This is a genomic window from Massilia sp. (assembly GCF_032106685.1).
Taxonomy (GTDB): Bacteria; Pseudomonadota; Gammaproteobacteria; order Burkholderiales; family Burkholderiaceae_D; genus Telluria.
This window is the reverse complement of sequence record NZ_DAMCPG010000020.1, coordinates 280-81,129: the sequence shown is the minus strand read 5'-3', so window position 1 is coordinate 81,129 and position 80,850 is coordinate 280. Positions and strand designations below refer to the sequence as shown.

Genomic DNA, 80,850 nt, shown 5'->3' with positions numbered 1-80,850 from the left:
ACAAAACGCACCCGGCGATCCGCGGCTACTTCGAAGGCGGCAAGCGCATCTCCTACGGCGCGCGCGCGATCACGGCCGGCGGCCTGCAGTCGCTGCCGAAGACCGTGTTCCCGGGCGGCGCCCTGATCGGCTGCGACGCCGGCTTCCTGAACGTGTCGCGCATCAAGGGCAGCCACGGCGCGATCAAGACCGGCATGCTGGCGGCGGAATCGGCGTTCGCGGCCCTGGGCGCCGGCCGCCAGCACGACGAACTGGTGAGCTACCCGGAGGCCTTCAAGGCGTCCTGGCTGCACGAGGAACTGCACGTGGCGCGCAACTTCAAGCCGTGGATGAGCAAGGGCCTGTATCTCGGCACCATCATGACCGGCATCGACCAGATCCTGTTCAAGGGCAAGGCCCCGTGGACGCTGCATCACAAGCATGCCGACCACGAGTGCCTGCGCCCGGCGTCCGAGTTCCAGCCCATCGTCTATCCGAAGCCGGACGGCAAGCTGACCTTCGATCGCCTGTCCTCGGTGTTCATCTCGAACACCAATCACGCCGAAGACCAGCCGGTGCACCTGACGCTGAAGAATCCGGCGATCCCGGTCGAGGTCAACCTGGCGAAGTTCGCCGGCCCCGAGCAGCGCTACTGCCCTGCCGGCGTCTACGAATTCGTCAAGACCGACGAAGGCCAGGACCGCCTGCAGATCAATGCCCAGAACTGCGTGCACTGCAAGACCTGCGACATCAAGGACCCGACCCAGAACATCGTCTGGGTCACGCCCGAGGGCGGCGGCGGGCCGAACTATCCGAACATGTAAGACGTTCGCTCGTCGTATCGACAACAGCCCGCCTGGCGGGCTGTTTTTGTTTGGACCGCAGGTTTTTGCTGGCGCTCGGATTGGCATGGACACGCAAGACCGCGTGGACACAAGCGCCCACCCCGACGCCAAACTAATGTTGGTTCAAAACAACAATTGTCAAGCGTGGCGTCTTTGCTTGAGTCCGCGATTTAACCCTATGGGATAATGCCGCTCTGCAATTTTCACCAACATTATCCGAATGTCAAGTCTCTCCATTGGCCAGCGCCCGCTGCGCCGCGCCCTGCTCTGCGCCGTCCTCGCCGCCACCTTCGCCCCGGGCGCCCATGCCCAGACCTCCCCCTCCTACCTGATGACCCGCCTGGCCCAGCTGCCCGAATACGGCCGCGGCGCGGATGCCGTGCGCGTCTACGGCACCGTCGACCTGGGCGCGATGTATGCGCGCACCGACCATGCGGGCGGCCGCTGGCAGATGCAAAGCGGCGGCAACTACAGCTCCAAGCTCGGCCTCTACGCGTCGGAAGACCTGGGCGGCGGCCTGACAGCGGAAATGAAGCTCGAAGCCGGCTTCAATGCCGACACCGGCACCCAGCAGGCCAGCGCGCTGTTCAACCGCGAATCCTGGGTCGGCTTGCGCTCGCGCACCTGGGGCGCGGTCCGCGTCGGCAACCAGATCAATGCGATGCTGCCGCTCCTGATCGATCCCTTCATGCTGGTGAATACGAATTCGGTCTACACCTGGGTCGGCGGCGGCGCCATGCAGACGCCGCGCGGCGCCGGCGCCAACACCGACCTCGGCCCCGGCGCCGCCACCCTGCCGGTGCGCGTGCCGAAATCGGTCACCTATGCCACGCCGAACCTCGGTCCGGTGGCGGCCCAGTTCATCTACGCCGCCAACCCCACGGGCGCGAACGCACCGAAGGTCGGCACGCGCGGCGGCGTGGCGTCCTACCAGCACGGCCCCTTCTACGTGGCCGCGAGCCTGATCCAGACCTGGAGCGGCCCGGTCGTCGTCGAGGCCGGCCTGCCGGCGCAGGGCGTGCGCACCGACATTCCGTCGGCGGGCGCGATCTTCGACAACGGCAAGCTGGTGCTGTCCACCTCCTATGCGCGCGTCCGGCCGAAGACGGCGCAGGCCGGCGAAGCCGAACTGGTGACGCTGGGCGCGATCCTGCCGCAGGGCCGCCTGACGTACCGCGCCTCGGCCGTCTACCGCGACACCGAAGGCGCGCGCGACAATGCCGGGCGGCTGGCCGAATCCTCGGCGCTGGGCCTGATGCTGGGCGTGGACTACGACCTGTCGCGCCGCACCGCCCTGTATGCGCGCGCTGGCTCGGTGCGCAACTTCGGCGCCTCGACCATCCTCCTCAACGGCGTGGCCCTGCCGCTGGTGGCGGGCAGCGCCATGCCGCAGACCGGCATCGAGACGCGCAGCTTCGCGGTGGGGATGTATCACCACTTCTGATGGCCGACGTAGGGTGGGCGGCCACACCCGGCTCCATGCGCCGCTGCCCCACGCGTTCAACGCACGCATGTAACACCGCGGCTGATCCACGGCCGCTTGAACGCGTGGACGGCGCACATGCCGCGGTCAATACCCGCGCCCGGGTGGAGCCGTCCACCCTACGTCCGACGCAACCCCGGGCATGCACGATCGCGTCAGCGCGCCGCGTGCGCGCGGTTCAGGCGCCGCTCGGCGCGCCTTTGCAGCCCCTCGAAGAACAGGCTGAGCACCCAGTAGATCGCGGCCGCCGCGAGGTAGAGCGGCAGCGGCCGGAAGCTGGTCGCGATCGCTTCTTTTGTCGCCAGCATCAGTTCGGTCAGGGCGATGACCGAGACCAGCGAGGTGTCCTTGATCAGGCTGATGAGCGTGTTGCTCATCGACGGCACCGCCACCCGCAGCGCCTGCGGCAGCACGATGTGCACCAGGGTCTGGCCGTAGCCCAATCCGAGGCTGAAGCTGGCGCGCCACTGGCCCTGGCCGATGCTGGCGATCGCGCCGCGCACGCTCTCCGATAAATAGGCGCCGGCATTGAGCGAGAGCGCCAGCACGCCCGCCGTCACCGGCGCGAATTCGATGCCCACGCTCGGCAGGCCGTAATAGATGACGAAGATCTGCACCAGCAGCGGGGTACCGCGCATGATGCTCACGTAGAGCGCCGCCGGCCAGCGCAGCAGGGCCCAGGGTGCGAGGCGCAGGAGCGCCACCGGGAAACCGATCGCCAGGCCGCCCGCCATCGAGGCCAGCGCGAACAGCAGCGTGTAGCCGGCGCCCTGCAGCATCACCGGCGCGGCGTCTTCCAGCAGCGCGATCAGCTCCATCGTGCGCGGATCAAGGCGCGGGGCGGCTGGCGTCGCTGCCGAACCACTTCATCGAGATCGCCTTCAGGCTGCCGTCGGCCTCCAGTTCGCCGAGGGCCCCGTCGATCGCCGCCTTCAGCTTCGGGTTCCCCTTGCGCATCGCGATGCCCATGCGCTCGACCTGGCCGACGCGCGCGCCGGCCCGGATCGGCAGCTTCGAGTTCTTCAGCAGGTAGGCCACCATCAGGCTGTCGTTCAGCGCCGCGTCGATGCGGCCGAAGGCCAGGTCCTGCAGGTTTTCGGGCGCCGCCGGGTAGCTCCTGACCTCGATGCCCGGCACCTGCTTCGCCTGCTGCTCGAACACGCTGCCCTGCCCGACGCCGAGCTTCCTGCCCTTCAGGTCGGCCAGGCTGGCGTAGTGCGCCTGCTCGTTCCTGCGCACGATGAGCTGCGGGCTGGAATACGTATAGGGCCGCGAAAAGTCGAAGGCCTGCTGGCGCTTGTCGGTGATGCCGACCTGGCTGGCGATGACGTCGTACCTGCCGGCTGCGAGCCCTGCAAGGATGGCGGCCCACTCGGTGGTGACGAAGGCGGGTTTCAAGCCCAGCTTTCCGGCCACGGCCTGGGCCACCTCGACGTCGTAGCCGGCCAGTTGGCCGGACTTGGGGTCGCGGAAGTTGAACGGCGGGTAGGTGCCTTCCAGCGCGATGCGCAGCGTGCCGCGCGCCCTGGCCGTGTCCAGCAGGTCGGCCGCGGCGGCGGCAGGCATGGCGGCGGCGCCCAGCGCCAGCAGCACGGCGGCCAGCCCGAAGGCACGGCGGGAATGGTGGAAGGGTTCCTTGCGCATCGGGCGGCTCTCCTGGAAAAAGCGTCTGCTGCTTTTATAACCCGAAAGACGCACCCTGCGCTAAAAAAGTTTCGTCAGTACATCATCCGCCGGCCATGCGAACCGAAGCGGTGCCCGACCACCAGCGTGGTGCTGGCGACCAGGCTCGACAGCCCGATGATCAGCTGCACCAGCCGGTCGGCCGGCAGCACCCAGTACTGGCCCGGCGGCGGCTCGGCGCCGGTGGCGGCGACGATCAGCGGCGCGATCCAGGCCGCGTCCGGCTCGACGTCGAGCACGACCGCGTCCTCGCCGGTCTGCATGGTGATGTCGCCGCCTTCGGCCAGCGTGAAGCGGATGCCGTAGCCGGTCTCCTGTGGCCGGATCAGCTCCTGCATGGCCTGGTTGTGCTCGTCGATCCAGAGTTCGACGTCCTGCGGGGTTTCGAGGTGGATCCAGGGACGGGGGCGGAAGCGTGGCGGAGTGTCGGCGGAAGCGGTCATGAAATGCGGATCGAATACGGAATACCAAACACGTATGCTAAGGCATTTCCGTCCGACCGTGTGCGCAGCCCGCGGCTTAGCGTACCGGCCGCGCCGTACGGCGCCGGTCCTGCTTGCGGAAATGGTCGGGGGAACACAGCACCCGCAGCGCGACCGGCCGCGGCACGCCGCGCTGCTCCATCAGCAGCAAGGCCGGATGGATGCCCTGGCGGGCGCATAATTGCAACGCGTCCTCGACGTGACTGGCGGTGTTCTGGTCGGTTCGTGCGTCATTCCTGCTCACTTCGCCCATGTGTTCCTCCATGCAAGCGTAGGATGCTAACAGAGCCATACGCACACTTAAAGTAGTTTCTGAAGAAGTTATCGCAAGCGCATGACTTTGTGTCTTATCCGCAAAGTTTGCCGATTTGCTATTGCAGACTTCCGCGTACCGGGCTAGCACGGCAGGCAGGACGCGCCGCGGTACGCCTAGTGCTCGACGAGTGTGACGATGCGCGGCCGCACGCTCTCCCCGTCCAGCACCAGTTCGCCGCAGCTAATCGGCAGGCTGAAGCGGCGGCGTCCCGCACTGCCGGGATTGATGTAGAGCACGCCGGCACGCTCGGCGCAGGCCGGCTTGTGCGAGTGGCCGGAAACGACCACCCGCACGCCGCGCGCGGCCGGGTCGATGTCGAGTTCCTTCAGGTCGTGGATCGCGTACAGCGCGACCGGGCCGAAGCGCAGCAAGGTGGTCTCGGGCAGGCCCCGGGCCCAGGCCTCGCGGTCGTTATTGCCGCATACCACGGTCAGGGGCGCGAGTTCGGCCAGGCGCTCGAGGATGCCCGGGTTGCCGATGTCGCCGCCGTGGACGATGTGGTCGCAGCCGGCCAGGAAGTCCAGCGCTTCCGGACGCAGGAGCCCGTGGGTATCGGAGATCAGGCCGATCCGTACGCTCGCCGGCACGGCCCCCGGCACCGCTTTCGTTGCCTGCGCCGTCAATGGCGCTTGGCGCCGGCCATCTTCGCCGTCGTGTAGATCGAGTACAGCGCAGCCAGGCCCACCACCACGTAGACCAGGCGCGTTGCCGGGCTGCCCGGGCCGAAGATGGTGGCGACGATGTCGACGTCGAACAGGCCGACCATTGCCCAGTTCAGGCCGCCAATGATCAGGAGCGCCATCGCCAGGTAATCGAGGGCCGACATGGCCGAACGGCGGCCTTCGCGCAGGGCCAGGCGACGCTCGGGACCGGTACGGCGATCCATCGTGGGTGCATTCATCGTTGCCATCGTTTTCTCCTTCCGTCAGGTAAACGTCGGTGTTCCGGCATGTACATTGCCGGCCCGGCCCTTCGACAGCGAAAACCCGTGCAAGTTGGCGGCCCCTACCGCATGGGAATCAGCCCTTCCAGGTGCGGTTGAGCCCCGTGTCGGCATGGATCCAGCCGCCCTTGGGACCGGAACGGTAATAATACCCCACTCCCCCGGTACGGAAGCTGCGCACGAGTCCGCCCAGGACTTCCTCCGTCAGGCTGGAAATGCGGATGTCGGCCGCCTTGCCCTGCATGTGCAGCGACTTGCGCGCCGCCGGCACGCCGGCTTCGATCAGGCGCGCGTTCGAGGCCGGGGTGCGGTAGCCCGACAGGATCTCGAGCGGCTGCTCCAGGCCGTAGCGGGCGATGAAGGCCTGGGTGCTCCAGAGGATTTCCAGCAGCTTCGGATCGATCGGCGCGGTTTCCTTGCCGTTGACGTCGCGCAGCAGGTGGCACAGTTGCTGGTAGGCGGAGTCGATCACCTCGCCATCCTTCCAGTACAGCAGCTTCGCCTTTTCGCCGCTGGCCGGACGGGTCACGCTCAGGGTGCGCGGCTTGACCCAGAAGTCGAGGTCGAGCACCTGGGCGTCGAACAGGTCGGGCGGGGGCGTCAGGTCGGCCGGCGCCTGCGGCGCGGCGAGGACATTGCTTGACAAGGCCGGGCCGAGCACGCCGAGGGCGGACAGGCGCATGCCTTGTTGGAGGAAATCTCTGCGGGAAGACATAACGTACTCATCAATGCGAAGTTGCGTACTATAACTTAACAACTTCGCAGAAAAAAGCCGTTACACGTTGCGAATTGGTTGCAATTCAGTTTTGCAGCGAAAAGACACAGACCCTGGCTGCCGATGAGCGCTTACTGGCTGCAATTGCAAAAGCGTTTGCCCTGGCCGCTGCCGCGGTCCTCGTCGGCGTCGAGCGACTTCCACATCAGGTTGCAGTCGAGCCCGAAGCAGGCCTTGTCCATGCCGGAATTGGCATAGCCATGGCGCTCGAAGAAGATGGCGGCGCTCTCCGGGCTGTGCAGGAAGAGCTTGCGGATGTTCCAGGCGCGCGCCTGCGCTTCCACCGCGGCCAGCAAGGCGCGGCCGACGCCGATGCGCAGCGCGTCCGGCTCGACGTAGCACAGCGCCAGCTTGCCGGCCTGGGTCAGCAGCGCCAGGCCCAGCAGCCGGCCGTCCTGCTCGGCGACGATGGCGTGGTTGGTCGGCGCAGCGAACCAGGTCGCGACGTTTTCCGGCGTCTTGTTGCCGAGCCAGGAATCGAGGACGTCGGGACGGCCGCGATGGTCGGGCTCGCAGCCCTGCTCGATCGAGCGGCGCAACAGGGCGCAGGCGGAAGCGGCGTCGGCCGGTGCTGCTTTGCGAATGTCGATACCCATACATCTGACCCACTAAAACATGACAAATTACCTGTTGCTTTCGAACGCGCCATCCTGTTGGGATAACGCCTGACCGGACTATACACCGAAAGCGGCCTTGCCTGCCGGATGCCATGCATACCTCGACGAGCGTCTAAGCATATGACAAAAGTATTCTTTCGTTTTGTTCCGAAATTATGGAACATGAATACTGTCTTCAAAGCATTCTAAAAAGCGAGAACATATGCCGAACCAATCCTTCCTGCCCCTGCGCCGCCTGATCCTCGCGCTGACCGTCGGCGCCGCGCTGCCGCTGTCGGCAAACGCCGCCAATGTCGAGCTGCTGAACGTGTCCTACGACGTGGCGCGCGAATTGTACAAGGACGTCAACCCGGCCTTCATCGCCGACTACAAGAAAGCCACCGGCGACACCGTCACCATCAAGCAGTCGCACGGCGGCTCGAGCAAACAGGCGCGCGCCGTCGCGGACGGCCTGGAAGCCTCGGTCGTGACGATGAACCAGGCCAACGACATCGACATGCTGGCCGACCGCGGCCTGGTGGCGAAGGACTGGGCCAAGAAGTTCCCGAACAACGCCGCGCCCTACTACTCGACCATGGTATTCCTGGTCCGCAAGGGCAACCCGAAAGGCATCAGGAACTGGGACGACCTGGCCAAGCCGGGCGTGCAGGTCGTGATCCCAAACCCGAAGACCGCGGGCAACGGCCGCTACACCTACCTGGCGGCCTGGGGCTCGGTGCTCAAGAAAGGCGGCACCGAAGCGCAGGCGCGCGACCTGGTCGCCCGCATCTTCAAGAACGTGCCCATCCTCGACGCCGGCGGCCGCGCCGCCACCACCACCTTCACCCAGCGCCAGATCGGCGACGCCCTGGTGACCTTCGAGAACGAAGTGAGCATGGTGCGCAAGGAGTTCGGCGACAACTTCGAAGTGGTCTACCCGCAGGTTTCGATCCTGGCCGAATCGCCGGTGGCCGTGGTCGACAAGGTGGTCGACCGCCGCAACCTGCGCAAGCCGGCGACGGCCTACCTGAACTTCCTGTACTCGCCGGCGGGCCAGGAAATCGGCGCCAAGCACTTCCTGCGCGTGCGCAACGAAGCCGTGATGAAGAAGTACGCCGCCAACTACAAGCCGATCGCGCTGTTCTCGGTGGACGAGCTGTTCGGCGGCTGGCGCAATGCCCAGAAAAAGCACTTCGACGATGGCGGGGAGTTCGACCAGATCTACCAGTCGAAATAAACGCAACGGCATCGTCGTATTGACGGATCGAAGCGCTTGAGGAAGCACTTCATTGCCAGTCTAAAAAGGCCCTGCTACAACGTAGGGTCTTTTTTTCGGGCAATTTTCATACATGAGCCCGCTTTTTGCCTGTGCGCCATGGACATGCGGAAATCGCAGTGCTATCTTTCAACACTTAGGTGAGCCTTACGCATGACGCGTGAAACCCGCTGTCGCAACGGCAGCCTGGCCCCGCCCCGACACCCATACCCGACACCGACACCCATGATGAAAAAACTGTTTGCCGCTGTCCTGTTGTCGATCTCGTCCGCCGCCGCGGTCGCGGTGCCGTTCGGCTCGCAATCGGTCCTGGTGGTGGAAGATGACACCGGCAAGGTTCTGCTGGAAAAGAACGCCAGCGCCGTCGTCCCGATCGCTTCGCTGACCAAGCTGATGACCGCGATGGTCGTGCTGGACGCGAAGCAGGACATGAACGAACTGATCGAGATCGACCGCAGCGACGTCGACACGCTCAAGCACAGCAGCTCGCGCGTGCCGGTCGGCGCCAGCATCCCGCGCGGCGACGTGCTGCAGCTGGCCCTGATGTCGTCCGACAACCGCGCCGCCGCCTCGCTGGGCCGCACCTATCCGGGCGGCCTGCCGGCGTTCAAGGAGGCCGTGCGCCGCAAGATCGCCGCGCTGGGCATGAGCAACACCGTGATCGAAGAGCCGACCGGCCTGTCGCCGCACAACCGCTCGACCGCGGCCGACCTGGTCAAGATGGCCAACGCCGCCAGCAAGTACAAGGAAATCACCGACCGCACCACCGATGCCAAGAACCTCATCAGCATCAACAGCCGCGAAGTCGAATTCCACAACACCAACCGCCTGGTCGGCGCCAAGGGCTGGGACATCGGCCTGTCCAAGACCGGCTACATCCAGGAAGCGGGCCGCTGCCTGATCATGAGCATCAAGGCCGGCGGCAAGAACGCGACCATGGTCCTGTTGAACGCGGGCGCCTCCTCGGCGCGCATCATGGACGCGCTGAACATCCGCCGCTTCATCAACGGCGAGTCGCCCGCCGCGGCCCCGGCGCCGCGCGCGATCGCCAAGGCGAGCAGCCGCGCACCGCGCATCAAGGCCAGCGCCGGCCGCGTGAAGGTGAAGGCCAAGGCTTCGTCGCGCAGCAAATCGAAAGTCGTCGTGGCGCCGAAGAAGAAAAAGGCCGTGGTGACGCGCAAGCGCCGCAACTGATGCCCGCGGCGCCGGCCGCCGCCTTCCGCCTCACGAAGGGATTCCCGCCAGCGCCGGAATCCCTTTTTTTTTGGCGCCGCCGGCACGACGTATCGCACTGCCCGGCGCCGCGCGGGGCATGCGCTCCAGGAACTCATCCGTTCGCCGCTGGTGTTACACTACCGCCCGGCTTCCCTTCCCCCGCCGCGGCGGCCCCCGAATTCGCCCCATCCACACAAGGATCAAGCATGAGCAACACGATCCGGCCAGACGGAGCCGGCGAAGCCGCGACACGGCTGCACACCCACGACTGGAGCGGCACCGCCCTCGGCCCCTTCGCGACCTGGCCTGGGATACTGCGCAATGTCGCCGAGATCGTGGTGCGCTCGCCGGTCGGCATGACGCTGATCTGGGGCGAGGACGGGGTACTCATCTATAACGATGCCTATGCGCGCATCGCCGGCGCGCGCCATCCTGCGATCTTCGGCGCGGCCGTGCGCGACGCCTGGCCCGAGGCATGGGACTTCAACCGCGGCGTCATCGCCGCCTGCGCCGCCGGCCGGGAACAGGCTTTTCACGGCCTGCACTTCGTCCTCGACCGCGACGGCCAGCCGCGCGACGCCTGGTTCGACATGTTCTGCGTGCCGGTAATGGACGAGCATGGGCAGATGCGCGGCGTGCTGTCGACCATATTCGAGACCACCGAGCGCGTATGCGCCGAACGCGAGCGCAACCGGCACGAACAGCGCCTGGTCCAGGCCAACACCGACCTCGACGCGCTGCGCCTGACGCTGGAACGGCGCAACCGCCAGCTCGCCGGCGACATGGACTTCCTGAATGCGCTGTTCCGGCAGGCGCCAAGTTTCATGGCGGTGCTCACCGGCCCCGACCATGTGTTCGAACTCGTCAACGACGCTTACCTCAGGCTGATCCAGCATCGCGAGGTGCTGGGCAAGCCGGTGCGCCTGGCGCTGCCGGAAGTGGTCGGCCAGGGCTTTGTCGGCGTGCTGGACCGCGTCTACCGCGAAGGCGAAGCCTTCCACGGACAGGACCTCGACGTGATGCTGCAGACGCGCGACGGCAGCGCGTCGCAACGGCGCATCCTGGACTTCGTCTTCCAGCCGCTGAAGGACCGGGCCGGCAACACCTACGGCATCTTCATCGAAGGCACCGACATCACGGAGCACGCCCTGACCGAGGAGCGTCTCCGGGTCGCCCAGGAAGCCGGCCAGATCGGCACCTTCGAGTGGTTCCCCGCCACCGGCGCGGTCGAGGTGTCCGAGGCCTACCGGCGCCTGTGGGGCTTCGGCCCCGACGCCGCGATCACGGCGGACCTGCTGGTCAGCCGCGTCGAGCCGGCCGACCGCCCGCTGCTTGGCCCCAGCCGCCTGGGCAGCGAAAGCAACCCGATCGGCTACGCCGAATTCCGGATCATCCGCGCCGATACCGGCGAACGGCGCTGGATCGCGCGCCGCGGGCAGCCGGTCGCCTCCACCACCGCCGGCGTCCAGCGCTACCTCGGCGTGGCCTTCGACGTCACCGAGCGCAAGCGCATCGAGGACAACCTGCGCGCGGCCGAGCGCGCCCTGCGCGAGCTGAACCAGTCGCTCGAGCGCCAGGTGATGCTCGAGGAAAGCGAACGCTTCAAGGCCGAGGAGGCGCTGCGCCAGGCCCAGAAAATGGAAGCCGTGGGCCAGCTCGCCAGCGGCGTCGCCCACGACTTCAACAACGTCCTGCAGATCATCTCGAGCAGCCTGCAATTGATGACGCTCGACGGCGTCGGCGGCGCCCTGGCCGCGCGGCTGGCGAACGCGATCGCCGCCGTCGAGCGCGGCTCGAAGCTCTCGTCGCAACTGCTTGCCTTCGCGCGGCGCCAGCCCCTGCAGCCGGTGGCGACCCACCTTGGCCGCCTGATCGCCGACATGCGCGCCCTGCTCGAGCGCGCACTGGGCGACCGCATCGACGTCACCCTGGAACAGGCGCCGGGATTATGGAACGTCGAGGTCGACCGCAACCAGCTCGAGAACGCGGTCTTGAACATGGCCATCAATGCGCGCGATGCGATGGGCGGCAACGGCAGCCTGGCGATCCGCCTGTCCAACGCCGCCGGCGACGGACCGGCAGCCGCGGACCAGGTCTGCCTGTCGGTCACCGACAGCGGCTGCGGGATGACGCCCGAGGTGCTGGCGAAGATCTTCGAACCGTTCTACACGACCAAGGCGCAAGGCAAGGGAACCGGGCTCGGCATGAGCATGGTCTATGGCTTCGTCAAGCAAAGCGGCGGCGAAGTCCGCATCGACAGCCGGCCCGGCGCCGGCACCACGATCCGGATCTACCTGCCGCGCGCCCTGCGCGAGGAAGCCGAGGACGGGCTTTCCGACGCCCCCGAGGCGGCCGGCGCTGGCGAAACCATCCTGTTCGTCGACGACGACCCCGCGGTGCTTGCCACCAGCGTCGAACTGCTCGCCGGGCTCGGCTACCGGGTGCTGGCCGCAAGCGACGGCGAGCAGGCGCTCGCGCTCCTCGGCGCCGGCCCGGTCGTCCTGCTGCTTGCCGGCCTGTCGATGCCGGGCCGGGTCGATTGCGCCGCCCTGGTCGCCCGCTGCCGCGCCGTCGCGCCCCGTACACGGATCCTGCTGACCTCGGGCCAGCTGCCCGACACCCGCATCGCCGGCGCCGCCGATCTGCTGGCCAAGCCCTACAGCCGCATGCAGCTCGCCCGCGCCGTGCGCACCCAGCTCGGCGCCGCCGCGGCGCCGGCGCCGTCCCTGCCGGCGGCCGCGGCCGAACCGCCGGCGCCGAAAGCGGACGCCGGCGCCGACACGGCCCGCCGCATCCTCGTCGTCGAGGACGACCCCGATACCCGCGCGCTGGCCTGCGAACTGCTGTGCGCCCTGGGACACGACGCCAGCGGCAGCGCCTCGGCGGAGGACGCGCTCGCCCGCTTGCGCGACCATCCGGTCGATGTCCTGTTCACCGACCTGAACCTGCCCGGCATGACGGGCATCGAGCTGGCGGCGCGGGCCAGCGCGGCCTGGCCCGCCCTGAAGGTGGTGCTGGCCTCGGGTGAAGGCAAGAGCGTGGTCCTGCCCGCCGGCAGCGGCATCGTGTTGCTGCCGAAACCCTACGACCTCCTCGACCTGGAACACAGCATCGCCGGCGCCGGCCCGTCGCCGTGCGCCGTCGCGCACTGAGCGGCCGGGCGCGCCGCCTCACTTCCCTATCCAATCCCATGACCGAACACCGTCTCCTCCTGATCGACGACCAGCCCATCAACGCGGAACTGATGCAGGCCATGCTGGCCGACGAGACCGGTTTCGTCGTCGAATACCTGCAGGATCCGCTGCAGGCCGTGCCGGTGGCCGAGGCGTTCGGACCGACCGTGATGCTGGTCGACCTGCGCATGCCGCCGGTCGACGGACTCGACGTCATCCGCGCGCTCAAGGAACGCGCGCGCCTGGCCGAGGTGCCGGTCGTGATGCTGTCCTCGAACGACAATCCGCACGCCAAGGCCGAAGGATTCGCGGCCGGCGCCATGGACTACCTGGTCAAGTGGCCGGACCGGATCGAACTGGCGGCGCGCCTGCGCGCGCACTCGCGCGCCTGCCTGACCGCCCTCGAGCGCGACAGCGCCAGGCATTCGCTCGACGCCAGCCAGGCCGAGCTGCTCGCGCGCACGCGCGAACTGGCCGAGGCCGAGGCCGCGCTGCACGAAGTGCAGAAGATGGAAGCGATCGGCCAGCTCACCAGCGGCGTCGCGCACGACTTCAACAACGTCCTGCAGCTCATCAACGGGCACCTGCAGCTGCTGCGCCTGGCGCACCGGAGCGACGAGCGCACCACCCGCCGCCTGGACGCCGCCTCGGAGGGCGTGCGCCGCGGCGCCCAGCTGGCCGACCGGCTGCTCGCCTTTGCCCGGCGCCAGCCCCTGCGCCCGGTGATCGTCGATGCCGCCGCCCTGTTGCGCGGCATGGAAGGCCGGCTCAGGCAGGCGCTGGGCGCGCGCTCGCTCACCATCTCGGCCGCGGCGGATGCGCCGCTGGTCGCGCTCGACCAGGCCGGCTTCGAACAGAGCATCCTCCATCTCGTCCAGAATGCGGCCGACGCGATGGCGCCCGACGGCCACCTGGTGATCGAGGTCGGCGCCGAACGCGCGCCCGCGGGTGAGGCCACGGGCGGATCTGATCAGTTGCGCATCCGCGTCGCCGACGACGGCGCCGGGATGAGCGCGGACGTGCAGCGGCGCGCCTTCGAACCCTTTTTCTCGACCAAGGCCGGCGGGCGCCGCGGCGGCGTCGGCCTGAGCCTGGCCTTCGCCTTCGTCAAGCAAAGCGGCGGCCAGATCGCGCTCGCCAGCACGCCGGATGCGGGCACCACGGTGAGCCTGCACTTCCCCGCGCAGCCCGCGGCGCGGGCCCGGACCGTGCTGGTGGTGGAGGACGAGCCCTCGGTGCGCGCGGCCAGCGCCGAGGTCCTGCGCCAGCAAGGCCTGTGCACCTTCGAGGCGGCCGACGGCGAGACCGCACTCGCACTGATCCGCCAGCGCCTGCCGATCGACCTGCTGTTCACCGATATCGCGATGCCCGGCGCGACGGATGGTTACGAACTGGCCCTGGCGGCGGCCGAGCACCTGCCGCACGCCAGGGTGCTGTTCGCCTCGGGCTGCGCGAGCGACCTCGATCGCGCCGGGGAAGGATTCAGGCAGGCGCCGCTGCTGCGCAAGCCCTACCGGCTCGACGAGATGACGCGCACCGTGCAGCGCCTGCTGGCGCAGGCGCGGTCCTGATCTTCAGGCGCGCGCCGCGGCGGGCGCCATCAGCGTGTAGCCCTTCAGGGGCAGGCGCAGCGACACGAAGGCGGCGATCACCAGCAGCACGCCGGACATGCCGAAGGCCACCCAGTGGGTGCCGAAGTGCTCGTAGCCCCACCCGCCCAGCCAGGAGCTGAGCATGGCCCCGACCTGGTGGCCGAGATAGGCGGTGCCGTACATGACGCCGACCAGGCGCACGCCATAGATATCGGCCAGCATCGCCGAGGAGGTGGCGATGCTGCCGGCCCAGACCATGCCGCCGATCGCCGCGGCGATGTAGAGTTCCCAGTGGGTGCCGACCGCCAGCAGCGCGAAGAAGCCGAGGCCGCGCACCAGGTAGATCGTGCCGAGGATGTTGCGGCGCGGCAGGCGGTCCGACAGGCGGCCCAGCACCAGCGTGCCGAGGATCGCCACCAGGCCGATCAGGCCGATGCCGTAGGAGCTCGTCATCGCATCGAAGCCATGGTCCATGAGCATCGGCACGCCGTGGGTGCCGAGCAAATTCATGCTGAAGCCGCAGGCGAACAGGCCGGTCACGATCTTCCAGAACGGCGAAGTCCACACGGCTTCCCGGAACGACAGGCTGGCCGGCGCCGGCTTGCCGCTCGCGGCCTGGGCGCTGACCTGCTCCGGCAGCAGGTCGGTGTGCGCCGGCGCCGCCTCGCGCATGCACAGCAGCGCGGCCGGAATCGTCACCACGGCGAACACGAGCGCGAAGCCGACCAGCGTGGCCTGCCAGCCGACCGCACCGATCGCGGACGCGAGCACCGGCGTCAGGATCGCCATGCCGGCCATCGACCCGGTCGACAGGAAGAACAGCGCCATGCCGCGCTGGCGCGTGAACCAGCGGCTGATGATGGGCGTGAGCGCGACCGGGCTGGTGAAGCCGAGGCCGACCGACATCAGCACCCCGAAGGCGAGCAGGAAGCCCAGCGGCGTGCGGGCGTTGACGGTCCAGGCGATCGAGACGAACACGATGGCGGTGCCGAGCAGCAGCACGAAACGGGTGCCGTAACGGCCGACCAGGTAGCCCGCCAGCGGCATCGCCAGGCCGTAGCACAGCATGCCGATGGCGATGATCGAGGCCAGCAGGCTGCGCGAAAAGCCGAGGTCCTCGGCCATGGGCAGGAAGAAGGGGCCGATACCGAGGCGCATGCCGACGGTCAGCGTGGTCAGGAGGGTGGCGGCGGCGACGATGTTCCAGCCGAAGTACCAGGGGCGGTGTGTTGTCATGGAGTGCTGGCCTGGACGACAGCGGCGTCCGTCGGGCGAATTGATCAGGGGATCAATATATCAACACTTCGGGTCGGGCGTAAGAGAGCAGGCCCTGGCGCCGCAGCCACCGCGATGGCCGGGCAAGCCCGGGAACGACATCGCGTGGCGGTACTTCGTGCTACGGTAAGCGCGCGGCACGACATGCAGCCGCGCCGAGCGCTACCGTCCGGCTTACTTCGGAAGCACTACCTGCGGCAAGCCGAATTGCTTACGGCAGGAATTACGCATCTCCAGTTCCTCGGCATTCGACTGTTCCAGCGTCCCTGGCGGCGCTTTGCCGGGATTCGCCTGCATGTATTTCGCCGCTTTCATCGCGCGCACTTCGAACTTGCTCATGAAGCACTTGCAGTATGCCGGGAATTTGGCATTGCCCTTCAGGTCCGACTCACCATACGGCGCCGGTAGGGCCAGTCCCCGTTCGCAGCTTTCCGACACATCGGTTCCCTGATCCGTGCGGATCTGGGCATGCGCGGGCGCGAGGATCAGCAGGAATGCAGCGACGCTCGACGCGCGTGCCAGGAAGCTCATCTTCATTGTGAACCCGTTCGTAAAAAGTGATTCACAAAAATACAGCACATTTAGTTACAATAAAAACAATCAACGAAGAAAGTGCGCCCTGCCGCTGCGGCATCGACCGACGGACAATGCCGCAGCGCTGCGCGCCCGGTTGACCGATTACCGGGCAAGCATCACCGGCTCGTCAAACCCCAGCTCCTTCATCCGCGGCAGCTGCGTCTTGGCATCGCCCACCACCAGCCAGACCATCCTCGACGGATCGAGGTACTTCTGCGACAGCGCCTGCACGCGCGGCAGCGTCATCGCCTTGACGACGCCTTCGCGCTGCTTGACGTAGTCCGCGCGCCAGCCGTACTTGCTGATGTTGTCGAGCATGGCCAGCTTGGCGCCCGCCGTCTCGAAGGCGCGCGCATTGCTCTTGACGAGGAAGTTCCGGGTGGTTTCCAGGTCCGCCGCCGAATAGGTCGGGGCGTAGTCCTGCAGGATCTGCTTCACCAGCTGGGTCGATTCGAGCGTGACGTTGCTGCGCACGCCGCTGGCGATGGTGAACGGTCCTGCACTCTGGCTGCCGCTGAAGGACGAATTGATGCCGTAGGTGTAGCCCTTCCCTTCGCGCAGCTGCTGGGTCAGGCGCGAGGCGAAGCCGCCGCCGCCCAGGATGTAGTTGGTGACGGTCGCCGGGTAGAAGTCCGGGTCGGTCGCCGCCAGCGCGCGGTAGCCGATGCGCAGCACCGACTGCTTGGCGTCCGGGACGTCGACAAAATACACCTTCGCAGGCGCACGCTCGCCCGCCGCCACGGCCGCCGGCAGCTTCACCGGATGGGCTTTCCAGTCGCGGCCCAGCTTCGTCAACGAGCGGGTGATCGCCGCTTTCGGCAAGGCGCCGACCACGTGCATGCGCGCCACCGACGGCGACAGGTTGGCGCGGTACCAGGCTTTCAGGTCGTCGATGCCGATCGCGTTCACGCTCTCGACCGTGCCGAGGATGTTGCGCGAACGCGGGTCGTCCTTGCCGTAGACCAGCTTGCCGAAGTGGATGGCCGCCAGCGCGTTCGGGTCGGCTTCCTGCTGGCGGATCTGGCTCAGCACGCTCTGCTTGACGAGGGCGAACTCCTTCTCGTCCCAGCGCGGCTGCAGCAGGATTTCCTCGACCAAATCGAGGGTGGCCTGGTAGTTGCGCGCCAGCGTCGTGACGCTGATACGCACGTCTTCGCTGCGGGCCGACACGTCGATGGTCGCGCCCAGTTGCTGGATCGCTTCTTCCAGCTCTTCCGGCGTCTTCTTCGCGGTGCCCTGGGTCATCAGGCGCGCCATCAGATTGGCGACGCCCACCTTTTCCGGCTGGTCGAGCAGCAGACCGCCGTCGATGGCGATGTCGAACTGCACCAGCGGCACCTCCTTGTTCTCGATCCCGACCACGCGCATGCCGTTCGCCAGTCTGGTGTCCCAGACCTGCGGCACCTTCACCACCGGCGCCGCGCCGTAAGGCGGCTCCTTGCTGCGGTCGAAACTGGACGGGGTGCGCGTGTACTCGGCGTTCGCGCTCGGGTCGACCGCGTTCTCGGCGCCCTGCACCACCTTCTCCTCGACCACGTCGGCCTTGCTCGAACCGCTCAGGGCCAGCGCCAGCTTGCCTTTCGGGACGAAGCTGGTCGCCACGTAGGGCTTGCCCTTGATGTAGGTGTCGTAGACGCGGCGCACGTCGGCCGGGGTGACGGCCAGCGTCTTCCTGATGCCTTCTTCGGCCTGGCCCGGATTCCCGGTCAGGTAGTTGTACTCGGCCAGCAGGGCCGACTTGCCGAGCACGCTGGACATCGCGTTGTAGAAACGGGTCTCGAGGCCGGCCTTGATGCGGTTCAGGTCGCGCTCGGAGATCCCCTCCTTCTCGAACCTGGCGAAGGCCTGGTCGACCGCGGCGGCGACCTGGTCGAGCGGCTTGTCCTCGAAGGCGCGCACTTTCAGCATGAACTGGCCGGCCAGTTCGGCGCTCTGGTTGCCGATCTGGACCTTCGGCGCCAGCTTGGCGTCTTCCACCAGCACCTGGTAGAACGGCGCGCGCTTGGTTTCGGACAGGTACTCGGCCAGCACCTCGAGGGCATACGAATCCGGATGCAGGTCCTCGACGGTCGGCCAGGCCATGGTCAGTTCCGGCAGCTTCGCGAAGTTGTCCTCGTGCGCCAGCTTGACGGTCTGCTTCACCACGCCCGGGCGCTTGGCGATCGCCTCGACCGGCGCGCCGCGCTTGATCTCGCCGAAGTACTTCTCGACCCACCTGCGCGCCTGGGCAGGATCGAAGTCGCCCGCGATCACCAGGGTCACGTTGTTCGGCACGTACCACAGGCGATAGAACTCCTTGACGTCGTCCAGGGTCGCATTCTGCAGGTCCTCGAGCGAACCGATCACCTGCCAGTTGTAGGGGTGGTTTTCCGGGTACAGGGCCTTGTTGATGACGTAGCGGGTGTGGCCGTAGGGCGCGTTGTCGACGCCCTGGCGCTTCTCGTTCTTGACGACCTGCTTTTCCTTGGCCAGCACCGGCTCGGTGACGGTGTTGATGAACCAGCCGAGCTTGTCCGCTTCGGCCCAGATCATCTTTTCCAGCGCGTCCTTCGGCACCGTCTGCAGGTAGTTGGTGCGGTCCTGCGAGGTCGAGCCGTTGGCGCCCGAGCCGCCGATGCGCGCGGTCATCTTGTCGAGACCGCCCTTGCCCAGGTTTTCCGATTCCAGGAACAGCAGGTGTTCGAACAGGTGGGCGAAACCGGTGCGCCCCGCCTTTTCGCGGGCCGAGCCGACGTGGGCGGTCAGGTTGACGGCAACCACCGGGTCGGAACGGTCGATGTGGAAGATGACCTCGAGGCCATTCGGCAGGATGAACTTCTGGAAGTCCACTTTCAGGCCGGCTTGCGGCGCGGCGGCGGCTGCGGTTGACGTCGACTTCGCGGCGCAGGCGGGAGCCAGGAAAGCCGACGACAGGCAGACGGCCAGCAGGAGCTTCGAGGGGAGCGTCTTCATACAATCAGGTCCTTGCAATGGAACGGTAAGTGCGGAACGATGGGTGGGCGCGGCGGCTGCGGCGCACCTCAAGGTTCTGGATAGTATTGCAATTTCCTGATTGCTACAACGTCAAAGCAGGGCGCGGTTGCGGAGGCGGCGGAACGGGCGCCGGGAACATTCCCGGCGTCGGGATCAGGACCGCTTCAACTGGCCGATGACGCTCGCCACCTTGGTGGTGATGACGTCGACCGCCGGGCCGTTCGCGCCGTGCGGCAGGATGACGTCGGCGTGGCGCTTGGTCGGCTCGATGAACTGCTTGTGCATCGGGCGCACCGTTTCCAGGTACTGGCCGACCACGCTCTCGACCGTGCGGCCGCGCTCGGTGATATCGCGCTGCATGCGGCGGATGAAGCGCACGTCGGAAGCGGTGTCGACAAAGATCTTCAGCGACATCATGTTGCGCAGGTCGGCGTCGTACAGGGCGAACAGGCCCTCGATCACGATCACCGGTGCGGGTTTCACGGGAATGGTCTTGTTCGAGCGGTTGTCGATCGTGAAGTCGTACTCCGGCATTTCGATCGCTTCGCCATTGCGCAGGGCCTTGACGTGCTGCACCAGCAGCGGCCAGTCGAAGGCCTGCGGGTGGTCGTAGTTCTGCTTGCGGCGTACTTCGGGGGTGAGGTCGGACTGGTCGCGGTAGTAATCGTCCTGCATCACCACCGACACCATCTCGGCGCCGAACGACGCGAGCACTTGCTGGGTTACCGTCGACTTGCCACTGCCGCTACCGCCGGCGACACCAATGACAAACGGTAGAAAGGATTTCTGATTCATCCCCGCATGATACCGGAGCGGCGGCCGAACCGACAGGGGCCGTGGCGTTTCAGGGGCGATGTGCGGCGGTCCGGCAACGCCCGTTTCCCGCCAATTGCGGGCTTTCTTGACGTGCGCGGGCGAGAAGCCGCGGAGCCGTAGGGTGGGCACGCCGTGCCCGCCCTACGGCTGAACGGCATGAGACCTTCGCCGGGCAGTTCTCGAGAAAGGCTACCGGTTCACCGCTCGATCAGGCTGCGCAAGCCACTCGCCCGGTGCGTCCTTCGCTCCACCGCCTCGGCCAGCACCGCGCCGGTCGGCGACACCAGCGTGAATTCCGCGCTGGCGCGCGTGATCCCGGTGTACACCAGCTCGCGCGTCAGGATGCCGTGCCGGTCCTCGGGCAGCACCAGCACCGTGTGGCGGAACTCCGAGCCTTGCGATTTGTGCACCGTCATCGCGTAGGCCGTCTCGACGTTGCGCAGGCGCGTGGCCAGCACCGAGCGCACCTTGTCGCCTTCCAGGAAGTAGACCCGCAGCGAGCCGGGACGCGCCGGGTCGGCCAGGGTCAGGCCGATGTCGCCGTTGAAGACGCCGGTGCCGTAGTCGTTGCGTGTCACCATCACTGGCCGCCCGACGTACCACTCGCCGCCGCAGCGCAGCAGGCCGGCCGCCTCCAGGCGCCCCTCGATCGCCGTGTTCAGGCCGGACACGCCCCACTCCCCTTCGCGCACCGCGCACAGGATGCGGAAGGCTTCGAAGTGCTGCAGCACGGCGCGCACCCAGTCCTCGTGCGCGGCCCCATCCGGCCCCGCGCGAAGCACCTCCAGGTAGGGCTGGTAGCCCTCCAGGGCGAGATTCACCACCTGGTGCTGGTGCGCGTGCTCGATCCAGCGCACGGCGTCGTCGCCGGCGCGCAGCACCGCCTCGGCGCGCGCGGCGTCGCCCGCGTTGACCGCAAGCGCCAGCTGGCCGATCGGGCCGCCGAAGCGGCGGCTGTGGCGCAGCATCACGGTCTGCTGGGCCAGCGGGCCGGCGCCGCCGAGGAATTCCCCGGGCAGTTCCTCGCCGCTGGCGATGCGCACGTAGTCGGCCGTCTCGCGGCTGTAGCCGCCGGCCTGGGCGTCGTGGCAGAGGTCGCCCAGCACGGCGCCCGCCTCCACCGAGGCCAATTGGTCCTTGTCGCCCAGCAGGACCAGGGTCGCGCCGGGCGGCAGCGCGTCCAGCAGGCAGGCCATCATCTCGAGGTGGACCATCGAGGCTTCGTCGACGATCAGGACGTCGACGTCGAGCGGGTTGCCGGCGTGGTGGGCGAAGGCGCGGCTGTCGGGGCGCGCGCCCAGCAGGCTGTGCAGGGTGCGGGCGGCGCCCATGCGCTCGGTGAGCTGGCGCAGCGGCAGCGCCTCGCCGACGCGCTCGGCCAGTTCGGTGAGCGCCTTGTCGATCGATTGCTTCAGGCGCGCGGCGGCCTTGCCGGTCGGCGCAGCCAGGGCGATGCGCTGGCGCGCGGCGTCCGGCGCGGTCGCGAACAGCAGCGCCAGCAGGCGCGCCACCGTATAAGTCTTGCCGGTGCCAGGGCCGCCGGTGATGATCGCGACCGAGCCGCGCAGGGCCACGGCGCAGGCCAGCTTCTGCCAGTCCGGCTTTTCCGAAGCACGTTGCGAGAAGAACAGCAGGTCGAGCCAGCTGCGCACCTTGGCGGCGTCGACCGGGTGCGTGGCGGCGGCGCGGGCGCGGATGCTGGCGGCGACCACGGTCTCGTCGCGCCAGTAGCGGCGCAGGTAGAGGCGTTCGCCGTCGAACACCAGCGGCTCGCCGTAGTCGAGGTCGCCCACGCGCCAGACCTGCTCGCAGGCGGCCAGCTGGGTGGCCCAGGCCTTCATCGTCTTCGGCAGCGGCGCGGCGGTGTCCGCCAGGCCCTGCCACTGCTCCCGGCTCCAGCCGAGCAGGCCGGCCGGGTCATTCGCAATGTCGGACAACTGCAGGCAGCTGTGGCCGCGCCCTTCGAGCTCGGACAAGACCGTGGCCGCCAGCAGCAGCGCCGGCGAGGTGGCGCCGAGCGAGGCGACGAAACGGGCAAAGGCGCCGGACAGGCGGCGCAGTTCGCCGCTTTCCGTCAGTCGCGCGGTTTCCGCCCACAGGGCGTCTATCCGGGCTTCGTGTTTCACGGATTCCTTCATACGAGACTTTCCTTGGCCAGCAGGCGGTCCAGGCCATCGAGCAGCGCCAGGTCGGGCTCGAGCAGGCAGCAGCCGTGGGTCGCGCTGTTGGCGATCCCGCGCAGGAACAGGAAGATCGCGCCGCCCAGCTGCGCGGCCGGGTCATAGGATTCGCCCAGGCGGCTCCTGAGCAGGCGGTGCAGCGCCAGCATGTAGATCGCGCCCTGGATATCGTAGCGGTGCCCGGCCATGCCCTCCTCCATCGCGCGCCTGGTGTAGGCGGCGTCGCCATTGCCCAGCGCATTCGACTTGTAGTCGAGCACCCAGTAGCGGCCTTCGTGTTCGAACACCAGGTCGGCGAAGCCCTTGAGCATGCCGTGCAGCTCGCGCTCGGGCAGGGTCGGGCGCGGCGTGTTGCCGAGCAGGCGGCGCCGGCACAGGCGGTCGAGTTCGCCCACGGCCAGGCCCTCGCTGGGGAACCAGAATTCCATCTCGGGCAGCGGGGCTTCGATCTCGGACAGGCTGGCCCCCAGCGGCGGCAGGCGCGTGGTGACGACCGTCTTCAGCCAGGCCAGCGCGTCGTCCAGCCGGTTGCCCCAGCCGGCGCGCTCGATGCGCTGGGCCAGGCGCGCGTCGAAATGCGGGTCGTCGACGATGCCGAAACCCTCCTGGCCGATCCACTCGAGCTGCTCGTGCAGGAAGTTGCCGGGCACCGAGCCGCGCGGGAAGCGATGCCAGGGCGCGTCCTCACCACGCGGCGCGGCGACCGCGACCTCGTCTTCCTCGAGCAGGGTTTCCTCGGCCGCGCGCTGGGGCGCCGCCGCCACGGTGTGGCGCGTGATCGAGGTGAAGGAGCCGACCGACCAGTTGCGCTCGAACTGGGCGTCGAAGGGGGCCGGCTCGACCAGCGGGGCGCGCGTCTCGACCCGGTCGAGCACCGTGCAGCCGTCCAGCGGGTCGAGGGTGTGCAGCGCGATGCCGCCGCAGTCGCCACGCAGCCGTTGCAGATGCTCGTGCAGCTTGGCGCTCTCGACCGGGCTGCCGCCACCCAGCAAATAACCCAGCGCCGACTCGTGCAGGCGGTTCTCGCCCTTCCTGCCCGCCGCGATCGCCGCCACGCCCAGCCACAGGAAGTGGCGCGCACGCGTCAGCGCCACGTACAGCAGGCGCAGGTCTTCCTCCAGGCGCGCGCGGTCCACCGCCTGTAGCGCCTCGTCGGTCAGGGCCAGGTCGATCCTGCGCCCGCCCTCTTCGTCGACGTACTCGAAGAAGGTGCGGTTGCGCTTGTCGGTCTTGCGTGCGGTGACGGCGAACGGCAGGTAGACCAGCGGGTACTCCAGGCCCTTCGACTTGTGCACGGTGATGACCTTCACCAGTTCGGCGTCGGACTCCAGGCGCAGCACGCGCTCGTCGCCGCCCTCGCCCAGGCCCTCGACCTGTTCGGCGAACCAGCGGATCAGGGCCTGCTCGCCGTCGAGCTGGGCGGAGGCTCCCTGCAGCAGTTCGGCCAGGTGCAGCAAATTGGTCAGGCGCCGCTCGCCGCCGGGTTCGCGCAGCAGGCGCGCCGGCAGGCCGAGCTCGTGGATGAAGCGGCGCAGCATGGCCAGCACGCCCTGGCGCTGCCAGCAGGCGTGCAGGGCCTTGAGCTGCTCGACCCGCTCTTCCCAGGCGGTCTCGATGCTCGACAGCCTGGCCAGCTCCGCCAGCGGCAGGCCGGCCGTGCGCGTGGCCAGCGCCGCGCGCGCGAGCTGGCCGTCGAGCGGGTTCGCCACCGCGTGCAGCCAGCGCAGCACGTCGTGCGCTTCCTCGCTCTCGACCACCGAGTCCTTGTCCGACAGGTAGACGCTGGCCACGCGCCGCCGCATCAGGGCGTGGCGGATCGCCGCCGCCTCGCGCCGGTCGCGCACCAGGATCGCGATATCGGCCGGCATCAGGCGCGTGAAGCGTCCGTCCTCCTGGAAGCCCACGCGCTCGTCGTTCAGCAGCTTGACGATGTGCTCGGCGCAGTGCTGGGCGAAGAATTCGCGGTACTCGTCCATCTTCATGTCCTCGGCCTCGGCCGCGCACATGGCGAGCGCCTGGTAGGGCCCGTCGACGCCGACCAGCTGCGCCTTGCGTCCGGCCGCCTTGACCGCCTCGAAAGGCAACGGATTGACCTCGCCCTTGCGGAAGCGGAAGGCGCCGGCGGCGTAGCCCGGATGCCCGCCATGGCCCTCGGCGTGCTGGAACAGGCGGTTCACCGCCTCCACCAACGCGGAAGTCGAGCGGAAGTTGGTGCCGAGCTGGTAATGGCGGCCGGCGGTCGCGCGGCGTGCCGCCAGGTAGCTGTGGATGTCGGCGCCGCGAAAGCCGTAGATCGACTGCTTCGGGTCGCCGATCAGGAACAGGCCCTGCTCCGGGTTGTTGTCGGCGACGCGGTACAGCAGGTCGAAGATGCGGTACTGGTCGGGCGAGGTGTCCTGGAATTCGTCGATCAGGGCCACCGGGTATTGGGTCACGATGCGCCGCCGCAGCGCTTCGCCGTTCGGCCCTTCGAGCGCCTCCTTCAGGCGCACCAGCATGTCGGCGAAGCCGAACTGGCGGGTGCGCTGCTTCAGTTCCGCCATGCGCGCCGCGATGTGGCCGGCGGCGTGGCGCAGCAGCGCGTGGGCCAGCGGGTCGATCGCCTGCAGGGCCTCGCGCAGGGCGGCGGTGGCGTCGAAGCAGTCCGGCACTTCCGCGCTGAAGTCCTTGCTGAAGGCGTCCATGATGCCGTCCGGCGTGAGGCGCTTCCAGGCGGTGTCGGAGATGTCCGGGTGCAGCATCGCGGCGTCGCCCGCCCAGGCGCGCAGACCCTCGAACCACTTCAGCAGCGAATCTGCGCGCATCTTGTTGCCGTTGAAGCATTTCGGATTGACGTCGCGCTGGCCGGCGATCCAGCGCTCCATCTGGTCCGCCCGTTCGCTCCAGCCTTCCTTCAGGCGCGCCAGTTCCGCCTGCTGCGCGCGCTGCACCCGCGCGACCAGGCTTGCCAGCGGCTCGGGATCGGGCGCGCCCAGCACCGCGGTGCGCTGCACCAGGTCGCGCACCGCCGACTTCAGGCTGTCGACGTCGCGCCAGGTGTCGAGCACGGCGGCCAGCGCCTGGCTGTTCAAGGGATAGACATGCTGGCGCCAGTAGTCGTGGGCGGCGTCCTCGAACAGCGCGCGCTCGTCGCTGACCAGTTCCTCGTCGAACAGGCTGCCGCTGTCGAAGGCGTGCTCGCGCAGCATGCGCTGGCACCAGGCGTCGATGGTGAAGATCGCCGCCTCGTCCATGGTCTCGGCGGCCAGCACCAGCCGGTACGCGGCCACCAGGCGCTCGGATTCGCCCGCGTAGCTGTCCACCAGCTGCTCCAGGTAGGGGTCGTCCACCTCGAGCTCGCCGCGGAAGTAGGCGGCCGCCTGCACCAGGCGCTCGCGCACGCGGTTCGACAGTTCGCGCGTGGCGGCGCGGGTGAAGGTCATCACCAGGATCTCGTTCGGCAGCAGGGGCCGGGCAAAGGCGGCGTCGCCGCCGTGGGCCAGCACCAGGCGCAGGTAGAGCGCGGCGATGGTCCAGGTCTTGCCAGTGCCGGCGCTGGCCTCGATCAGGCGCGAGCCGTGCAGCGGGAAGGCGAGCGCGTCGAGCAGTTGGCTCATGCTTGTTCTCCATCGAGCTTCGTCACCTGGACGGTTTGTTCAAGCCAGTCGACCAGGCCGCCGTAGAGTTGTTCGGCCAATGCCGGCCATTCGCCGCCCGACGTCAGGGCGGCAAAGTCCGGCCACAGGCGGGCCAGGCAAGGGTCGTCGACCTCGCCCGAGAGCTCGAACCCGCCCTCGTACACGGTGCGCGGGTCGCCCTCCTGCAGCTGGGCCAGCGCGGTCTTGCAGGCCAGCGGCAGCGGCGCGTCCAGGTTGCGGCGCCACAGTCGCACCAGGTTCGCCAGTTCGTCACAGGCCTGCGCGGTATCGATGGGCGCCATGGTGACCACGGCGTCGCGCGCGACCAGGTAGCCGCCGATGCCCGCTCCCGCGCCCCCAGCGGCGCCGGCGGCAAGCTGGCGCAGCCAGGGCACGATCAGTTTGTCGCCGCGCGGCTTGCCGGCCTTGTCCAGCACCTTCGAGGAGATCTGCATCAGCCACGCGGTCTGCTCGCCGTTGCTGCGCAGGCGGTCGATCCAGTCGTCGAGCTGCAGGCCGTTCAGCTCCAGCCCGACCGCCAGCTTGGGCGCGGCCTGCGGGAAGCGCGCGCCGAGCTTCAGCCAGGCCGTGCGCACCGGCACCAGGCCATCGACCAGTTGCTGCTGCCACTGCCGGCCCACCAGGCCGATCGGCAGCACGCCTTCGCGCGCCAGGCGCTCGGCGCGCGCATCCAGGGTCGCGCGCACCTCGCCGATTTCTTCCAGCGTACCGGCGTCGTCGAGCAGGCTGTCCTCCAGGAAGTAGCGCTCGAGGGCGTCCAGCGCGAATGGTTCCTCGTCCTCGCCCACCACCTCGGCCTCGCCGAACATCACGGCCAGGCGGCGCCGGAAGAAGTAGCGCGCCGGCTGTTTCAGGAAGCTGGCCAGGTCGGACAGCTTCAGGCGGAAGTCGGGTTCCAGCTCGTAGGGCGGCAGCGCGTCGCCCTCCACGGATGTGCCGGCCCCGCCCTCTTGCGCGCCGTGGGCCATGCGCCACTCGCGCGCATAGGTCAGCAAGCCGCCTTGCTCGAAGTAGCGGCGGCTGAAGGGCTGCAGCGCATGTTCCGTGGTGATGTCCTTCGGGTCGAGGCCCCAGCCGGCGCGCAGGTAGTCGCGCAGCTGGGCCACCAGCACCGAGGGCGGCTGCTCGCTGTTGTCGCGCACGTTGCGGCCGACCCAGCTCAGGTAGAGCTTGTCGCGCGCGGCCAGCAGCGCTTCGAGCATCAGGTAGCGGTCGTCGTCGCGGCGCGAGCGGTCGCCCGGGCGGTGCATGCCCGGCAGCGCCAGCAGGTCGAAGTCGGCCTGGGGCGCGCGGCGCGGGAAGTCGCCGTCGTTCATGCCGAGCAGGCAGACCACGCGGAACGGCACGGCGCGCATCGGCATCAGGGTGCAGAAGGTGACGCCGCCCGAGACGAACTGGTGGCTCAGGGTCGGCTGGTCGATCTGCCCCAGCCAGGCTTCGCGCAGCACGGCGAGAGGCACCGGCTCGTCGAAGCCGCCCGCTTCGACCATCTCGAGCCAGCATTGCAGGCCTTCGTTCAGCTGCGACAGGGTCAGGCGGTCCTTCTCGTCGCGGCCGTCGAAGAAGGCGGCCAGCAAACCGCGCGCTTCCACGCCCCACTCGGCCGGCGTACGCGACTGCGCCAGTCGCGCACGCCATTCGAGCAGGCATTCGACCAGCTGGGCCAGCGAACCGGCCAGGGCCGCGTCCAGCCCGCCGACTTCGGCATACGGCTCGATGTCGCCGAAGCGCTGGCCGGCGCCGCTGGCATAGCCCAGCAGCATGCGGCGCACGCCGAAGATCCAGGCGTTCTGCTCGCCGGCCGCGCCCAGGCCCAGGCCGGCGCGGTGCTCGCGGTCCAGGCCCCAGCGCACGCCCGCGCCTTCGATCCAGTGGCCGAGGGTGGGCAGGTCGTCATCAAAGATGCCGAAGCGCGCGGCGACCGCCGGCACGTCGAGCAGGTCGCGCACCTCGCTCTGGCGGCAGCGCTGCTGCGGCAGGCGCAGCAGCCACTCCAGCGCCACCAGCAGCGGGTTGACGCTGCGGTCGCGCGTGTCGCCGATCTCGAAGGGAATGTGGCGCGGGTCGTTCCTGCGGTGCTGGTCGAACACGGCGTGGATCGGCGCCGAGAAGGTGTCGATGTCGGGCACCATCACCACCACGTCGCGGGGGCGCAGCGTCGGGTCCCGGGCGAACCAGGACAGCAGCTGGTCGTGCAGCACCTCGACTTCGCGCTGGGTGCTGTGGGTGACGTGGAACTCGATCGAGCGGTCTTCAGGAGCCGGCGGCACCTGGGGATGTTCGGACAGCGGCAGCAGGTCGCGCACGGCGGCCTGCACCTGCTGCAGCAGGGTCTCCCCTTCGCCATCGGAGAACAAATCGATGCGCAGCCTGGTGGCGCCGGCGGTCTCCGGGCGCCCTTCCTCGTTGTCGAACTCGTCGAGCATGCGCACGAAGTCGCGCCCCTGGCGGCCCCAGCTCGCCAGCAGCGGATGGCTGTGCGCGTGCAGCTCCTCGATCGGCAAGGACGCCAGGTCGACGCCGCTGCGTTCCGGCTGGCGCTTGTGGGCGGCCTTCAGCAGTTCGCGTCCCTCGATGATGTCGCCCCAGTAGAACTGGCAGGGATTCGGCACCGCCAGCAGCACCTGCGTATGGCGCGACAGCGCGGCGATCGCCTGCAGCGTCTGGTAAGGCAGGGCCGACATCCCGAACAGCACGACCCGGCGCGGCAGCTTCGATACGGGCGGCGCACCGGACAGGATCCTGGCGACGAACACCTCGTGGATGGCGGCGCGGCCGGTGCCGCGCTGCATGGCCGGGATGCTCTCGTGGATCGCGCGCCACAGGCGCGCCTGCCAGCACTGGTCCGGCGCCAGCGGCACCGGCTCGCCGCCGGCGCGGCGCAGCTGGTCGCGACCGATCTCCCAGTCGGTCAGCCAGTCGGCGCGGTAGACCTGGTACTGGTCGTACAGGTCGGCCAGGCGCTCGGCCAGCTGCAGGCGGCGTTCCGGGCAGCCGTCGCCCAGGAAGTGGGTGAGCGGCGCGAACACCGGCTCCTGCAGCAGCGCCGGCAGCAGGCGCATCAGGCGCCAGGTCAGCGGATCCTTGTCGAAGGGCGAACGCGGCGGCACCCGCTCGCGCCCGAGCATGGCGCGGTAGGCTTCCCACAGGAAGCGCGCCGGCAGCGCCACGCGGGTGGCGGCGCACACCCCGAGCTCCTTCGCCAGCGCGATCTTGAGCCACTCGGCGAAGCCGTTCGACTGCACCAGGATGGTCTCCTGCTCCAGGGGCCCGAGCGGATGGTTGCGCAGCCAGTCGAAGACGGCTTCGCGCAGCATTTCCATCTGGTTGCCGTGCAGGATCAGCAGGCCGGGAGTAATGGTGGAGGACATCGGTGGAGGGATAGCAATATGGTTGGGCGGCTCGGCGCCACAGCATACTCTTTTTGGGGCGGCGGCGGAAGAAGCCGCCCCGGCTCACCGCGTGTCCGTGGCGCGGGCGCCAAGTTCCGTCGACACCTGCCGCTCCAGCCGCGCGAACAGGCTGCGCAGGCGTGCGCCGAGCGCCCGCGCCTGGGCCAGCGCGCCGCGCCGCTGCTGTTGTTCGAGCTCTTCGCAGACCTCGCCGAAACCGAGGGCGCCGACCGCGCGCGCCGAGGACTTCAAGCGGTGCGCAACGGCGCCGGCGCGCGCCAGGTCGCCCGAGACCAGGGCGATGTCGAGCTCGGCCAGGCCCTCGCGTGCGCTGTCGAGGAACATGAAGGCGTATTTACGCATCTTCTCGGGATTGTCGCCGAAGGTGGCGGCCAGGACGCCGGTATCGAGCAGCACCGTTGCGCCCGGCCGCGCCGGCGCCGGCGGGGCTGCGGCGCCGGCGCCGCCCGCCAAGTCGTCCGGCGCGTGCGGGCGCGCGCCCTGCTGTCCGGCATGGTCGCGCTCGACGGGGCCTTGCGCCGCGGGGCCGCGCCGGATCGCGCGCAGGATCGCCGCCGCCAGGTGGTCGGGTGCGACCGGCTTGGTCAGGAAGGCGTTCATGCCGGCCGCCATGCAGCGCGCCTGGTCCTCGACGCCGGCATTGGCCGTCATCGCGATCACCACGGTGTCGCGCAGGCGTTCGTCGGCGCGGATCCGGCGCGTGGCCTCGAAGCCGTCCATCACCGGCATCTGCACGTCCATCAGCACGCAGTCGAAGGCCTGGCGGCGCAGCGCGTCGAGGGCTTCGCTGCCGTTGTCGGCCACCGTCACGCGGGCTCCCGCCTGCTCGAGCAGCTCGCGCCCGACCTGCTGGCTGAACAGGTTGTCCTCGACCAGCAGGATGGCGCGGCCGTCCAGGCGCGGCGCGCCGGCCTGCATCGACGGCGCCGGCGCCGCGCCGCGCCTTGGCGCGCCGGCGCCCGGTTCGCGCCCGCCGTCGCTGCGCCCCAGGCGCGCCGTGAACCAGAAGGTGCTGCCCTCGCCCGGCGTGCTCTCGACCCCGACCTCGCCGCCCATCAGCTCGGCCAGCTGCTTGCTGATCACCAGTCCCAGGCCGGTGCCGCCGTAGCGCCGCGTGGTCGAGGGGTCGGCCTGGTGGAAGGACGTGAACAGCCGCCCCAGCTCCGCGGGCGCGATGCCGATGCCGCGGTCCTCGACCTCGAAGCGCACCACGGTCTCGTGGCCGTAGGCGCGCACCGCTCTGGCCCGGATCGTAATGTCGCCGCGCTCCGAGAACTTGATGGCGTTGCCGACGAAGTTGAGCAGCACCTGTTCCAGGCGCAGGGGGTCGCCGCGCAGCGGCCGGGCCAGCTCGGGCTCGACGTCGAACACCAGGCGCAGGCCCTTGGCGGCGGCCGCCTCGCCCAGCTGGGTCTCGAGGTTGCGCATCAGGGCCTCGAGCCGGAAGTCGAGCACTTCGAGCTCCAGCCGGCCGGCCTCGATCTTCGAGAAATCGAGGATGTGGTCGATGATGCCCAGCAGGTGCTGGCCGGAGTGCCAGATCTTCTCCAGGTAGTCGCGCTGCTTGGGCTCGAGCGCGGTCTTCAGGGCCAGGTGGGTCATGCCGATGATGCTGTTCATCGGGGTGCGGATCTCGTGGCTCATGTTCGACAGGAAGTCGCTCTTGGCCTGGTTGGCGGCGTCGGCCTGGGCCTTGAGCTGGTGCAGTTCGGTGACGTCGGTGGCCACGCAGAGCACCCCGCTCACGTCGCCGTCCAGGCGCACCGGCACCTTCACCTCCCACAGCTGGCGCGTGCTGCCGTCGGCCAGCACCACCTCGATCTGGCTGGCGTGGCGGGTGCCGTCGAACACGATGCGCTGGCGCTCCCAGCTGCTGTCGGCCTGGGCCGGCGGCATCACCTCGCGGTCCAGGCGGCCGACGACGCGCTCGGCCGGCAGGCCCAGCGCCTGCGCCATCTTGGCGTTGACGTAGCGGTAGCGGCGGTCGCGGTCCTTCATGTAGACGAAGGCGTCGAGGTTGTCGAGCACCGTATCGAGCAGGATGCGCTGGTCGATGGCGCCGCGGCGCGACCAGTACAGCGACAGGAACAGGCTGTACACCAGCAGCGCGCCGACGAAACCGAACGCCAGCGCCAGCAGCGGCAGCCAGCGGTCGAAGGAGGAATACAAATCGCGCTTGCGGGCGCTGAAATGGGCCTTCCAGAGCGCGCCGCTGAAATCGACCGGCAGCACCTCGGCAAAATAATCCTCGCCCGGTGGCGCCGTGCGCACGGACGCGTCGCCGTACAGCAGGCGGTCGCTTGCGAGCAGGGCCAGGGTCGGCGGCGCGCCCTTGGCGGCGGCGAACAGGCTCAGGTCCAGCGCCGGTCCCTGCTGCCTGGCGAGCGCGCGCTCGACCAGCTCCGGCACCGAGAACGCGATGCCCACCGCGCCGACATAGGTCGCGCGCCGGCTCTCGACATCGTGCGGCTCGGCGCCGCCGCGGTAGACGGGCGCACGCATGCCCAGCGCCATATGCGGTACCGGTGTCGAGACCATGATCGGGCTGCCCGAGGCGCTGATGGCGCCGGTATCGCGCGCCTGCGCCATCGCCGCCGCCACCGGCGCATTCGCGGTGATGTCGACGCCGAACTTCTCGGCCAGCTTCTCGGGCGGCTCGATGTAGGTCAGCACGTTGTAGCTCGGGCGCCGCCCCGGCGGGCTGATGTCGAAGCCGGGATAGCCGAGCGGATCGAGGCTGCGGTCGGCGCGCACCGCGGCCACGAATTCCTCGCGCGCGCTGTCGGGCACGTGCTGGGAGTACGAGACAGCATCGATCGCCGGGTAGTTGGCGCGCAGGTCGAGCAGCGCCACGTAGCGGTTGAACTGCAGCCGCGTCACCGGCGTCTTGGTGGACGAGAACAGGGCGACGAGGGCGCGCGTGACTTCGGAATACGAAGTGATCGCGGTGGCCAGGCGCTCCTGGGCGGCGCGGGCGCTGTACTCGAAGCGGCGGCGCGCCTCCTGCTCGGCGTTGCGGCTGGCGACCATGTGCAGCAGCGCGCCGACCAGCAGCGCGAACCAGACGCCGGCGCCCCACAGCACCAGGCGCGTGGTGCCGCGCATGCCGCGCGTGCCGAAAGCCGCGCCGATGCTGCGGGTGATAGAGAGAGTCATCGCCGGTATCGTACAGGATGGGGCCGCTTGAATACTTGGTAATATACGCGATCGGCGCGCCGCGGGGCGCTCAACAGTACATACACCCAGATGCGAAAAATGGTAGCGAAAGCGGTACTCGGACTGGCGGCGCTCGGCGCCGCATCGGCACAGGCGCAGGCACAGGGCGGCGGGTCCGACCCGCATGGCTGGCTCGAAGACGTCGGCGGCGACAGGCCGCTGTCCTGGGTGCGCGCGCACAACGACGCGACCGAGCGCGAACTGGGCGGCGCCGTCCACGAAGCCCTGCGCGCGCGCCTGCAGACCATCCTCGACGCCAGGGACCGCATCCCCTACGCCGGCAAGCACGGCGACTGGCTGTACAACTTCTGGCGCGACGCCCATCACGTGCGCGGCATCTGGCGCCGCACCACCCTGGCCGAATACCGCAAGGAAGCGCCAGCCTGGGAAACCGTGATCGACCTTGACCAGCTGGCGCGCGACGAGCACGAAAACTGGGTCTGGGCCGGCGTGTCCTGCCTGGAGCCGCGCGGCGAGCGCTGCCTGGTGTCGCTTTCGCGCGGCGGCGGCGACGCCCGCGTGGTGCGCGAATTCGACCTCAAGGAGCGCGCCTTCGTGGCCGGGGGTTTCGCCCTGCCCGAGGCGAAGAGCAGCATCGGCTGGATCGACCGCGACACGATTTTCGTGGCCACCGACTTCGGCCCCGGTTCGATGACGAGCTCGGGCTACGCGCGCATCGTCAAGGAGTGGAAGCGCGGCGAGCCGCTGGCGAACGCGCGCACGGTCTTCGAAGCCGAGGCCACCGATCTCTCGGCCTCGGCCTGGAAGGATGCGACGCCCGGCTTCGAGCGCGAATTCGTGTCGCGCCAGATCGACTTCTACACGGGCGAACTGTTCCTGCGCGAAGGCGGCAAGCTGGTAAGGATCGACAAGCCGCGCGACGCCAACGCCTGGGCCGTGCGCGACCAGCTGCTGGTCGAACTGCGCTCGGACTGGGCCGTGAATGGCCGCAGCTGGCCGCAGGGCAGCCTGCTGGCGATCGACTTCGCCGCCTTCCTGCGCGGCGAGCGCAACTTCGAGGCGCTGTTTACGCCGAGCGCCACCACCTCGCTCGACGGCGTCGCCGTCACGAAGAACGCCCTGCTGCTCACGGTCCTCGACAAGGTCAAGAACCGCGTGGTCGAGCTGCGCCGCGACGGCAAGGCCTGGCAGCGGCGCGATGTCGCGGCGCCTGCCATCGGCACGCTCGCCGTGTCGGCGCTGGACGACGTCGAGTCCGACCAGTACTTCCTGACCGTGACCGACTTCCTGCATCCGAGCACGCTCTACCTGGGCCAGGTCGGGGCCGACGCGCGCGAGCGCCTGAAAGCCATGCCGGCCTACTTCGACGCCAGCCCCTACAAGGTCGAGCAGTTCGAAGCGCGCTCGAAGGACGGCACCATGGTCCCGTACTTCGTGGTCATGGCGCGCAAGGCGAAACTCGACGGCAAGAACCCGACCGTCCTGTACGGCTACGGCGGTTTCGAGGTGTCGCTCAAGCCATCCTACAGCGGCATGATCGGCAACGCCTGGCTCGACCAGGGCGGCGTGTACGTGCTGGCGAACATCCGCGGCGGCGGCGAATTCGGGCCGCGCTGGCACCAGGCCGCCCTGAAGGGCAATCGCCAGAAGGCCTACGACGACTTCATTGCCGTCGCCCAGGACCTCATCAAGCGCAAGGTGACCAGCCCGCGCCACCTCGGCATCATGGGCGGCAGCAACGGCGGCCTGCTGGTCGGCGCCGCGCTGACCCAGCGGCCGGACCTGTTCAACGCCGTGGTCTGCCAGGTGCCCCTGCTCGACATGCGCCGCTACCACCAGCTGCTGGCCGGCGCTTCCTGGATGGGCGAATACGGCGACCCGGACGACCCGAAGCAGTGGGAGTTCATCGGCAAGTACTCGCCCTACCACAACGTGTTCAAGGACAAGCACTATCCGCGCGTGCTGTTCACCACCTCGACCCGCGACGACCGTGTGCACCCGGGCCACGCGCGCAAGATGGCGGCCCTGATGCAGGACCAGGGCCACGACGTGCTGTACTGGGAAAACACCGAGGGCGGCCATGCCGGCGCCGCCAACAATGCCCAGACCGCGCGCATGTGGGCGCTGACCTATACCTTCCTGCTCAAGCAGCTGAAGTAGGCGGGCCGGGCCACGTAGGGTGGGCACGCCGTGCCCACCCTAGGTTTGCGTCGCAGTCCCCGCAGGCATCGCGACCACACCACCGTCGCGAACGCCGCCTCCCTCAGCTCGCCAGGCGCGTATCGAACAGCACCCGGCAGGTCGGCTCGATGTCGACGTACAGCGCGACCGCGGTCTCGACCCCGATCACCAGCGGCGGACCGAGGCGCTCGGTGACCACGCCGGCGCGGCGCAGCAGGCGCTCGATCGCGGTGGTGGTCACCGTGACGTAGCGTTCGATGCCCTGCTCGTGGCCGTAGCGGATGATCGCCGCGATCGACTCCATCGTGATTTCCGAGAAGCCGAAGTGGCCGCTGCCGCCGGTTTCGATGGCGAAGCGCGACAGTTCCCAAATGCGCTCGTGACAGGGCGCCGCCTGCCCGTGCAGCAGCTGGGCGAACGAGTCCTTGAGCATGTAGGGTCCTTCGGTCGGCAGCAGCCGCCAGCAGCCGCGCAGGACGCCGCCGCCGGGCTCGCGCATCATCATGTAGTGCGGTTCGAGCGCGTCGTAGCCGTCGATTTCCATGCCCGACAGGACCGGCACTTCCCAGCCCAAGCGGCCCTGGAACACCTTTGCGCGAAGGGTATGCATTTCCCACAAATCGCGGGACTTGAATTCGCGCCGTGCTGCGATATTGATCTGCAGTGCCATTTTCGTTCTCCCTGTGTCTTTAATGAAAAAGTATGCGAAGCGCATAAAGCGTCATGCAAACCGGGCAGATGCGGAACTAGCAGGACTGCTAGGTGGGCTGGGAGAAATAGCGGTGGAATACTAAAGCTTTGCTACTGAACAACGAGGAGACCGCACCATGCCGAACGATTTCGTCTGCGAATCCATGCTTGCCCGCCCGACCGTGCACTCGGCCGCGATGCCGGCCGTGCTGCCGCAACCGCCACGCGCCGCGCACGTGGACCTGCGACAGTTCCGCATCAGCAAGCGCGAGAGCCAGGAAAAATTCTGGGGTCGTTTCGGCGTGACCCAGTCGAGCGGCAGCCGATTCGAAACCGGGCTGGCGATTCCGGCGCCGGTCGCGATCCTGCTGAAGCTCTACGTCAACGGCAAGCTCAACGATGGCGATCTTCAGGGCTGATCAGCCCCAGCGCGATCGCCTTGACCACCGCCTGCTGGCGGGTATTGACGTTGAATTTCTGGCGCACGTTGGCCAGGTGGAAGTTGACGGTCGCCTCGGAGCAATTCGTAATTCTTGAAATTTCCCAGGACGACTTGCCCGCCATGACCCAGTTGAGCACTTCGAGCTCGCGCCGGGTCAGGCGCGGCGCGGTATCGCCACCGCCGGTGTCGCTGCCGCCGCCCAGGAAGCGGATCGCGGACGCGAACGCATAGTCGCGCACCAGGCTGAGGGACGGCATCACGTGCGCGATGGTCCGCGAAAAATCTCTGCCGGGTGGCGCATCCGACGCGAAACTGAGCACCCCGAACTCCCCGTTGGGCCCATGCACCGGCAAGGTCACGCCGGTACGGATGCCGTAGGCGCAGGCCTCCTCATAAAGTGCGCTGCCTTCCGCCCCGTCGAAGATGGCCGGCTCCCAGACGATCGGCAAGGTACTGCTCAGGCAATGTCCCACCGTTGGGTCGACATAGGCCAGGCGCGCCGCATCGTAGCGCTCGCGCCATGCGGACGAGTAATTACTGCGCAAGAATGCGCGTTCGAACTGGGCATGGCGCGAGCCGACCATGCCATACAGCACCTGATCGAAGCCGAGCTGGCGCGCCAGCCCGAACAGGATCTGGCTCCAACCGCCAGGGTCCTGCGTCTCCATCAGCTGCACCATTTGTGCAGTCTCAACCATAGTGCTCGCTTCTTTCTCAGTGATGAACTCTATATGCTAGTGCAAGGCGACTGCAAAAGCATGCATTGTGGCAATTTTAGCAAGATCCAGCTTGTTGTACAGACATGTTTGATGTCGCAGTTGCGCAACGACCATTGTTCAGTCACATCAACTGTGCGACCAGGAAAATCTATTTACGCTAACCTCCGCGCGCTTGTCCAATACTTATTTCAATTGTGCAAGAATCAAGCGCGTCAGGGGTTGACTTGATTTCACACAAGAGTATCTTTCAATAGTTTCTGTTTAACACTTTCTAATGCGCTCGTCCACGATTTTTCACCAGGACCGGCCTGAACAAGAACGCCGCACCAACCCTACCCAAAACGAGGAATGACCGTCGATGAACACTATGACCGACATGGCTGAACAGCTGGACGTCAAGCTCCTGCTGGCCACGCTGATGGCCCTGAAAAAGGGTGACTTCTCGGTACGCATGCCTTCCGACTGGACCGGCGTATCGGGCAAGATCGCCGACACGCTCAACGACATCATCGAGACCAAGCAGAAGATGGTGGAGACCGTGACCGAGGTGTCGCGCGTGGTCGGGCGCGAGGGCCACCTCACCCAACGCGCCGACGTGCCGGGCGTGGTCGGCGGCTGGGGCACCATCATCAGCTCGGTCAACACCCTCATCGACGACCTGGTGCGCCCGACCACCGAGATGGCGCGCGTCATCGGCGCGGTGGCGAAGGGCGACCTGTCGCAGACCATGGCGCTGGAAGTGGATGGACACCCGCTCAAGGGCCAGTACCTGCGCGCGGCGCAGACCGCGAACACGATGGTGGAACAGCTCTCCTCGTTCTCCTCGGAAGTGACGCGCGTGGCGCGCGAGGTGGGCACCGAGGGCAAGCTCGGCGGCCAGGCGCAGGTGAAGGGCGTGGCGGGTACCTGGAAGGACCTGACCGACTCGGTGAACTCGATGGCGGGCAACCTGACCTCGCAGGTGCGTAACATCGCGGAAGTGACGACCGCGGTGGCGAACGGCGACTTGTCGAAAAAGATCACGGTGGACGTGCGCGGCGAGATCCTGCAACTGAAGGACACCATCAACGTCATGGTGGACCAGCTGCGCTCCTTCGCTTCCGAGGTGACGCGCGTGGCGCGCGAGGTGGGAACCGAGGGTAAACTCGGCGGCCAGGCCTACGTGCCCGGCGTGGGCGGCACCTGGAAGGACCTGACCGACAACGTGAACTTCATGGCCTCGAACCTGACGGGCCAGGTGCGTAACATCGCGGCGGTGACGACCGCGGTCGCGAACGGCGACCTGTCCAAAAAGATTACCGTGGACGTGAAGGGCGAGATTCTCGAACTGAAGAACACGATCAACGTCATGGTGGACCAGCTGTCCTCGTTCGCTTCCGAGGTGACCCGCGTCGCGCGCGAGGTAGGTACCGAGGGCAAGCTGGGCGGCCAGGCGCAGGTGAAGGGCGTCGCCGGCACCTGGAAGGACTTGACCGACTCGGTGAACTCGATGGCGGGCAACCTGACCGGCCAGGTGCGTAACATCGCGGACGTGACGACCGCGGTGGCGAACGGCGACCTGTCGAAAAAGATTACCGTGGACGTGAAGGGCGAGATTCTCGAACTGAAGAACACCATCAACGTCATGGTGGACCAGCTGAACTCCTTCGCTTCCGAAGTGACCCGCGTCGCGCGCGAAGTGGGTACCGAAGGCCGTCTCGGCGGCCAGGCGAACGTGCCCGGCGTCGCCGGCACCTGGAAGGACCTGACCGACGGCGTGAACTCGATGGCGGGCAACCTGACCGGCCAGGTGCGTAACATCGCGGAGGTGACCACCGCGGTGGCGAACGGCGACCTGTCCAAGAAGATCACCGTGGACGTGAAGGGCGAGATTCTCGAACTGAAGAACACCATCAACGTCATGGTGGACCAGCTGTCCTCGTTCGCATCGGAAGTGACCCGTGTGGCGCGCGAGGTGGGTACCGAGGGTAAGCTCGGCGGCCAGGCCTACGTGCCGGGCGTCGGCGGCACCTGGAAGGACCTGACCGACAACGTGAACTTCATGGCCTCGAACCTGACGGGCCAGGTGCGTAACATCGCGGCGGTGACGACCGCGGTGGCGCGTGGCGACCTGTCGAAAAAGATCACCGTGGACGTCAAGGGCGAGATTCTCGAACTGAAGGACACCATCAACGTCATGGTGGACCAGCTGTCCTCCTTCGCTTCCGAGGTGACCCGCGTGGCGCGCGAAGTCGGTACCGAGGGTAAACTCGGCGGCCAGGCGAACGTGTCCGGTGTGGCCGGTACCTGGAAGGACTTGACCGAGAACGTCAACCAGCTGGCGGCGAACCTCACCAACCAGATGCGCGCGATCGGCGAAGTGGCGACCGCGGTGACCCGCGGCGACCTTTCGCGTTCGATCCAGGTGGAAGCGCGCGGCGAGGTGTCTTACCTGAAGGACAACATCAACGAGATGATCCGCAACCTGAAGGAGACCACGCAGAAGAACGCGCAGCAGGACTGGCTGAAGACCAACCTGGCGCGCTTCACGCGCCTGCTGCAGGGCCAGCGCGACCTGCAGGCGGTGACCAAGCTGATCCTGTCGGAACTGGCGCCGCTGGTCTCGGCCCACCACGGCGTGTTCTACATGATGGATTCGCAGGAGCTCGAACCGCGCCTGCGCATGATCGCCTCCTATGGCTACCGTTCCAGCCGCAAGCTGCCGACCTCCTTCCTGCCGGGCGAAGGCCTGGTGGGCCAGTGCGCGGTCGAGAAGACCCGCATCTGGCTGACCGACGTCCCGCGCGACTACATCGTGGTGTCCTCGGGCCTGGGCTCGGCGCCGCCGAACAACATCGTCGTGCTGCCGATCCTGTTCGAACAGCAGGTCAAGGCAGTGATCGAGATCGCTTCGCTCGACCGCTTCACCGAGACCCACCTGTCCTTCCTCGACCAGCTGATGGAGTCGATCGGCGTGGTCCTGAACACGATCGAGGCGAACAGCCGTACCGAGTCGCTGCTGACCCAGTCGCAGTCGCTGGCCCAGGAACTGCAACAGACCAACCAGGAACTGGCGGAAAAAGCGCGCCTGCTGTCCGAGCAGAACATCGAGGTGGAGCGCAAGAACCGCGAGGTGGAACAGGCGAAACTGGCGCTCGAGGAAAAGGCGACCCAGCTGGCCCTGTCCTCGAAGTACAAGTCCGAGTTCCTGGCCAACATGTCGCACGAATTGCGCACTCCGCTGAATTCGCTCCTGATCCTGGCCCAGCAGCTCTCCGACAACCCGGAAGGCAACCTGTCGGGCAAGCAGGTCGAATTCGCGAAGACCATCCATGGCTCGGGCTCCGACCTGCTGACCCTGATTAACGACATTCTCGACCTGTCGAAGATCGAGTCGGGCACGGTCACCCTGGACGTCTCGGAATACCGCTTCTCGAACCTGCGCAACTACGTCGACCGCACCTTCCGCCACATGGCCGAGGCCAAGCACCTGGGCTTCAAGGTGGAGCTGGCCGACAACCTACCGACCGCGGTGATGACGGACACGACGCGCCTGCAGCAGGTCCTGAAGAACCTGCTGTCGAATGCCTTCAAGTTCACCAGCCACGGCCAGGTGTCCCTGAACATCAGCCTGGTCACCAGCGGCTGGACCGCCGACCACCCGCACCTGCTGCACGCGGACGCGGTGCTGGCGTTCTCGGTCAGCGACACCGGCGTGGGCATCCCGGCCGACAAGCTGCAGCTGATCTTCGAGGCCTTCCAGCAGGCCGACGGCTCGACCGCCCGCAAGTACGGCGGCACCGGCCTGGGCCTGTCGATCTCGCGCGAACTGGCGCGCCTGCTGGGCGGCGAGATCCGCGTCGAGTCGACCGTCAACGCCGGCTCGACCTTCACCCTCTACCTGCCGTACAACCGCGCCGGCTTCATCAACTACGAACAGACCCGCCAGCCGCAGCCGGCGCGCCTGGCGCCGCCCAAGCCGACGCCGCAAACCCCGGTGGTGATTGCCGCCGGCAGGGACGACGACGGCGCCGTCGCCACCATCGAGGTGCCGGCGCCCTCCTCCGGCGGCCTGGTCGAATACGCATCGATGCTGGACGACCGCGGCCTGATCGCGCCGGGCGACCCTTCGGTGCTGATCGTCGAGGACGACGACCGCTTCGCCAAGGCGGTGCTGGAATTCGCCCGCGAGAAGAACTTCAAGGGCATCGTCACCCACCGCGGCGACTCGGCGCTGTCGCTGGCGCGCGACTACCTGCCGTCCGCGATCCTGCTCGACATCGACCTGCCGGACATCGACGGCTTCACGGTGCTCGACCGCCTGAAGCGCGACCCGAGCACCCGCCACATCCCGGTGCACGTGGTGTCGGCCCTGCGCGAACGCGAGCGCGCGCTGCGCCAGGGCGCGATCTCCTACCTGCACAAGCCGGTCGGACGCGAGGCGCTGCAGGAGGAGTTCACGCGCATCCAGAAGTTCCTGATGGGCGGCAAGCGTAGTCTGCTGGTGGTGGAGGACGATCCGGCCCAGCGCGACGCCATCGTCTCGCTGATCGGCAATACCGACCTGCACATCGCCACCGCGGGCGACGGCAAGGCGGCGCTCGATGCGCTGGACGGCGCCCACTTCGACTGCATGGTGCTCGACCTGACGCTGCCGGACATCTCGGGCTTCGACCTGCTCGACGAGATCGGCAGGAAGCCGGAGCTGCGCGACCTGCCGATCGTGATCTACACGGCCCAGGAACTGTCGCGCAAGGAGGTCACCAAGCTCAAGAAGTATGCGAAGACCATCGTCATCAAGGACGCGCGCTCGCCCGAGCGCCTGCTGGACGAGACCGCGCTGTTCCTGCACCGCTCGCACGCCTCGCTGCCCGAGCTGCAGCGCAAGATGCTGGAAGATATCCACGCCACCGACAGCGGACTGGCCGGGCGCAAGGTGCTGATCGTCGACGACGATTTGCGCAACATCTTCGCCCTGTCCTCGCTGCTGGAGCGCCAGCAGATGCAGGTGCTGTTCGCCGAGAACGGCCGCGACGGCATCGAGGTGCTGGAGAAGGACCCGGGCATCGAGATCGTCCTGATGGACATCATGATGCCGGAGATGGACGGCTACGACACGATGCGGGCAATCCGCCGCATCCCGAAGTTCAAGTCGCTGCCGATCATCACCCTCACGGCGAAGGCGATGAAGGGCGACCGCGACAAGTGCATCGCCGCCGGCGCCTCCGACTACATCACCAAGCCGGTCGACGTGGCCCAGCTGCTGTCGCTGATGCGGGTGTGGCTGCATTGAACGCGTTCGCCGGCGTCAGGGCGGCCTGCGCCACCGACCCGGCGGTCGAGGAACTGGAGATCGCGCTGCTGCTGGAAGCCCTGTTTCAGCGCCACGGCTACGATTTCCGCGACTACGACCGCCACCAGGTGCGGCGCAAGCTGCTCGCCGTCGTGCGGGAACGCGCCCTGAACACGGTGTCGGCGCTGCAGGAACGCGTGCTGCACGAGCCGGGCGCGGCCTCGCACCTGCTGCGCGCGCTGGCGGTGGCCCCGGCCACGCTGTTCGACAGTCCCGAGTGCGCCGGCCAAGCCCGCATCGCCCTCGGCGCCAGCCTGCGCCCGGCAGCCGTGCCCAAGGTCTGGCTGGCCGAGTGCGCCAGCGTGGGCGAAGCCTGGTCGCTGGCGATCCTGCTGGCCGAGGAAGACCTGCTGGCGCGCACCGAGATCTTCGCCACCCTGGCCAACGACGAACTGCTGGCCGAGGTGCGCGAGGCGAGCATCGACGCCGCCGAGCTGCCCGGGCTCCAGCAGAACTACGAGCGCAGCGGCGGCAGCGGGCGGTTATCCGACTACTTCGAGCTGCGCGACGGCCGCGCGCGCCTGCTGCCGCGCCTGCGCGCGCGCATCACCTGGGCGCAATACAACCTGGTGACGGACGCCTCCTTCAACGAATTCCAGGCCATCGTCTGCCGCCGCGCCCTGGCCGACTTCGGCCCGGTGCTGCGCCAGCGCGTGCTGCGCCTGTTCCACGACAGCCTGGCGCGCTTCGGGGTGCTGGGGATCGACCGCGAGCTCGCCCCCGGCGATGCGCATGCGGCGGATTATTTGCCGATTTTCGGACACCTGGCGTGGTACAAGCGGGTCGGCTAGATCACGACGCGGGAGCAGACCTGTAGGGTGGACGGGTATCCCGTCCACGCGTCCAACGTGCGCGTCCGACGCCGCGGGCTCGCATGAGACGGGGTGCGGCAACCTGGACCGTAAAGTCGGCCCAGCTTCAGCTCATGTATGCCTCTTTCGCCCGTGAAGCCAAGCCTTTGATCACCTCGAGATTATTCTCGAGGTCGCTTTCCTTGATCCTCAGTCGATATTGATTCCACTGCTTGTCATATGCCAGCACATCGATATCCGACTCGGCAATGATCTCGTTAATCTCATCCGTTTGTTCCAACTTCACATGGAGCAGCACAGCAGATTTCCTCGGAACAAAAGCAATAAAATTGTTTGCCATATTGTTCTTTGCCAAGCCAATGTAGTGCTTGTTGTATTTGAGGCTGTAATCGGAAGTGATGTCGCCCAAGGATGACATGATCTTTTCGGTGAGTCTCAGGCTTTCCTTCGTCGCCTTTCTTTCCCAGTAATCTTTATCGGTTGGCTCCGAGGCGCTCTCCTGTTCCAGCAGGTCGAACTTGTTCTCGTCCAAAACTTTCGTGAAGAACAAGGTGATGACGTCTCCGATCTTGACTGCTTTCACTTGAATAGCGATGAGGGGAATGAAACCGTTGAACAGCGAGATTACGTTGAGAAACCTGCTGGTGATATCTTCGGCCACAATCACGGCGCAGTGCTCGTATTGTGGATTCTTTTTTCGCTCGATATCCCAGTACTCGATGGTACGGATAATATGAGACTCGTCCGTTTTCCCGAGCTGTATCTCCACCTCGTAGCGTTTCTTGTACTCTGGATCGTAGAGGATGGTATCGAGACGTCCACCACCGATCAGAATTTTCTCGGTATCCCTGAAGTCCAGATCGCCCAGTCCCAGGATGGTTGGATCTTCTTCGATCCGCGCTTGCAGCCATTTTTCGTTGAATTGCGGGCTGTTCTTTAAACTGATTACCTCGGGCTTGATGTATTTCATCGATTTATTATGGTAATTAACGATGAGCGACGTGAGCGTTTCTGCAAAAGGCAACGCTCACGCAACAGCGATTTGTAAGCGCGACTACTTCGACGCCTGCGCGCTCGGCCTTGCAGCGATGCGGTCGCGCCAGGCCTGCAGGTGTGCCATCCCCTCCTCGCCCGGCTTGAACTTCAGCAGGCCGCGGCCGAACTCTAGCGCGCAGAAGGCGGTGATGTCGGCGATCGTGAAGCGTTCGCCGGCGACGTATTCCTGGCGCGCCAGCACCTGGTCGAGCCAGCGCGCGGTGATGCGCATCTTGTCGCCCTGGGCCGCGCCGAAGTCGGCGAACTGGGGCTGCTCGAGCACCGCCAGCGCCGGATGGGTGTGGCGCGCGCAGCTGGCCGTTTCGAGCAGCAGGTGTAACTCCATGCGGCGGTCGGCCATCTCGATGAAGGCGCGCTCCTCGAAGTCCTTGCCCATCAGGTTCGGCTCCGGCTGCAGGCCTTCGAGCCAGGTGCAGATCGCGCGCGTTTCGCTCAGCACGCGGCCGTCGTCGAGTTCGAGCGCCGGGACGCGGCCGAGCGGGTTCTTGGCCAGGTAGTCCGCATTGCGGTGCTCGCCCTTCATGATGTCGACCATCACGGTCTCGATGCCTGCGATGCCCTTCTCGGCGATGAACATGCTCACGCGGCGCGGATTGGGCGCGTAGCTGCTGAGGTAGAGTTTCATGGGTCTCCTTCGGTTTGTCGCGGATTTGTCGTTGTGCGGCGCGGGGGAACCGGGCCTGCTCCGATCATACCCCAGCCAGCCCTGGTTGGCGCCGGCAGGCTTGATAGATTGACATCGATATCCTTTGCCCGCAAGATGCCGGTGTCTCGATCCATGAAGCTGGCCGCCGTCCGCGCCACCGCCGCAGACCACTCGACGAAAGACTCCCATGCACCACAGCCTCATCGCCGCAGCCGCGGCGCTGGCCCTGGCCGGCGCCGCCCTGCCGGCCCATGCCGCTCCCTCGACAGTACCTCTCGCGGCCGCCGCCGAAGCGACCACCCAGCTCCCGCGCGGCGTGCGCCCGCTGCACTACGACATCGCGATCACGCCCGATGCGCAGGCCGCCAGCTTCGCGGCCCGGGTCGCGATCGAGCTCGAGGTGCTCGCGCCGACCCGCGACATCACGCTCAACGCGGCCGAGCTGCGCTTCCTGGGTGCGACCCTCACGCCAGGGGCCGGCGGCGCGGCGCAGGACGCGCGCATCGCGGTCGACGCGGCGGCGCAGACCGCGACCTTCAGCTTCTCCAGGCCGCTGGCGAAGGGACGCTACCGCCTCGCGCTCGACTATACCGGCGTGGTCCAGACCCAGGCGGCCGGCCTGTTCTCGCTCGACTACGACAGCGCGCAGGGGAAAAAGCGCGCCCTGTTCACCCAGTTCGAGAATTCCGACGCGCGCCGCATGATTCCCTCCTGGGACGAGCCGGCCTACAAGGCCAGCTTCGCCCTGCAGGCCACGATCCCGGCCGGGGAGATGGCCGTCAGTAACATGCCGGTGGCGCAGGCCACGACGCTGCCCGACGGCCGGGTGCGCGTGCGCTTCGCCGATTCGCCGAAGATGTCGACCTACCTGCTGTTCTTCGCGCTGGGCGACTTCGAGCGCGCCACGGCGAACGTCGACGGCACCGAACTGGGCGTGGTGACCCGCCGCGGCGCCCTGGCCCAGGCGCGGTTCGCGCTCGACGCCTCGCAGGACATCCTGCGCGAGTACAACGATTACTTCGGCGTGCGCTATCCCCTGCCCAAGCTCGACAACGTGGCCGGCCCCGGACGCAGCCAGTTCTTCTCGGCCATGGAAAACTGGGGCGCGATCTTCAGCTTCGAGTACGCGCTGCTGCTCGACCCGGCGATCTCGACCCAGGTCGACCGGCAGGAGATCTTCGCCACCGCCGCCCACGAGATGGCGCACCAGTGGTTCGGCAACCTGGTCACGATGCGCTGGTGGGACGACCTCTGGCTCAACGAGGGCTTCGCCTCCTGGATGGAAGGCCGCATGACGGCGCGCCTGCATCCCGAATGGAACACGGCGCTGAACGCCGTGCGCAGCCGCGACCACGCGATGGCGCGCGATTCGGTGGTGACCACGCACCCGGTGGTGCAGCACGTCGAGACGGTGGAACAGGCCAGCCAGGCCTTCGACGAGATCACCTATTCGAAGGGCGAAGCGGTGATCCGCATGCTGGAGGCCTACGTCGGCGAGGATGCCTGGCGCCGCGGCGTGCGCGCCTACCTGCGCGAACACGCCTACGGCAACACGGTCTCGAACGACCTGTGGCGGCACATCGAGCGCGCCGCCGCCAAGCCGGTGACGGCGATCGCCCACGACTTCACGCTGCAGCCGGGCGTGCCGCTGATCCGCGTGGCCGACCCGGTATGCAAGGACGGGCGCAGCACGGTGGCGCTGGCCCAGGGCGAGTTCTCGCGCGACCAGCCCGGACGCAAGCCCCTGTCCTGGCGCGTGCCGGTCATCGCCCAGGTGGTCAGCGCAGGATCGGGCGCCGGCGCCGGCGCGCAAGGCGGCACGCTGGTGGCCGGCGGCAAGGGCACGCTGTCGCTGCCCGGTTGCGGCGCCGTCGTCGTGAACGCCGGCCAGAGCGGCTACTACCGCACCCTGTACGCGCCAAAGGCCTTTGCCCGGTTGAGCGCCGGCTTCGCGGCGCTGGCCCCGATCGACCAGCTCGGCCTGCTCTCGGACAGCTGGGCGCTGGGCATGGCCGGGCTGCAGCCGGCCTCCAGCTTCCTCGACCTGGCGCGCGCCACGCCGCTCGACGCCGAGCCCCAGGTCTGGAGCCGGATCGCCGCGACCTTTGCCCAGATCCACGCCCAGTACGACGCCGCCGATCCCGGGCGCCAGCGCTTCGCGGACTATGCGGTGGCGCGCCTGGCGCCGGTGATGGCGCGCATCGGCTGGAACGCCCAGGCGGGCGAAGCCAGCTCGCGCGTCAACCTGCGCGGCGACCTGATCGAGATCCTCGGCCAGCTCGGCGACCGCGCGACCATCGCCGAGGCGCGGCGCCGCCATGCGGCGATGGAGCGCGATCCGCAAGCCGTGCCGCCCGGGCTGCGCAAGAGCATCCTGGCGGTGGTGGCCCAGCACGCCGACGCGCCGACCTGGGAAGCGCTGCGCGAGGCCGCGCGCGCCGAGACCTCGCCGCTGGTCAAGGACACCATGTACGGCCTGCTCGCCAGCGCCACCGACCCGCTGCTGGCCCGGCGCGCGCTGGCCCTGGCGCTCACCGACGAGCCGGGCGCGACCATCGGCGCGGACATGATCGCCACCGTGGCCGGGAATTATCCGGAGATGGCCTTCGACTTCGCGATCGCCAACATGGCGGCCGTCAACCAGCGCGTCGACGCCACCTCGCGCAGCCGTTATTTCCCGATGCTGGCGCGCGCTTCGTCCAGCAGCGAGATGGTCGGCAAGGTGCGCGCCTATGCCGAGAAGCACCTGGCGCCGGAGGCCAGGCGCGATGCCGAGACCGCGGTCGCGGCGATCGAGGACCGCCTGAAGGTGCGCGCCCAGCGTGTGCCGGAAATCGACGGCTGGCTGCAGCGCAACGGCATCTGATGGGGTGATGCGCCGGGGTGCTCCACTGCGGCGATCCACCGCTGCGGTCCGCTGCGATCCGCCGCCACCGCGTTCGGGGCGGAACGCCGCTCCGGTTCGGCGCAGCGTGTCCGCCCTGCTCCGTGCTCAGAAAGCCGGGGCCGGCTGGCGCGCGACGAGCCACTCGTCCAGCCGGCTGGCGCTGCCGGGCGCGACGTGCAGGCCGAGCTTGCTGCGCCGCCAGAGGATGTCGGCGGCGCAGCGCGCCCATTCGTGGGTCACCAGGTAGGCGATCTCGGCCGCGTACAGGCCGGGCACGACTTCCTGTCCCAGGTCGGCCAGCTTGTCGCGGCGCGCCAGCAGGGTGTCGATGCGGGTGCCGTAGGCGCGCGCGTAGCGCTGCAGCAGTTGCGGCGGCAGCCAGGGATAGCGCGCGGCCTGGGCGGCGGTCCAGGCGCCGAACTCCAGCACGCCGCGCTTGTCCGGACGCTGTCCGGCCACGTCGCCGCCCGGCAGGCAGGCGCCGGCGGTCCAGGCCGGGGCCGGCTTGCCCAACGCGGGCCCGATCCAGTCGACGGCCTGCTCGGCCAGCTTGCGGCAGGTGGTGATCTTGCCGCCGAACACAGACAGCAGCGGCGCGCCGGCGGTGCTGGTCTCCAGCCGGAAGTCGCGCGTGGCCGCCTGGGCGCTGGCCGCCGCATCCTCGACCAGCGGGCGCACGCCGGCGTAGCTCCAGACCACGTCGCTCGGGGTTACCGCGCGCACGAAATAACGGTTCGCCAGCTGGCACAGGTAAGCCACTTCCTCGGGGCTGGCCGCCACCTTGTCGGGGTCGCCCTGGTAGTCGACGTCGGTGGTGCCGATCAGGGTGAAGGCGCCCTCGTAGGGCAGCGCGAACACGATGCGCCCGTCGGGATGCTGGAAGATGTAGGCATGGGGATGCTCGAACAGGCGCGGCACCAGGATGTGGCTGCCCTTGATCAGGCGCAGCGCGCGGCCGCCGGGCAGGTCGGGCATGGCGTCGAGAAAGCGCGCGGCCCAGGGGCCGGCGGCATTCACCAGGCAACGCGCATGCACCCGCAGCTGGCTGTCGCCGCCGTCCAGGGTGGCGCTCCAGTGGGTCGCGTGGCGCTGCGGCGCAAGGCATCGGGTGCGCGTGAGGATGGTCGCGCCGCGCTCGCAGGCATCGAGCGCGTTCAGCACCACCAGGCGGGCGTCGTCGACCCAGCCGTCGGAATACATGAAGCCGCGCGCGTAGCGCGCCTGGAGCGGCGCGCCGGCCGGGTGGCTGCGCAGGTCGAGCGCGTGCGAGCCGGGCAGGAATTCGCGCCGCGCCAGCCGGTCGTAGAGGAAAAGGCCGGCGCGGATCAGCCAGGCCGGGCGTGCGCCCCCGCTTTCGTCGTGCGGCATGACGAAGCGCAGCGGGCGCATGATGTGGGGCGCGCTGCGCAGCAGCACCTCGCGCTCGACCAGCGCCTTGCGCACCAGGCCGAACTGGTAGTGCTCGAGGTAGCGCAGGCCGCCATGGATCAGCTTGCTAGAAGCCGAGGAGGTGTGCTGGGCCAGGTCGTCCTTTTCGCACAGGACCACGCGCAGCCCGCGCCCGGCGGCGTCGCGCGCGATGGCCGCGCCGTTGATGCCGCCGCCGACGACCAGCACGTCGCAATCGATCCGCCCTTGCGTACTGTCCACCCCGTTCTCCCGAAAACCGCACCCTAACACGAGCGCCTAACAAAACCTCCATGGCGGCGTTGCATCGTCTCGCCGTACAGATGTACTGTCTTCGACGCTGCGCCTTGCCCTGAAGGTTTTGTTAAGCGCTCTCAGTGTAGGCCCGCTGGATGCCGCCATGTTCGCATGGATCAAGGCCGACGGTTCACCGCGCCGATGTGTAAAATCGGGACATCGACACCACGAGGAATCACGGAGAATGCATGCTTGACACGAAGCGGTCCCCCAACCGTCCCTGCCGCAACCGTGGCAAGGCCACTGCCGCGGATTCCGCTTGATGTTGCAGCAACGCGCCTGGGTGCGCATGCCCTCCGGCAAGCGCCTCGACCTGCTCAATCCCACCCCTTTCGACTGGGACGATGCCGACCTCGCCCTCGGCCTGGCCCGCACCTACCGCTGGGGCGGCCACTCGGCCTGGCCGCTGCCGCTGTCGGTGGCCCAGCACTCGATCACGGTGATGCTGCTGCAGCGCGCCGCGCTCGGCGGCCGCGTCGACCCGCTGCTGGAGTTGCGCGAGCTGCTGCACGATGCCGAGGAAGGCCTGCTCGGCTTCGACGCGCTGTCCGTCATCAAGCCCTTCCTCGGCGAGGGTTTCCGTGCGCTCACGAAACGGCTCGAACACGTGGTCTTCCTGCGCTACGGCCTGCCCTCCTGGACCGCGGCCGAGCACGCGCGCCACAAGCGCGCCGACCGCCTGGCCGCCGCCAGCGAGGCGGTGCACGTGGCCGGCTGGTCGCGCGACGAGGTGCGGCGCACGCTGAAGATCCGCGCCGCCGTGCTGGAGGACGATCCCCTGGCCGCCGTCTACGGCGGCGCGCCCTGGGAGCCGTGGCCGCCGGCGCTGGCCTGCGAGCGCTTCCTGGCGGAACTGGACAGGTTGACGCGCCTGATCAGGGAGGGAGAACATGCTTGAAGAGGACATCGAACGCGCGGCGGCGCTGATAGCCGGCGCCGAGGCGCTCATGATCTGCGCCGGCGCCGGCATGGGCGTCGACTCGGGGCTGCCCGACTTTCGCGGCGACAGCGGCTTCTGGCGCGCCTATCCGGCGCTGGGACAGGCGCGCATCCCCTTCCACGAGATCGCCAACCCGGCCAGCTTCGGCACCGACCCGGCGCTGGCCTGGGGTTTCTATGGCCACCGCCTGGCCCTGTACCGCGCCACGCGGCCGCACGCCGGCTTCTCCATCCTGCGCGACTGGGCGCGCGCGAAACCCGGGGGCGCTTTCGTGTTCACCAGCAACGTCGACGGCCAGTTCCAGCGCGCCGGCTTCGGCGAGGACCAGGTCGTCGAATGCCATGGATCGATCCATCACCTGCAATGCAGCCGGCCTTGCGGCGAGGCGATCTGGCGCGCCGACGCGTTCGCGCCCGAGGTCGACGCCGCCGCCTGCCGCCTGCTGGGCGAGGCGCCGCGCTGCCCGCGCTGCGGCGCGCTGGCGCGGCCCAACATCCTGATGTTCAACGACGGCGGCTGGATCGCCACGCGCACCGAGGCCCAGTACGCGCGCCTGCGCGCCTGGCGCGAGACGGCCGGCAAGCTGGTCGTGATCGAACTGGGCGCGGGCGTGGACATTCCGTCGGTGCGCCGGATGAGCGCGCTGCAACGCGCGCCGCTGGTGCGCGTCAACCCGCGCGCGCCGCAACTGGAAGGCGCTACCGGCGTCGCCCTGCCGCTCGGGGCGCTCGAGGCCTTGCAGCGTATCCGTGGGCGTCTCGATGCGGACGCGGACGGTTGACGCTTATTGCGCCCAGTAGTCCAGTACCAGCGAGCGCGCCAGGCTCTTGCCCAGCGTGCCCACGAAACGCTCGTGCGCCGGGTGCACCAGGTAGCCGTCGCGGTCCTGGGCGCTGGCGAAAGTCAGCGTGAAGCAGTGGGTGAAGCCGTCGTTCAGCCCTTCCGGACTGACGTTCGTGCCCCACTCGTAGGCGACGATGCCGGGAATGGCTTGCGGCAGCGTGGCGAAATCGGCGACGATGGCGTCGACTTCCCCGGCGCTGGCGTCGTCCCTGAACGCGAACAGCACGACATGGCGCAGGCAAGTGTTGGAATTGGTGGACATGGCACTCGACAATGGCAAAGGGATGCGTCATCTTACACAAACGGCCTCCCAGGCTATTTTCGCTAGAATTGACGTGCGTCAATTCTAGTTTTGATCTCGCTCCGTAAGTCCTTGATCTAATTAGGATAACGCCGATATCCACAAGAAATGTGGATAACTATGTGGAAAAGCACATCTTGACAAGCCGGAAGTGCAGTATTGATGCGGGTTTCAACAAAATGCCCATTCGGAAGGCAAAAATAAGCCCCTTATAAATCAAAGACTTGCACGATACCTTCCGGGCTGTTGTAAGACTTTATCGGAAGATTCCTACAAAAAAACTGCGCGGGGGATAAGTCAGCCGGTCAGCTGCCTGGAAGTCCGGTCTTCAGCCCTCTTTCCTCCTCTAAGCGGCATGATCGCCGCCTTATTTCCACGCGTTCCTGGCGCGCTCGCGCACCAGCATCCGTACGCTGTCCGGCATTGGCTTCCTCGACTGCAACTTCTCGGCCGTGATCCACACGCATTCCTCGAAATGTTTCAGCATTGCCGGCGTGAGGAAGCGGGTGCGCGTCGCGTAGACGTGGCGGTCGCCCATCTGCGCCTGCTGCTTGACGAAGAAGCGGTTCGGCACCACCAGGTGCAGGTGCTCTTTCGCGCGTGTCATCGCCACGTACAACAGGCGCCGCTCTTCCTCGATGTCCTCGGCGCTGCCGGTGCTCATGTCGGAAGGGATGCAGCCGTCGACCACGTTCAGCACGTGGACCGACTTCCATTCCTGCCCCTTGGCCGAGTGGATGGTCGACAGGACCACGTAATCCTCGTCCAGCAGCGGCGGGCCGGCGCGGTCGCTGGTCGCTTCCGGCGGATCGAGCGTGATCTCGGCCAGGAAACTCTCGCGGCTGCCATAACCGCCGGCAAGCTGGGTCAGCTGTTCGAGGTCGGCTGCGCGCACTGGGGCGTCGTCGTGCAGCCGCTCCAGGTGCGGCAAGTACCAGTCCCTGGCCAGCTCCAGGTCCGCCGGCCAGCGCAGCCCGGGCGTGCGCAGGCGCCGGTAGAGGGCGACGAATGCCTGCCAGTCGCCCTGGGCCCTGGCCGGCGCCTCGAAGGCCTCGACCGCCTGCGCGGCCTCGGGCGCCGCGGCGACGGCGTCGAGCAGCCGCGTGGCGGTGGCCGGACCGATGCCGGGGATCAGTTGCGCCACGCGGAAACCGGCCAGCCGGCCGCTCGGGTTCTGGGCGAAGCGCAGCACCGCCAGCACGTCCTTAATGTGCGAGGCTTCCAGGAATTTCAGGCCGCCGAACTTCACGAAAGGAATGTTGCGGCGCATGAGTTCGAGCTCCAGCGCCGCGCTGTGGCTGGCGGCGCGGAACAGCACCGCCTGGGCGGTAAGCTTGATGCCGGCTTCGCGCTGCTCGAGGATGCGGTTGCAGACCCAGCGCGCCTGTTCGGCCTCGTCGGGAATCAGCACCAATTGCGGCAGGCTGCTTGCGGCCTTGTCCGTCCACAGGGTCTTGGCGTGGCGCTCGAGCGCGGCCGCGATCACGGCGTTCGACGCGTCCAGGATCGGCTGGGTCGAGCGGTAGTTGCGGTCCAGCGTGATCACCTCGGCCGGCTGCGAGAACTGTTTCGGGAAGTCGAGGATGTTGCGCACCGTCGCGCCGCGGAAGGAGTAGATGGACTGGGCATCGTCGCCGACCACCATCACGCCCCGGCCATCGGGCTTCATGCCGGTGATGATCGCCGCCTGCAGGCGGTTGGTGTCCTGTATTCGTCGACCAGCACGTGGTCGAACAGCGCGCCCAGTTCCGGCCCCAGTTCGGGATCAAGCGCCATCTCGGCCCAGAACAGCAGCAGGTCGTCGTAGTCGAGCACGTTCTGCTCCTGCTTGGCGTCGACGTAGGCGCCGAACAGGCGCTTCAGCTCGTCTTCCCATTCGCTGCACCAGGGAAAGGTACCCTGCAGGACCTGGGCGAGCGGCTCGCGCGAATTGACCACGCGCGAATAAATGGACAGGCAGGTGCCCTTCAGCGGGAAACGCTTCTGGGTCTGGGTCAGGCCGATTTCGTGGCGCACCAGGCCCATCAGGTCCTCGGCATCGCCGCGGTCGTGGATGGTGAAGGACGCGTCCAGGCCGATGCGGCCGGCGAACTCGCGCAACAGGCGCGCGCCGATGCTGTGGAAGGTGCCGGCCCAGGGCAGCGTCGTGACCTGGGCCGTCGCATGGCCAGCGCTGCCCATGATGCGCTGCAGGACGTTGCCGGCGCGCCGGGTCATCTCGTTGGCCGCGCGCCGCGAGAAAGTCAGCAGCAGGATGCGCTGGGGGTCGGCGCCGCCCTGGATCAGGCGCGCCACCCGGTGCGCCAGGGTATTCGTCTTGCCCGAACCGGCGCCGGCCACCACCAGCAGCGGCCGCGCGGCCGGCGCCCCGATGTCGTGCTCGACGGCGGCGCGCTGCGCGGGATTCAGGCTGGCGAAAGGATCGGCGGCGGTCGTGAGGTCGGGCGGGTTCGTTGGCGTGGCGGCGGCGACAGTCATGGAAGGAAGGACAAGGAGCGGACAGCTCGACTGTACATTTGTCCAGTATGCTTTCGCAAGTGCATTTTGCATTCCATATCGACAAGCCTGTGGCGAAAAGCACGCACCCACTCGGCGGCCACTTCAAACGTTTCCCTAACAAGCTGTGCTAAGTGGGCGAATCTAAAGGGCTTTTCGGGATATCCACAAAGTTTGTGAATAACTTTGTGGAAAAGCTAGGGCTTGACATCGCGAAAGCGCGGCAGGATGCGGGTTTCAATAAACTGCCCAAACGGCGTGCAATGCCGAACACAAGCAAAATCAATGACTTGCGCGCATTTCCGCAGACTGGTCCGCAACAATGCTGGAATTAAAAAAAAGAAATTTTTGTGTATAAGCGACGCCTTGGCGTCGCCACAAAGATGCGTTTTTGATATCAGATATCCAAACTGTAGAGCAACTTTTTATTGCCTGGCGCGGCGCCGCCCCGGTTCCAGCAAGACCCGTTCGATGACGGCACGTCCGACGTTGCGCGAACGCAGGTACTCGACCGCGGACATCGTGTTGGCATTCGACTGGACCGCGATCCCGTCATCGACGATGATGCGCTGCCGGACATCGGTACGGGCCTCGCCCGCCACCATGGCGGCGACGCCGCCTGGGTCTGCAATCTGCTCCATCCTTCCCCCGCCTTGTCGTAGTTAAACTCCTTGCGTAAGGAGTATTGATCAAGAAACGATAATGTCAATGTCATTTTTCCATCGAAAAACAAAAATGCGGCTGGCAGGCCCGGCTTCCTCCATCCTTGCGCCATGCATTTCCCAGGACGCCTAGAATGGCCGCGCTGTTCCCATCAACCCACCAGCGAGGCATCCATGAGCACGACATCTCAACCGGATATGAACCCTGGCGACGAAGCCGCGCCCGGCACGCCCGGCGCCGGCGAAGACATCTGCGACGCCTGCTCCGGCAGCGGCAAGCAGGCCGACGGCAAACCCTGTCCCCAGTGCGGCGGCAGCGGCAAGGTCATGCGCGGCATCGGAGGCGGTTAGTTGCGTAGCGGCAATATCAAGGCGATAATCGCCGCATGACGACCGAGCCAGCCAACGACCATCCACGTCCCGCTTCCCTGCCCGATCTGTTCGTCGCGTTCACGCTGCTGGCCCTGCAGGGCTTCGGCGGCGTGATGGCGGTCGTCCAGCGCGAGCTGGTCGACCGCCGGCGCTGGCTGACCCAGGACGAATTCATGGAGGACTGGGCGGTGGCCCAGATCATGCCGGGACCGAACGTGGTCAACCTGTCGATGATGATCGGCGCGCGCTACTTCGGCCTGGCCGGCGCCATGACCGCCCTGGCCGGGCTGCTGGCGGCGCCGCTGGTCCTGATCCTGCTGCTGGCCACCGTCCATGCGCGCTTTGCCGGCAACCCCTTCGTGGCCGGCGCCCTGCGCGGCATGGCGGCGGTATCGGCCGGACTGATCGCGGCCACTGGCCTGAAACTTTCCGCGACGCTGGCGCGCAATCCGATGCCGCTGGCCTGGTGCCTCGCCATCGGCGCGCTCGCCTTCGTGCTGCTGGCCATGGTCAAGGCGCCGCTGGTCTACGTGCTGCCGGTCCTGGGCGGCCTCGGCTGCATCCTGACCTACCGGAAGCTGAAGTCATGAGCGTCCAGGCGGTCGAGCTGAGCCTGTCCTGGCACGACTGGCTCAACCTGTTCGCGCACTACCTGATGCTGTCCCTGATGTCGCTCGGCGGCGCGATCGCGACCACCACGGAAATGCACCGCTTCCTGGTCGAGCAGCATGGCTGGCTGACCCAGGCCCAGTTCAACGATTCGATCGCCCTGGCCCAGGCCTCGCCCGGCCCGAACGTATTGTTCGTGGCGCTGATGGGCTGGCAGGTCGGCATGAACGCCGGCAGCACCGCGGCCGCCTTCCTCGGCGTCGCGACCACGATGATCGGCATCATGCTGCCCTCGACCGTCTTCACCTACCAGGTCGCCCAATGGGGCCACCGCAACCGCGAACTGCGCGCCGTGCGCGCCTTCAAGCAGGGCATGGCGCCGGTGGTGATCGCGATGCTGCTGTCGACGGCCTGGATCCTGGCCAGCTCGGGTGCGCGCGGCGGCGCCGACTGGCCGTTGTGGCTGCTGGCCGCCGCGAGCTGCGTGGTGGTGTGGCGCACGAATATCCACCTGCTGTGGGTGCTGGGGACCGGGGCCGTGCTGGGGGCGTTCGGGTTGGTGTGAACGCTGGCGCGCCGCTTTTCGCCAGATCGCACTGCCGCGCGGTGGGTTCGAGAACCCACCCTACACCGCTTTTTACGTAGGGTGGGTTCTCGAACCCACGCGGTACGGCACACGATCAATCGAAACGCCAAGCGCAGCACACCGGCAAACCACCCTGCCCGACCCAAACCGAACCAAACTGGCATACTTGCACCGTCACCCAACAACGGATAACAACATGACACAACTCCTGAGCGAACACGCCTGCTTCGGCGGCACCCAGCGTTTCTACCAGCACGATTCGAGCGCCATCGGCCTGCCGATGAAATTCTCGGTCTACCTGCCGCCCGGCGCCGAAGGCAGGAAGCTGCCGGTGCTGTTCTACCTGGCCGGCCTGACCTGCACCGAAGAGACCTTCATGACCAAGGCCGGCGCCCAGCGCGTCGCGGCCGAGGAAGGCCTGATCCTGGTGGCGCCCGACACCAGCCCGCGCGGCGCCGGCGTGCCGGGCGAGACCGACAGCTGGGACTTCGGCGCCGGCGCCGGCTTCTACGTCGACGCGACGCAAGAGCCCTGGGCCCAACGCTACCGGATGTACAGCTACATCCTGGAATTGCGCGAACTGGTGATGCGCGAGTTCGGCGCCGATCCGGCCTGCTGCGGCATCTTCGGCCACTCGATGGGCGGCCACGGCGCGCTGGTAATGGCGCTGAAGAATCCGGCGCTGTTCCGTTCGGTCTCGGCCTTCGCGCCGATCGCCGCGCCCTCGCGCTGCCCCTGGGGCGAAAAGGCCTTCGGCAGCTACCTCGGCGCCGACCGCGCGGCCTGGGGCGCTTATGACGCGACCGAACTGGTTGCTAACGGCCCGGTGCGCTTCCCGCAAGGGATCCTGGTCGACCAAGGCCTGGCCGACAAGTTCCTGCCGGACCAGCTGAACCCGGACGCCTTCGAGGCCGCCTGCCGCGCCGCCGGCCAGCCGCTCGAGCTGCGCCGCCATGCCGGCTACGACCACGGCTATTACTTCATCTCGACCTTCGTCGAGGATCACCTGCGCTTCCACCGCCGCCAGCTCGGCTGAGCGTTACGGCAGCGCTGCAGCAGCAGCGCTCCGGCCGCGCGCTCCGGTTGGTTCAGACCGTCCGGCGCGCTGCTGGTTCCCTCTTTCCGCATGTCCGCTGGCCCCGCGCAATTACTCGCGCACTAGCCGGCTCCCTCATCGTCCGCGCGCCTTGAAAACGCCGTGGCGCTGCCCTATAAATCAGGTGCGGCGCCATGCCGCGCATGTTCATCATGATGGAAAGGAGGCCTACCATGAATCTCGTCAGGAGAGGCAGTACGCCACTGTCGGCATATCGTCCCGGTTCGGTCGAGGACCAGTTCGGCCGCCTCGTCGAAAGCATGTTCGAAGACTTCTTCGCGCCGCTGGCGCAGGGCGGCGGCGGCCTGCGCGACAGCGCCGCCGCCGTGCCGCGGCTGGACATGAGCGAGACCGAGCAGGCCTATGAAATCCAGGCCGAGATGCCGGGCGTCGAGAAGGAAGACCTGAAGGTCGCCATCGATCGCGAGCGCGTTACGATCGAAGGAGAATGCCGCAAGGCAAACGAGCGGCGCGAGGGCGAAAACGTGGTGTATTCTGAACGTTCAGCACGCAAGTTCATGCGCAGCTTTACCTTGCCGACCGAGGTCGACGATACGGCGGCGCAGGCGAAACTCGAGAACGGCGTCCTGCACCTGACGCTGCCCAAGAAACAGGGCAGCGAGGCGCGCCGCCTGACCATCCAGTAAGCCTGTCCGGCCTGGGCCCTGCGGCCGCACGCGCGGCCGGCGGCGGTGTCGCTTGCGCATGGTAACGGCCCGTCGCGGGTCTGCGTGTGCAGGCGGCCGGCGTCGCCGCCGGGACGGGCTCGGAGTGGGAGACATGACGGACCTTGAGCGATTCAAGAACCGCGCCCAGGCCGGGAAACTGCTGGCCAGGCAGCTCGCCGCGCATGCGCGGCACGGCAATGCGCCGCAGTCCGCGAACGGCCTCGACGCCATCGTGCTGGCGCTGCCGCGTGGCGGCGTGCCGGTCGCCTTCGCGGTGGCGATGACGCTGGAGCTGGAACTCGACCTGCTCATCGTTCGCAAGCTCGGCCTGCCCTGGCAGCCCGAGTACGCGATCGGCGCCGTCGGCAGCGGCGGGGTGCGGGTGCTGCAGCCGGGCGTGCCCGGCCTGATGGGCGTGACGCGCGAGGAGGTCGATGCGATCGCCGCGCGCGAGCTGGCCGAGATCGACCGGCGCGCCCGCGTGTACCGGGGCGGCCGCGCCGAGCCGGTATTGACGGGGCGGGTCGCGATCATCGTCGACGACGGCATCGCGACCGGCTCGACGATGGCGGCGGCGGTCCAGGTCGCGCGCCGGCGCCAGGCGGCGCGGGTGGTCGTTGCGGTGCCGGTGGCGCCGCCGGAGACCCTGCGCATGCTGGAGCCGGACGTGGACGAGCTGGTGTGCCTGGCGGCGCCACCGCGCTTTCGGGCGGTGAGCCAGTGGTACGACAGCTTCGACCAGACGAGCGACGAGGAAGTACAGGATTTGCTGGCGATGGCCTGGCGCCACCAGGACGATCGCCGGCTTGAACAACCACCCAACCGAGAGGACAGGACATGAAACAGACGAGCACCGAGACCGGTTTCGATTTCGACACGAACGATCTTGCCAAGCTGCTGGGCGGCGCCGCCGCCGGCGCCCTGCTGATGTACATGCTCGACCCCGACCGCGGCAGCGCGCGCCGCTCGATGTCGACCGCCGCGATCCGCAACGCCGGTTCGCGCACCGGCAGCGCACTGGGCAATGTCTGGCACGGCATCGGCGAGCGCGTCGGCGCGATGGCCCACCAGGCCGGCGACGCCGCAAGCGACCTGGCCGACGAAGCGGGCACCCGCGCCAACCGCATGCTCGAGTCGGCCAAGCCCGACGGCGCCGCCCACCGGGTCTGGAACGATACCGTGAACGGCGTCTCGCGCATGGCGGACACCGCCGGCAGCGAACTCGACGTCGCCGGCTCGCGCCTGAGCCGCCTGGCAAGCCAGGCCGGCGACAGCGTGATGGGCGCACTCAACCTGCACGGCCGCGACGACCTGAACGCCCTGCTGCGCAATCCGGCGGTGGTCGGCGGCGGCCTGCTCGGGCTGCTGGGCCTGATGCGCCGCTCGCCGCTGGCCGGCATGCTCGGCCTGGCAGGACTGGCGCTGGCGGCAAGGAATGTCGGCAGCTCCGGCGGCCAGGGATTGTCGAACCTGCTGGGTAGCAGCCGCGGCCGCGGCCAGAGCGTCGAGCTGGAAAAATCGATCCGCATCGATGCCTCGCCCGAGGACGTCTATGAAATGTGGAGCAATTACGAGAACTTCCCGCGCTTCATGTCGCACGTGGTCGAGGTGCGCGACATCGGCCGCCGCCGCTCGCACTGGGTGGTGCAGGGGCCGGCCGGCAGCCAGTTCGAGTGGGATTCGGTGCTGACCGAACAATCGAAGGGCAAGCGCCTGGCCTGGCGCAGCGAACCGGGCGCCCAGATCGCGAACGCCGGCTCGGTCACCTTCGAACCCTACCGCGGCGGCACCCTCGCCACCGTGCGCCTGTCGTACACGCCGCCCGCCGGCATGGTCGGCCACGGGCTGGCGGTGCTGCTCGGCGCGGACCCGAAGCGCCAGATGGACGACGACCTCGCCCGCATGAAGCACTTCATCGAGCGCGGCGTCATCCCGCGCGACGCCGCGTCGCGCGAGAAGCCGGGCAGCCGCTTCCTGCACTAAACGGCTGCACCAGGCTGCTGCCCCAGGCTTGATCATGCAGAGGTAATGGTGACCGCGACAGACATCAGCGCCGCCGCCCTGGCGGATGCCGCCCACCCGCTCGACGGCGGGCCGGGCGACTACGACGCCCTGATGAACCTCGTGGGCGACGCCCGCTTCGTCCTGATCGGCGAAGCGACCCACGGCACCCACGACTTCTACGAGGAACGGGCGCGCATCACCCAGCGCCTGATCCGCGAAAAGGGCTTCACCGCGGTGGCCGTCGAGGCGGACTGGCCCGATGCCTATCGCGTCAACCGTTACGTGCGCGGCGAAGGCCGCGACGGCTGCGCGAACGAAGCGCTGTCCGGCTTCGAGCGCTTCCCGGCCTGGATGTGGCGCAACACCGACGTGTCCGCCTTCGTGGACTGGCTGCGCGCCCACAACGAGGGCGTGCGCGCCGGCCCGAAGGTCGGGTTCTATGGACTCGACCTGTACAGCCTGTTCACGTCGGTGAAGGAAGTACTGAACTACCTCGACCAGGTCGACCCGGCCGCCGCGCTCGAAGCGCGGCGCCGCTACGCCTGCTTCGACCACTACGGCGAGGACAGCCAGCACTACGGCTACGCCACCGGCATCGGCCTGTCGGAATCCTGCCAGCAAGGCGTGCTGACCCAGCTGCAGGAACTGCAGCAGCGCGCCTTCGACTACATGCGGGCCGATGGCGCCTGCGCCGAGGACGCTTTCTTCTACGCCCAGCAGAATGCGCGCCTGGTCAAGAATGCCGAGGAATACTACCGCACCATGTTCCGCGGACGCATCTCGTCCTGGAACCTGCGCGACAGCCACATGGCGGAAACCCTGGATGCGCTGGCGCGCCACCTCTCGCGCGACGGCGCGCCGGCGAAGATCGTGGTCTGGGAGCACAACTCCCACATCGGCGACGCCCGCGCGACCGAAGTGGGCGGCCTGGGAGAATGGAACGTCGGCGAACTGGCGCGCAAGGCCTACCCCGGCCAGACCTGCCTGATCGGCTTCTCGACCTACGACGGCCACGTCACGGCCGCCTCGGAATGGGATGGCCCGGCCGAACGCAAGCGCGTGCGCCCGGCTCTGCACGGCAGCTACGAGGAATTGCTGCACCAGGTCGGCCTGCCGCGTTACTACCTGAACCTGCGCGACGACACCCCGGTGCGCCGCCTGATGCTCGAACGCCGGCTGGAGCGCGCCATCGGCGTACTCTACCTGCCGCGCAGCGAGCGCCAGAGCCATTACTTCGACGCCCAGATGGCCCAGCAGTTCGACGCCATCATCCATATCGACCGCACCGACGCCCTGGTGCCGCTCGACGCCACCAGCGGCTGGCATTCGGGCGAACCGCCGGAGACGTATCCGGAAGGGATCTGAGCGCGGCGTCTCCCGTGCGCGCCAGCCTGGGCCGGCGCGCGTCCGTTCAGGCCTGCCGCGTCCCGCACTCCGTGCAGAATTTCGTGCCCGGCTGCAGCATCGTCGCGCAACTGGTGCAGGCGACCTGCTGCACCATCTTGAACCCGCATTCGGGGCAGAATTTGCCGCCATGGGTCTCGGCCCGGCACTGCGGGCAGACCAGCTGCATGTCCTCGTCGACGGCGTGACGCCCGCCGCGCACCTTGCCCTCGGCCGTGGCGCGCTCGGACGCGGCGGTTACCTCGCCGGCCGCGCGCGCCTGGGTGATCTTGACCTGGACATTCGGCGCGCAGTTGAAGCACAGGCCGTTCGCCGCATCGAAGCAGGTGCCGCACACATAATCGTGGCAATTGCCACAGCGATTGAAATACGCCTTGCCGGCGGCGATGGCCTCGGTGAATGCTGCGTCACGCGCGCTGTGCCACCCTGCCTCCGCCACCCCTGAGAGAACCCTCCCGGCATTGCCCAACATGCCGCCGAACATGCTGGCGCCCTTCTGCAGCCAACCCGAGGCCTGGGCGCTGCGGTAGGGCTTGAAATGGGTGCGCCAGCGGTCGCTGCAGCGTTCGCAATAGAACTCGAACTGGAATCCTGCGTCGACGCCTGTCGAATTGCTCAGGTCTCGCACATTGTTCGCAAATTGGATCTCGGCCATGGGTGGTTTGCCTGTGGATACACGAAAGCAGCGATTATATGTAGTTAGCAAAAAAACACCATGCAATCCGCATAGCGAACATCATCGCGTCGTGGATGTGCGACGCCAGGCCGCTTGCAACAATTTGCCAACAATAAACTGATCACTGCCAGGTTTTTTTATTGCCGGGTTTTGGTAGCATGCTCAAGTTTATTATCAGGCAAGGATGAGCCCATGAGTCAAACCACGCTGAACATCAACGGCAAGCGGCAGCAGGTCGATGTCGACGCCGACACCCCGCTGCTGTGGGCCCTGCGCGATACGCTCGGCCTGGTCGGCGCCAAGTACGGCTGCGGCGCCGGCCAGTGCGGCGCCTGCACCGTCCACATCGACGGCGTGCCGACCCGTTCCTGCCTGATACCCGTCTCGTCCCTGGGCAACCGGAAGATCGTCACCATCGAAGGCCTGGACAAGCACCACCAGCACCCGCTGCAGCAGGCCTGGCAGGAACTCGACGTGCCGCAGTGCGGCTACTGCCAGTCGGGCCAGATCATGAGCGCCTGCGCCTTGCTGAAGCAGCACCCGAAACCGACCGACGCCCAGATCGACGAGGCGATGGCCGGCAACCTGTGCCGCTGCGCCACCTACACCCGCATCCGCGCCGGTATCCACCGCGCCGCCGAGATCGCCGCCAACGGAAAGGGCAAGAAATGAGCGCCCCGGTTTCCGCTTCGCGCCGCCGCTTCCTGCGCACCGGCGCCATGGGCGCGGGCGCCCTCGTGATCGGCATGGGCGCCGGCGGCGCGCTCGCTGCGCCCGCCTCCACCCCGGCCGCCGCCGACGCCTTTACGCCTAACGTCTTCATCCGCATCGACCGCAAGGGCATCGTCACCCTGGTGTCGAAGCAGCCGGAAATCGGCCAGGGCATCAAGACCTCGCTGCCGATGGTCATTGCCGAAGAGCTGGAAATCGACTGGAAAGACGTGCGCATCGTCCAGGGCGACCTGAACCCGGCCTACGGCAGCCAGGGCGCCGGCGGCTCGACCTCGACTCCGACCAATTACGAAAACTTCCATCGCCTGGGGGCTGCCGCGCGCACCGTCCTGGTGCAGGCGGCGGCCCAGACCTGGGGCGTGCCGGTGTCCGAGTGCGGCGCGGCGCACGGCGCGGTCGTGCATGGCCCGTCGAAACGCAGGCTCGGCTACGGCGCCCTGGTCCCGCTGGCCGCCACCCTGCCGGTGCCGGACGCGGCCACGGTCCAGCTGAAGGATCCGGCGGCCTACAAGCTGCTGGGCACCCGCATCGGCGGCGTCGACAACGCCGCCATCGTCAGCGGCAAGCCGCTGTTCGGCATCGATATCCAGTTGCCGGGCATGCTGTACGCGGTCTACGTCAAGTGCCCGGTATTCGGCGGCAAGCCGGTGAGCGCCAACCTGGACGCGATCAAGGCCATGCCAGGCGTGAAGGACGCCTTCATCGTCGAGGGCACCGACAACCTGAACGGCTTGCGCCCCGGCGTGGCCGTCGTCGCCACCTCGACCTGGGCCGCCTTCAAGGCGCGCCGCGCGCTGGAGGTGAAGTGGGACGAAGGCGTCGGCGCAACGCACAGCTGGGCGGACTTCGCGGCCCAGGCCAAGGCTGCCGCGGGCAAGCCGGGCGCCACCACGCTGCGCAAGGACGGCGACGTGGCGCAGGCATTCGCCGGCGCCGCGAAAACAGTCGAAGCCAGCTACAGCTATCCCTTCATCTCGCACGCCAGCATGGAGCCGCAGAACTGCACCGCCTGGTTCAAGCAGGACGGCACGCTGGAGCTGTGGGCGCCGACCCAGAACCCGGGCGCGGGCCAGGCACTGGTCGCCTCGACCTTCGCCATCCCGAAGGAAAAGATCACCCTGCACATCATCCGCAGCGGCGGCGGCTTCGGCCGGCGCCTGAGTTCCGACTTCATCGTCGAAGCCACGGCGATTGCGCGGAAGGCCGGCGCGCCGGTGAAGCTGACCTGGACCCGCGAGGACGACCTGCAGCACGACCACTTCCGCCCGGGCGGCTTCCACCACCTGCGCGGCGCGGTCGACGCCAATGGCCGCCTGGTCGGCTGGCACAACCACTTCGTCACCTTCGCCAACCGCGTCGAGCGCGAGGGCAAGTCCATCCTGCAGCCGGGCAGCGGCGGCAGCCTGTCCGGCGACGAGTTCCCGGGCCGCTGGCTGGCCAACTGCCTGCTGGAACAAACCGCGCTCGAATGCCGCATCCCGATGGGACCGTGGCGCGCGCCGGGCAGCAGCGTGTTCTCCTGGGTCTTCCACAGCTTCATCGACGAGCTGGCCCACGCGGCCGGCCGCGATCCGGTCGAATTCCGCCTGGAACTGCTGGGCGACAAGGACATCGTGCCGGGCACGGGCGAGCGAGGGCAGCCTTACAGCGTTTCTCGCATGCGCAACGTGCTGAAAACTGTGGCCGAGAAGGCCGACTGGGGCAAGCGCAAGTTCGGGCCCGGCCAGGGCGCGGGCGTCGCCTTCCACTTCAGCCATCGCGGCTACGTGGCCGAGGTGGCCGAGGTGACGGTATCCAAGGAAGGCCAGTTGAAGGTCGACCGTGTCGTGGTCGTGAGCGACATCGGCGCCCAGATCGTCAACCTGAGCGGCGCCGAAAACCAGGTGCAGGGCTCGGTGATCGACGGCCTGTCGACGCTGATGTATCCGGCGCTGGACATCGACAAGGGCCGCGTCGTGCAAAGCAACTTCCACGACTACCCGCTGCTGCGCATGCCGGACACGCCCACGAAGATCGACATTCACTTCCTGAAGACGGATTACCCGGTGACGGGCCTGGGCGAACCGGTCCTGCCGCCGCTGGCGCCGGCCGTGTGCAATGCGATCTTTGCGGCGACCGGCAAGCGCGTGCGTGAGCTGCCGCTGAGCAAGACGGATCTGCGCTGGGGCTAAACGTAGCTGGCGAATCGTAGGGTGGGCGCCCCGTGCCCACGCGTGACGTCGGCGTCATGTTGGCTTCCATGAGGCGCCGCGTCTATTCATCGTTCACGCGTGGGCACGGAGTGCCCACCCTACGTCCCTGCGGCAAGCACTTCCTTACATCCCGCTGCGCCGGGCCGCCGCGTGCGCCGGATCGTTGTCCTTGGCACCGTGGTGCTCGAGGATCGCCGCGGCGCGCTCCAGCTGGGCGGCGTTCGCCGCGGTGACGGTGATGACGCACTTGCCGATCTCCAGCCCCGGCGTGTACACGTCCTTGTAGTCGGTGCCACCCTTCACCGCCGGCGAATCGCCGACCGTGAAATTCGCCTCGGACGGGCCGGCTTCGTCGCCGGTATGGCTGATCTCGATCCCGTTCGCGTCGAATCCCTCCGCCAGCAGCGCCTGGCGCGCGGCCTCGGCGTCTTCGACTTTTTCCACTACACGTACGATCTGGTTCATGGTCGCTCCAATGTTACGTTTAAAACAACCGTACCAGAAACGCCCCCATGACGGCGCTCAGTCGGGCGGGTCGTCGGGCACCACCGCCGTCACTTCGATCTCCACGCGCGCCCGGTCCTCCATCAGCGCCGCCACCTGCACCGCGCTCATGGCCGGGTAGTGGCGCCCGATCACCTCGCGGTAGGCCGCGCCCAGCGCCGCGCCGGCGCCGAGGTATTCGCGCTTGTCGAGCACGTACCAGGTCATGCGCACGATGTGCTGCGGCCCGGCGCCGGCCTCGGCCAGCACGGCGACGACGTTCGCCAGCGCCTGGCGCGTCTGGGCGACGAAGTCGTCGGACTGGAAGCGTCCTTCGGCATCCCAGCCGACCATGCCGCTGACGTGCACCTGCAAGCCGCGCGCGGCCACGCCGTTGGCGTAGCCCTTCGGACGCGGCCAGCCGGGCGGCTGCAACACCTGCATCAGCCCGCTCATGCCTGCTCCCGCGCCGCCTGGGCAGCGGCATGTTCGCCGAGCAGATCGCGCGCGATGATCAGCTGCTGCACTTCGCTGGCGCCCTCGTAGATGCGCAGCGCCCGGATCTCGCGGTAGAGCGTTTCCACCGGCTGGCCGCTGACCACGCCCAGGCCGCCGAACATCTGCAGCGCGGCGTCGATCACGGCTTGCGCGTTCTCGGTGGCGGTGAGCTTGGCCATGGCCGCCGCGCGCGTGACGCGCCGGCCCTGGTCGCGTTCCCAGGCGGCGCGGTAGGTCAGCAGGGCCGCGGCGTCGATGTTCGTGGCCATCCCGGCCAGCTTGGCCTGGGTGATCTGGAAGTCGGCCAGGGTCTTGCCGAACATGTGGCGCGACGCGGCCCGGTCCAGCGCCTCGTCCAGCGCACGGCGCGCGAAGCCGAGCGCGGCGGCGGCGACCGAGGTGCGGAACACGTCGAGCGTGGCCATCGCCACCTTGAAGCCCTGCCCGCCGGCGCCGATGCGGGCCGATGCCGGAATCCGGCAAGCATCGAAACGCAGGCGCGCCAGCGGATGCGGCGCGATCACCTCGATGCGCTCGGCGACGGTCAAGCCCGGCGTGTCGGCGTCGACGATGAAGGCCGAGATGCCGCGCGCGCCGTCGGCCTCGCCGCTGCGCGCGAAGACCACGTAGAAGTCGGCGATGCCGCCGTTCGAGATCCAGGTCTTCTCGCCGTCGAGCACATACGTGTCGCCCTCGAGCCGCGCGGCGCAGGCCATGGCCGCCACGTCCGAGCCGGCCTCGGGCTCGGACAGCGCAAAGGCGGCGATCGCCTCGCCTGCCGCCACCCGCGGCAGGTAGCGCAGCTTCTGCTCCTCGCTGCCGAACAGGGCGATGGCGCCGCTGCCCAGGCCCTGCATGGCAAAGGCGAAGTCGGCCAGGCCCGCGTGGCGCGCCAGGGTTTCGCGGATCAGACAGATGGCGCGGGTATCGATGGCGTCGTGCGCGCCGCCGTAGTCGCGTCCGCCGACCGCGTGGCGCAGCCAGCCTGCCGCGCCGAGCCGGGCGACCAGGTCGCGACAGGCGGCGTCGACGTCGGCCTCATGGTGCACGCCCAGGTTGCCCGACGCCCAGGCGTCGAGCTCGCGCGCCAGCGCGCCGTGGCGCGGTTCGAAAAACGGCCAGTCCAGGTAAGCGGTGTCGCGCATCTCAATCCCCTTCGAAGCGCGGCTTCTCGCGCGCGACGAACGCGTGATAGGCGCGGTGGAAATCGTTGGTCGCCATGCAGATCGCCTGAGCCTGGGCTTCGGCCTCGATGGCCTCGTCCACGCCCATGTTCCACTCCTGCTGCAGCATCTTCTTGGTCATGCCGTGGGCGAAGGTGGGGCCGGCCGCGAGCGCGGCGGCGAACGCTTGCGCCTCCGCCAGGAGCTCTTCCGGCGCGCACAGCCGTTTCAGGAAGCCCCAGCGCTCGGCTTCCTCGCCGCCCATGGCGCGCCCGGTGTAGAGCAGTTCGGCCGCCCTGCCCTGCCCGATCACGCGCGGCAGCAGCGCGCAGGCGCCCATGTCGCAACCGGCGAGGCCGACGCGGGTGAAGAGAAAAGCGGTCTTGCTGCGCGCGGTGCCGTAGCGGATGTCCGAGCCCAGGGCCAGCATGGCGCCGGCGCCGGCGCAGACGCCGTCGATCGCGGCGACGATCGGCTGCGGGCAGGCGCGCATCGCCTTCACCACGTCCCCGGTCAGGCGGGTGAAGGCCAGCAGGCCGGGCATGTCGAGCCGGGTCAAGGGCCCGATGATCTCGTGCACGTCGCCGCCCGAGCAGAAATTCTCGCCGCTGCCGGCCAGCACCACGGCCTGGACGTCGTCGGCGCGCGCAAACGCGCGGAACAGCTCGCGCAGCTCGGCATAGGAATCGAAGGTCAGCGGGTTCTTGCGCTCGGGACGGTTCAGGGTCAGCGTGGCGACGCCGTTCTCGACCTCGAACAGGAAATGCTGGGCCGGATAGCCGGCCAGGCTGCCGCGGTGGCCAGGGAGCGCGTGCGGCTCTCCCTTCAGGTATCGCATGGTGTACTCCAGGTTGGCATTCAAAGGTCGGTGGGCGGCGCAACCCGCGGCGCCAGGGCCGCAGCCTGCTGGCGTTCCCGCTCCAGGTTGCGTTCGAGCTGGGCCTTGCCGGCGCGGTACTGCCTGGGCCAGGCGGCGCCGGTGTAGCCGATGCGCGCGGCCTCGGTCAGGGTCCAGGCCGGATTGACCAGGTGCGGGCGCGCCACCGCGCACAGGTCGGCCCGGCCCGAGGCGATGATGCCGTTGGCGTGGTCGGCTTCATAGATGGCGCCCACCGCGATGGCCGGGATGTGCGCCTCGTTGCGGATGCGGTCGGCGAACGGCGCCTGGTACATGCGCCCGTACTGCGGGCTTTCGTCGCGGCTGACCTGGCCCGAAGAGCAGTCGATCATGTCGGCGCCGGCGTCGCGGAACAGCCGGGCGACGATCACCGCGTCGTCCGGCGTCAGGCCGCCCGGAGTCCAGTCGTGGGCCGAGATGCGCACGCTGATCGGCAGCTGGCGCGGCCATACCGCGCGCAGCGCCGCGAACACCTCGAGCGGGAAGCGGCAGCGGTTCTCGATGCTGCCGCCGTAGTCGTCCTGGCGGCGGTTGGTCAGCGGCGAGATGAAGCTCGACAGCAGGTAGCCGTGGGCGCAGTGCAGTTCGAGCCAGTCGAAGCCGGCCTCGCGCGCCGCCATCGCCGCGCGCACGAAGTCGGCGCGGATGCGCACCATGTCGATCCGGCTGGCCTCGCGCGCCCATTGCGAGACGCCGGCGATGTACTGCTGGTGCGAGGCCGCCACCAGCGGCCAGTTGCCCGACTCGAGCGGCAGGTCGATGCCGTCCCAGGCACGGCGGGTCGAGCCCTTGGCGCCGGCGTGCCCCAACTGCACGCCGATCTTCGCGTCGCTGTTGGCGTGCACGAAATCGACGATGCGGCGCCAGGCCAGCGTGTGCACCGGCGAATACAGGCCCGGGCAGCCGGGCGTGATGCGGGCGTCGGCCGAGACGCAGGTCATCTCGGCCATCACCAGGGCCGCGCCGCCGAGGGCGCGCGCGCCCAGGTGCATCAGGTGGTAGTCGCCCACCGTGCCGTCGACGGCCGAGTACTGCGCCATCGGCGAGACGACGATGCGGTTCTTCAGCGTCACCCCGCGCACCCGCCAGGGCGTGAACATCGGCGGAGGCGCCGGTTGGGAAACAGGCAGGGTCACCCCGGCCTGGACGCAGGCGCGTTCGGCCAGCCAGCGCTCGAAGCCGGCGACGTAGGCCGGGTCGCGCAGGCGCAGGTTCTCGTGCGAGAGGCGCTGGCTGCGGGTGAGCAGCGAATACGCGAACTGTTCGGCCTCCATGGCGCTATAGCGCTCGACGTTCTCGAACCACTCCATCGAGTTGCGCGCGGCGCTTTGCAGTTTCAGCACCTCGAGCGAGCGCGCCTCGCGGTAGCCGGCCAGCACCTCCGGCAGCTCGGCGACCCCGCGCCCGGCGCAGCGGCGCGCCAGCTCGATCGCGTCCTCCAGCGCCAGCTTGGTGCCGGAGCCGATCGAGAAGTGGGCGCTGTGGGCGGCGTCGCCGATCAGGACCAGCGGGACGCGGCGGCCGTCGACCTCTTCCCAGTGCACCCACTCGCGGCAGACGATGCGCGGAAAGCGCGTCCACATGCTCGATCCGCGCACGTGGCCGGAGGCCGCCATCAAGCGGTGGCCGTCGAGGTGGCGCGCGAACAGGCGCTCGCAGAAGGCCAGCGTGTCCTCGCCCCCGAGGTCTTCCAGCCCGCTGGCGCGCCATACCTCGTCCGGCGTCTCGACGATGAAGGTCGAGGTCTCGCCGTCGTACTGGTAGGCGTGCGCCTGGAACCAGCCGTGCGGCGTATGCTCGAACGCGAACGTGAAGGCGTCGAACTTCTTCGTGGTGCCCAGCCACACGAAGCGGCAGTGGCGCTGCTCGACCTGCGGCTGGTAGGCGGCGGCGTGGCGCGTGCGGATGCGGCTGTGGATGCCGTCGGCGGCCAGCACCAGGTCGGCGCGGTGGCGCCGCGCCAGCTCCAGTTCGTCCACGACCGGGCTGTCGAACAGCAGCCGCACCCCAAGCTCCTCGCAGCGCGCCTGCAGGATCGCCAGCAGGCGCTTGCGCGCGATGCCGCAGAACCCGTGGCCGCCGGAGACGACCGTGCGGTCCCTAAAATGGATGGCGATGTCGTCCCAGTGATTGAAGGCATTCAGGATGGCGCGGGCGGTGGGCGGATCGGCCGCCTCCAGGTTGCCCAGCGTCTGGTCCGAGAACACCACGCCCCAGCCGAAGGTATCCATGCGGCTGTTGCGTTCGACCACCGTCACCTCGTGCGCAGGATCGTCCTGCTTGAGCAGCAGTGCGGCATACAGGCCGGCCGGTCCCCCTCCCACGCACACGATGTTCATTGCGGCTCCGGTTGTCTTTTCTACAGCATATTAGATGAGCAAATAGTTTAGATGTCAAATACTTCCGCCGCGATCCGGGATGCCATAGCCGGCGCAATACGAGGTGCAATACGAGGTGCAAGACAAGGTGCAAGACAAGGGCCGGAACGGCCGCCATACAGGAGGCGCCACAGGGTGTTTACCTGGCAGTTCGATTGGCTGTCGTGCGGGCCTCAGAATTTAGTACAATCAGGAAATTGTTGTGCACGGCCGACACACCTGAGACACATTTGCAACCGATAACCACCTCGATAAAAACGATGAAGATCTCACAACGGATTGCCAATTCACGGCCGCTGGCGACGACCGCCATGCACGGCCGCGTCGAAACCATGCGTAACGAGGGTCGGGAAGTGATCGACTTCTCGATCGCGATCTCCCACTTCCCCGCGCCGCCCACCGTGCTCGACGCGGTCGGGGCCGCGCTGGAACAGGTCCGCACCATGCCCTACACCAGCGTGGTCGGCGCGCAGGGCGTGCGCGAGCGCCTGTGCGCCAAGCTGCGCAAGGAAAACGGCCTCGAGGCCCGCGCCGACGAAGTCATCGTCACCAACGGCGCCAAGCAGGCCCTGTACGAGGCACTGTACGCGATGAGCGACCCGGGCGACAGCGTGCTGATCTTCAAGCCCCACTGGCCGGCCTACGTCGCCACCTGCCAGCTGCTGGGCCTGCGCCCGTTGCTGGTCGACCTGCCCGACGAGATCACGCCCGAGGTCCTCGCCACGTACGAGCAGGCCCGGATCGTCATCATCAACAACCCGCACAACCCGACCGGCAAGGTGTATACCCGCGCCGAGCTGGAACACATCCGCGATTGGATCGCGGCGACCGGCGCCCAGGTGATCGTCGACGAAAGCTACGAGCACCTCTCCTTCGGCCCCGTCCATACCAGCTTCGCCGCCCTGTGCGACTGGCGCGCGCTGGGCGTGGTGACCATCTTCTCGGCCTCCCAGAGCTATGCCATGATGGGCTGGCGCGTCGGCTTCGCCCTGGCGCCCGCGCCCCTGGTCGGCGCCATGCAGACCCTGCAGGGCCCGATCACGGCCGCCGCCTCGCACCTGTCCCAGGTCGCCACCGTGGCCGCGTTCGACGCGGGCGTGCAGCGGCACATGATCGACGACTACCGCGAGCGCCGCGACATGGTGGTGCGCCGCTTCGCCGAAGTGCCGTGGATCGTCATGGACAGCCCCGACTCCGGCCCCTACCTGTGGGGCGACGTGCGCGCCCTCACCCATGACACGGTGGCCTTCGCGGAAGCCCTGATCGAGGAGGAGAAGGTCGCGATCATGCCGGGCGACGCGCTCGGCGTGCCGGGCTACATCCGCATCGGCTACATCTCCGACGACGTCGCCACGCTGATGGAAGGCGTGCGCCGCGTGATCGCCTTCGGCGACAGGTTCGCGGCGCGACAATGAACCGGCCTGGCCTATTCCGCCTCAACAGCCTGCGCAGCAGGCTGATGCTGCTGGTCGCGCTGGCGATCCTGCCCCTGGCCGTGATGACCATCGTCGGCGGCATCCGCGAGCGCGAGCAGGCGGTCGAGGCTTCCGAGGAAAACCTGCGGCGCCTGACCAACCTGGCCGCCGCCAACGAGGCCCAATCGATCGAGCGAGCGCGCCAGATCCTGGTCGACCTGGCCAGCGTGCCCGACCTGCTCGGTCCGACCAGCGGCTGCAATGCCCTGCTGGCGGACGTGCTCGACCGTAACGAAGGCTACGTCAACTTCGGCCTGATCCAGCTGAACGGCGAAGTCAGCTGCAGCGCGGTGCCGATGCTGCACCCGGTGAACCTGGGCGACCGCAGCCACTTCAAGCGCGCCATCGCCGAGCGCCGCTTCATCGCCGGCGACTACGTGTTCGGCCGCGTGATCCGGCGCCACACCATCAACCTCACCTATCCCGTAATCGACCGCAGCGGCACCGTGGTCGCCGTGGTGTTCGCGGCGATGGACCTGGCCGGCCTGGACACCTTCGTCAACGACATCAACCTGCCGCCCGGCTCGGTGCTGGTGACGACCGACGCCAACGGCACCATCATCTCGCGCCGCCCCGATCCCGAGCGCTGGTTCGGCACCCGGGTGTCGGGCCGCATGCGCGACGCGATGCACGGCGCCGGCCGGCGCGCGCTGGTGATCCGCGACGACGACGGCGTCGAGCGCCTGCACACCTTCGCCCGCGTGGGCGGACCGGCCCTCACCGACTACACGGTGACGATCGGGATTCCGACCGAGACCGTGACCGCCGGCGCGCGCCGCGCCCAGCTGATGTCGCTGGTCGGCCTGCTTGCCACCACCATGCTGGCGCTGCTGGCCGCCTGGCTCGCCGGCGACGTGCTGATCGTGCAGCGCGTGCGCAAACTGAAGGACACCGCCACCCGCATCGCCGCCGGCGACCTCGACGCCCGCTCGGGCATCGCCTACGAGCGCGAGGAGATCGGCCAGCTGGCCGAGGCGCTGGACGAAATGGCGGCCACGCTGCAGAAGAAGGAAGCGGCGCGCAGCCTGGCCGAGCGCGAGCTGCGCGCGGCCGACCAGCGCAAGGACGAGTTCCTGGCGATGCTGGCGCACGAGCTGCGCAACCCGCTGGCGCCGATCAGCACCGGCGCGCACCTGCTGAAATTGCTCCATTCCGACAACGCCCAGATCACCCAGACCTGCGCCATCATCGCGCGCCAGGTCGAGCACATGACCGGCCTGGTCGACGACCTGCTCGACGTCTCGCGCGTCACCCGCGGCCTGGTCTCGCTGTCGACCCAGGTGCTGGACCTGCGCAAGGTGGTGGACGACGCCGCCGAGCAGATCCGGCCCCTGATCTCGACCCGCCGCCACACGGTGGTGCTCGACCTGCCGCACGAGGCGGCCAGCGTCAAGGGCGACCACAAGCGCCTGGTCCAGGTGGTGGCCAACCTGCTGAACAACGCGAACAAGTACACCCCCGAGGGCGGCCGCATCGAATTGCGCCTGGCCCAGGACGGCCCCGACTACGTGCTCACCGTGCTGGACGACGGTATCGGCATGGAGCCGCAGCTCGTCGCCCGCGTGTTCGACCTGTTCACCCAGGCCGAGCGCACGCCGGACCGTTCGCAGGGCGGCCTGGGCCTGGGCCTGGCGCTGGCCAAGAGCCTGGTCGAGCTGCACGGCGGCACCGTCAGGGCCGAGAGCGCGGGGCTGGGCAAGGGCAGCACCTTCACCGTGCGCCTGCCGCGCCACACCCAGGAAATGCCACTAACCGTGGCCCAGACCCGCGGCCATGCCAAGACCGCGGCGCCGCTCAAGGTGCTGCTGGTGGACGACAACCTGGACGCCGTCCATACCCTGCAGCTGTTCCTCGGCGCGGCCGGCCACACCGTGGAAATCGCCTACTGCGGCGCCGACGCGGTCGACGTGGCGCGCGTGTTCTCGCCCGACGTCTGCCTGCTCGACATCGGCCTGCCCGACTTCGACGGCAACGAACTGGCGCGCCGCCTGCGCCGCCTGCCGCAGTCGACCGGGGCCACCCTGATCGCGATGACCGGCTACGGCCGCCAGCAGGACCGCGACGCGGCGCAGGCGGCCGGGTTCGACCACTACATGGTCAAGCCCGTCAATACGGTCGAGCTGTCCGACCTGCTGGCCGAGGCGGCGGCCCAGCACCAGCCGCGCTAGCCGGCGCAGGGTTTTTCCCTGCCCGGCCGGTGCGCGTATGCGTCGCGCGCTGCATGGCAGACCGACAATGCCGTATCATCGAGCCTCGACAACATGGGAGATTCGATGGATTCGGTAGGTGTGGTGCTGGCGATGCTGCTGGCGGTAATCGGTAGCGGCTACCTGGTGCGCATGCTGCCTTTCGGGGTGCCGCTGCCGCTGGTGCAGATCGGCCTGGGCGCCGTGATCTCGGGCGTGTTCGGGCACGGCGTGACCCTCGACCCGGAAATCTTCTTCCTGCTGTTCCTGCCGCCGCTGCTGTTCCTGGACGGCTGGCGCATCCCCAAGGTCGGCCTGTTCCGCGACAAGGGGACCATCCTCGAACTGGCCCTGGGCCTGGTGGTGTTCACCGTGGTCGGCGCCGGCTTCCTGATCCACTGGCTGGTACCGGCCATTCCGCTGGCGGTCGCCTTCGCCCTGGCCGCCATCGTGGCGCCGACCGATCCGGTGGCCGTCTCGGCCATCACCGCGCGCATCCACGTGCCGCACCGCCTGATGCACATCCTCGAAGGCGAATCGCTGCTGAACGACGCCAGCGGCCTGGTGTGCTTCCGTTTCGCGGTGGCCGCCGCGATGACCGGCGCCTTTTCCCTGGCCTCGGCCTCGGTCACCTTCCTGTGGGTGGCGCTGGCCGGCATCGCCTGCGGCGTGGCGATCACGGTCGCGGTCTCGTTCGTGCAGCGCGTGGTCGGCCAGCGCTTCGGCGAAGAACCCGGCTCGCCGATCCTGGTCAACCTGCTGCTGCCCTTCGGCGCCTACCTCGCCGCCGAGCACCTGGAGGCCTCGGGCATCCTGGCGGCGGTGGCGGCCGGCGTCACGATGAGCTACGTCGAACTGTCCGGCCGCGCGCTGGCCACCACCCGCATCCGCCGCACCGTGGTCTGGGACACGGTGCAGTTCTCGCTGAACGGCGTGATGTTCGTGCTGCTGGGCGAGCAGCTGCCCGAGATCATCGAGCGCGCCCTGCGCTACGCCGGCCCAGAAGCGGCCCTGACCCCGTGGACGCTGTTCGGCATCGCCCTCCTGATCAGCCTGGCGCTGATCCTGCTGCGCCTGGTCTGGGTCTGGGTCTCGCTGCGCCTGACCCTGCTCAACGCCCGCCTGCAGGGCCAGAAAGTGTACAAGCCGAACTTCCGCCTGGTGCTGGCCACCTCGCTGGCCGGCGTGCGCGGCGCCATCACCATGGCCGGCGTGCTGACGCTGCCGCTGGCCCTGCCCAGCGGCGCGGCCTTCCCGGCGCGCGACCTGGTGATTTTCTTCGCCAGCGCGGTGATCATCGTCTCCCTGGTCGTCGCCAGCGTCGGCCTGCCGCGCGTGCTGCGCGGGCTCGAAGTACCGGAGGAAACCACGGAAGCCGCCCAGGAAGACCTGGCGCGCCACAACGCGGCGATCGCGGCGATCGCGGCCATCGAGCGCGTCGGCCACACCCACCTGGGCGAGAGCGAGAATGCCGACATCCACGCCAGCGCGGTCGACCACGTGCGCGGCGTGTACGAGCACCGGCTGGGCGGCACGACCGGGGCGAGCGAACCGTCGCGCATCCGGATTGCGGAGCAGGCCGAGCGGGAATACCGGCTGGCGGCGCTGCAGGCGGAGCGCCAGGCGATCCTCGAGCTGACGCATCAGCGCAAGGTGTCGGACGATATTGCGCGGAAGTTGTTGAGGGAGATAGATCTGGTGGAAGCGCGGTATCGGTGATCGACGCCGCGATGAAAGCCGGGGTCCTGTTCGCATGGCGGGACTGGCCCGATGTGCGTCGCCCCGGCTGGGATACCGGCCTGCGGCAAGCCGGTTGAGGCTGTCCCGCTTTCAGTTCGCCGGGACAACGCCGGTCAGGCTCGCCGCTGCGATCACATCAAGGGCAATACGCCAGCACCGTGAAGCAGTTGAGTTCTTCGAAACGGCGGCAGGACAGGCTGTCGCCTGCTTCGCACGACTCTTTCCAGGATGCGCAAAGGCCGCAGTCGGGTTTGATTGCCCAGGAATTCATGGAAAAGCCCAGCCCCAGGCCGACGCCGAGCACGCACAACGCTTTTTTCAAACTGATCATGACACTTTCCCCTATGTTTTTTTGATTAAAAACGACGAAAGACCAGATACGTGACGAGCCGCGTGATCAGCCATCCGCATGGAATGGAAACAGCTCATTTTGCGGGCTCAGCGATGAGTGTATAGACAAATCTTCCGAATCTGCAATGGGGAGGTCCCAAAAACCCTTGGCGCATAAGCTTGCCGTAGCGGCATGATGGGGACCCGACCAGCGTCTGCGTTATGTCCCGTACAGTGCGCCGATGGCGGAAGCGTAATATCGATCCGCACGTACTACTTCGGACCGGTATCCACGATGAGCACAGACCAAGCCGCAGAGAACATCCTTCCCCTGGCCGACCCGCCCGCCGCCGCCAAGGCCGCCGGCCTGCGCTACGTCACCGACAGCAAGCCGGGTATCCGGCGCGACAAGGACGGCGACGGCTTTCGCTACCTCGACGCCAAGGGCGAGCCGGTCGAGGACGAGGCCACGCTCAAGCGCATCAAGGCGCTCGCCATCCCGCCGGCCTGGCAGGAGGTCTGGATCTGCGCCCAGGCCAACGGCCACCTGCAGGCGACCGGGCGCGACGCCAGGGGACGCAAGCAGTACCGCTACCACGCCAAGTGGCGCAACGTGCGCGACGAGGTGAAATACGAGCGCATGATCAACTTCGGCAAGGCCCTGCCCCAGATCCGCGCCGAGGTCGACCGCGCGCTGAAGCTGCCCGGCCTGCCGCGCGAAAAGGTGCTGGCTACCATCGTCTACCTGCTGGAGGCGACGATGATGCGCGTCGGTAACGAGGAATACGCGCGCACGAATAAATCCTTCGGCATCACCACCCTGCGCAACCGCCACGTGAAGGTCGACGGCAGCGACGTCGAGTTTCGTTTCCGCGGCAAGAGCGGGGTCTACCACAAGATCCACGTGCACGACCGGCGCCTGGCGCGCATCATCCGCAGTTCGCGCGATTTGCCCGGCCAGGAACTGTTCCAGTACGTCGACGAGGACGGCGAAACCCACAGCATCGATTCGAGCGACGTCAACGACTACCTGCGCACCATCACCGGCGAGGACTACACGGCCAAGGACTTTCGCACCTGGTCGGGCACGGTGCTGGCCGCCATGGCACTGCAGGAATTCGAGAAGTTCGATTCCGAGACCCAGGCCAAGAAGAACATCGTGCGCGCCATCGAGTCGGTCGCGGAAAAGCTCGGAAACACGCCCTCGGTCTGCCGCAAGTGCTACGTGCACCCGGCCGTGCTCGACGCCTACCTCGAAGGCAGCGCGCTCGAAGCCCTGCGCGAGCGCACCGAGCAGCAACTGAGCGAGGACCTGCACACCTTGCAGCCCGAGGAGGCGGCGGTGCTGGCGATGCTGCAGCAGCGCCTCGCGCGCGAACAGGAAAACCCGACGCCGCCCGCGCGCAGCCAGCGCAAGCTGCGCAAGGCGGCCTGACCCGATCATCGAACACTCCTCGAAAGGAATGCCATGACCGACCAGGCAAGCACGCCAGACTTCAAGCAAGGCCGATTCACGATCGAACAGGTGGCCGCGTTCGGACACCAGGTGACCGGGGTCTCGGTCTCGGAGGACAAGCGCATCTTCGTCAACTTCCCGCGCTGGACCGAGGACACGGCGGTGTCGGTGGCCGAACTGCTGCCGGACGGCGGCTTGAAGCCGTATCCCGACGAGGAGTGGAACGCCTGGCGCAACGCGAAGAAGGACGACATCTCGCCCGAAGACCATTGGGTCTGCGTGCAGAGCGTGGTGGCCGACGGGCGCGGCAGCCTGTGGGTGCTGGACCCGGCCGCGCCGGCGCAAAGCCATTTGGTCTCGGGCGGCGCCAAGCTGGTCCAGGTCGACCTGGCGAGCGACAAGGCGGTGCGCACCATCGCCTTCGATGAAGACGCGGCGCCGCAAGGCTCCTACCTGAACGACGTGCGCTTCGCGCCGGACGGCCGCCATGCCTACATCACCGATTCGGGCGTGGTCGGCGCCATTCTGGTGGTCGACCTCGGCAGCGGCAAGGCCGTGCGCGTGCTCGACGGCGATCCATCGACCCAGATGAAGAAGGGCTTGAACGTGAAGGTGGACGGCAAGGAACTGCGCCGCCCGGACGGACGCGGGGTCGAGTTCTCGGCCGACGGCATCGAACTCTCGGGCGATGGCAAGTACCTGTACTGGCAGGCAATCAAGGGCGACACCCTGTACCGCATTCCCACGAAGGTGCTGATCGGTGCCGGCATGCGCGGCGAGGACGTGTCAAGCAGCGTCGAGCCCTACGGCCTGAACGAAGTGGCGGACGGCGTCCTGATCCCGCGCGGGACCAACGTCATGCTGCTCACCTCGGTCGAAGTCGATGCGGTGCGGGCGCGCGACCTCGACGCGGGCGCGCAGGCCCCGATCCGCACGCTGGTGCAGGACAAGCGCCTGCGCTGGCCCGACACCTTCTCCCAGGGCCCGGACGGCACGGTGTACGTGACCACCTCGCACATCCAGGACTCGAGCTTCTTCAAGCCCGACGCCCCGGCGGCGCTGCCGACCCAGCTCTGGAAGCTGAAGCCGGGCGGCGCCTGAAGGTCGACCGCCAGGCTTGCAGCCGGACGTCAGCGGATCAGGTAGGTCGTCACCTTCCAGCTGCCGTCCGGCAGGCGCATCGGCACCACGGTTTCCGTCATGCCGGCGCGGTTGGCGAAGTCGGTGGCGTACTGGATCACGACGTACTCGCCGTCGGGCACGCCCGGCAGGCTCTTGGTGAAGGTGGCCGAGGTCTGCTTGCGCGACTTGACGGCGCCGAGCGGCGCGCGCGCCTGGGTGCCGATTTGGTTCCAGGTGTCGCGCGTGATCGCGGACTGCATCACGGGCGCGCCCTGGTCCCAGGCCTCGGCGGTCTTGCCCGCGTCCATCACGGCCAGCCAGCGCGTGGCCGCTTCAGTGGCGGGGGCGACCTGCGGCGCTTCCTGGGCGTGCAGGACGGGCGCCGCGAGGGCGGCGGCGGAAAACACGAATGCGGCGATGGCTTTCAAGACGATCTCCTTGTGGATGATGGCGTGGCGGCTGGCGCCGCTTTTGCAGTAAATGCAAGACCGGAGCATACCAGATGCCGCGCCCCGCCTGCCGCGCTCGAATCAGTAGCGCGGCGGCTGCATGCCCTGGTACTCGTGCACAGCCTCGCGGTACTGGCGCGACTCCTTCACCCGGTTCATGTAGCGGATCGGCCGGCGCGCCTTGCGCTCGATGACGTAGCCGCTCAGGGTGCCGCGCGCGCCGCACTGGGCGCGGCAGGTGGCCAGGCCGGCGGCGTCGCGGTCGTCGAGGACGATGCGGCCCGGCGTGACGTTGACGCGCAGGGTGCACGGCGTCTCGCCCGCCACCGGCGCCTGCTGCTGGCGGTAGACGAAGTTTTCGCCCTCGCGCTGGGCGATGCCCCAGACGCCGCACATGTGGCCGTTGGCGAATTCGAGGTGGGCGCGCAGGTAGACGTGGTCGGCGTCCTCGCGCACGATCTCGACGACGTCCTCGGCCAGGTAGCGTTCGGCCGGACGGTCGGGACCGGCGTTGATGGCGTTCATGAAGCGGCGCTTGTAGACGCCCTCGATGTCGGCGGCCGGGTCGTCGGAGGCGAGCGCCGGCAGCGCCAGTGCCGACAGCAGGACCAGGACCGCCCTGGCGGGCAGCGTGAAGTTAGCTTGAATACCGATTTTCATCTCGTTGGTGGAGGCTCGCGCCGGGCTCCCGGCTAGGCTCTAGTATAACCGCTGGACGGCGCGGGGACCGCGCGCCAGCCCGGCAGGCCGCCGCTCCCGCCGTCCGCCTGCGGGCCCGCCACGGCGGCAGCGAAGCGGCAACCTGGCGCGACGTACTCGGCGTGCCGCTGCGCCGGCGCCGGGGCGCGGTCGCGCGCCAGTGCTGCCCGATGAGGAAGGCGCCGCCGACCATGCTTGACGCTGGCTCGACGCATGCCGCAACTCGGCATGGCAATGAACGCACAAGGTAGCGGCGACAGCGCATTCTTGTTGCTGCGCGCAACGATCCGCCAGCGCCGACCGAAGACTCAGGACCGCCCGGCCTTGTGCTCGGGGTGGTTGAACACCTGGCGCAGGTAGGCCAGGAAGGTCTCGTCGGTGCACTGCGACTTGCCCGGCGTGTCGGACAGCTTGGCAACCGGCTGGCCGTTGCAACGCACCAGCTTCATGACGATGTTCAGGGCTTGATAAGGGGTGTCGTTGGTGAGCTGGGTGCCGATGCCGAAACCGAGCATGACGCGGTCGGCGAAGTGGCGGTACAGGGCCAGCGCCTTCGGCACCGTCAGCGCGTCGGAGAACACCAGGCGCTTGGTGCGTGCGTCGATGCGCAGCTTGGCGTAGTGCGCCAGCGCCTTTTCGCCCCACTCGAAGGGGTCGCCCGAATCGTGGCGCAGGCCGTCGATTAGGGTAACCCCTGTATTTCGTATAGTCACAGTACACCAGCTTTGCATGACGGCATCCTGAAGCATTAGGGTAACTCAGTAAGGTTGTATCTCGACATTCTACATCGATTGCTCGGCCGACCTTCGAGCAACTGTCGGCTAGCTCCGGGAGGCCACCGATGTGCCCGGCGTTTTCGACGTCACATGCGCTCGGTGTTCGTGATTTCGCATTCGCCTCGGCCTGTAGCCACAGCGAGAGCGCGCTTCGAACGATAAAGGAGCATGTAGCTGTCTCGACGCTTCCAGATGCCCTCGCCGTGCCTTCATACAGGCCTATAGGCCTTCCATGGTTCCCATGCGCGTCACTTAGTAATTTACTGAATGCTCCGATTACTATAGCAAAAACTCGTAACATGTTGATTTTTAACGATATTTCTCACGATAGTCGTTGACCTAGGGGCAGCCGGATAGTATTGTTGAGCTTCTTAAAACTGGGAAAATGGAAGCGACTAAGTTTGCTCAATCAATGAGGGCAATCGGATAACGCGCTTGTCTGCACACTTCGCTCGCTTCAAGACGTTTAGCTGAGTTGTCGGTTGGCACGAAGCACTTGCTCATCTCGATAAGCACATTTTGTGCCTATCGGCTGCCCCGTCGAGCTTTACGCGAACGGGACCACCAAGAAGACCTAATTTGCTAGGTCGCTAAAAAGTCTCTGGAATCAATCTTACGTAACTTTCACATATCGCGGACCTCCGAATTCTCGAGTAATACGTCCCTTCGCGAGATGAAGGTTGGGGCACCCTGTGCCACCAAAAGTTAAAAATTCTGTGATTATCATCTTCGCCGTTAATT

General features: G+C 67.9%; 61 protein-coding genes and 1 pseudogene. 28 read left to right on the top strand and 34 right to left on the bottom strand.

The genetic code is table 11. From position 1 onward, the window contains the following. Both RT688_RS13060 and RT688_RS13055 read left to right on the top strand, forming a co-directional pair. On the top strand, positions 1-803 hold an 803-nt coding region (locus RT688_RS13060; protein ID WP_313705315.1), incomplete at its 5' end, for an electron transfer flavoprotein-ubiquinone oxidoreductase. Between the two features lie 241 nt (positions 804-1,044). Continuing rightward, a complete protein-coding gene (locus tag RT688_RS13055) occupies positions 1,045-2,268 on the top strand; it encodes a porin (RefSeq protein WP_313705314.1) in 1,224 nt (407 codons plus the stop codon). 194 nt (positions 2,269-2,462) lie between these two features. Here RT688_RS13055 and RT688_RS13050 read toward each other — a convergent pair whose 3' ends face one another. The 8 genes from RT688_RS13050 to RT688_RS13015 form a co-directional block, all read right to left on the bottom strand. Beyond that, complete coding sequence (locus RT688_RS13050; protein ID WP_313705313.1) at positions 2,463-3,125, bottom strand: amino acid ABC transporter permease; 663 nt, start codon at positions 3,123-3,125, stop codon at positions 2,463-2,465. A 10-nt stretch (positions 3,126-3,135) separates the two neighbouring features. After that, entirely contained in the window at positions 3,136-3,951 is an 816-nt protein-coding gene (locus tag RT688_RS13045; RefSeq protein ID WP_313705312.1) for a transporter substrate-binding domain-containing protein, read from the bottom strand. A 74-nt stretch (positions 3,952-4,025) separates the two neighbouring features. After that, on the bottom strand, positions 4,026-4,433 hold the full coding sequence (locus RT688_RS13040) for a hypothetical protein (protein ID WP_313705311.1): 408 nt from the start codon (positions 4,431-4,433) through the stop codon (positions 4,026-4,028). Between the two features lie 76 nt (positions 4,434-4,509). Beyond that, on the bottom strand, positions 4,510-4,725 hold the full coding sequence (locus RT688_RS13035) for a hypothetical protein (protein WP_313705310.1): 216 nt from the start codon (positions 4,723-4,725) through the stop codon (positions 4,510-4,512). A gap of 176 nt (positions 4,726-4,901) precedes the next feature. Then, positions 4,902-5,375, bottom strand: a complete 474-nt coding sequence (locus RT688_RS13030; RefSeq protein WP_313705309.1) for a metallophosphoesterase family protein — start codon at positions 5,373-5,375, stop codon at positions 4,902-4,904. Between the two features lie 32 nt (positions 5,376-5,407). Beyond that, positions 5,408-5,698: a DUF378 domain-containing protein gene (locus tag RT688_RS13025; RefSeq protein ID WP_313705308.1), complete on the bottom strand. Its 291-nt coding sequence runs from the start codon at positions 5,696-5,698 to the stop codon at positions 5,408-5,410. A 109-nt stretch (positions 5,699-5,807) separates the two neighbouring features. Next, positions 5,808-6,446 (bottom strand): DUF882 domain-containing protein, encoded by a 639-nt coding sequence (locus RT688_RS13020; protein WP_313705307.1) that lies wholly within the window; start codon positions 6,444-6,446, stop codon positions 5,808-5,810. Between the two features lie 131 nt (positions 6,447-6,577). Beyond that, positions 6,578-7,102 (bottom strand): GNAT family N-acetyltransferase, encoded by a 525-nt coding sequence (locus RT688_RS13015; protein WP_313705306.1) that lies wholly within the window; start codon positions 7,100-7,102, stop codon positions 6,578-6,580. 223 nt (positions 7,103-7,325) lie between these two features. Here RT688_RS13015 and RT688_RS13010 point away from each other — a divergent pair, with 223 nt between their 5' ends. The 4 genes from RT688_RS13010 to RT688_RS12995 all read left to right on the top strand — a co-directional run bounded on the left by RT688_RS13010 (position 7,326) and on the right by RT688_RS12995 (position 14,337). Beyond that, positions 7,326-8,339: a sulfate ABC transporter substrate-binding protein gene (locus RT688_RS13010; protein ID WP_313705305.1), complete on the top strand. Its 1,014-nt coding sequence runs from the start codon at positions 7,326-7,328 to the stop codon at positions 8,337-8,339. A 264-nt stretch (positions 8,340-8,603) separates the two neighbouring features. After that, the gene (locus RT688_RS13005; RefSeq protein WP_313705304.1) at positions 8,604-9,572 is read left to right on the top strand and encodes a serine hydrolase; all 969 of its coding nucleotides are present in this window, start codon (positions 8,604-8,606) and stop codon (positions 9,570-9,572) included. A gap of 227 nt (positions 9,573-9,799) precedes the next feature. Then, a complete protein-coding gene (locus tag RT688_RS13000; protein WP_313705303.1) occupies positions 9,800-12,745 on the top strand; it encodes a response regulator in 2,946 nt (981 codons plus the stop codon). A gap of 38 nt (positions 12,746-12,783) precedes the next feature. Further along, a complete protein-coding gene (locus tag RT688_RS12995; protein WP_313705302.1) occupies positions 12,784-14,337 on the top strand; it encodes a response regulator in 1,554 nt (517 codons plus the stop codon). A gap of 3 nt (positions 14,338-14,340) precedes the next feature. Here the strand turns inward: RT688_RS12995 and RT688_RS12990 are convergent, their stop codons facing one another. The 8 genes from RT688_RS12990 to RT688_RS12955 form a co-directional block, all read right to left on the bottom strand. Beyond that, complete coding sequence (locus RT688_RS12990; RefSeq protein WP_313705301.1) at positions 14,341-15,594, bottom strand: MFS transporter; 1,254 nt, start codon at positions 15,592-15,594, stop codon at positions 14,341-14,343. 213 nt (positions 15,595-15,807) lie between these two features. Beyond that, positions 15,808-16,170, bottom strand: a complete 363-nt coding sequence (locus RT688_RS12985) for a hypothetical protein (RefSeq protein ID WP_313705300.1) — start codon at positions 16,168-16,170, stop codon at positions 15,808-15,810. A 141-nt stretch (positions 16,171-16,311) separates the two neighbouring features. Beyond that, a complete protein-coding gene (locus RT688_RS12980; RefSeq protein ID WP_313705299.1) occupies positions 16,312-19,161 on the bottom strand; it encodes a pitrilysin family protein in 2,850 nt (949 codons plus the stop codon). A 174-nt stretch (positions 19,162-19,335) separates the two neighbouring features. Beyond that, complete coding sequence (gene udk / locus RT688_RS12975) at positions 19,336-19,977, bottom strand: uridine kinase (RefSeq protein WP_313705298.1); 642 nt, start codon at positions 19,975-19,977, stop codon at positions 19,336-19,338. 218 nt (positions 19,978-20,195) lie between these two features. Continuing rightward, the gene (gene recD / locus RT688_RS12970; RefSeq protein WP_409521915.1) at positions 20,196-22,136 is read right to left on the bottom strand and encodes an exodeoxyribonuclease V subunit alpha; all 1,941 of its coding nucleotides are present in this window, start codon (positions 22,134-22,136) and stop codon (positions 20,196-20,198) included. After that, the gene (recB, locus tag RT688_RS12965) at positions 22,133-25,774 is read right to left on the bottom strand and encodes an exodeoxyribonuclease V subunit beta (RefSeq protein WP_313705296.1); all 3,642 of its coding nucleotides are present in this window, start codon (positions 25,772-25,774) and stop codon (positions 22,133-22,135) included. Before recB ends, recD begins: the two co-directional genes overlap by 4 nt. Beyond that, positions 25,771-29,187, bottom strand: a complete 3,417-nt coding sequence (gene recC / locus RT688_RS12960) for an exodeoxyribonuclease V subunit gamma (RefSeq protein ID WP_313705295.1) — start codon at positions 29,185-29,187, stop codon at positions 25,771-25,773. Before recC ends, recB begins: the two co-directional genes overlap by 4 nt. A gap of 84 nt (positions 29,188-29,271) precedes the next feature. Next, the gene (locus RT688_RS12955; RefSeq protein WP_313705294.1) at positions 29,272-32,385 is read right to left on the bottom strand and encodes a CHASE domain-containing protein; all 3,114 of its coding nucleotides are present in this window, start codon (positions 32,383-32,385) and stop codon (positions 29,272-29,274) included. 99 nt (positions 32,386-32,484) lie between these two features. Between RT688_RS12955 and RT688_RS12950 the strand changes: the two genes are divergently transcribed. Continuing rightward, on the top strand, positions 32,485-34,566 hold the full coding sequence (locus RT688_RS12950) for a prolyl oligopeptidase family serine peptidase (protein ID WP_313705293.1): 2,082 nt from the start codon (positions 32,485-32,487) through the stop codon (positions 34,564-34,566). A gap of 103 nt (positions 34,567-34,669) precedes the next feature. Here RT688_RS12950 and RT688_RS12945 read toward each other — a convergent pair whose 3' ends face one another. Further along, the gene (locus RT688_RS12945; RefSeq protein WP_313705292.1) at positions 34,670-35,257 is read right to left on the bottom strand and encodes an acyl-homoserine-lactone synthase; all 588 of its coding nucleotides are present in this window, start codon (positions 35,255-35,257) and stop codon (positions 34,670-34,672) included. Positions 35,258-35,414: 157 nt separating this feature from the next. On the opposite strand from RT688_RS12945, the gene RT688_RS12940 reads away from it, so the two are divergent. After that, positions 35,415-35,696: a helix-turn-helix transcriptional regulator gene (locus tag RT688_RS12940; RefSeq protein ID WP_313705291.1), complete on the top strand. Its 282-nt coding sequence runs from the start codon at positions 35,415-35,417 to the stop codon at positions 35,694-35,696. Here the strand turns inward: RT688_RS12940 and RT688_RS12935 are convergent. After that, positions 35,671-36,399, bottom strand: a complete 729-nt coding sequence (locus RT688_RS12935; protein ID WP_313705290.1) for a LuxR family transcriptional regulator — start codon at positions 36,397-36,399, stop codon at positions 35,671-35,673. The genes RT688_RS12940 and RT688_RS12935 overlap by 26 nt on opposite strands. A 397-nt stretch (positions 36,400-36,796) precedes the next feature. Between RT688_RS12935 and RT688_RS12930 the strand changes: the two genes are divergently transcribed. Both RT688_RS12930 and RT688_RS12925 read left to right on the top strand, forming a co-directional pair. Next, positions 36,797-41,710: a response regulator gene (locus tag RT688_RS12930; protein WP_313705289.1), complete on the top strand. Its 4,914-nt coding sequence runs from the start codon at positions 36,797-36,799 to the stop codon at positions 41,708-41,710. Next, positions 41,698-42,561: a CheR family methyltransferase gene (locus tag RT688_RS12925; protein WP_313705288.1), complete on the top strand. Its 864-nt coding sequence runs from the start codon at positions 41,698-41,700 to the stop codon at positions 42,559-42,561. Before RT688_RS12930 ends, RT688_RS12925 begins: the two co-directional genes overlap by 13 nt. A gap of 127 nt (positions 42,562-42,688) precedes the next feature. On the opposite strand, the gene RT688_RS12920 is transcribed toward RT688_RS12925, so the two are convergent. Beyond that, positions 42,689-43,552: a hypothetical protein gene (locus tag RT688_RS12920; RefSeq protein WP_313705287.1), complete on the bottom strand. Its 864-nt coding sequence runs from the start codon at positions 43,550-43,552 to the stop codon at positions 42,689-42,691. An 84-nt stretch (positions 43,553-43,636) separates the two neighbouring features. Then, a complete protein-coding gene (locus RT688_RS12915; RefSeq protein ID WP_313705286.1) occupies positions 43,637-44,263 on the bottom strand; it encodes a glutathione S-transferase family protein in 627 nt (208 codons plus the stop codon). A 208-nt stretch (positions 44,264-44,471) separates the two neighbouring features. Between RT688_RS12915 and RT688_RS12910 the strand changes: the two genes are divergently transcribed. Then, complete coding sequence (locus tag RT688_RS12910) at positions 44,472-47,150, top strand: M1 family metallopeptidase (RefSeq protein ID WP_313705285.1); 2,679 nt, start codon at positions 44,472-44,474, stop codon at positions 47,148-47,150. Between the two features lie 126 nt (positions 47,151-47,276). Here RT688_RS12910 and glpD read toward each other — a convergent pair whose 3' ends face one another. Then, entirely contained in the window at positions 47,277-48,821 is a 1,545-nt protein-coding gene (gene glpD, locus RT688_RS12905; protein ID WP_313705284.1) for a glycerol-3-phosphate dehydrogenase, read from the bottom strand. Between the two features lie 316 nt (positions 48,822-49,137). Here glpD and RT688_RS12900 point away from each other — a divergent pair, with 316 nt between their 5' ends. Both RT688_RS12900 and RT688_RS12895 read left to right on the top strand, forming a co-directional pair. Next, positions 49,138-49,773 carry a phosphohydrolase gene (locus tag RT688_RS12900; RefSeq protein WP_313705283.1) on the top strand — a complete coding sequence of 212 codons (636 nt, stop codon included), beginning with the start codon at positions 49,138-49,140 and terminating at the stop codon, positions 49,771-49,773. After that, the gene (locus tag RT688_RS12895; protein WP_313705282.1) at positions 49,766-50,596 is read left to right on the top strand and encodes a Sir2 family NAD-dependent protein deacetylase; all 831 of its coding nucleotides are present in this window, start codon (positions 49,766-49,768) and stop codon (positions 50,594-50,596) included. The genes RT688_RS12900 and RT688_RS12895 overlap by 8 nt, the downstream gene beginning before the upstream one ends. A gap of 3 nt (positions 50,597-50,599) precedes the next feature. Here the strand turns inward: RT688_RS12895 and RT688_RS12890 are convergent, their stop codons facing one another. The 3 genes and pseudogenes from RT688_RS12890 to RT688_RS12880 form a co-directional block, all read right to left on the bottom strand. Then, on the bottom strand, positions 50,600-50,920 hold the full coding sequence (locus tag RT688_RS12890) for a Dabb family protein (RefSeq protein ID WP_313705281.1): 321 nt from the start codon (positions 50,918-50,920) through the stop codon (positions 50,600-50,602). A 406-nt stretch (positions 50,921-51,326) separates the two neighbouring features. Beyond that, a pseudogene (locus tag RT688_RS12885) lies at positions 51,327-53,437 on the bottom strand (ATP-dependent helicase). A gap of 443 nt (positions 53,438-53,880) precedes the next feature. Further along, complete coding sequence (locus tag RT688_RS12880; RefSeq protein WP_313705280.1) at positions 53,881-54,096, bottom strand: hypothetical protein; 216 nt, start codon at positions 54,094-54,096, stop codon at positions 53,881-53,883. Between the two features lie 195 nt (positions 54,097-54,291). Between RT688_RS12880 and RT688_RS12875 the strand changes: the two genes are divergently transcribed. The 8 genes from RT688_RS12875 (at position 54,292) to RT688_RS12840 (ending at position 60,817) form a co-directional block, all read left to right on the top strand. Next, positions 54,292-54,468, top strand: coding sequence for a hypothetical protein (locus tag RT688_RS12875; protein ID WP_312547313.1), 177 nt, complete (start codon positions 54,292-54,294; stop codon positions 54,466-54,468). A gap of 35 nt (positions 54,469-54,503) precedes the next feature. Beyond that, positions 54,504-55,079 (top strand): chromate transporter, encoded by a 576-nt coding sequence (locus RT688_RS12870; RefSeq protein WP_313705279.1) that lies wholly within the window; start codon positions 54,504-54,506, stop codon positions 55,077-55,079. After that, complete coding sequence (locus RT688_RS12865; protein WP_313705278.1) at positions 55,076-55,663, top strand: chromate transporter; 588 nt, start codon at positions 55,076-55,078, stop codon at positions 55,661-55,663. Before RT688_RS12870 ends, RT688_RS12865 begins: the two co-directional genes overlap by 4 nt. Positions 55,664-55,880: 217 nt before the next feature. After that, positions 55,881-56,720 (top strand): S-formylglutathione hydrolase, encoded by an 840-nt coding sequence (gene fghA / locus RT688_RS12860; RefSeq protein ID WP_313705277.1) that lies wholly within the window; start codon positions 55,881-55,883, stop codon positions 56,718-56,720. A gap of 233 nt (positions 56,721-56,953) precedes the next feature. Continuing rightward, positions 56,954-57,427: an Hsp20/alpha crystallin family protein gene (locus RT688_RS12855; RefSeq protein WP_313705276.1), complete on the top strand. Its 474-nt coding sequence runs from the start codon at positions 56,954-56,956 to the stop codon at positions 57,425-57,427. 133 nt (positions 57,428-57,560) lie between these two features. Continuing rightward, the gene (locus RT688_RS12850) at positions 57,561-58,289 is read left to right on the top strand and encodes a phosphoribosyltransferase family protein (protein ID WP_313705275.1); all 729 of its coding nucleotides are present in this window, start codon (positions 57,561-57,563) and stop codon (positions 58,287-58,289) included. Continuing rightward, complete coding sequence (locus RT688_RS12845; RefSeq protein ID WP_313705274.1) at positions 58,286-59,431, top strand: SRPBCC family protein; 1,146 nt, start codon at positions 58,286-58,288, stop codon at positions 59,429-59,431. The genes RT688_RS12850 and RT688_RS12845 overlap by 4 nt, the downstream gene beginning before the upstream one ends. Before the next feature lie 45 nt (positions 59,432-59,476). Continuing rightward, positions 59,477-60,817, top strand: a complete 1,341-nt coding sequence (locus RT688_RS12840) for an erythromycin esterase family protein (protein ID WP_313705273.1) — start codon at positions 59,477-59,479, stop codon at positions 60,815-60,817. A gap of 46 nt (positions 60,818-60,863) precedes the next feature. Here RT688_RS12840 and RT688_RS12835 read toward each other — a convergent pair whose 3' ends face one another. Continuing rightward, entirely contained in the window at positions 60,864-61,511 is a 648-nt protein-coding gene (locus RT688_RS12835; RefSeq protein WP_313705272.1) for a zinc ribbon domain-containing protein, read from the bottom strand. A gap of 213 nt (positions 61,512-61,724) precedes the next feature. Here RT688_RS12835 and RT688_RS12830 point away from each other — a divergent pair, with 213 nt between their 5' ends. Further along, positions 61,725-62,204: a 2Fe-2S iron-sulfur cluster-binding protein gene (locus RT688_RS12830; protein WP_313705271.1), complete on the top strand. Its 480-nt coding sequence runs from the start codon at positions 61,725-61,727 to the stop codon at positions 62,202-62,204. Further along, entirely contained in the window at positions 62,201-64,435 is a 2,235-nt protein-coding gene (locus RT688_RS12825) for a molybdopterin cofactor-binding domain-containing protein (RefSeq protein ID WP_313705270.1), read from the top strand. Before RT688_RS12830 ends, RT688_RS12825 begins: the two co-directional genes overlap by 4 nt. Before the next feature lie 144 nt (positions 64,436-64,579). Here RT688_RS12825 and RT688_RS12820 read toward each other — a convergent pair whose 3' ends face one another. From RT688_RS12820 to RT688_RS12800, 5 genes are read right to left on the bottom strand one after another with little or no spacing between them, the layout of a single operon-like run. Continuing rightward, complete coding sequence (locus RT688_RS12820; protein ID WP_313705269.1) at positions 64,580-64,921, bottom strand: hypothetical protein; 342 nt, start codon at positions 64,919-64,921, stop codon at positions 64,580-64,582. 57 nt (positions 64,922-64,978) lie between these two features. Beyond that, a complete protein-coding gene (locus RT688_RS12815; RefSeq protein ID WP_313705316.1) occupies positions 64,979-65,383 on the bottom strand; it encodes a RidA family protein in 405 nt (134 codons plus the stop codon). 8 nt (positions 65,384-65,391) lie between these two features. Continuing rightward, on the bottom strand, positions 65,392-66,582 hold the full coding sequence (locus RT688_RS12810; RefSeq protein WP_313705268.1) for an acyl-CoA dehydrogenase family protein: 1,191 nt from the start codon (positions 66,580-66,582) through the stop codon (positions 65,392-65,394). 1 nt (position 66,583) lies between these two features. Next, positions 66,584-67,438, bottom strand: coding sequence for an enoyl-CoA hydratase family protein (locus RT688_RS12805; RefSeq protein ID WP_313705267.1), 855 nt, complete (start codon positions 67,436-67,438; stop codon positions 66,584-66,586). A gap of 20 nt (positions 67,439-67,458) precedes the next feature. Further along, entirely contained in the window at positions 67,459-69,837 is a 2,379-nt protein-coding gene (locus tag RT688_RS12800; RefSeq protein WP_313705266.1) for a bifunctional salicylyl-CoA 5-hydroxylase/oxidoreductase, read from the bottom strand. A gap of 299 nt (positions 69,838-70,136) precedes the next feature. On the opposite strand from RT688_RS12800, the gene RT688_RS12795 reads away from it, so the two are divergent. The 3 genes from RT688_RS12795 to RT688_RS12785 all read left to right on the top strand — a co-directional run bounded on the left by RT688_RS12795 (position 70,137) and on the right by RT688_RS12785 (position 75,256). Beyond that, positions 70,137-71,291, top strand: coding sequence for an aminotransferase class I/II-fold pyridoxal phosphate-dependent enzyme (locus RT688_RS12795; protein ID WP_313705265.1), 1,155 nt, complete (start codon positions 70,137-70,139; stop codon positions 71,289-71,291). Then, positions 71,288-73,519, top strand: a complete 2,232-nt coding sequence (locus tag RT688_RS12790; protein ID WP_313705264.1) for an ATP-binding protein — start codon at positions 71,288-71,290, stop codon at positions 73,517-73,519. Before RT688_RS12795 ends, RT688_RS12790 begins: the two co-directional genes overlap by 4 nt. A gap of 105 nt (positions 73,520-73,624) precedes the next feature. Then, the gene (locus RT688_RS12785; RefSeq protein WP_313705263.1) at positions 73,625-75,256 is read left to right on the top strand and encodes a Na+/H+ antiporter; all 1,632 of its coding nucleotides are present in this window, start codon (positions 73,625-73,627) and stop codon (positions 75,254-75,256) included. Positions 75,257-75,413: 157 nt separating this feature from the next. Here the strand turns inward: RT688_RS12785 and RT688_RS12780 are convergent, their stop codons facing one another. After that, entirely contained in the window at positions 75,414-75,608 is a 195-nt protein-coding gene (locus RT688_RS12780) for a hypothetical protein (RefSeq protein WP_313705262.1), read from the bottom strand. Positions 75,609-75,902: 294 nt separating this feature from the next. Here RT688_RS12780 and RT688_RS12775 point away from each other — a divergent pair, with 294 nt between their 5' ends. Both RT688_RS12775 and RT688_RS12770 read left to right on the top strand, forming a co-directional pair. Further along, positions 75,903-77,042 (top strand): DNA topoisomerase IB, encoded by a 1,140-nt coding sequence (locus RT688_RS12775; RefSeq protein WP_313705261.1) that lies wholly within the window; start codon positions 75,903-75,905, stop codon positions 77,040-77,042. Positions 77,043-77,075: 33 nt separating this feature from the next. Further along, on the top strand, positions 77,076-78,164 hold the full coding sequence (locus RT688_RS12770; RefSeq protein ID WP_313705260.1) for an L-dopachrome tautomerase-related protein: 1,089 nt from the start codon (positions 77,076-77,078) through the stop codon (positions 78,162-78,164). Positions 78,165-78,193: 29 nt separating this feature from the next. Here RT688_RS12770 and RT688_RS12765 read toward each other — a convergent pair whose 3' ends face one another. The 3 genes from RT688_RS12765 to RT688_RS12755 all read right to left on the bottom strand — a co-directional run bounded on the left by RT688_RS12765 (position 78,194) and on the right by RT688_RS12755 (position 80,082). Next, the gene (locus tag RT688_RS12765) at positions 78,194-78,613 is read right to left on the bottom strand and encodes a DUF4019 domain-containing protein (protein WP_313705259.1); all 420 of its coding nucleotides are present in this window, start codon (positions 78,611-78,613) and stop codon (positions 78,194-78,196) included. Positions 78,614-78,715: 102 nt separating this feature from the next. Next, positions 78,716-79,294: a hypothetical protein gene (locus tag RT688_RS12760; RefSeq protein ID WP_313705258.1), complete on the bottom strand. Its 579-nt coding sequence runs from the start codon at positions 79,292-79,294 to the stop codon at positions 78,716-78,718. 347 nt (positions 79,295-79,641) lie between these two features. After that, positions 79,642-80,082, bottom strand: a complete 441-nt coding sequence (locus tag RT688_RS12755; protein ID WP_313705257.1) for a hypothetical protein — start codon at positions 80,080-80,082, stop codon at positions 79,642-79,644. Positions 80,083-80,850: the final 768 nt, after the last annotated feature.

Coding starts and splice junctions, on each gene's coding strand:
- RT688_RS13055 (WP_313705314.1), top strand. CDS start 1,045: ATGTCAAGTCTCTCCATTGGCCAGCGCCCGCTGCGCCGCGCCCTGCTC.
- RT688_RS13050 (WP_313705313.1), bottom strand. CDS start 3,125: ATGGAGCTGATCGCGCTGCTGGAAGACGCCGCGCCGGTGATGCTGCAG.
- RT688_RS13045 (WP_313705312.1), bottom strand. CDS start 3,951: ATGCGCAAGGAACCCTTCCACCATTCCCGCCGTGCCTTCGGGCTGGCC.
- RT688_RS13040 (WP_313705311.1), bottom strand. CDS start 4,433: ATGACCGCTTCCGCCGACACTCCGCCACGCTTCCGCCCCCGTCCCTGG.
- RT688_RS13035 (WP_313705310.1), bottom strand. CDS start 4,725: ATGGGCGAAGTGAGCAGGAATGACGCACGAACCGACCAGAACACCGCC.
- RT688_RS13025 (WP_313705308.1), bottom strand. CDS start 5,698: ATGGCAACGATGAATGCACCCACGATGGATCGCCGTACCGGTCCCGAG.
- RT688_RS13020 (WP_313705307.1), bottom strand. CDS start 6,446: ATGTCTTCCCGCAGAGATTTCCTCCAACAAGGCATGCGCCTGTCCGCC.
- RT688_RS13015 (WP_313705306.1), bottom strand. CDS start 7,102: ATGGGTATCGACATTCGCAAAGCAGCACCGGCCGACGCCGCTTCCGCC.
- RT688_RS13010 (WP_313705305.1), top strand. CDS start 7,326: ATGCCGAACCAATCCTTCCTGCCCCTGCGCCGCCTGATCCTCGCGCTG.
- RT688_RS13005 (WP_313705304.1), top strand. CDS start 8,604: ATGATGAAAAAACTGTTTGCCGCTGTCCTGTTGTCGATCTCGTCCGCC.
- RT688_RS13000 (WP_313705303.1), top strand. CDS start 9,800: ATGAGCAACACGATCCGGCCAGACGGAGCCGGCGAAGCCGCGACACGG.
- RT688_RS12995 (WP_313705302.1), top strand. CDS start 12,784: ATGACCGAACACCGTCTCCTCCTGATCGACGACCAGCCCATCAACGCG.
- RT688_RS12990 (WP_313705301.1), bottom strand. CDS start 15,594: ATGACAACACACCGCCCCTGGTACTTCGGCTGGAACATCGTCGCCGCC.
- RT688_RS12985 (WP_313705300.1), bottom strand. CDS start 16,170: ATGAAGATGAGCTTCCTGGCACGCGCGTCGAGCGTCGCTGCATTCCTG.
- RT688_RS12980 (WP_313705299.1), bottom strand. CDS start 19,161: ATGAAGACGCTCCCCTCGAAGCTCCTGCTGGCCGTCTGCCTGTCGTCG.
- udk (WP_313705298.1), bottom strand. CDS start 19,977: ATGAATCAGAAATCCTTTCTACCGTTTGTCATTGGTGTCGCCGGCGGT.
- recD (WP_409521915.1), bottom strand. CDS start 22,136: ATGAAGGAATCCGTGAAACACGAAGCCCGGATAGACGCCCTGTGGGCG.
- recB (WP_313705296.1), bottom strand. CDS start 25,774: ATGAGCCAACTGCTCGACGCGCTCGCCTTCCCGCTGCACGGCTCGCGC.
- recC (WP_313705295.1), bottom strand. CDS start 29,187: ATGTCCTCCACCATTACTCCCGGCCTGCTGATCCTGCACGGCAACCAG.
- RT688_RS12955 (WP_313705294.1), bottom strand. CDS start 32,385: ATGACTCTCTCTATCACCCGCAGCATCGGCGCGGCTTTCGGCACGCGC.
- RT688_RS12950 (WP_313705293.1), top strand. CDS start 32,485: ATGGTAGCGAAAGCGGTACTCGGACTGGCGGCGCTCGGCGCCGCATCG.
- RT688_RS12945 (WP_313705292.1), bottom strand. CDS start 35,257: ATGGCACTGCAGATCAATATCGCAGCACGGCGCGAATTCAAGTCCCGC.
- RT688_RS12940 (WP_313705291.1), top strand. CDS start 35,415: ATGCCGAACGATTTCGTCTGCGAATCCATGCTTGCCCGCCCGACCGTG.
- RT688_RS12935 (WP_313705290.1), bottom strand. CDS start 36,399: ATGGTGCAGCTGATGGAGACGCAGGACCCTGGCGGTTGGAGCCAGATC.
- RT688_RS12930 (WP_313705289.1), top strand. CDS start 36,797: ATGAACACTATGACCGACATGGCTGAACAGCTGGACGTCAAGCTCCTG.
- RT688_RS12920 (WP_313705287.1), bottom strand. CDS start 43,552: ATGAAATACATCAAGCCCGAGGTAATCAGTTTAAAGAACAGCCCGCAA.
- RT688_RS12915 (WP_313705286.1), bottom strand. CDS start 44,263: ATGAAACTCTACCTCAGCAGCTACGCGCCCAATCCGCGCCGCGTGAGC.
- RT688_RS12910 (WP_313705285.1), top strand. CDS start 44,472: ATGCACCACAGCCTCATCGCCGCAGCCGCGGCGCTGGCCCTGGCCGGC.
- RT688_RS12900 (WP_313705283.1), top strand. CDS start 49,138: ATGTTGCAGCAACGCGCCTGGGTGCGCATGCCCTCCGGCAAGCGCCTC.
- RT688_RS12895 (WP_313705282.1), top strand. CDS start 49,766: ATGCTTGAAGAGGACATCGAACGCGCGGCGGCGCTGATAGCCGGCGCC.
- RT688_RS12890 (WP_313705281.1), bottom strand. CDS start 50,920: ATGTCCACCAATTCCAACACTTGCCTGCGCCATGTCGTGCTGTTCGCG.
- RT688_RS12880 (WP_313705280.1), bottom strand. CDS start 54,096: ATGGAGCAGATTGCAGACCCAGGCGGCGTCGCCGCCATGGTGGCGGGC.
- RT688_RS12875 (WP_312547313.1), top strand. CDS start 54,292: ATGAGCACGACATCTCAACCGGATATGAACCCTGGCGACGAAGCCGCG.
- RT688_RS12870 (WP_313705279.1), top strand. CDS start 54,504: ATGACGACCGAGCCAGCCAACGACCATCCACGTCCCGCTTCCCTGCCC.
- RT688_RS12865 (WP_313705278.1), top strand. CDS start 55,076: ATGAGCGTCCAGGCGGTCGAGCTGAGCCTGTCCTGGCACGACTGGCTC.
- fghA (WP_313705277.1), top strand. CDS start 55,881: ATGACACAACTCCTGAGCGAACACGCCTGCTTCGGCGGCACCCAGCGT.
- RT688_RS12855 (WP_313705276.1), top strand. CDS start 56,954: ATGAATCTCGTCAGGAGAGGCAGTACGCCACTGTCGGCATATCGTCCC.
- RT688_RS12850 (WP_313705275.1), top strand. CDS start 57,561: ATGACGGACCTTGAGCGATTCAAGAACCGCGCCCAGGCCGGGAAACTG.
- RT688_RS12845 (WP_313705274.1), top strand. CDS start 58,286: ATGAAACAGACGAGCACCGAGACCGGTTTCGATTTCGACACGAACGAT.
- RT688_RS12840 (WP_313705273.1), top strand. CDS start 59,477: ATGGTGACCGCGACAGACATCAGCGCCGCCGCCCTGGCGGATGCCGCC.
- RT688_RS12835 (WP_313705272.1), bottom strand. CDS start 61,511: ATGGCCGAGATCCAATTTGCGAACAATGTGCGAGACCTGAGCAATTCG.
- RT688_RS12830 (WP_313705271.1), top strand. CDS start 61,725: ATGAGTCAAACCACGCTGAACATCAACGGCAAGCGGCAGCAGGTCGAT.
- RT688_RS12825 (WP_313705270.1), top strand. CDS start 62,201: ATGAGCGCCCCGGTTTCCGCTTCGCGCCGCCGCTTCCTGCGCACCGGC.
- RT688_RS12820 (WP_313705269.1), bottom strand. CDS start 64,921: ATGAACCAGATCGTACGTGTAGTGGAAAAAGTCGAAGACGCCGAGGCC.
- RT688_RS12815 (WP_313705316.1), bottom strand. CDS start 65,383: ATGCAGGTGTTGCAGCCGCCCGGCTGGCCGCGTCCGAAGGGCTACGCC.
- RT688_RS12810 (WP_313705268.1), bottom strand. CDS start 66,582: ATGCGCGACACCGCTTACCTGGACTGGCCGTTTTTCGAACCGCGCCAC.
- RT688_RS12805 (WP_313705267.1), bottom strand. CDS start 67,438: ATGCGATACCTGAAGGGAGAGCCGCACGCGCTCCCTGGCCACCGCGGC.
- RT688_RS12800 (WP_313705266.1), bottom strand. CDS start 69,837: ATGAACATCGTGTGCGTGGGAGGGGGACCGGCCGGCCTGTATGCCGCA.
- RT688_RS12795 (WP_313705265.1), top strand. CDS start 70,137: ATGAAGATCTCACAACGGATTGCCAATTCACGGCCGCTGGCGACGACC.
- RT688_RS12790 (WP_313705264.1), top strand. CDS start 71,288: ATGAACCGGCCTGGCCTATTCCGCCTCAACAGCCTGCGCAGCAGGCTG.
- RT688_RS12785 (WP_313705263.1), top strand. CDS start 73,625: ATGGATTCGGTAGGTGTGGTGCTGGCGATGCTGCTGGCGGTAATCGGT.
- RT688_RS12780 (WP_313705262.1), bottom strand. CDS start 75,608: ATGATCAGTTTGAAAAAAGCGTTGTGCGTGCTCGGCGTCGGCCTGGGG.
- RT688_RS12775 (WP_313705261.1), top strand. CDS start 75,903: ATGAGCACAGACCAAGCCGCAGAGAACATCCTTCCCCTGGCCGACCCG.
- RT688_RS12770 (WP_313705260.1), top strand. CDS start 77,076: ATGACCGACCAGGCAAGCACGCCAGACTTCAAGCAAGGCCGATTCACG.
- RT688_RS12760 (WP_313705258.1), bottom strand. CDS start 79,294: ATGAAAATCGGTATTCAAGCTAACTTCACGCTGCCCGCCAGGGCGGTC.
- RT688_RS12755 (WP_313705257.1), bottom strand. CDS start 80,082: ATGCTTCAGGATGCCGTCATGCAAAGCTGGTGTACTGTGACTATACGA.